Source organism: Paenibacillus sp. J22R67 (assembly GCF_059692175.1).
Window position 1 is genome coordinate 1 of sequence record NZ_JCAUAX010000003.1, and the last position, 115,343, is coordinate 115,343.

Genomic DNA, 115,343 nt, shown 5'->3' on the forward strand with positions numbered 1-115,343 from the left:
TGCTCAACGCGGGAAACTCCCGCTGTAACGCTGAAAAACAAGCTTAACGATCGCGGGAAGTGCTCCCGCACCCCCGAAACCCTGCTGTAACGATGTTTTCCATCGCTAACGTATGCTCAACGCGGGAAACTCCCGCTGTAACGCTGAAAAACAAGCTTAACGATCGCGGGAAGTGCTCCCGCACCCCCGAAACCCTGCTGTAACGATGTTTTCCATCGCTAACGCATGCTTATCACACTTCCCCTGGCTCCTCAGCGCCCCGGAATCCCTGCTCTGCCACTGCACATCACTCTCCTATAGCAAAATCGGCTTAGGTTGCACTTTATACAACCATTTACCCTAAGTCTCAAGCCTAGAGTCAGCTACATTGCAATTTATGCAACCATTTGCCCCCGAAAGCTGCTGTTTCAGCACAAACCAAGCAATCTCATTGTATTTTGTACAATGTAAAGCCCTCATTACCCCAAAAACCATCCATAATGTTGTACAGAATACAACATCACATACGGGATCCCCGGCCCACGCCGCCGGTTTATTTCCCCGAAAATTTGGCATCCTAACAGCATCACATGCCGAGGAGTTTGATCATGCGCATATTTGCAATGAGCATCGTGTTAGCCTCTGCGCTCACACTGAATGGATGCTCCCACCCATCAAAGATGAAACAGCTCAGCACGGGCGAGCAGGTGCAACTGACCCCTGAGCGGGAGACGGATAATCGGATGTCGGACTGGAATCTAACTAGCAGCGATGCAGAGCTATATATCGGAGATTTGGGTGTGGAGCAGCTCTATGCCTCAAATCAAGTAAAGAGCTTGGCTGCTGACAGTAAGAAGCAGGCGCTTCTGCCAAACGGTTTCCCTTTGATCCAAGCTTTCCCTAGGCCTGGCATCGTCCCGAAAAAAGGAGGCTACGTCGAGAACGTAATCCAGACAGCCAAGAGCTATCTCGGAACTCCCTACGTATATGGGTCGGACCGATTGGACCCCAAATCTTTTGACTGCTCGGATTTCACTCGTTGGGTGTATCTGACTGCGCTCGGGATGGATCTACCATGGGATGCGAAAAACCAGGCTGCATACGTCGAGGCCCTATCCAAACGGAAATACACCGATCTTAAGCAGGCAAAACGCGGTGATTTACTATTTTTCACGAGCTTCATGGGCAATCGGCCTTCCGATTATGCCAATCTCGCTCCCTCTCAGAAGCCGATCAGTCATATGGGTATTTATTTAGGCGATGGTAAAATCATTCATTCTGCTTCCAAAAAGACAGGCGGCGTACGGATCGACCATATGTTATTTAAGCATCTGCAGTATCGTTTTGTTCTAGGGGGCTCAGTCCTAGACTAAAAGTAATGACCCACTAGGCCATGTAGTGGGTCATTTTCATGTGCAAATGTTTCCCTTCCTCTTAATTCGTTATATAGTAAAGAAGTTGAAGTGATGGAAGGGAGTAATAGCAGATGCATTCGTCAATGATTGAGCAGGAAAATGGTATTTTTCCAGCTGTATGCTCACTGGATTGTCCAGATCAATGCGGATTGCTGCTTCATAAGGAAGCTGGCAAGATCGTTAAAATAGAGGGAGACCCCAACCACCCGGTGACACAAGGGGCAATATGCAATAAAGTTCGCAACATGACGGCACGTCTTTATGATGATAAAAGGCTGCAGTACCCTATGAAGCGCGTAGGCCCAAAAGGCGAGGGCAGCCGCTTTGAAAGAATTTCCTGGAAGGAAGCGATTGAAACCATCACTACCCGCTGGAAAAAGCAGATCGCAGAGGAAGGCCCCGAGTCCATTCTGCCCTACAGCTTTTATGGCAATATGGGGCGGATTGGAACCGAGGGGATGGATCGCCGGTTTTTTAACCGGATGGGTGCAAGCCGCTTACTGTACTCGATTTGCGAATCCGCAGGAACAGAAGGCTATAAATATACGATGGGCGGCAGCTTTGGAACCGATCCGGAGGATACGGTGCACGCTAAGCTCATCATTATGTGGGGGATCAATGCTGTCAGCACCAATATGCATCAGGTAATGCTGGCTGAGAAGGCACGCAAAAACGGGGCGCAAATCGTCGTCATCGACGCTCACAAGAACCAAACCGGCCGCTGGGCAGATTGGTTTATTCCGATTATGCCTGGAACGGATGCCGCGTTGGCGCTGGGGATCATGCATATTTTGTTCGCCGAGGATAGCGTAAATGAAGCTTTTTTAAGGCAATATACAGTTGGCCATGAGGAACTGAGGGAGCATGTACGGCAGTATGAACCTTCTGTGGTATCTGCCATAACGGGAGTTCCGATCGAAGACCTCTACCGCTTAGCTAGATTATATGGTCAAACTTCGCCTTCTTTTATTCGCATCGGTAACGGGATTCAGCATCATGATAATGGCGGGATGTGCGTGAGGACCATTGCCTGCTTGCCGGCATTAACGGGGCAGTGGCTGCAGCGTGGAGGCGGCGCTATTAAAGGGAATGGCGCTTATTTGGAGCACAATATTCAGGCCTTGCAGCGACCTGATCTAAGGGTGAAAGAGGCGCGGCAGATTAATATGAACTTGCTTGGCAGCGTTTTGCTAGAGCTGGATCCGCCAATTCGTTCGCTGTACGTATACAATTCTAATCCAGCGTTAGTTGCCCCTCATGCTAATAAAGTGAGAGAAGGGCTTCGGCGCGAAAATTTGTTTACGGTTGTGCATGATCTGTTTTTGACCGAGACGGCGAAGTATGCGGATATCGTGCTCCCGGCTACTTCATCTTTTGAGAATACGGACTTTTACCGTTCCTATTGGCATCAATATGTGCATCTTCAGCTTCCAGTTGCGCGGCCTTATGGCGAGAGCAAAGCGAACGTCGATGTGTTTCGCCTGCTTGCAGCAGGGATGGGCTATGAGGATGAGGCTTTGCAGGATACGGATGAAGATTTGGTGCGCCAAGCCTTGAATCATCCTGGAAATCCGGCCTTAGCGAATATTACTTATGATAACCTGCTGGAGAAGCAGTTCATGAAAGCGGAAGTGAAGCCGCTGTTTCCAGGGGAATTACGGACGCCGAGCGGTAAAATCGAACTTTTCTCACGTGAGATGGAGGAGAAAGGGTATCCGGCTTTGCCGACGTACATTCCGCTTCCTGAGGAAGGCGATTTGCCGTTCCTGTTCATTCCGGCGCCAAATCACAACTTCCTGAACTCGACGTTTGCTCATAATGAGAAGCATGTCCGTATGGAAAAAACGCCGAAGCTGCACATGAATGAAGCAGATGCTGCCTCATTAGGGGTAGCGAGTGGCGAGAAGGTTCGTGTGTGGAATGCACGTGGTGAATGTGAGTTAACCGTAGCGGCGGGCTCGGATGTGCTGCCAGGTGTTGTCGTGAGCCAAGGACTCTGGGCGGATTCGACAGTTAGCGGCAGCAAAGCTTTGGTTAATGCGCTTACGCCAGATCGTGTGGCAGATATGGGCGGAGGGGCAACCTTTTTCTCTGGTCGTGTGCATGTAGCAAAGCTGGGGGAGTGAGCCGAACGCATGGGCGCCTCCCCGCATAAGGTAATGCAGGAGGTGATGGCCTATGTCATTACAGCAAAAAGCATATGCTTGGATAGGCAGTCCAGTAGGTGTATCCCTAATGGACGGTACGGGAACTTCGGGAATTCTGTGTAGTGTGCAAGGCGGGTCGATTTACCTGATCGAATACCTATACCATAAGCAATTTGCTACCAAGCATTATGCCTTCAATCAAATTCGGGATATCTATCCTTTCCCGCAATGCCCGCAGCCGCAAGTGCTGTACCAAGCGAAGCCGATATATTAGTTTGTGAGGAAGTCGTCCCTGAGGGGGCGGTTTTTTTTGTCCAAACCAATAATATCCCTCCAACACCTAAATAAATGACAATGAAAGTTGCCCAAAAGGGGGTAATATGATTGAATCGCAGCTAATTGTATACGCTTACAAAAGTGCGAGACTAAACTGAATAAGGAGCATCGCTACATGAAAATTCACTTTTTACAAAAAAGACTAGCTTTGTTGTTACTGTTCTCAATGGTCTTTTCGCTACTCCTTGTTCCTGCGGCAGGCAGGGCAGCGGATGTTGAAGTAGATGTTGCTGCTCTTCCAACCAGCGCAGATGCTGCTATCGTGACAGATAGCTCCAAGCCTGAGGTGGCGGATACGAACTACGACAACAGAACGAATTTGGGGAGTTCGACGCTAGGATTATACAGTCTTTCAACCAGCAGCTCGAAAAAAACAGAAGTCTACTTCAAGTTTGATGTGTCTACCGTCTCTAATAGTACATACAAATATTATTTACAAGTGTCTGCTAAAAAAGGCAGCAGCGACATCGACACCGGCCTTCAGGTGTATGGTCTACTGAATCATTCATGGCAAGAATCAACAATAACCTGGAATACGGCCCCTCAGACAGATTTGTCTGCGATGAATCCATTAGGACAATTTATCGTGAATCAGGCCAATGCAGGTAAGCCAATTCTATACACCGTAGACGTGACTGATTATGTAAGACAGCATCTCTCCGATCAGGCAGTCTCTTTCATCATTGCTTCAAATTCTACCAACTCCGTTAACGTATATTCAAAAGAGAACACTTCGGCCTCCAATCCTGAGCCGCAGCTCTTGGTTCGACGTGTCGTTCAGAGCGACAATACCCCTCCAACTTGGGGGCAAAACGCAGCACTAAAATCGATTAACTTAGGCATGGTTTTTGTGCAATTAACTTGGCCAGCAGCGATGGATGATAGTGCAGTATCCAATTATAAGCTCTATCAAAATGATGTACTGCTAAGCGACGTAAAAGGAAATACCTACACCGTACAAGGGTTAGCTCCCAATACGAGCGTTACTTATAGCGTCTACGCAGGAGATGCGGTCGGCAATTACTCGCTGACACCGCTGACTTATAATGTAACTACATTGTCCGCTCCAGTTACACCTCTGCAAGTCGTTGAAGTCAATGCGAGCAGCAGCGATGGTAACGTAGAAAGCAACACGCTCGATAACAACTTGTTCAGCCGCTGGTCAGCATCAGGTGATGGGCAATATGTCATGTTTGATTTGGGGCAACCGAAGAACATTGGCTACGTGGGCATTGCCTTTTATAAAGGAGATCTGCGTACGACGCTCATTGATATTCAAACATCAAACGATGCGCAAACCTGGACGAATGTTTTCACTGGAAACAGCCGTCCGAACATGGTAGATATGCAGGCTTTTGATATTCCGGATACGCAGGTGCGTTTCGTTCGAGTTATTGGACACGGCAACTCAGATGGCAGCACGTTCACAAGTTTAACGGAAGTCATGATATACCCACCGTTTCCTTCAGGTGACACGCCGGTAGCGATTGTTCCCAATATTACGCCAACAGCGCCGCCAGGGACTGTGCCTTTTACAAAGCCGGGCTTAACGAATCCAGATGGGTCTGAACACGCTGTACACACATCTAATCAGGTAACTGGCGCCACACTTAACGTGCTCGATTTTGGTGCAAACGCTGCGGATAATGCTCAAGATGACCGCATTGCGATCCAAAACGCGATAGATGCCGCAACAGCAGGCGACGAAGTGTTCATGCCTAATGGGGTTTATAATTTAATGTCTTCCCCAGATGGGTTTATCAATTTAAAGTTGAAGTCAGGCGTCAACCTGCGAGGTGAGAGCGAGTCGCAAACATTTTTGAAATCAAGCATTGATGATGTTAAAAATAGTTCTGTGCTGAAATCATCGAGTCAACATGATATTTTGGTTTCAAATCTGACCGTTACATCAACGTGGAATCGTACTTTTTCATTAGATCATGTTATGAACAATCCGGCTGCCGGAGGGCCAGACAGTATGATTGCAGTCGCCAATTATGGTGAGATTCCTTCCTATAACGTGACCATTGATCATGTCACTGTGGAGCGTTTTCGTCGTATGGCCATTCGGATCGAAAATAGTCATGATGTCGTTGTGCGCCATGCGACTTTCCGAAATGCTACTGACTTAGGCGGCGGCGGTGCTGGATATGGCACTTCCATTCAAGGGATGCCGAAGGTCGATAGGCTCGGTTTTGATAATGATACGTATTGGAACGTGGTTGAAAACTCCACTTTTGAAGGGCCGTATTTACGCCATGGCTCCCTCATTCAAAACGTAGCACACAACAACGAACTGCGAAATAATCATTATAAGAATACAAAGCTAGATGCGATTGATCTCCATGGTGAGTTGGAATATTTGAACGAAGTTTACGGCAATACGGTTGAGGATATTCTTACAGGCGGCGGCGTAGGACTTGGTAATACAGGCGGAACGGCGCCAAGCAATCATAGTAAAACAGGACCTCAAAACTACATTCATGACAATGTGATCCGCAATGCGCGTGAAGGAATTGTCGTAACAATGGGTACTCCGGATACATTGATTGAACATAACATCATTGAAAACACAACGACTGTAAACAATGGTGTGGGCATTAATATTTTAAATGGACCAGGGACACGCATCGTGAATAACATTATTCGCAATAACACAGCTTCCGGCTACTGGGGGATTTTGCTTGAACATGATAATGGGGATCAAAACGCAAGTAATGTTGGCGCTGGTGACCCTCAAAATGTACAGATCGTAGGCAATACCATCACTGGAAACACCAATGGGATTCAGCTTCAGAAAGGTACAAACATTTCCGTTACCAAAAATATTTTGGATAATATAGGAACTAATTATTTGAAAGCTAGTGGAGTAACGGCAACTGAAGTTTGGTTGGACGAAAATGACAGGGACGACACGTACAACCCCCCTGCCAGCTCGCCGTCAGGAGGTCCAATTGCACTACCGTCCGATAAACTAAGCACCAAAGTGGTGGAAGTAAACGGCAAAACAGTCGTTACAACAACGGTAGATTCACAGGCACTTGAGGCTATCACAAAAGCACAAGGCAGCGGACCTGTCACGCTTGTAGTAGAGACACCAAACAGCACGGAGCAGGTGCAGGTCAACTTGACTCGGTCAGCGTTGGATAAGCTGCTCGAAGTGCCAGCGGTGAGTATTGATACACACTTAGGCGGCATAAAGCTTCCTGTAAAGCAGCTAGTTTCATCGCAGCTCGCGACGCTTGAGGTTGCTATCACAACAAATGATTTCGCTTCTACTCAAGCTCAAGCAGCCGGAATCCAGGTTGTGGCTTCTATGGATTTTTCCATGAAGGCAGTTTCAAGTGATGGCAAATCAGTGGACATCACTGACTTCAATCAATTTGTGCCTTATACGCTGAAAGTTGAGAATGGAACGCTTACTGAGCGTAACTTGGCTGCCGTCAGGGTTGTCCAAGATACCATTGGCCATGTAAGCTATGAACCGGTTCCTTTTAACGTCAAAGCAGGAGAAGTTATCATTTATGGTCGTGCAAACGGCACGTTTATGCTAGTCGAGAACCAGTTTTCCTTTGGAGATACGGTCTCACACTGGGCGAAGGACAGCATTGAGCAGATGGCTAACAAATGGCTCGTTCAAGGCATTACCAAAGACGAATTCCGCCCGGATCAACCAGTTACCCGAGCAGAACTAGCGGCGATGATCGTACGGACACTTGGCATCAAGTCCTCAGCGGATGAAGCATCTTTTACAGATATGAACCAACAAGAATGGTATAACGATGCTGTGAACGCCGCAGTGAAAGCTGGAATTATTACAGGCTACGAGGATGGGACGTTCCGTCCGGAGCAAACAATTACCCGCCAAGAAATGGCGGTTATGATTAATCGTGCTTTAGCAGCAGCGGGGTATAACGAGCAAAAAGCACAAGGGGAAACGCCTTCCTACGATGATCAAAAACAAATTCAGCCATGGTCGCAAGAGGCGATCAATCATCTTGGGAAATTGAAGCTAATGGAAGGCACTAGCTCATCTACTTTTGACCCGGATAAAGAAGCTACGCGTGCGCAGAGCGCTGTTTTGCTGCTTCGGATGCTGCATGAATTGACTTTTACAAACTAGCATCTTCCTAACGGAATCCGCCACCAGTTTCGAGTATTTACAAATAAGCTATGACTTGAAGGCTTCGAAAGAGGTGCTTCCGTCATAGCTTTTTTCATATAAGCGATTTATAGTATTCGAGCTAAGCAGCGGGAACTACAGATCGCTATTTCAGAAAAAAGGCCCAATTTCCACTGTAAGCGGAACTACGTTCCGTTATTTTGCCAATTCCCGCTGAAAACGCGCCATGGAGGACAAGTAAGGTCCTGTAGTTCCGCTCAGAGAGGAAATAGCTCATTTTTCTCCGAATAGAGGACTCCAGTTCCTTTCGAGTCAAACCCGGATTCCAACTAGGTCATTGAAAATTCCAGATAAATCCAATGGTCAAAAAAGGGAATATCCTAGCGCTTGCAGAAGATACAAGGAGAGAGAAATTGAAAGGCCGTAAGTGTAGGAGGAGCTATGTTACTAGAGAAATTATTTCTGAACATCCTGATTGTCCTCGCTCCTGTTTTATTGCAGAGCGTTTTTGGTGAACGCTGGAGTTATGCGAAATCTCCCATTGCGATGGGTCTGTTGTATGGAGCCGCCTCCTCTCTTTGTCTGGTGTTTTCTTATGAAGATCTTAATTTGTTTTGGGATTTGCGCTACGTTCCTATGGTCATAGCAACTGTGTATATGGGGCGGAAGGCAGGCCTTATTAACTATGCGATGATTATTATGACGCGTACCTACCTTGGTGGCGATGCGCTTTTGTTTGGATATATCAGTATGACCATTGCGTTTTTGATTCCCTTTCTGGCTTCGTTCAAAGTCAACTCTCTGACAGGAAACTCGCGGATTAAGGCCACTATTTTGGTTGCCCTCGGTCCTCTGTTTGTCATGCTCACGATATTAGTATCCTACTCGCTGTTTTCCGGCGAACCCTTGAATTATAGAATGATTCCCGCAATCATTGCGTTCGGAATCCTCACTATTTTGGGAACCTGGTTCTCGACAATGCTACTGGAACTCAACGAAGAACATGCCAAAATGAAAGCGGAAATTCAGAAAGCCGAGAAAATGAAAACCTTAGGTGAGCTTGCTGCATCTATCGCCCATGAGGTTCGTAATCCGCTTACGGTTGTGAAAGGCTTTCTTCAACTCATGCGTCCGAGCGAGCTAGGTAAAAATCAACAGTACCTGACTATTGCCATGGAGGAGCTGGAGCGGGCAGAGACGATTATTAGTGATTATTTAAATTTCTCCAAGCCTAAATTAACGAAGTTGGAATCCTTTTCTTTTTCAGATGTGCTAAATAATATCCTGATTCTTCTGTCGCCGATGGCGATGAAAAATGGGGTAGAGCTTACCTGCCATGTCGACGAGCACATCTATATTCATTCCGATAGGGGGCAACTGCAGCAAGCCCTAGTGAATGTGATCAAAAATGCGATTGAGGCTACGCAGGTAAATGGCGAAGTGCAGGTTCGTTTGACGGGGTTAGCAGGCGAAGTGCAAATCAGAATTTGCGATAATGGCAAAGGAATGAGTAAAGAACAGCTATCCCGCATCGGCCATCTGTTTTACTCCACGAAGGATGTAGGGACGGGACTGGGGACAGCTGTTACCATCCGAATCATCGAAACGATGAACGGCAGAATTGTTTATGAAAGTGAAGAAGGCGTAGGCACGACAGTAACAATTACCTTACCTCTGCAGCAAAATTAACGATTATCGATTTTTTCGGGGTACATATCGTGATTCATCAACCGGTGCTCAGCCATCGCTTCAAATTTCGTGCCCGGCTGACCCCAATTACAATAAGGATCGATCGAAATGCCGCCGCGCGGAGTGAATTTCCCCCAAACCTCAATATAGCGGGGCTCCATAAGCTTGATTAAATCGTCCATGATAATGTTGACACAGTCCTCGTGGAAATCGCCGTGGTTACGGAAGCTGAACAGATACAGCTTGAGGGACTTGCTCTCTACCATTTTGATATTCGGAATATAGGAGATGTAGAGGGTGGCGAAATCCGGCTGTCCAGTGACGGGACACAGGCTCGTGAATTCAGGGAAATTGAATTTTACGAAATAATCCCTATTCGGATGTTTGTTATCAAATGCTTCTAGCAGCGTCGGATCATAGTTGAACACATATTTCGTTCCTTGATTTCCGAGTAAGGTGATCTCTTTTAAATCTTCATTGCTTCTACCTGTAGACATGATGAATCCTCATTTCATAGTTTTTTATAGAGGGAAGTTTGCGAACCTCTTTTATAGAAGCAAATAGTACCATATACGCCGCGAAAATGCATCTCTGGAAGGTTGGAATTTCGTGGAGAAGTTGCCCGCCCTTGTAGATACCACAGAAGAGGAATGGTAAAATACATAGATATGCCTTTTATTACGGGATGGAGGTTCGTTAGCTTTGAAAGCCTATCAGGAATTACTACAAGATATACTTGCAAATGGGACTAAAAAGGAAGATAGAACAGGGACGGGCACATTGTCCGTATTCGGGAGGCAAATGCGTTTCGACCTTGCGGAGGGATTCCCGCTCGTGACGACGAAAAGAGTGCCTTTTCGGTTAATCGCCAGTGAAATGCTATGGTTTATTAAAGGAGATACGAATATTCGTTATCTACTGCAGCATAACAACCATATTTGGAATGAATGGGCTTTTAAGAAGTGGGTGGAAAGCGCAGATTATACAGGACCGGATATGACCAATTTTGGTCTGCGATCTCAGCAGGATGAAGCATTCAAGGTGCAGTATGACGAGCAAATGGTGAGTTTCGTGGATAAAGTGCTGAATGATGAGTCGTTTGCGAAGCAATACGGCGAACTCGGAGATGTGTACGGTAAGCAGTGGAGAGATTGGACGACAACGCAGGGCGGTACAATTGATCAGCTCAAAGAGGTTATCCATATGATCAAAACGAACCCGGATTCCCGCAGGCTGATTGTCTCCGCGTGGAATCCTGAGGATGTGCCGAGCATGGCGCTACCGCCGTGTCACACGATGTTTCAGTTCTATGTAGCAGATGGCAAGCTGAGCTGCCAACTGTATCAGCGCAGTGCAGACACGTTCCTGGGCGTCCCTTTTAACATTGCAGGTTACGCGCTGCTCACGCACCTTATCGCACAGGAGTGCGGACTAGGCGTTGGGGAGTTTGTCCACACAATGGGAGATGCTCATATCTACACGAATCATATCGACCAGATTCATACGCTGCTGAGCCGTGAACCGAAGGAATTGCCAACGCTTAAGCTGAATCTAAATGTCGCTTCGCTGTTCGATTTCGAGGTAAGCGATATTGAGTTGATTGGATACAATCCGCATCCAACGATCAAAGCGCCAGTAGCTGTATAGACGTGTTACGAAAGGAGCTTGCACCAACAATGAGTATTTCATTTATTTTTGCCATGGACCGCAACCGTGCCATTGGGGTGAACAATACATTACCATGGCATTTGCCAGGTGATCTGAAGTTTTTTAAAGCCGTGACGATGGGACACCCGATTCTGATGGGCCGCAAGACGTATGAATCCATCGGGAGGCCGTTGCCAGGCAGACGCAATATGATCCTTACGCAGAATACGGAGTTTGGGGCGGAGGGCTGCGAGGTCATACACTCGGTAGATGAAGCCGTTCAGGAATTCAGGGATCAAGAGCTTTTCGTCATCGGCGGCGCAGAAATATTTCGTCTGTTCGCCGAGAAGGTTGATCGGATGTACATAACGTTCATCGAGCATGAGTTTGAAGCGGACACGTACATGTCAGATCTGGACTTGTCCGAATGGACCTTGGTCTCAAGTGAACAAGGTGAGCGGAACGAGAAAAATCCGTACGAGTATTACTTCCGGATTTACCAAAGAAAACAAGCATAAGAAAGGCCCTGAGTTCAGCGTCAATTCTGACGGAGAACTCAGGGCCTTTTCTTATGGCTGTATTAGCGGCGTTTTCTTGTTAACGAAACGATCAAGGATAATGCACCGAGCACAACAGCTGCGATGGAGAGGTACAGCGGTGTCTTGGAGCTGGAACTGCCGCTTTCAGCAGCTTGGCCAGCAACGACATTTCCATGGCTGTCAGTAACAGTGCCAGCTTTGGCTTTCACCGTCGTAACAGAAGCAGGCTTGTCTGATCCATCTGCGCCGACCCATTCCACGACGCTGCCGTCTTTGTAGGTTTGGTAAGCTTTCCATACGATTTGCGTAGCGGCGTCTGCTACTTTACCCTGCATGTTGAACTCACCGAATTCAGTGCTCGCGAGTCCATCTCCGCTGGCTGTCCAGGTAACGCCAGTAATTTTACCAGCGGAATCTTTGGCAAGTTCGTACGTCCAGCCTGCTTTTGGCTCAAAACGGGAAACGGCAACGGAGTCCATCGGGAACTTCACTTCCACTTTCACCGTAGGAATATCTTTCTCGGAGGGAACACGAACCGTGAACTTCTCGTAGCTGCCCTGTGTAGCTTCTTTGGGATAAACCGTTACGTGAGCGCTTGCGACACCAGCTATTAGCAGCATGGAACCGATCAGCAGGATACTTGCGTTTAACATCAATTTTTTGAACATGGAACATTTTCCCCTTTCGAATCAACTCTTCTCATGTTGTCCATGTTACCTGTTTGGTAAGCGTCTGAGTATGACTCAAGTGGGCTATTTTTTCGACTAGTTTTGTCCTTTTCGTGTCAAGCCGTGTTTGATGGCGAATCCGGTTAGCTGAACTCGGTTCTCAAGTCCGAGCTTAACCAATATATTTTTCATATGATTTTTGACGGTATGCTCCGAAATCAGCAGCTTCTCAGCAATCTGCCGATTGTTGTCTCCCTGGGCGACATAGGCGGTAATTTCCTGCTCTCGCGAAGTTAGCATGCTGGGTGTTGGCCCTTCGGTTAAGTTCCCTACCGGTGCCCGAAACCGTTGGAAAAGCTTGTCCGCCATTCCCCGGGCGGCATCCGAATTGTCATCGAGCAGCGCTCGCAGGTAGGTAAGCCATTCGTCAGGATCCATATTTTTGAGCAAATAGCCTTGAGCTCCGAACTGTAATGCTGTGAAGAGGTCAGCAACATCATCAGAAACCGTAAGCATGACGATACGGATCGTTCCATAAGCTTGTTTGATTCGCCGTGTTGCTTCAAGTCCATCCATAGGAGACATATGAATATCCATTAATACCACATCGGGTGCGACTTCACCACACAGCACAATAGCATCTTCACCGCTGCTGGTTTCACCTACAATTTCAAAATCGGCCACAGGCTCCAGCATACTTCGGATCGCTTTTCGTGCCAAGGGATGATCATCTACAATGAGTACGCGGAATGGTTGCGTGGATGTCAAGGTCAGTTCCTCCTATCTGCGGCTTGTACGGTGAGCTCGGTTCCGGCTGTGTCTCCGCTTCCTGCTTCGGCTTGAGCTTCGCCAGCGCCTCTTGCTTTAAGTTCGAATGTGGCGCCTAACTCAGATGCTCGTTTCTGCATAAGCTCGATACCGTATTTCGTACCTATTGCTTCAGAATGCTGAAGTCCACGGCCGTTATCCGTAATGTGCAGCTTCCAAGCATCAGACTGGGCTTCCAGTAAGATCGCTGCCTCCGTTGCCATGGAGTGCTTGCGGATGTTTGTAAAGGCCTCCTGGATGATGCCAAAAAGCTGAACCTCCTCTGCAGGAGTGAAGCTATTCTCATCAATTTCAAGCTCCTCTTGCAGCTCAATGCCTGTAATCAAACGCCAGTCGTTCAGAAATTTATGGATACGCTGCTCAAGGCTAGTTCCTTCTTCAGGCGGTGTGCGTAGATTGAAAATCGCCTGCCGGAGCGAGTTATCGATTTCCGAAACGGCTGCTTTGGCCTCCTCCAAATCGCCTTGCTTCAGCTTGACGTTGAGGAAAAAAAGCGTCTGAGCGAGGTCGTCATGCAGCTCTCTAGCGAGGCGCTCGCGCTCTTCGTAGACGGCTCTACGGGCTTCGCCCATGGTAAGCTGCTCGTTGCTGCGTTCAATGCTTTGAAACATCCATGAGGCAAAGAGATACGAGAGCAGCAGCGTAATAACGGTAATGGAGAAGTTGCCGGCTTCCATCGTCAAGTAATTTAATAGGAATTCATGGCGTATATATTCAAAGCCGCCGATGATGACAACAGGTACGAAAATCGTAAAAAGTTTAAAAAGACGAAGAGACATCAGATCATTTACACTCCTTACATAGCTCATTATCTGGAACGGATACTATTATATCAAATAAATGTTAGATTTCTTCACAATAAATTAGTCAAAAGGCTTCTCAAGTCATGCACACGTGTGCTACATTATTAATAAATCGTAGCACGAATGGGAAGGTGTGTGTTTACCACATGTGGAAATCATTGCTGGAACAGCGAAAAAGCTGGGCCGGATACGTTGGCTTTATCTTGCTTCTTCATGTATTAGGACTGATTGGCCTTTATTCCGTAGCCAAATCGTCTCCTGCCTTTTGGGGGATCGGACTGCTTGCGTACACGCTAGGCATGCGGCATGCCTTTGACGTCGATCATATCGCGGCCATTGATAATACGGTCCGTAAGCTAGTTCAACAGAAACGCAACCCGCTCGGCGTAGGTTTTTATTTCTCACTGGGTCATTCTTCTGTCGTCTTCATTATGGCGATCGTGACCGCTTTTTCAGTGACTTGGGCGGAGCGGGAGCTTCCTTGGATGCAGCGTTTTGGAGGCGTCATTGGCGCTTCGGTATCTGGACTTTTCCTTGTTATCATTGGTGTTATTAATTTGATTATTCTAATAAGCCTCTATAAATTGTTCGTCAAATTTCGCGGCGGCAAGCAGGATGACAATGAGTTTGAAGAGCTTTTGCAATCCCGCGGTTTTATTGCCCGCATGATCAAACCGTTGTTCTCTTTCATCAGCAAAAGCTGGCATGTGTATCCGTTAGGTTTTCTCTTTGGGCTAGGCTTTGATACGGCTAGTGAAATTGCGTTATTAGCTATCTCTGCTCATGCGGCAAAAGATGCGATTCCGTTCATCGGCGTCATTTCACTTCCGCTGCTATTTGCAGCAGGCATGAGTCTATTTGACACAGCCGACGGGATGTTCATGACCAAAGCCTACAAGTGGGCTTTCCATACGCCTGTGCGCAAGCTTTATTACAATTTGACAGTAACCGCATTGGCCGTCATTGCCGCTTTAATTATCGGTGTCATTGAACTGGGGCAGGTACTCTCGGAAGAGTTCGGTATGCAAGGCACCTTCTGGACTTGGCTGCAGGACATTGATTTCGGCACTTTAGGTTTCATCCTCGTTGCTCTGTTTGTTATCGCGTGGATCGTCTCCATTGCGGTTTGGAAAGGAATGAAAATTGAGGAGCGCTGGCGTGCTAAAGTATAGGTGACAAGTAATTTTGACTAGCCTTGGAGTAAGTTCCGGGGCTGGTTTTTTTTGTATTGGTGAACAATGGAATATGAATATTTTCTAAAGGTAATCATAGAAAGAAGGATTTTGACGAAATTCGTTGAATTAGTTTGGTCTGATCTTTGATACCATTTAGAGAAAGTAGGACTTATATGATTGAGTTTAAACATATTTCCAAGGTGTATCCTAACGGAACTGTGGGTCTGAACGACATTAATTTGACTATTCATCCGGGAGAGTTCGTTGTCATCGTGGGTCTCTCTGGCGCAGGGAAATCGACGTTATTGCGTTCAATCAATCGCTTACATGAGACGACAGACGGAGAAATTTTGATAGATGGCAAATCGATCACCAAAGCCAATGGTGCTGAATTACGCCGGATGCGCAGAGATATCGGGATGATTTTCCAAACCTTCAATCTCGTTAAGCGTTCCACGGTGCTTCGCAACGTGTTATCTGGTCGCGTAGGCTATCATTCCACATTGCGTACTGTACTTGGATTATTTCCTAAACATGATATTGAGCTTTCCCTGAAAGCACTGGAAAGAGTGAATATTCGGGAGAAGGCTTATTCACGCGCTGATGAATTGTCCGGCGGTCAACAACAGCGTGTTTCCATCGCGAGGGCGCTTGCCCAAGAAGCCAAAATCATTTTGGCGGATGAGCCTGTAGCTTCCCTAGATCCTTTAACAACGAGACAGGTTATGGATGACCTGAAGCGCATTAATACAGAACTGGGTATCACAACGGTCGTTAACCTGCACTTTATTGATCTTGCTCGTGAATACGCGACGCGGATTATTGGACTTCGTGCTGGTAAAGTCGTATATGACGGACCCGTTGCTGAAGCGACAGATGATGTATTCTCCGAAATTTATGGCCGCGCCATTAAGAAAGATGAGCTTTTGGGGGTGCAGGAGGGATGAGTGTGACGTCTGTCAAAAGACCTCCTAAGACGAAGTTTTATCTCACGGCCATCATCATGGTGCTGTTCCTTATTGGGAGCATTTATCAGACGGATGCCACACTTTCGAAGCTGGTTACGGGAACGCCGGAAATTCTTAAATTCGTTGGCGAAATGTTTCCACCGGATTGGGCGTTCTTCGCTGATATTTGGAAACCGATGGCACAGACCATCCAAATGTCCATTATTGGTACAACCGTGGGAGCTCTTTTCGCTTACCCAATGGCGCTTCTTGCAGCACGTAACGTGACAACGACACCGTGGCTTTTCTATCCGGCTAGGCTGATCATGAACCTGCTTCGTACGATTCCGGATTTGCTGTATGCTGCACTGTTTGCTGTGTTAGTGGGTTTTGGCCCGACGGCAGGTACGCTTGCGCTGATTTTCTTCACGTTCGGTATTTTGTCTAAGCTTTCATACGAATCGACGGAAGCGATTGATCCAGGCCCTCTGGAAGCGATGACAGCTGTAGGTGCCAATAAGCTGAAGCTGATCCGTTTCGGTGTCCTTCCTCAGGTTGCACCTACGTACCTCGCTCATTTCCTGTATACGTTTGAAGTCAGCATCCGCGCGTCCGCCATTCTTGGTTTGGTTGGAGCCGGAGGTATCGGTTTGCTGCTCAAAAACACGCTGGATCTATTCCGCTACGATCAGTCCTGTGCGATTGTTATCTACACGTTGATTGTTGTTGTTATCATTGATCTAGTAAGTACTCGGTTCCGTTCCTACCTGCTCAAAGGCAGCGCGAAGCCAATGTCAGAATCTCGTGCTCTTACTTATAAAATTGTAGGATGGGCCGCTGTTATTGCTTTGTTCATCTGGTCGTTGACAGGTCTAGAGCTAACAGGATTCCAGCCAACGACTTGGATTTTGACAAAAGCGATGGTTTCCGGGTTGTTTCATCCGGATTGGGCGTATGTCTATATTCCGGAGGGGGAAGATTTACTACGTTCCTTGCTTGAAACGTTATCGATTTCCTACTTGGGTAACTTCGTTTCGGCCATTGTATGTTTGCCGTTTGCCTTCTGGGCTGCTGCGAATATGAGCCGTTTCCGCGCTGTTTCGGGAACAGGCAAGTTGTTCCTGAGTGTTGTTCGTACGATTCCTGAAATTATTATGGCTTTGATCTTTATCAAAGCTGTAGGACCTAATGCGTATGCCGGGGTAATGGCTTTAGGTTTGCACTCTGTTGGGATGCTCGGAAAGCTGTATGCCGAAGCCATTGAAAATATGGATATGGGACCTACAGAAGCGATGACCGCCGTTGGCGCCAATATTTGGCAGCGGATGGCCTTCGCCGTCATTCCTCAAGTTATTCCTGATTTCATCTCGTATACACTATATCGTTTCGAAATCAACGTTCGTTCAGCAACCCTGCTTGGAGTCATTGGTGCTGGGGGGATTGGTACGCCGCTGATTTTCGCACTTAATGCGAGACAGTGGCCGCGTGTGGGGATCATCCTCATCGGAATTATTATTACCGTCTCTATCATTGACTACATTTCAGGATCGCTTCGTAAACGCATCGTATAAAGCAACAGACGCCGCAGCTGCGGCGTCTGTTTGGTTATGTAGGTTTTATGTATGTCTATTACACTTGAGTTGAAAGTCTCTCACGGGTAACTAAACGAAGTGAACCGCGGCTAATTTTGGATAATGCTGTTGAGCTGCTGGTCGGCTCCAAGACTTCAATCTGTTCGATTAGCTCAAGAGGAATCATGATGTTTCTTATTTTCAAAAGTTGGAAGGCTGAATAGTAATTCGTAATAACTCCTCTAATCTCGTCATTGCCGCACCGGATGGAGACTTCATTTTTGCTGCTTATAAGCTTTTCGAACATTCCATTTTCACCCCACTATGATATATGACATGTCCAGGTAAACGTTCGTCATACAAAAGTAAAAAAAAATTTACCGGACGTGCCACATCCATAGTATGCAAGTGCAGAAATGCGTAGAATTGAAAAAGGGAAGCGGTCGTAAAAGATCTCAATACTTTAACGGGAGGATTTCCTGTTAATTTGAAAAAAAAGAGGCGCCCCTCCGTCATATGATGACTTATGGGACAGCCTCTATTTGTTTAGTTAAAAAGGGGAGGCTTATTTCAAGCCCATTTCTTTGTTCGCATCACGAACGATATTGAAATCTGAATCATTAGCAACAACATAACCTTTATGTGTGTAAACATCAAAAATTATTTTTTGACCTTCTGGATCACTGCCAAGTGCGAGGAAAGCGTCTTGGATTTTCTTTTTCCAAGCTGCATCCATATCGGAGCGAACAGCGATCGTATCGTTAGGGATTTTATCGGAGAAAGCTAGAACTTTCGTTTGTTTGAAAATGTCCGGGTAATCTTTGATCATGTTCGTACGAATATCTTGGAATACGCCAACAGCATCAACTTGGCCATTAAGAAGTGCGATAACCGCTTTGTCATGCCCTTGGAATTGTACACCTGTTACATCTTTCACTGGATCAACGCCAGCTTTTTTCAACAACAATCCTGGGTAAACATAACCAGCCGCGGATGTAACACCTTGCCAGCCCATTTTTTTGCCTTTCAAATCAGCAACGGATTTGATCGGGGAATCTGCTTTAACAAGGATTTCGGATTTATAGAAATTCACGAGTTCAGTCGTTGGTTGGCCTGTTGCATCGTCAACGCCGAAACGTGTCGCTTGTGCAAGCAGATCAGCCGCTTTGCGGTTATCGTGGGCAACTACATAGTTACTTGGAGGCAAGAAGCCAACGTCAACTTGTTTGGAAGCCATAGCTTCGATTACAACGTTATAGTCAGTTGAAACGGAAACTTTAACTGGGATACCCAGCTTGTCCCCAAGAAGTTTTTCAAGTGGTTTTGCTTTCGCTTCAAGCGTCTCAGCATTTTGGGAAGGAACGAATTGAACTTTAAGTTCTTTTGGAACAAAGCCCGTTGCTGCTGCTGGACTAGCTGAAGCTGCCGGAGAAGCAGTCGCTGCTGCACCAGCTGAAGCTGATGGAGCTGGTGTTTCTTTCTTTGCACAACCAGCAAGTAGACCCGTTGCAGCAACCATCATGGAAAGAGTGATAACTGTTAATTTTTTCATTTCTTTTTTGACCTCCGTTTAATTTAATTTGCTATTTATCTAAGATGTAATATAACATTAACATAAGGGATATGGAAGATAGTGTGAAGTATTTGTTAAACTGCCAATTGTTATGTATGTATTTACAAAATAAAAGTTGTGGAGTGGGGAACTTGACTCAACCTGGTAAGGTGCAGAAAAGTACAGTAACCATACTGGAAACAAGCGATTTACATGGCAATATGCTGCCTTTGCATTACGCGAATAATTTGCCCAATGAAGTAGGTTTAGCCAAGATAGCGGCATTGGTAGCAGATGAACGGAAAAAGGAATCCAATGTGATTGTAATCGACAACGGGGATCTTATCCAAGGCACTCCGCTCGCCTACCATCATGCTAGATTGGATAACGAATCAATGGACCCGATGGTGCTTGGACTCAATTATATCGGCTATGATGCTGCAGTAATCGGGAATCATGAGTTTAATTATGGTCTTGATGTGCTTGGTAAAGCGGTCAAGGAATCCGAGTTCCCGTGGTTGTGTGCAAGCATTGTTGATGCAGGAAGCGGAGAGCCGTTCTTAGGGAAGCCTTACATCGTCATGGAACTTCCGGAAGGTGCTCGTATCGGTATTTTGGGACTGACGACGCCTTATATTCCAAATTGGGAGAATCCTGCACACATCGCAGGTTTGCGGTTTGTGGATGCTGTACAAGCCGCTCGCAAATGGGTGAAAGTGCTTAAGGAAGAGGAGCATGCGGATGTCGTGGTGGTCTCTTATCATGGCGGTTTCGAGAGACATCTGGAGACAGGGGAACCGACAGAACCTTTGACAGGTGAAAATCAGGGCTATCAGCTTTGTATGGAAGTCGAAGGGGTAGATGTGCTCCTGACAGGGCACCAGCACCGGAGCATAGCAGGGCAAGCTGTCAATGGCGTCATCGTTGTTCAACCGGGAACGGCTGGTGTTACGCTTGGGAAAGTGAAGCTGGAGCTTTCGATGGTTGAGGGGAAGTGGCGGATCGACACGAAGACATCGGAGCTGCTATCGGTAACGGGAGTTGAAGCTGATAAGCAGCTCATAGAGCTTGTAAGTACACATGAAGCGAAAACCCAAAAGTGGCTGGATCAACCTATCGGCAAGCTCACGGGCGATATGCTGGTGAAAGACCCCATGCAGACACGCTTGAAAGACAGCGCACTGATCGAATTTATCAATCGGGTTCAGATGGAGCTATCCGGAGCGTCTATTTCGAATACGGCTTTGTTTGACAACGTATCGCCAGGCTTTCCTTCCGATATTACGATGAGAGACATCGTATCCAACTATATTTACCCGAACACTTTGAAAGTGATTCGAATTTCCGGGCAAGACATCAAGGACGCCTTGGAACAGTCAGCGGAATATTTTGAGTTGACATCCGGTGGTGAAGTTCAGGTGAGCAGCAAGTTTAGAGAGCCGAAGCCACAGCATTACAACTATGATATGTGGGAAGGCATTACGTATAAATTGAACATCTCCCGCCCGATTGGCGAGCGAGTCATCCAGCTGGGTTATGATGGTAAGCCGCTGGACCTTAACGCATCTTATGATGTAGTTATGAATAATTACAGGGCTGCGGGCGGAGGCAACTACGCCATGTTCCAGGATAAACCGGTTATCAAGGATATCCCGACGGATGTCGCGGAGCTGCTTGCCGGATATATTATGGAGCGAGGCACGATCGAAGCTAGTGTGAATGAGAATTGGGAAGTCATTTGGGATATTGAGCGGAAATGATAAGTGAAAGGCGGTGCAGGGATAATCCTGTACCGCCTTTTTTTGATTGATGAGTAGGTGGAATCGACAAACCTTGGAAATCAGCTGATTAGGCTCAAATAGAGCTCTGTAGTTCTCTTCGTAAGTGAGAATCGAGGTAGCGTCCTAATTTTTTGTAAAATCCTACCTATGCGAACTAGTGTGGATTCGATATGATTAGCGTAGCACATAAATGAAGGAGGGTTCTTGAGTGAACACCGCAACCACAATTGAATTATGGCCCGGAGCATCCAAGGATAGCATCGGTGAGGAAAACCAAGGATGTCCGAGCTTGACCTTGTATCCTGTAGCAAGCGAAGGCTTGAGCTCCGCCGTTATAGTATGTCCCGGAGGCGGCTACGGTAGGCGTGCGGCCCATGAAGGCGAACCCGTCGCAGAATGGCTCAATGGACTAGGAATTTCAGCCTTTGTTTTAAACTATCGGGTAGCTCCATATGAACATCCAGTTCCGCTCCAAGACGCCCAAAGAGCGATTCGAACAGTAAGACATCATGCGCAGCAATGGGGCATTGACTCGAATCGGCTAGGCATTCTCGGATTCTCCGCAGGAGGCCATCTCGCTTCCTCGGCGGGTACACTATTCGATGCTGGGAACCAAGATGCAGCAGATCCTATCGAAAGACAAAGCAGCCGTCCGGATGCTTTAATTCTCTGTTATCCAGTTATATCTCTGTACGAGTATGGACATATGGGTTCCAAACGAAATTTGTTAGGTGAGGCACCAGATGAGAAGCTGGTTAGCCTGTTATCCACGGAGAAACAAGTGTCGCCTGACACACCGCCGACTTTTCTCTGGCATACCGCAGACGATGCTGCCGTTCCTGTAGAGAACAGCTTGCTTTTTGCTGGGGCGCTTAGCCGTCATAAAGTGCCTTACGATCTACACGTATTTGAGAGTGGACGACATGGGATTGGCATGGCGAGTGATCACAGCGAAGCTTATATATGGCCAGAACTTTGTGCAAATTGGCTGAAAAAGATGAACTTTGCATGACAAAGCTCCATTACGAATGGCATCACCTTGGAGATTCGGCCATCGTACTTACGCTCGGCAGGAGCATTGAGCTGTCCACCCTTGATCTGGTAAGGCAAGTAACAGCCTATCTGGAGAAGCATCCTTTCGCAGGTTTTATCGAAATGGTGTCCGCATATACGACAATCACGATTTATTATGATCCCATCGCGGTTTATGAGCAATTTTCGGAAGCGGAGGTCCACCGTAAACATCAACATCCTGCTGGGGAGAACTATTTGCTTCCTTGTGACAAAGTTCTTCAACATATTGAACGGTGCTTGAATGGGTTTGAATTGGGGATTGAGAAACAGTCCCCAGAGACCGAGGAATATATAGAAATCCCCGTTTGTTATGGCGGGGAGTTTGGTCCTGATCTTGCGGATATAGCAGCTTATCATAGTCTGACGGCGGAAGAAATTGTTGCACGACATACGGCACAAATCTATCCGGTATATATGATTGGTTTTGCGCCTGGTTTCCCGTATTTGGGCGGGATGGATGAGCGGCTGACTACGCCAAGAAAAGCGGTGCCTCGGCCCCGTATTCCAGCCGGATCGGTAGGCATAGGCGGCGCGCAAACCGGCGTGTACCCGTTGGAAACACCAGGCGGGTGGAATTTGATCGGTCGGACGCCGCTTGCTTTATTTCAGCCGCAATCCGCTCCTCCGTCATTATTGCGGGTAGGAGATCGGGTGAAATTCATCTCCATCACGCCGGAGCAGTTCCATTTTACCGCTGAAAGGAATCAGGGATATGGGCTTTAAAATCATCAAGCCGGGAATGCTATCGATCCTGCAGGATCAAGGGCGTTATGGATACCGCAAATATGGCGTGATTGCCTCGGGTCCTATGGACTTTTTTGCCCACCAAGCTGCTAACATTCTTGTAGGAAATACGGCAGATGCTGCTGTATTAGAAATAACGCTGAACGGACCGAGTATGGTTGCGCAGCTGGATATGCTGATAGCCCTGTGTGGAGCTGATCTGGAGGCGGATGTGGAGGGTAGGAAAGTGCCATTATGGCGATCTTTTCTCATCCAAAAAGGGGAACAGCTGAACTTCCGCTATGCGCTGAAGGGCTGTAGAGCTTATTTAGCTGTGCATGGGGGTTTTGCGGCAAATGTCAGCATGGGCAGCGCAAGTACTTATCTGCGAGCAGGGATAGGCGGTTATGAAGGGAGGGCGCTTCAAGCGGGAGATGAACTGAAGCTGAGCAATGCTAGGAAAGTAGCAGCGAACATTAACATTCTGTCCCTCTCAGGCGTCGTTACTCCTTTTATTCGTCCGAGTTACGAAGATAATCCGGTTGTGGGTATTGTTTGGGGCAAGGAAGCTGACCATTTTGCGAAATCGGTCAAGGCGAAATTCCTGACTCGAAGCTTCACGGTCACCCCACAATCGGACCGAATGGGATATCGACTGGAAGGAAAGCCTCTTTCGTTGAAACGCGGCAACTCCCATGAGATGATTTCGGAAGCTGTTGTCCCAGGGACGATTCAGGTGCCGCCGAGCGGTCAGCCGATTCTGTTACTTTCTGATTGCCAGACAACAGGTGGTTATCCGCGAATTGCCCATGTCATCACGGCCCATCTGCCGCTAATCGCTCAAGTGAAGCCTGGGGGCAAGCTGCGTTTCCGTGAGGTAAGCCTTAGGGAGGCTCAGGAGCAGCTTTTGCTGCAGGCTATGGATATGCGGTTGCTGGAAGCTGGCGTGCAGGCTTGGTTTAGGGATCGTGGATGATTGGGTGAGGACATGAGAGTTGGGAGCGGAGAGTGGAGATCGGAGATCGGAGAGCAGAGAGCAAGAGCAAAGAGCAGGGAGTAAAAGAGCAGAGAGCAGAGAGTAAAAGAGCAGAGAGTAAAAGCAAAGTGCAAAGATTAGAGACTAGAGAACTGAGAGTGCAGAATAGAGAGTTGAGAGCTGAGAGCTGAGAACTGAGTGAGAAGTGAGAGGGACAGAAACCAAATAGCAGTAAGAGACAATTGGAGTTACGGAAGGTGATGGGGATTGAACATGCTGCGTATAGATTTGAATTGTGATATGGGCGAAGGCTTCGGCGCTTATCGCCTCGGTCGCGACGAGGAGCTGCTCGACTTCGTCAGCTCCGCCAACATCGCCTGCGGGTTCCACGCAGGCGATCCAGCCACCATGCGCAGCACTGTGCAGCTGTGCATGCGCAAAGGCGTTGCGATCGGGGCCCATCCGGGCCTCCCCGATCTGCAGGGCTTTGGCCGGCGCGAGATGGCCATCACGCCGGCCGAGGCTTACGAGCTGACGTTGTATCAGCTCGGGGCACTGCAGGCGTTCGTCCTCGCCGAAGGCGGGCGCCTGCAGCATGTCAAGCCGCATGGTGCGCTCTATCACATGGCGTCGAAGCGCCATGATCTCGCCGCCGCCATTGCGGCTGCGACACGCAGCGTCAGCGCGGAGCTGACGCTGTTGGGACCGCCCGGCAGCGAGCTGCTGCGGGCGGGTGCCGCCGTGGGGCTGCGAACCGCGAGCGAAGCTTTCGCGGACCGCACCTACCGGCGGGACGGCACGCTGACGCCCCGGGATCAGCCCGGGGCGCTGCTGGAGAGCGCCGCGGATGCAGCGGCGCAGGTCGTGCGCCTCGTCCGCGAGGGGAAGGTCCTCTCCCAGGAGGGAGAGGACCTGAGCATGCGCGCGGAGACGATCTGTATCCACGGCGATGGTGCTCACGCCGTGGAGTTTGCGCGCGATATCCGCGCGCTGCTGAACCACAGCGGCATCGCAGTTATGGCGCTGGGGCATTGACCCCAGCGCCCGGTGTCCACTTCCGGTGTTCGCTATCACTGTCCGCTATCACTGTCCGCTATCACTGTTCGCTTTCACTGTCCACTTCCAGTGTCCACTTCCACAGCACACAACGCTAACGGACTGAGGTGCCGCTATCTGCCCCTTCTAGGATGGAAATAGGATTTAACGGACTGAGGTGCCACTATCTGTCTGAAATGGCCTATTTCCCTCCCTGAAATCAACAGATAACGCCCATACAGTCCGTTATTCCCTTACTTGTGTTACTAAAAACCAACTTAACGGCTACTGAGTCCATTAGCGCCATCAACCGTTGGTATCACTGCCACTCCTAGCTCCCCCGACAACTCACATCTAGGAAAGAATCCTTATAACGATTCTTTCACTTGAGAATGGGCAACCATTATGAGTAAATAGAGAAGTAGCCGGCCAGCTAATAACTTCGGAAAGGAGTGATCAAGGTGATTACAACAAAAGCGGAGGTGATCTCTGCGTAAGCAGAGGTCATCGTTACAACCGGGAGCCTTCTAGGCTCCCGCATATTCTTAACTTACGAGTAGACAGCGAGAAGCTTTTTACATATAATGAGAATTGTGAACACGAAGTGAACACACAGGCAAGACAGGAGAGATTTTGCTCTCCAACCCCATTTTCCAAAAATTCAACTATTAGGTGAAAGGAGTGCTTTTTAATGAACACAATGACAATGACAGTAGCGATGAATGTTGCGGCCGCCGCAGAGGTAATCGTCTCCTAACTGAATATCATTCGTGGAATAACCGTTCACCTGAATTTGTATAATTGCATATACAACCGACAGGCACGATTATGGTCGTGTTTTTTTTATTCCATTTTGATAAGAATGGTATGAGGTTTAGGGGCGATGAAATTACTCTCTGCAAATCCAAACAAAGTTTAATCTTTGCGACAATTTGAGGAGGTTTTCATCCATGAGTTACAAGAACGGGAAAGACGTTCTTCCCCCTAACCTATTAAAACAATTACAAGAATATATCCAAGGTGAAATCGTATATATCCCTAAGAAAGAGCAGAAACGCGCTGGATGGGGAGAAAATAACGGAACACGCATTATCATCGAGCGTAGAAATCAAGAAATTTTCCGGTTGTACCAAACTGGCTCCACGGTGATGGAGTTAATCAAGGTCTTTCATTTATCGGAAGACAGCATCCGCAAAATTATTGTGAAAACGCGCGAATTAACAGCAAATCAAGCATAGAAGCAGCATCCATTGAGGATGTTGCTTTTTTTCTTTATATGGCTTTATATGGCTTTGTATAGCTTTTCGTGGCTTTGCATAGCTTTTCATGTACTTAATGTTCCGAAGAGGGATCAGAGAGATGGCTAGCGAATTAAGAAAGAATATTGGAATTACATAATTCGACAGGAGGAGTTTTCACATGATATCTGTATTCGTCTATGGCACACTGCTTGTTGGAGAGGGTAACCACTTCATAGCTGCTCCTTTTGTGCAATCGGTGCAATCGGGCACGATCAATGGGTGTTTATTTGACGTTGGGCCATACCCTGCGCTCTTGCTATCGGAAGGCAATGCAGAGCAGTACGTTGTTGGGGAATGGTTGGAAGTGACAGAAGAAGGCTTGCAAGCGATGGATGTCCTGGAAGGTTATTATGGTCCAGGCGCATCCAATAATGAATATGACCGCGTTTGGATCCGAGATGTGGATGGGCAGCGTGAAGGTTGGGTTTACATTTACCCCTCCGTGGAGGGGCTTAAAGCAATTAATGGCTCATCGTGGAAAGAATATGATGCTGCGCGAAGCAAGTGATATTTTTTGACTTTTTTCGACAAATTCCTATCTTGCCTATGAGCATGATGCTATAATTAAAGTCATATTTTAATAGAGGAGACCTTTATGTCTGTTTATAAAATATTGCTGGCTGACGACGAGCTTGCACTCCGCTTTCTGCTTACAGAAACGTTATCGGATGAAGGGTATCTAATCACGGAAGTGGAAGACGGTCAGCAAGCCATTGAACAGCTTCAGAAGGAATCGTTTGATCTGGTAATTCTTGATTATATGATGCCAGAACGTACGGGTGTTGAGGTATGCGAGTGGCTCCGTCAGAGCGACAACGCTAATCGGGAGCTGCCTGTTATTCTTTTAACGGCTAAAGCCTTGGATAAAGATAAAGAGAAGGCCAAAGCGGCCGGCGTCACCACCTATATTGTCAAACCTTTCAGCCCGCTTCAACTACTAGACACGGTCGGACACTTATTAGAGAGTTGATTCGAATCTTATAGAGATTAATTTCATTTGTAAAAAGGGTGATTGTCCGTCATGAATAATACGAATCTAGAGCCAAAGAGCTCCAGGTCAGAATCGGATAAAGATGCAAGAATTCTAAGACAAGGCAGAAAACTGTTCATTCGCGAGTTTGAAAAGCAGTTGAAGGAGCTTGAGGCTCATCTCGATGTCATTCGCGCTGTGCCGGCAGTAGAGGACTTGAATCGGTTCTATCGCATTATCCATACGCTGAAGGGCAGTGCGCCGATTTTTGGATATGACAGGATTGGCAGGCTAGCGGAGGATTTGGTACGCCTATGGGAATGGACGCAAGCCATCGATCAGGAGCAGGAGCTGGTCTTCACATCGACGAACCCCGTTCAAGAAAATGCAGAGCGCAGCCTCAGACTCCTTCGCGATATGCATATGGAATACGATATCGGTCTGACGGAGATCCAAATGGACGAGCAGAAGGATCCCACTGGAGGTTCGCTGCTTCGAACGTTGAAGAGTCGGTTGCTGCTTGTAGATGATGACGAAGTGCTGCGTTCGTATTTGACCCGGCGCCTTCAGCTTGATGATTGTATTGTCGATGAGGCCGCTGATGTAGAGTCCGCTATTAAACTATTGCGTACGCACACCTATGATCTCGTGACGCTTGATCTCATGATGCATCCGCAATCAGGGTATGAGCTGTTCGAATTTCTCAAAGAAGATCCAACGTTGAAATGGCTGCCGCTCATTGTTTTGTCAGGACGAAACGATTTGAACGATAAAGTTCGCTGCTTTCATCTTGGGGCTGATGATTATGTGACCAAGCCTTTTCAGTATGAAGAATTAGCCGCTAGGATCTATGGTTTGCTCAAAAGGACGAAAAATTTCGAGCAGCTGGCCTTTCGCGATCCACTTACCGGCGTTTTCAATCGGCGATATTTTGACCTTCAGATTGGCATGGAGCTGCAGCGGATTGAGCGCTACCCAGCGCCGATATCGCTTGTTTTTATTGATATTGATTATTTCAAAAGAATCAATGATACGTATGGACACCACGTGGGAGATTTGGTGCTGCAAGGCTTGGCCCATCTTCTGCAAACCAATTTGCGCTCAACGGATTTACTGGCCCGTTTTGGCGGGGAAGAGTTCGTGATAGCCCTTCCGAATACATCCTTGGAGCAGGCCCATTCAACTATGCAGAACATCCTGCATATAATTAGCTCTAATCCAGTTGCCCAGTATGCGGGCAAGCCTTTCTCCATCACGTTCTCCGCAGGGGTTGCCGAGTGGCAGGAAGGATTATCTGTTGCGGATTGGGTTTCTAAAGCGGACGAAGCGATGTATCAAGCCAAACAGCAAGGCCGGAACCGTGTCTTGTGCGCCTCAGTAGAGAAAGAGAGCGATCCAAGCAAATCGGCCGCGCTGCCTGCTGAGAAGAAAAATTTGCTAATCGTTGACGATGATCCAATCTTAAGAGCGATTCTAACTTCTCATTTGGAGCATTTGCCGATTGTTATTACGCTTGCTTCCGATGGTGAAGAGGCGCTCAGCTTGCTGCAGGAAAAGAGCTATCATGCGTGTATTCTGGATGGCATGATGCCTAAGTTGGACGGTTTTTCCTTGTTGGATCAGATTAAGAAGGATGAGCGCTCGGCGAATGCGAACATGAAGGTGCTTATGCTTTCAGGCAAGAAAAAGGAAGATGATATGCTCAAAGGTTATCAGATGGGCGCTGATGACTATATGACGAAGCCTTTCTCACTCGTTGAGCTGGAAGTTCGCGTGAAGAAACTAATGAGCTTTATCTAATAAGTAAGGGAGCTGGGCATATGTCCGCTCTCTTTTGCTGTTTCTTATCATTTTCACATAAAATAGGGGCAACACATTTTGCGACACCTCTACTTTCTGGTAGAGTAGGGTTAGAGGACAAGGTTAGTTAGAAAGGAGCGTGATCCCATGTCGGAGAAAGAAACGCTTGTACGTTTTGGCATCTCTATGCCGCAATCATTAATTGAGCAATATGATCGGCTGATTGCTGTCCAGGGCTATAGTAACCGCTCGGAAGCGATCCGAGATCTCACACGCAAAGCGCTGTTAACTTCCAGCAGCATGCAGTTGGACGAAACGGTAGCAGGAACCATTGTGATGGTATATGACCATCATATTAGCGATCTGCCCATTACATTGATGGAACTGCAGCATGAATATCACCATGCCATTATCTCAACGATGCATATTCATTTAAATCATCAGCAGTGCTTGGAAATATTAGTTGTTAGGGGCAAGGTACAGAAGCTGAGAGAACTGCAGCAGCGGATTCAGGTGCTTAAAGGTGTCGGATATGCTGAGTTGTCTGTAACTCATGTGGATGAGCATGGATCCTCACACGAGCACTCGCATGTTCATGCGTAGAATTCGAAGTTGCGCTCTTTTTTTGTTAAAATTAGGCATGGAGGTGCGAGATGTCTGATAAAAAATATTTTAGCTTGGAAGAAGCGAATGAAATGCTTCCGTTCGTTGATCAGGAATTAAAGAAAATGCAAATTCTGAAGCGAGCTTTTGAGGAGAAATACACAGAACTTCGCAGGAAGAAAAATGAGTTGGCTGAGAAATCCAGCACGGAAAAGGATCCATTTTTTATGCAGGAAGCAGAACTTGAATTTATGCAAATCGAAGCACGCGGGCTGATTCAGCATTTTCAGCAAACGGGTATCGAGCTTAAAGATATAGAAACAGGTCTTGTGGATTTTCCGTCAATGATCGGGGACCAGGAAGTTTTGCTTTGTTGGAAACAAGGAGAGGACAAGATCCGTTATTACCACGGCAAAGAAGATGGTTTTGCCGGACGTAGACCCCTAATGGATTAGAGGAACTTATCTATGTATAAACAGAAACAACATGTTCGTCAGCGGTTTTGGTTCTTGCCTGCTGTTTTTTTGTGTATATTATCTATGATGCTCTTAAGCTCATTCGTCGTCGCCCCGCAATCTGCCTATGCTCATGCATCACTGGTACAGGCAATTCCGGAATCAGGCGCTAAGTTGGAAAACTCGCCGCCACAAATCGCGATTTCCTTCAATGAACCCTTAGATGCTGGGCTCTTTTATATCAAGGTGTTTAATCATGACGGCGACGAAATGACCAGTAATAAAGCTTATTTGAACAAAGAGCAAACAGGCGTGCTCCTTGATCTGCCTAAGCTGAACGAGGGCGTTTATTTAATTAGCTATCATGTCATTTCGGCTGACGGCCACCCTGTTGGCGGAAGCTATCCTCTGACGATCGGAAATCCGCCGCAAGAAGATACGCTAGATCTTCCTTCAGCCCATGCTAATCACGAGCACGGTTCAGGTCCGCTAACGACGAAGGTTCTACTGCAGTATGCGTCTCGCGGGCTGTGGTACCTTATGCTGCTCGCGTTGACCGGATGGGTCATCTGGTTAAGAATGCTAGGTATGGATGGCGGCAAAGAAACAAGAAAAGCATTATCTTCATGGACGCTGAATTTGCAGCGTGCTCAACTCGTTGCACTCCTGCTGCTTATTTTTACTCATATCGAGGATTTATTAGGCGGCGGCGGTGTGGAAGAAATTGCGAAGCTTTTTAGTGCAACGAATATTGGGATATCCTGGCTGATTCTGCTCGCTTTATCTTTCCTTGGGTTCGTTCTTATCGGCCGATGGGCATGGTTAGACTGGATATGGCCATTAGGCTTGCTTGCGGCCAAAAGCTTTAGTGGCCATGCGGCCTCCTTCTCACCTGTATGGGCGACGATCGGGCTCGATTGGATTCATTTGGTGGGCGCAGCCATGTGGGTAGGCGGCTTAGTGCTTCTCTACGCGAAGTGGCGTCAGAAAAATGGTGATATTGCCACGTACATGCGACAATTTTCGAATATGGCTCTGATTTCCATCATCGTACTCGCGATATCCGGGTCTTTATCTGTTTTGTTATTCCTACCGAATTTGCATTATTTGCTATACTCCGGATGGGGAATCCTGCTGCTAGTGAAAGTTGGCGCAGTGATTCTTGTTGTGCTTACGGCATTTGTTATTCGTCTCATGATGCGCAAGAAGAAGGCTGTTCAGTCCTTCCTATGGGTAAGGGTAGATCTAACCTTAATGGTGATCATTGTGCTGCTGGTGGGCATCATTACCTATGTAGCGCCAATTCCGGCCAACGAGCCGCTGCAGTGGCATCAAATGGGAGATAAGGTCCATGTATCCGCGGATATTACACCAAAAATACAAGGGACCAACTCTTTCACTGCCAAAGTATTCCTTCCTGAAAATTCAGGGAAACCGAAGCAGGTGCTTATGATTCTTCATTATTTGGATGACCAGGAGATCGCTCCGATCGCTGTGCCGATAACAGCCTACGAGGATAAGGAAGAAGAGGAGTCCTACGGCTTTGCCAAGTTCAGCTATCGAGCGGAGGGAGCCTTCCTTCCATTCAGAGGGAACTGGGAACTGGAAATGCGTGTGATGGATTCAGAAGATAATGAAACGGTTTATAAGAAAGAATTCATCGTCTACTAATACATTGGCCGAAAGTAGGTGCCGTCATGGCTTGGATTAATATGCTCGAAAGAGAACAATTGTCTGTTAAATTGGATGACAAGGATGAGGTGGCCTTGCTGGAGATCAACGATGGGGGAATATCACCTAATTATGTGACGGTTCGCCTGAACGAAAACGAGATTGATGAACTGATTGAAGTGTTGCAGCGCGTCAAACGAGCCATTCAATAGACGGCATTATATACGAAGTAGCTAATCCATAAGTTCAAAAAAAGAAGCTCTCCCTCGGTCATTTGATGACTTCTGGGATAGCTTCTTTTTCTGCGGAGTGAAACATACACCTCAACCTTGGGAAAAAGTGAACAATTGCTGAAAATAACGGGAGTAATCGGCGTTACTTACAAGTAACCCTTACACTCAGCCACTTGTTTTTTAAAATAAGCTCCAGTCAAACTCCTGCGAAAGTTTCCCCAGGAGGTGAACACCAGCGGTGCTGTTGCCTTTGCGGTTTAGGGCAGGGCTGACAAGACCGATGCCGTATCGTCCGGGCACCATCGTTAGAATACTGCCGGACACACCGCTCTTGGCGGGAAGCCCTACGTTCATGGCGAACTCGCCTGAAGCATTATACATCCCGCAGGTGAACATGAACGTCTTAGCGATCTGTACGAATCGCCGCGGAATCAGGCGCTGATTGCGAATCGGATCGACGCCGTTATGGGCGAGAACCAGAGCCATTCTGGCCAAATCTGTGCAGTTCACTTGGATCGAACAATGGCTAAAATAGACCCGTAGGACATCATCAACTTCGCGGTCCAGAACGCCGTTATGCTTCAGGAAGTAGGCAAGCGAACGATTTCGGTGAGCGGTATCCGATTCCGATTTGAATACATCCTGATTAATATCCAGTGCTGGATTATCGGCAAGCTCCCGGAAAAACTGCAGAATTCGCTGCGTTTGTTCAGCTGGTGTGTCACCCGCAATCAAGGAAGAGATGGCGATAGCTCCAGCATTGATAAGCGGGTTAAACGGAATGCCCGGCTCTACCAGCTCGAGCTTCAGCATCGAGTTGAAATCGTCCCCCGTTGGCTCCATGCCTACCTTGGAGAACACCGCTTCTTCCCCGTTATCCATTAGTGCTAGAATAAGCGTGAATACTTTGGAGATGCTTTGCAGCGTAAAATGATAGTCGGTATCACCGGCTGCAACTGTATTCCCCTCAGCATCCATGATACAGATACCCAATATATCAGCGGGAGCATTCGCAAGTTCAGGAATGTAGGAAGCAACATGGCCATCTTCGGTATGGACTTTGCTAGCGGTAACCCACTGCGCCAAATGGTCGTTCAGCTGCTTCCAAGTTGTTGTAAGCTCGTCCAAGTTCATCTAGATGTTATTCCTTCCTATTGCTCAGGCTTTCCATGCTTGTGGGTGGTTGTCGCTGATAAGATCCGTTGCACTTGCGTTAGCAATAACTTGCTCGGGGTTTTTGCAGCCCGGAATGACGCTTGTTACGGCATCGTGCTTTAAGCACCAGGCGAGGGCCCATTTCGCCATATCCATGCCTTCTGGGACTTCGTCTTTTTGAATTCGCTGTACTTCCTCCAGCTTTTGTCTTACGCTCTCAGCATCATGACGATGACGGACATCGGTATCGCTAAATACTGCACCAGGCTTGTACTTGCCGCTTAAATAGCCGCTTGCCAAAGGCACCCGTGCCAGTACGCCAAGATCCTGATTCACACAGGAAGGGAATACAAACTCTTCTGGTGCGCGATCCAAACGATTATAGACAACTTGAATCGCTTTGGAATTTACTTTCGTAGAGGCTTCTGTCTGATGGATGTTGGCATTGCTTCCGATGGAAGTTCCCAAATGTCTAATCTTTCCTGCCTGTACTTGTTTATCTAAGGTTGTCCATAAGTCATCGTTGTCGAAAACGCTATCTGGTCCAGAGTGAAACTGGTACAAATCTATGTAATCCGTTTGCAAAGCTTTGAGCGAAGCATCCAACTGCTTGATGACACTCTCTGAGTTAAATTCATCAGTTCGGGTAAATAAATCATGGAAATGGTGGCCGAATTTCGTTGCTACTACCCAATTCTCACGTTTGCGTCTAGATAAATAATTGCCGATAAATGATTCCGAAAGATGGTCACCATAACATTCCGCGGTATCTATTAGGTTAATGCCAAGATCAGCGGCTTGATCCAAAATAGCATCGGCTTCAGCTTGTGTGTACGTAAGCCCCCATTCTCCTCCGAATTGCCAGGTTCCAACACCAACGATAGAAACTTTTAAGTCTGTTTTCCCAAGTCTGCGATATTTCATGGTAATCACTCTCCTTTTATAGTATCCAACCTCATTAAACGCTATTGATGGAATGATGTCAAAAGAAATGCATCCAAGAATTACATAAAGAAGCTCCCAACCTTCCGAAGAAGGAGGGAGCATGGTTTATCGATTAAGCGAGTCCAGCGGAAAGGTCTTTTTCAGTCTCCGTACTTGTCTTTTTCGATTTACGTCCATTTACTTTAATGTTGCCGATAAACAGTGTAAGAACCGCCCCGAGTAATACGAATATTAACCCGATAACGAATACTTGATGTAAGGAAGATACAAGGGCATTTTTCAAAATAGGAAGCATGTGCTCTACAAATTCTTTCGGCATTTTCGCCATCGTTTCAGGACTTAGCAGAGAAGAGTATAATCCTTGCGGATTCGAGTGAATCATATCTGTCATCTGGTTAGATAACTGGCTTGCTTCTGCAGGCAACTGTTTAACCACAGGTGTTAAATCTTGATCGAGAAGAACCGATGATTTATGGTTCATAATTGCACCCAGAATCGTCATACCGAACGTACCGCCGATTTGACGGAAGAATTGGCTGGAAGATGTAACTACACCAAGCTCAGATTTCGGGAAGCTTTCTTGTAAGGCAAGGGTCAGAATCGGCATGACAAGCCCCATGCCAAGACCTAGAATTAGCATATAAGCAGATGCTGTCAGCTTTGTTGTGTCTATGCCCATCGTGCTAAGGAAATAGAAGCCAACGGCCATGATGATCATACCGGATAACATTTGCTTACGTACACCGATTTTATGAATAAACTGACCAGAAACTACGCTGGCTGCAATCATCGTAAGCATGAGAGGCATCATCACCGTACCGGAAGCGGAGGCGCTGATCCCAACGATACCTTGCATGAAGAGTGGTACGAACATAATAGCACCGAACATACCAACAGCCATAAGGAACCCTACACCGTTAATGGTTGTAAAAGTTCTATTTTTGAACAAACGAACAGGAAGAATTGGTTCTTGCGCTCTGCTTTCAATAATGACGAAGGATACCAAAGAAACAATGGCTACTGCAAATAGACCAATGATTTGCCAAGATAACCAAGCATAATCCTTACCGCCGAATGTCAAAGCTAGAAGCAAGGAAACAACACCGAGAACCATGGTGGCAATTCCCGGGATGTCGAATTTCACTTTACCGATTGCTTTATGCTTCGGCAATGCAATTGCGATTAAGACAACAGCTAGGATACCTACGGGAAGGTTGATGTAGAAAACCCAACGCCAATCTAAAGCATCAACGATCCAACCGCCGATTTGGGGGCCGACAACAGAAGATAGACCGAAAATCGCACCGAATACACCTTGCCATTTGGCACGTTGTTTACCTGTAAATAAATCCCCGATAATAATCATGGCCATCGGCATCATAATACCGCCGCCTAGACCTTGCAAGCCGCGGAACAAGATAAGCTCTGTGATGTTCTGGGCCATACCACAAAGTGCGGAGGCGCCGATGAAAATAATAAGACCCGTTACATAAATAACGCGGCGACCCATTAAGTCAGCAAGTTTACCGGCGATTGGTACAATAACAGTTGAAGTCAGCATGTAAGCTGTTGTCAGCCAAGCCATTAGTGCAAGGCCGCCTAGTTCACCAACGATACGTGGCATGGCCGTTCCGACAATCGTACCGTCAAGGGCACCGAACAGCATGGCAATAATAAGTCCTGTCAGCAGGAGGCCGCGATTTTTGAGCGCTGGCGCTGCTGACTCGGAAAGGTTGTCGTCAGATATTGTTTTTTGTATAGTTTCCACTACAGTTCACTCCTTTTAAATAATAATGGATTTTATTAATAATGGATTTTAATAATAGGATGTTAGTTTTTCAAAAGCACTTACCAAGACGCTGAGTTCCTCTGGCGGAAGCTTAGATAAGCCTCGGGCAATCACTTCTTTTTGAACATTTTGAGCAGCCGTAAGAACCTCTTGGCCAAGCTCTGTGTTTTCTACCAAAACAATGCGCCGATCCGTTTCGTGATGCTTGCGTATGACATGTCCGCTTTGGACAAGACGATCAATCATTACTGTAATCGCACTTGGTTTGACACCCATTTTCTCAGCAAGAACGGTTTGTTTGGGAGTTCCCTCCTTGGATATCATGAACAGCATAAATAACTGCGGTCCCGTTAGCTCCGATTTCAATTCGGCGAGTACGGCACTGCTAATTTTTCGATGGGCCGTTTCAAACGTTGTCCGGAAACGAATGGTGTAAGCCATCAAGTCATCTTCCATTGAAACTCTCCTTAGGGTTAATTACATGTTCTAAATGTTAAACACTAAAATATTTATATAAATTAATGTTTAAACTGTTTAAATAAAATATACGCTTATTCGCGTAGTGAGTCAACTGGGAAAAAGCGAGATTCGAGAGTCGCGTACTTGCATATGTGCACTATCTTGCATATAATAACTGGTACATATACGTAAAAATGCTTTGACGGAGAAGAGTACGCAGTGCTTCTTGACAGGGAGGGTAAGCCATTGATTGAGAGCTGGCCCCGAGAATCAGGCTGCAGAAGTTCGCTCCCGAGCAGTCCTTTGAACAGAGGTAAGCAGCATTAGCTTTCTTCTAAGTAGAGGGAACCGGACACATCGTCCGTTATCTGGAATGAAGTGAGATCATTTTTTTGCCTATTGGCCGGGAAATGTATCTAATTAGGGTGGTACCACGGCTTTTCGTCCCTTGCGAGGGAGCGGAAAGTCTTTTTTGTGTTTTCATTTTGGTTGATTCAGGGGCCTAATTCAGGAGGGATTGCAATGAAAGAGCGGTTAGAAGCTTTGAAGCAGGAAGCGCTGCAGGAGCTAAGCGGCGTACAAAGCCAGCAAGAGCTGAACGATTTACGTATTAAGTATTTAGGTAAAAAAGGTCCATTAACCGAGGTTCTTCGCGGAATGGGAGCCCTAAGTGCAGAAGAGAGACCGATTATTGGGCAAGTAGCGAACGATGTTCGCGCTGCAATTGAATCGGTAATCGAAGAGAAGCAAGCGGCGTATCAGCAGCAGGAAACGGAGAACAGACTTCGTGCTGAAATGATCGACGTTACGCTGCCAGGCCGTCCATCTGAGCAAGGTGCCGTACATCCATTAAGCAAAGTGATCCAAGAGATTGAAGATATTTTCATCGGAATGGGGTATACGGTTGCGGAAGGTCCGGAAGTTGAGCAGGACTACTATAACTTTGAAGCGCTAAATCTGCCGAAAGACCATCCAGCCCGTGACATGCAGGATTCCTTCTATATTACCGAAGAAATCTTAATGCGTACCCAAACTTCCCCTGTTCAAGTGAGAACGATGGAGAAACGTAAAGGTGAAGTTCCGATCAAAATCATCTGTCCGGGGAAAGTATACCGCCGCGACGACGACGATGCGACACATTCCCATATGTTTACGCAAATCGAAGGTCTGGTGATCGACCGCAATGTTCGGATGAGCGATTTGAAGGGTACATTGCTGCAATTCGTACAAGAAATGTACGGCAAGGAAACAAGAATCCGTTTGCGGCCGAGCTTCTTCCCTTTCACGGAGCCGAGTGTTGAGGTTGATGTGAGCTGTGCGATGTGTGGAGGCGTTGGCTGCCGTACCTGTAAACAAACAGGTTGGCTAGAAATTCTCGGAGCGGGTATGGTGCATCCGCGCGTTCTTGAGATGGGCGGCTACGATCCGAAGGAGTACACAGGCTTTGCATTCGGTATGGGCGTTGAGCGTATTGCCATGCTGAAATACGGAATCGAAGATATCCGTCATTTCTACACGAATGATCTGCGTTTCTTAAAACAATTCTTACATCTGTAAGCACCAGGAAAAGGAGGGGTTAAGCATGAATGTTTCATACCAATGGTTATCGGAATATGTAGATGTATCAGGCTTCACAGCGGAAGAATTAGCGGAAAAATTAACCCGAAGCGGTATCGAAGTGGATATCGTGGAGGATCGCAATAAAGGTGTAACGAACGTAGTTGTCGGGTATGTGAAATCCCGTGAGAAACATCCGGATGCAGATAAATTAAGCGTGTGTGTCATTGATGCGGGTCAAAGCGAAGATTTGCAAATCGTCTGCGGAGCCAAAAATATTGATGCTGGTCAAAAAGTACCTGTCGCCATGATCGGAGCTGTTCTACCTGGCGGATTGCAAATTAAACGCGCCAAGCTGCGCGGCGTTGAGTCGCAAGGGATGATTTGCTCAGCCAAAGAGCTTGGCTTGAACGATAAACTGCTTCCAAAAGAAATTCAGGAAGGTATTCTAGTACTTCCGCAAGAAACAGAAATCGGAAGTTCCGTTCTAGATGTTCTATCCATTAATGATAAAGTGTTGGAACTTGATCTGACACCTAACCGTTCCGACTGCTTAAGCATGCTCGGAGCTGCTTATGAGATCGCAGCGATCCTTGGTCGCAGCGTTAAACTGCCGGATGCAGAAGCAGCGCTTGGGCAGGCTGGATCAGCCGGTGTGAAAGCCGCTGACCGCATCAGCGTAAAGATCACAGCGAAGGAGCAGTGCTCTCACTACGCAGCTCGCCTGATCGAAGGCGTGCGCGTGGGCACTTCTCCGCTGTGGATGCAAAACCGTTTGATGGCCGCGGGCATCCGCCCCATCAATAACATCGTAGACATCACGAATTTCGTGATGTTGGAGTATGGTCAGCCGCTGCATGCTTTTGATGCTGAGCAACTGAACAACGGCCACATCGATGTACGCCTTGCTGAGGCAGGCGAGAAGCTTGTAACGCTTGACGATGTAGAGCGTACCCTAGAACCACACATGCTGCTTGTCACGGACGGCACGAAGCCTGTAGCGATCGCTGGTGTTATGGGCGGCGCGAATTCCGAAGTGACGAACGATACTACGCGGATTTTGCTTGAATCCGCTAAGTTCGCAGGCTCGTCTGTGCGTCGTACATCGCGCCAGCTAGGCCTTCGCTCAGAAGCCAGTCTTCGCTTCGAGAAAGAAGTGAACCCGGAAGCGGTGCTTCCGGCATTGAACCGCGCAGCTGCAATGATTGCAGAGTATGCAGGCGGTAAAGTCGCAGACGGCATCGTTGAAGCTGTTGCCGGCTCGCACAAGCCTGTCAGCATCGAGCTGGCTGCTGACCGTGTGAACAACTATCTCGGTACGGAGCTTTCGCTTGACGAGATGGGACAAATCATTAAGCGCCTGCATTTCACTTTCGAACAGGCGGGAGAAGGCAAGCTGCTCGTGCACGTGCCGAGCCGCCGCGGAGACATCACACGGGATGTTGATTTGATCGAAGAAGTGGCACGTCTCTTCGGCTATGATAACATCCCGACGACCTTGATGACTGGCGTGACGACGCCAGGCTCCTTGTCCAAAGAGCAGTCGATTCGCCGCATAGCGCGGAATCTCCTGACACAAAGCGGGCTGCATGAAGTCATTACTTATGCCTTCACGCACCCAGACCAAACGGCCTCGCTGCCTGGTCTGTATCCAGCGGCTAAGCCGATCTCCCTCGCAATGCCAATGAGCGAGGATCGTAGCCAATTGCGTACCAGCTTGCTTCCGCATTTGCTGGAGGTAGTGAGTTACAACCGTAACCGCACCATGGATGACGTGGCTATTTTCGAAGTCGGTAAAGCGTTCATTACAGATGAGTCAACACTCACTACGTTACCGCAAGAAAAGCTCCTGCTCTCTATCGTGATGACAGGCAAACGCCGCGGGGCGCATTGGGCGCAGAAGTCTGAAGCCGTTGATTTCTATGACATCAAAGGCATCTTTGACCGTCTGATCAGCTACTTGGGTGTCAAAGGACTTAGCTACACATCGGCTTCTCCGGAGGGCTTCCATCCTGGTCGTACAGCAGAGCTCCTGCTTGCTTCTTCCGAAGGTCCGAAAGTTATTGGCCGTGTGGGTCAACTGCACCCAACCGTTCAACAGCAGCGTGATCTAGATGACACGTACGTGCTTGAGGTTGAATTAGCTCCGATCCTTGAAGCTGCTGGAGATGCCATCGTGTATAAACTGCTGCCGCGTTACCCGTCCGTTGGTCGTGATATTGCGGTCGTTGTCAATGCAAGCGTACCGGTCGGTCTCATGGAGCAGTCAATTGCTGAAGTTGCCGGGGATTTGCTTGAGTCTATCCAGGTTTTTGATATCTACACAGGAGAGCGTCTTGGTGCAAATCGTAAGAGCGTAGCTATTGCTCTCGTGTACCGTCATGCGGAAAGAACTCTCTTAGATGAAGAAGTAACGGAACTCCACGCAAAAGTGGTTCAAACCCTTGAACAGCAATATGAGGCAGAGTTAAGAAAATAGAACAACTTTCTTCAAAGTTGCAGGAAAACAGGCTGGTCTTATCGAAATTAACGTCGATAAGGCCAGCCTTTTCATCTAAGGGGGAAATAATATGACTACAGAAGACAAAACGAAAATAACCGTTGACATATATGGAAATCAATACAAGTTAAAAGCAGATACCAACACGAATTACATGAAGCGTGTTGCGGAATATGTGAATGACCAAATGTTTCGCATCGCCAAGGGCTATCCGCGCTTAGATTCACAAAGAATTGCTGTGCTCGCTGCCGTGAACATGGCCGATGAATGCTTCCGAATGAATGAAATCATGGAAGAGCTGAGTGCAGCGCAGAAAGAGCAAGAAGCGACCAAAGCTGCTTTTGAGAAAATGAACGTTACATACAACCAATTGAAGCATGATTATGATAAACAACAGGCATTCGTGACTGAACAAAAAGTTAAGTTAGATCAAGCCCAGACGCTAAAGGAGCAGCTCCAGCAAGAAGTACAAAAGGGCAAACAAGAGCAGGAGCTAGCTAAGCAGCAATTGATGCAAGCTAAACAGCAGCAGGACCAAACGAAACAACAGCAAGATCAAGCCAAGCAGGTTCATGATCAAATCAAACAACAGCTAGAACAAGAAAAAAAGCAAGTTACACAAACGCGGCAGCTGCTTGATCAAGAAAAGCAGCAGCATCTACAGGCGAAAAAGCAAATCGATCAAGGTAAACAACAGCAAGAGCTGCTGAGGCAGCAATTGCAGCAAGTTAAACAGGAACAAGACCAAGCTAAGAAGGTTCATGAACAAATCAAACAAAAGCTTGAACAGGAGCAAAAGCAGCTAACGCAAGCTCAGCAGCAGCTTGAACAAGGCAACCAAGAACAAGAGCGGTTGATACAACAATTGCAGCAAGTTAAACAGGAGCAAGACGAAGCGAACAAGCTCAACGAGCAAGTCGTACAACAACTCGAACAAGAGAAAAAACAAGTTATAGAAGCGCAGCAATTGCTCGAGCAAGAGAAACAGCAGCAAATAGAATTGCTACAACAAGTGGAACAAAATAAGCAAATACAAGAACAAATGGAACAACAATTACAGCAAGCAGGCAAACAGAGTGAGGAAGTCATTCTCATTCAGGAGCAAATTAAACAACAGCTTGATCAAGAGAAACAGCAGCACTTGCTAGCCAAGCAGCAAATCGAACAAGGCAAGCAACAACAAGAGCAGCTGAGACAGCAATTACTGCAAGCCAAACAACAACTTGAACAAGAACAAAAACAAGTTTTCAAGACGCAGCAACAGCTTGATCAGGAGAAGCAGCAGCTATTAGAATTACAAGCACAAATGGACCAACAATTACAACAAGCTGGCCAGCAGAATAAGGAAGTTACTCTTATTCAGGAGCAGATCAAACAACAGCTTGAACAAGAGAAACAACAGCACTTGCTAGCCAAACAGCAAATCGAACAGGGCAAACAACAACAAGAGCAGCTGAGACAGCAATTGCAACAAGCCAAACAGCAGCAAGACCAAGCTAAGCAGTTTAACGAGCAGATCAAACAACAACTCGAACAAGAGAAAAAGCTAGTTTATAAGACGCAGCAACAGCTTGAACAGGAAAAGCAGCAACAATTAATACTTCAACAACAGCTGGAAAAAAATAAGCAACTACAAGAACGAATGGAACAGCAGTTGCAAGAAGCTGGCCAACAGCATGAGAAATTCACGCTGCTCCAAGAGCAAATTAAACAACAGCTTGAACAAGAGAAACAGCAGTTCTTGCTAGCCAAACAGCAAATCGAACAAGGCAAGCAACAACAAGAGCAGCTGAGACAGCAATTACAGCAAGCCAGACAGCAGCAAGACCAAGCGAAGCAGCTTAACGAGCAAATCAAACAACAACTCGAACAAGAGAAAAATCAGGCAGCAAAAGCTCAGCAAAAGTTTGAGCAAGAAAAAGAGGCGCTTGTTCAGCAACATTTGCAGGACAAAGCAGAGTTTGTGGGAGAATTCCAAGAACAACAAACGAACATCGTGCAACAGTATGAAGGTCAAAAATCTACTATTATTCATCATTACCACGCTCAAATTGACACAATCGTTCAACAGCAGCAGCAAGAAAGAATATTGTTGAATAAATATTTGGAAGAGGAAAAAGAGCGCCTGCAAGAACAATACAACAGTGACAAAGAAGTATTGGTAAATCAGGGTTTGAACGACGATGCCCTGCAAAAGGAACTTCAACAGGTTAAAGAAGAGTACAGAGAACTTCGTGAGGAATACGCTAAGCTGCAGAACGAGTACAATGAATGGATTGAATTAGTCGAAACAGACAGCCCGGTCCGGTAATCCGAGTGATTATGAACAAGTTAGATTATATGTTACTCGCTATAGTCGTTTTGGGTTTACTGATTGGTTATTTTAGAGGCTTTATCGCTCAGATTGTATCAGTCGCTGGGTTTGTGCTTGCTTACTTAGTAGCCTTTTATTTTTACAAGGATTTTGCGCCGCTACTTCGGAGTGCTATCTCCCTACCCACCTATGAAAGTTATCAGAAATACGAATTTATCGTAAAAGGGCTCAATCTAGATACCTATATCTTGAATGCAATAGCCTTTGCCATCTTGTTTTTTGGGGTTAAATTCGCACTGGTATTCATCGGAAGAGCATTAAATATTTTAGCTAAAACGCCAGGCTTGAATGTCATTAATCGTTGGAGTGGGGCGTTGCTTGGCTTAGCTGAAGCGCTCTTGATCGTCATTATCGCCGTGAATGTCATTACGATCATCCCATCGGATGGGCTTCAAAAGCTGCTCTCGAGCTCAGCAGTAGCTCCTTATCTCATTAATGAATTACCCAACGTTGCAGGTAAATTGCAAGAACTCTGGAAGCAAGGGATTCCCATATGAAAGCTGCCGATTTCTATTTTTATAGAAAAAGGCGGCTTTTATTATGTCTGTAACATAAAAAATGCCTTACCGCGGGTAGCTGCGATAAAGCATTGGAGAATTGTTATTCAACAATCAATGTTGTTTTCATGTTGGCATGACCGTTTCCACACATGATGGAGCAAGTGATAGGAAATGAACCCGCTTTGTCCGGTGTAAACGTAAATGTTTTGTTGCTGTTATCAAGTTTAACGCTGAATTCTTTAATAGATGCACCGTGAACACCTTGCGAGTTATCAAGAGTAATAGTGACAGGCTGACCTTTTTTTACGCGATATTCTGCTTGATCAAATTGGAAGTTAGTTGCTTTCAAAACCACGTTTTGACCACCAGAGGCAGCTTGCGTGGTTGCAGCTGGAGAAGTTGTTTCTGCTGGTTTGGACTCTTTACTTCCACAAGCAGTGATTGCAATAACTATAGCAACTCCCATTAAAAGCACGAGTAGTTTTTTCATAATACCCTCCGACTATAAAATGTATTTGTTTTCCTCTCAATTGTACATTACTCATTTGGAAAAAACAGTGACAAACTAGTGAAAGAGTTCGGATGGGTTTGAAAAAAGGAAAAGATCGGCCCGGCGGTTGGATACGCAGCAGACCGATCTTTTTTGGGCTTTATCATGGCTATCAGGACAACAAACTGATACAGTTATCGACGATCTTCTCTACCTGTGATCCCTTGTTCGAAAGGGGTTTTCACGGGAATGAATAAGTCGATGATCCCAATGACTAAAGCGGCTAAAATCGCACCTATAATGCTCGTTGTAACATTGCTTACGACAAACTGGGCCGCCCAGATGACCAGCGCACTCACCAGAAAGCCTACGATTCCTCTGCCAAAGGGAGTGATTTGCTTGCCAAAGATTCCTTCAATGATCCATGCAGCAATGGCAATGACCAATGCAAGGAAAAACGCGCTCCAGAATCCGCCGACTTGAAATCCTGGCACTAACCAACTTACAAACATTAATACCAAAGCAGACACAATAAACCTGACCAGATGTCCTAGAAGATGCATTCAAGAACCTCCTTTTTTCTACGATGAAACAAAGCGCTCTCATGCGTAGAAAAGATGTTTTTGTTGAATTTTGCTTGGTGTGTTTGACTTTTATTTCGATTCCTTGGCAGAAGGAATAGGTGCACAAATTAGTGTATCCAACTTTGGCACAGATTATGGTAGGCAGCATCTTCCATATAACAATTGTCTCCGTAGCTAATCATACGCAAAATGGTTTATAATATAGGATAGAAATGAGGTTGGGACAGTTGAATAAGAAAATTATTAAAACATTAGAATATGCGAAAATTTTACATAAACTAGCTCATCATGCGGCTACCTCTCTCGGGAAGGATGCTGTCCAAAATCTTGAACCGATCGGGGATTTTGAACTCGTTAAGCTGCGGCTGCAAGCAACCGATGAAGCGGTAAATGTAGAACGATTGAAAGGTAACGCCCCATTTGGCGGGATACGTGACATTCGATCTTCCTTGCACCGTGCAAGAATTGGCGGGATGTTGAATCCGGCGGAATTGCTGGACATCTCGACGACGATGTTTGGTACCCGCAGGCTAAAAAGATTTATTCTGGCTGTTCACGAGGAATATCCGATTCCGATGCTCAAGGGGCAGGTGGAACTACTTACTGAGAATAAGTCATTAGAAGATAAAATTAATAGCTGCATTGATGAGAATGCTGTGGTTGTTGATAGCGCAAGCATTGAACTAGGACGTGTGCGTAGTGAGCTGCGAACGGGCGAGAGCAGGGTACGTGAGCGTCTGGAGCAGATGCTGCGCAATTCATCGATACAGAAGATGTTGCAGGATGTGCTGATCACGATCCGCAACGATCGATACGTTATTCCGGTAAAATCGGAATATCGTTCTAACTTCGGCGGGATGGTTCATGATCAATCGGCATCTGGCGCGACTTTATACATTGAACCGGACGCTATTGTTCAGTTGAACAATAAGATCCGTGAGCTTAAGTTCAAGGAAGAAGCGGAAATTGAGAAAATTTTGCGCGCCTTGACTGCACTTGTGGCTGAACAGGTAGATGTTCTTGTTTACGATGTAGATCAGTTGGCTGAGCTGGATTTTACATTCGCCAAAGCTGGTCTGGCTAGAGAGCTAAAGTCTACGATGCCAAGGTTGAATGACCGAGGATTTATCAAAATCAAGCGCGGTCGTCATCCGCTTATCGCGGCAGAACTCGTTGTTCCGCTTGATTTGGAATTAGGGAATGATTTTTCGCAAATTATTGTGACCGGACCGAATACAGGGGGGAAAACAGTTTCTCTCAAAACCGTGGGTTTATTAAGTTTGATGGCGATGTCAGGCTTGTTTGTACCCGCGGAAGAAGGCACTCAATTATGTGTATTCGATGCTATTTATGCCGATATTGGGGATGAACAGAGCATCGAGCAGAACCTAAGTACCTTTTCAAGTCATATGACTAACATCATCAGCATATTACGGGATATGACGCCTAAGAGCTTAGTGCTGCTTGACGAACTTGGCGCGGGAACAGATCCTGCTGAAGGGTCTGCACTGGCTATCTCGATTCTTGATTATATACACCAAATAGGCTGTAGAATCATTGCGACGACCCACTATTCGGAGCTCAAGGCTTATGCGTATCAGACAAAAGGCACAATAAACGCGAGTATGGAATTTGATATCCAAACCTTGAGTCCAACTTATCGTTTGCTTGTAGGTGTTCCTGGGCGAAGCAACGCGTTTGCGATAGCTGAACGTCTTGGTTTGTCACGCCGAATTATTGAGCATGCGCGCACCCAGGTTGGCGAAGAGGATAAACGCGTAGAGTCGATGATCGCTTCCCTCGAAGAGAATCGATTAGTTGCCGAAGCGGAACGTGAGAGTGCTGAGAGGCTGCGTCACGAGGCGGAAGAGATGCGCCGAACGCTAGAGGCTCAGCAGCTGAAGTTCGATGAGCAGCGCGATAAGCTGCTCGAGAAAGCAGAACGCGACGCGCGTGAGGCTGTCGCCAAGGCGCGCCGCGAGGCGGACGAAGTGATCGCCGATCTGCGGCGCATGGCACAAGAAGAAGCCGGTGGGGTCAAGGACCACCGGCTGGTTGAAGCGAAGCGCCGCCTCGATCAGGCGGCGCCAGAACTGCGCGAGAAGCAAGTTCGCGCGGCGAAGAAGCGGCCTGAGAGAATCGAGGCCGGTGATGAAGTGCGTGTCGTGAGCCTGGGTCAGAAGGGTCACGTGGTCGAAATCGTTAGCCCTACGGAAGCAACTGTGCAGCTAGGGATTATGAAAATGAAGGTTGAGATAACCAACCTCGAGAAAATAGGCAGCCCTGTTCAGAAGAAACCGGCCCATCAGGCGGCAATTACGGTCAAACGAACAAGGGATGACAGCATTCGCATGGAATTGGATATGCGCGGGTTGAACATGGAGGAAGCGATGATTGAGGCAGACCGCTTCCTTGACGAATCTTTCCTTGGCAATCTGGGGCAAGTGTACCTGATTCATGGCAAAGGAACAGGTGTGCTGCGCACAGGCATGCAGGAGTATCTGCGCCGCCACAAACACGTGAAAAGTTACCGCATGGGGAACTACAATGAAGGCGGAGCCGGAGTAACGGTTGTGGAACTGAAATAACTTTTAAAAATATTTTCAACTTTTTGAAACTCATTCTTTGGGATTGCGTATTTAATGTGTGTAAGCACCGGTGATTAGAAAACAAAACGCAACACCAATTATAAAATAAATAAGGTTTAACCTTAGGAGGAATTCAGAATGGGTATTTTTAAAAGATTACGTGATATGACGATGGCTTCGGTGAATGACTTGCTGGACAAAGCAGAAGACCCGGTTAAGATGTTAAACCAGTTTTTGCGTGATATGGAAGAAGACATTTTGGAAGCAGAATCTGCAGTCGCTAAGCAAATCGCTATCGAGAAGAAATTCAAGCTTCAATACGAAGAATCAGAAGAAATGGTTACCAAACGTACAGAGCAAGCTATGAAAGCTCTTGAAGCTGGTAATGAAGATTTGGCCCGTCGCGCTCTGGAAGACAAGAAAGAGCAGCAAGTTCGTTTCGATGAGTTGAAACGTCAATATGATCTTGCCAAAACCAATGCGGATCAGCTTCGCGATCAGTTGACTGAGATGAAAGATGAGTTCAACAAAATGAAAAACAAGAAGGATTTGTTGATTGCCCGTGCTGAAACAGCAAAAGCGCAAAAACAAATCAATCAAGCGATGTCCGGGTTTGGTACAGACAACGCAGCCAAAGGCTTTGACCGCATGAGCGAGAAAGTGCTTCAAATGGAAGCTGAAGCACAAGCAAGCGGCGAGATTCGTTCCAAAAACCGCAGCCTGGACGATGAGCTCGAAGGACTTGGCGCAAGCAAAAGCGGCATCGATGATGAATTGGCAGCTATGAAAGCAAAGCTTGCTGAAAAAAAACAATCTTAATGATATACTAATAGTACCTGCGAGAGACTGAGCCTAACTCAGTCTCTTCTACCGTATATAGGGATTTTTAAATCAAGGTTTAAACTCTCTACGTGGAAGGAAGGCAGGAGACGATATGAATGAAGAGGTGGATGTGTTGCTGAGTAATCCGTATTTATCGACGCTTGCATTTTTTGCAGTTGCTGTCATCGCGCTTGTGATATTTTTAACGATTTTCGAAATGGTCACAAAGTATGATGACTGGGCAGAGATCAAAAAAGGTAACCTCTCTGTGGCAATGGCGACAGGCGGGAAAATTTTTGGGATTTGTAACTTGTTCCGGTTTGCCATTTTGAATAATGACACGATGATTCACTCTCTTATTTGGGCAGGCTACGGATTCTTGCTGTTGCTGGCAGCCTACTTCATTTTTGAGTTCTTAACACCTTATTTTAAAATTGATGAAGAAATCAAAAAGGATAATCGTGCTGTAGGTTTCTTGTCTTTGACGCTATCTGTCTCCCTATCTTACGTAGTGGGCGCGTGCGTAACTTAGAATCATACATAGTCTTGGAGGCTTGAACATGAAATACCTGTGGGGCACCTTGTTTGCTATTGCCTTTGTATTTATGGCGGCAGGGATTTATTATTTAATGAAATTTGCTTGAGTGCAATAGATGGAGGATTACGTCATGAGTGCGAATGAAGAAGTTGTTTGTCCTTGGTGCCAAACGGAGATCGTTTGGGATCCGGAGATTGGGCCGGAGGATGAATGCCCGCATTGTTTTAACGAGTTGAATGATTATCGCAGTATTGATTTGAAAGTGAAATTAACGGGTCAACCGCTCCGTTTTCAAGAGCAGGAGTTTCCAGATGCTGATGAGGATTTGTCTTTGGCATGGGATGACTCGGATGAGCCGCTTGATAAATATGGAGAAAAGGTACAGCATATCACAGATGAGCAAGAAGAAGCTCCGGAATGCTCGAACTGTCACGAACTGCTTCTGCTTGCCGGGAATGAAATCGTAAATGAATCTTCCTTCACACCAACCATTCCCAAGACGCTGGGCAGCGCGTTCCTGACGGCACCATTCACGATGAATGTATATGTATGTCCATCCTGCTTTAAAGTTGAAAAAGTATTGTCCGATACAGACCGATTACTGATGGTTGAACGCATTAAATCGGAGTAAAGAGCAAACCGAGTCCTCATGGATTCGGTTTTTTTATTCTGGAAATACCTCATACTTTCACCTGAATAGGGAAGCTTAACTAGAACTATTTCTTATCCGAGGGGAAAGGTGAGGGAAGTATGCACAATGATGAGAGCATGCAGCGAAGGCATCTAGGTAAAGGGAAAGAACGACAGAAGGGTAATTATTTTGAGGATCGCGATAAGCAGCCTGCTCAGGAAAATAAGTCGGAAGCAAAAAAAGGTCGATTGGACTCACAGGCGATTCTTCTGCTTATTGTTCATACGCTATTTGGCAGCGCAAATGCGCTGTCGGGAACTTTCGTTGGCGTCTATTTGTGGAAGGCCAAAAATGACTACGCTTTAATTGGCTGGTTCACATTGGCGACTCATTTGACGATGGCCATCACCTTCTGGTTAGCAGGGAAATGGGTGAAAGAGCATAATAAAATGAACTGTTTGCGCATCGGCGTAGCCATTTCGGCCGTCTTTTATATGCTGGTTCTGTGGTTAGGGGCCAACAGCTTTCAATATTTTGTTTGGCTGGGCATCGTGCAAGGAATTTCAGCAGGGCTGTTCTGGGTTGCTTTTAACGTTGTTTATTTTGAAGTGACGGACCCTGACAATCGAGATCGATTTAACGGTTCAGTAGGGCTGCTTGGAGCTGGAGCGGGCATTATTGCGCCATGGATTTCAGGTTTATTGATTGTAAGTTTGGGAGATATCAAGGGCTACCGGTTAATCTTTTCGATTTCGCTCGGTATCTTTCTGTTAGGTGTAGTGATTAGCTTTTTTTTGAAAAAGAGAAAAGTACAAGGAACCTACGAATGGATGTTCCCTATTCGAAGTCTTCGGCAAGCGGAAACGCCTTGGAAGCGAGTTAGCTTGGCCCTAGTTTTTCAGGGCGTTAGGGAAGGTGTCTTCGGTTTCATGATCGCTCTGCTCGTTTATATTTCCACTTCAAGTGAAGCGAGTCTTGGGAACTTTGTGTTGATTACGTCAGCGGTCTCTTTAGTAAGCTTCTGGGCCGCAGGCCGATTTATAAAACCTCGTTTCCGGAAGGTTAGCATGTTTATCGGCGCAACTATGGTGGTAGCGATCATTCTTCCTTTTTTCTGGAAAATGGGATATAGCACTTTGCTGATTTTCGGATTGGGGTCAGCGCTTTTCTTTCCTATGTACTCCGTACCGATGGTATCGGCTGTATTTGATCTAATTGGTTCGACGGAAGAAAGCGCAAAGCAGAGAGAAGAGTATATTGTGCTCCGTGAGCTTGCCTTGAATGTTGGCAGGGTCTGCGGTGTTCTGCTATTCATAGGTGTGATTTCGTGGAGCAAAACGCCACTTGTCATTAATGTGCTTTTATTAATTATTGGCAGCTCTCCGCTTTTTAGCTGGTATTTTATGAAAAAGCAGTTATCCGCAATTAAAACTTGACATATCTTAGACTTCCCTATGAAAATGTGGATAGTGTTGGTTATTGGGAAGAGGAGGGGGGCAACCCTTGTCACATAAAAAAATGGTGAACAGCATCACAGAGCTAATTGGCGATACGCCAGCAGTCCGCATTCATCGATTGGTGGAGCCTGGTGATGCAGAGTTGTATGTAAAGCTTGAATATTTTAACCCAAGCGGCAGCGTGAAAGATCGGGCGGCTTTTAACTTAATCGAGCAAGCAGAAAAAAACGGACTGCTCCGTCCGGGCGCAACGATTATCGAGCCCACCAGCGGCAATACGGGCATTGGTCTGGCTATGAACGCCGCAGCCAAAGGCTATAAAGCGATTCTCATCATGCCGGATAACATGTCAAAGGAACGGATTAACCTGCTCAAGGCCTATGGCGCAGAGGTTGTCCTGACGCCTGCCGCGCTGAGGATGCCAGGAGCTATTGCCAAAGCACAGGAGCTAAGGGATCAAATCCCGAACAGCTACATCCCTCAGCAGTTCGAGAATCCTGCTAATCCGAGCATTCACCGGGTTACGACGGCCCCTGAGATTTTGGAGCAAATGGAAGGGCGTCTGGATGCTTTCATTGCTACTTCAGGCACCGGTGGAACCATCACGGGAACGGGAGAGGTGCTCCGCGAGAAGCTGCCGAACATACAGATTTATGTGGTGGAGCCAAAGGGGTCTCCGGTTCTATCAGGAGGAAGCCCAGGGCCGCATAAGCTTGTTGGCACGAGTCCAGGCTTTGTACCCTCTATTTTGAATACGAGCGTTTATGATCAGATTGTACAAGTTACGGATGAGGATGCGATCAGCACGATGAAAGACTTGGCTAGTAAAGAAGGTATTCTCGTAGGACCGTCCGCTGGAGCATCGGTTTGGACGGGGTTGGAAATTGCCCGTAAGCTTGGAACGGGGAAAAGGGTGCTTTGCATTGCACCGGATACGGGTGAAAGATATTTAAGTATGGACCTATTTTGAATATAGGCCAGGCAAGGAGTGCGGCTTACTGGATCGAAACGTCCAGAAGTCGTATTTTTTTTATAATCCGAGAAAAATATTGAATAAAAATTCATTATTGAGTATAATTATAGAAGTAACAAAGCGATTGCAGAGAGGTGGATTTACCTTGAAATTAGCCTACATTAATGGACATCCCGCAAATGATCAACTCAATGAGTTTATACAGACATATACAAGTGAATGCATAACAACCGGTGCTCAAAATCAAGTGAACTGGAACCAGCTAGAATCTCAGAATGTGATTTCTGTGTATGATGAGAATACGCTTGTTGGTATTGGCTGCATGGCTAACGAACCGAATATCCATGTGCGACCTACGTATGAGCACCGTGAAATTGAACATATGGTTGCTAAATTGCTGAAAGCTGGAATCTAAGTTGGTTGAAAAGGTATAAGCTGCCTGGTTCAGGCGGCTTTTTTTTGTTCTTTGGCAGGAAACATCATTTATACACAAATTATCTGAAAATTTGATGAGCGGAGTAATTGAATTAGGACAGCAATTCATTGTAAGATGAAAGGATGAATGAATACGATCTCAGAAAGGTTGGTTAACCATGGATGCTTTGAAGCTTAAAATTCTCGAATTACTGAAAGAAGACGCCCGCCGGAGTGCGGAACTCATCGCCACGATGTTAGGAACAGCGGAGGACGAGGTGGCGCGAGCGATAAGCGAGATGGAAGCGGATAAGGTCATCGTCAAGTACGCCACAGTTGTTAACTGGAGCAAAGTAGATGACGAAAAGGTTACCGCCCTAATTGAAGTGCAAATTACGCCTGAACGCGGACGCGGGTTCGACGCTATTGCGGAACGGATCTATTTATATCCAGAAGTTAAATCTGTGTATCTCATGTCTGGCGCTTACGATTTACTTGTAGAGATCGAAGGCAGTTCTCTTAAACAAGTCGCTTCATTCGTATCTAACAAGCTATCACCCATTGACCGCGTGCTTTCAACTAAAACGAATTTTATCTTAAAAAAATACAAACAAGACGGCATCATTTTCGAGGATCAGGCAGATGATCATCGGATGCTTGTCTCTCCGTAAGGAAGAGGTAACGCCATGATCAAAAATGAGACAATCGTAGAGCCGAACAAAGTGAAATCGATGCAAGGTTACCTTGCTCCTGCCGTACGTGAAATGAAGCCATCAGGTATTCGGAAGTTTTTTGATCTAGTTAGCAACAGTAAGGATGATATTATTTCTCTTGGCGTAGGGGAGCCCGATTTCTCAACCCCTTGGCACGTCCGTGAAGCAGCTGTTTACTCTTTAGAGCGCGGCAGAACGAAATATACACCAAACTCAGGGATTCCTGAACTTCGTGAAGCGATTGCGGATTATTTGTACACGTCATTTAAAGTGAAATATGAGCCGTCCAATGAAGTTCTGGTGACCGTCGGAGGCAGTGAGGCCATTGACTTGGCATTGCGTGCTTTGATTACGCCGGGGGACGAGATTCTAATCCCAGAACCTTGCTACATCTCTTACTCGCCAATTACGAGTATTAGCGGCGGTGTTGCTGTCGGAATCGAAACATTCGCGAAGGACCAGTTCAAACTAACGGAGAAGGCTCTCCGTGACGCCATTACACCACGCTCCAAGATTTTAATTCTATGCTATCCAAGCAATCCTACTGGCGGCATAATGACTTATGAGGACTGGCTGCCAATTGCCAAAGTTGTCGAAGAGAACGATCTTATTGTCATTTCGGATGAGATTTACGCGGAATTGACTTACGGTCAGAAGCATGTGAGTTTTGCAGCTGTTCCCGGTATGAAAGATCGGACGATTCTAGTCAGCGGCTTTTCCAAAGCTTTTGCGATGACTGGCTGGAGAATGGGATACGCATGCGGTCACCAAGAGTTGATCTCGGCTATGACCAAAATTCACCAGTATACGGTGATGTGCGCACCTGTTATGGGGCAAGTTGCTGCACACGAGGCTCTGACGAATGGTTTAGAAGAGAAAGACCGCATGATAGAATCCTACAATCAACGCAGGCGTCTGGTTGTCAAAGGGTTCCGCGATATTGGGCTTGAGTGCCATGAACCGCAGGGTGCTTTCTATGCCTTCCCAAGTGTTATTGCCACAGGACTAACTTCAGATGAATTTGCACAGCGACTTTTATTCGAAGCTAAAGTTGCTGCTGTACCGGGAGATGTGTTTGGATTAGGTGGGGAAGGTTTCTTGCGTTGCTCCTATGCGTATAGCGTTTCTCAACTGAATGAAGCCTTGGAGAGAATCGGAAAATTTCTAAGAAATTTGTAATTCTATACGAAAAATCTATGTTCATTATTCGCGAAAACTGGTATTCTTGTAATAAGGAGGGATGAGCATGGCTTTCATGGAATACCAACTATCAACCTATCGAAAACATTTACAAATCAATGAACAAGATTTCGAACAACGTTGGTTGACTAAGCGTGCTAAGAAACGTAACTCCCTAAACTTATTAGAAGAAGAGATTCATTCTCTACGGCGCAGGTTAGAACAGATGGTTCTAGACGGGGAAGAAATGACATCCGAATCCGTCGTGGAACTCAGTACGATACTTGATCTCAAAATAAATGAATATATGAATAATTGGAAGAAAAGTCGGTGAAAACCGACTTTTCTCGCGACTATCGATAGATTAAGATCGTATACGGAGGTACTTTTACAACATGAAATTGAAATTGATAATGGTAGTGCTGGTGTCGGCGCTTATGGTGATGCTCGCGGGTTGCGGAGGACCGAAGCCGGATGTTTCAATATTTGTAATGGGTCAAAATGGGTTCCCAAGTGATGCGGGTGAGAAGTTGGAGGCATCTTTGAAATCGAAGATCGGCGAGGTTCCTACCGTCAAACTGAATACATCCCCTATTTTCTCCATGGAAAAAATGGTTGTTGAACTAGCGGCAGGAGGAAATGGCATCTTTATTCTTGCTGATGAGCAATTTAAAGCATTAAGCCAACAAGCTGGGTTCGTATCTTTGGATGAGACGATTAGCCCTTCTGATTATCCGGACGGGGTTGTCGAAATCACGGAAGAGGGCAAGCCTGCAGAAAAGCATTTGTATGGGATTCCGCTCTCAGGGAACAAGTGGATGAAGGAGCAAGGATTTGAAGGAAAAGGACTTATTGCTTTCATACCTGTCAATGCGCCGAAGCTAGAGGAAGCCAAGAAAGTACTTAAGGTTATTGCACAAAAGTAGCAAGAAGTCTATAATCGACAATTAGATTGATAGTCAAATATGCAGCCAATGGTGTCGGCAACGAATTCAGAAATGAAGATCATTGCCGCTTAAAAGGGAAGCCGGTTAAAGTCCGGCGCGGTCCCGCCACTGTAATCCGGAAGGTACGTATGTATAGCCGGAGAGCCAGGATACCTGCCATGGTGCCGTTACGACATCCTTCGAGGAAAAGGATCGCGTTAAATCAGGAGGCAACGGGTTCGTTGCTGAGTACCGCGATTTATCGTCCCCTTTGTTCCTTAGGAACAGAGGGGCTTTTTATTTTGGGTCAACCGAAATCAAATGTTTCAGAGAGAGAGGTTACATCATGCAAATGAATAAAAAAGGGATGAAGAGGGCGCTAATCCTAACGGTTGCTTTAGCGACGGCAGTTAGCTTAGCAGCATGCGGTAAGCAAGAAGTGGAAATTACTAACCCATCCAAGCTTGGTGGAGAGGCAACAACGGCGCCTACGCCTTCTGCATCAACAGCTGCGACTTCCAAAAAGACGGCGTATCCGCTGAAAATTAAAGATGCAACGGGGAAAGAATTCACTTTTGACAAGGCGCCAGAGCGGATAGCATCTGTTTCGCCAGCAGAAACGGAAGCCCTTTTTGCACTTGGATTGGATGCTAATATTGTCGGTGTTTCCGATTTCGATGATTATCCGGAAGCAGCGAAGTCAAAGCCCAAATTAGGCAGTATCACAAAGCCCAACCAGGAAGCCTTGATCGCCACGAACGCGAATATTGTGTTTACAGGTGTCTCAATGAAAGAAGATACGGTTAAACAGCTGCGCGAGTCGAACATTAACGTGTTTAAAGTGGAGCCCAAGACGTTGGATGATGCGATTGCGAACATTGAAACTTATGGTTTGATTACAGATCATCAAGAACAAGCTGAGAAAATAGTCTCCAAGATGAAGGCAGATCGTCAGAAAGTTGTCAATGCCGTGAAAGACGTAAAACAAGAAAATAAGAAAAAAGTATACATAGAGTTCAGTCCAGGCTGGACAGTCGGCAGTGGCGAATTCATGGATGAGCTGATCAAACTTTCGGGTGGCATTAATGTAGCTGGCGATGGCAAAGGCTGGTACCAAATCAGCGAAGAGAAAATCATCGGGCAAAACCCAGCTGTTATTCTCTTTGCGAACGGTGTTGTAGATAGCAAAAGCAAGAAATCGCTGGATGAAATTATTCGTACGCGAAGCGGATGGGATGCTATTGAAGCTGTGAAGAACAAACAGGTAATCGGTCTTGACCAGAACCTGCTGAGCCGTCCGGGACCGAGATTGACCGATGGACTGCTGGAAATGGCGAAAGGCATATATCCTGAACTGGTGAAATAAATGAAAAAAAAACTTATGCTGTGGGGAGGAGTAGGAGCTATACTCCTTCTTCTTTCTATTTTGGCAAGTTTATCGCTGGGAACGGCCAATCTTCCAGTTCTCCAAATTGCGGGCATCCTAGGGAAGCATATTCCATGGGTTGGTCACTATATCGACGTTACCTGGCAGCAGTCATCGGAGCAAATCATCAATAAGGTGCGTTTACCTCGCGTATTGCTTGGGATTCTTGTAGGGGCCTCTCTCTCCGTTGCTGGAGCTGCTTTCCAAGGCGTTCTGCGCAATCCGCTGGCAGATCCTTATGCGCTGGGAGTTTCTTCAGGCGCTTCGGTCGGGGCGGCGTTTTTAATCTATTTTGGGCTGCAAATGGCTTTGTTTGGGCAATGGTCGATTCCGATTGTTGCTTTTGTAACGGGACTCATTTCACTTTTCCTCGTTCTTAAGCTGGCTCAGATCGATGGCAAGCTGAAGATGGAGACGCTTATTTTGTCTGGCGTTGTCATGCAGGCTTTTCTTGGCGCGATTGTTTCCTTTATGGTTTCGATTTCCAAGCAGGTCATTAATGAGATTGTTTTTTGGTTAATGGGCAGTTTGGCGATGCGGGGATGGCCGTATATAACGATTATTTCACCATATTTAGTCATTGGTTTAGTCATACTGCTTAGCTATGCAAGATCATTGAACTTGCTTGCGCTAGGAGAGCGGCAGGCCTCCCATTTGGGAGTGAATGTTGAACGTACGAAGCTGATTGTGCTAATTGTAGCTACCTTCATTACGGCAGCAGCTGTCTCTGTAGCAGGCGTTATCGGTTTCGTAGGGCTTATCATTCCGCACTTAGTTCGTCTAATCGTGGGTCCGGACTATCGTCTCATAATTCCTTTATCCGCCATTGGAGGTGGCATTTATGTCTTGTGGGCGGACACGCTCGCTCGCACTTTGCTAAGTCCGACGGAGATTCCGCTTGGTGTTATCACGGCGTTTTTGGGCGCGCCATTTTTTGCCTATTTGCTACATAAGGATAAGAAAACGTTAAGAGGTTGAAAAAGATGATTAAAGTGGAGCAGCTTTCCCAAAGCTTTCATGAACGGTCGGTACTTGAAAATATTAGCTTTGAGGTCAAACACGGCGAGTTTTTTGGTATTATTGGGCCAAATGGCAGCGGGAAATCGACGTTACTTCGCCTTCTTTCCGGGATTGATCCGGTTAAAAAAGGTTCTGTAGAGCTGGAGGGTCGACAAACATCTGCCTATTCACGCAAGGAACTAGCCAGATGGCTGGCAGTTTTGCAGCAAGATGCACTGCCGCCTGTTGGTTTTACAATTCGTGAAGTTGTGGAAATGGGCCGTTATCCCTTTCAGAATTGGCTTGGTGAGGATATAGCGGAAGCAGAGCAATTAATCGAAGCTATCATTCGGAAGCTGCATCTGCAGCCGCTTGTTGAACGAACGATTGAGCGTCTCAGCGGCGGTGAGAGGCAGCGGGTAGCGCTTGCGAAAGTCATGGCCCAACAACCGCGACTACTCATGCTAGATGAGCCTACAACCTTTTTGGATATTGGATATCAAGTGCAGATGATGGATTACATTCGGGAATGGCAGCGTGAGTCGCAGTTAACCGTTGTGGCTGTTCTGCATGACTTGAATTTGGCCGCACAATACTGCACACGGCTGATGGTGATACATAACGGAGAGCTGGCAGCGATAGGAACGCCTGAAGAGATCATCACTAGCAAGTTAATTACCAAGGTCTACGGAACAGAACCCATTGTTCTGCAGCACCCTGCGAACCAAGCACCACAGATATTATTGCAACCAGGAAAATAATCAACTTGGTAACGGAGGAATAGAAGATGAGTAATTTGCAGGCGATTATCAGGGCCATCGAACCCATTCATGCAGATGTGGTGAAGCAGGCGAACGATCACTTGGATCAATTAACTAAACCGCAGGGAAGCCTAGGTAAATTAGAAGATATTGCGCGGCAAGTTGCCGGGATTACCGGTGAAGTGAAGCCACTTTTCGATAAAAAAGCGGTCATCGTGATGGCTGGCGATCATGGTGTTTGTGAGGAAGGCATCAGCGCGTTCCCAGCGGAAGTCACACCGCAGATGGTACTGAACTTCCTTCATGGCGGAGCAGCAGTTAATGTGCTTGCCAGACATGCAGGAGCAGACGTTGTTTGCGTTGACATGGGGGTCAATGCAGATCTGGAGCATCCGAACTTGGTTTCACGCAAGGTGAGAAAAGGTTCGCGCAATATGGCGCGTGAAGCGGCACTTACATTGGATGAAACGGTGCAAGCGATTGAGGCAGGTGTCGAGTTAGTGGATGACCTAGCGCATAAGGGCTATCGCCTTTTCGCAACCGGCGAAATGGGGATCGGCAACACAACGGCTAGCGCAGCGATTCTATGCGCATTGTCAGGCGTAGATGCTGAAATATCCGTAGGACGCGGCACGGGCATTGATGATGCGAAATGGCTGCATAAGCGGACTGTTGTCAACAAGGCGCTCCACGTGAACGGGCTTCGCCCGGCTAAGGACAACGCCAATAGCACAAGCGGCGACTTCGCGCTTGAGGTGCTCAGTAAAGTCGGCGGATTGGAGATCGCCGGACTGGTTGGCGTGATTCTTGGCGCAGCGAAGAATCGCTGCCCGGTAGTCGTCGACGGTTATATCTCGTCGGCGGCAGCGCTTGTGGCGAGCCGATTAGCCCCGCTAAGCGCGTCTTACATGCTCGCCTCGCACTTATCTCAAGAGCAGGGACATGCGAAGATGCTCGAGGCGGTGGGCCTCTCTGCGATGCTGCAGATGGATATGCGCCTAGGCGAAGGAACAGGCGCGGTGCTTGTCTTTAACTTGATCGAAGCCGCAGGCAAGATCATGAGAGAGATGGCGACATTCGAAAGCGCAGGCGTGTCGCGGGAGTAGACAGCATAAGAAGGAGGCGAAGGCGCCATGGCGGTTCTAGTAACGGGCGGCGCGCGCAGCGGCAAGAGCTCTTTCGCTGAGAAGCTCGCGATGCATCGCAGCGAGCACGGGATCTATATCGCGACCTCCCACATCTACGATGAGGAAATGAGGGAGCGGGTTCGTCTGCACCAGCAGACGAGGCTCAGCTCGGGGTATCCATGGGATACCCGTGAGGAGCCGTATGGGCTGTGCGAGCTCTTGAAGCAGCTAGGCGAGAGTGGCGAGGAGGCCGTTGTCTTGGTCGATTGTTTGACACTCTGGCTAAGCAACTGGCTGCTTCAGTTTGAGGGTGAGCAGGATGCTTCCGCCTTGGTGATGAAGCAAGTTGACCAACTGGTAAATACGGTGTCGGATTACCGCGGACAACTCATCTTGGTTACGAATGAAGTCGGCGACGGTATTGTGCCGGAATACCCGCTGGGTCGCAGCTTCCGCGACTTAGCTGGGAGAATGAATCAGCGGTTAGCTGAGGTATGTGAGCAGGTATTCCTAGTAACGGTCGGGATACCCGTAGAACTAAAAAAAATGGCTTACCGGCTGGATGATGGATGCAACTAGCTTTAAGAGCATGGAATGAACGGTGCGGTGATTAGTGATGTGGATTTATTCCTGGCAGGAGATCGTCAGTATGACGGCTGCTGCCATTGTACTAGATTGGTTCATTGGCGATCCCAGATGGCCGACACATCCCGTTATCCTTATTGGGCGTTGGATACGCTGGATGGAAGACTTGCTGCGCAAAAAAAGCGACTCTACCTTTCATGAGAAGTTTAAAGGAGTCCTGCTTACAACTACTACTGTTTTGGTGAGCTTCGGCAGTGTGTTTATTCTCATTCTTGCCGCACGTTCGATTCACGAATGGCTCGGTTATGCCGTCTGTACGTGGTTGATTTCAACGACGATTGCGATCAAGGGACTAAAGGATGCCGCTTATCTCGTATACAATCCGCTGCGTAAAGGCGAACTTGCCGACGCTCGCAAGTATACAGGCTACATCGTCGGCCGCGATACGGATGCCTTGGGCGAAGAAGAGCTCACGCGCGCGGTTGTGGAAACCGTGGCGGAGAACATTGTCGACGCAGTGATCTCGCCGCTCTTTTATGCGCTGATCGGCGGAGCGCCGATGGCTATGCTGTACAGGGCATCGAATACGCTGGATTCGATGGTCGGCTACCGAAATGACCGTTACCGTCATTTCGGCTGGGCGTCGGCCCGGTGGGACGACGTCATGAACTGGATCCCGGCCCGGCTCACCGGCCTCCTGCTGGTTCTCGTCGCCCTGCTGCAGCCGGGCCTCTCGGCGAAGCGCGCAGCGGCGGCGATACGCCGCTTCGCGCACCTGCACCCCAGCCCGAATAGCGGAATTCCGGAGTCGGCGGTCGCCGGGGCACTCGGAATTGAGCTTGGCGGGCTGAACATCTACGGCGGCGTCTCGAACGAGCGCGCCCGCCTGGGCTGGCCGCTGCGTCCGCGGACGCAGCAAGATATTGTCTACGCCGTTAGAATGCTCTACGGCGTCAGCTTTGTAGTGATGGGAGGATTGCTGTGCATACTGCTCGTATTGTTCTAGATTGGCTGCGTGCTTGCATCGCAGCCTTTCAATTTCTAACGCGTTTGCCGATTCCTGTGCAAATGACTTATACAGACCTTGTCTTCCGGCGCAGTGTGATCTTCTATCCGTTAGCCGGCGGTGTGATAGGTCTCTTGCTGCTTCTCGCGAGTGAAGGGCTAGGTCTGTTCCTGCCCCCACTCCCAGCAGCTGTGCTGCTTCTGGGACTTTGGGTCGTCTTAACAGGCGGGCTGCATCTGGATGGGCTAATGGACACTGCAGATGGTATCCTCAGTCACAGGCCGCGTGAGCAAATGCTTGAAATTATGAAGGATAGCCGTGTTGGAGCCATGGGTGTCATTGTTGCCGTCCTTCATCTGCTTCTCAAGTTCGCGCTTCTCTATACGCTGCTGGAGTCCAATCAGTGGGACGGAGCCACCGGAAGTATGGGATACTTGCTGCTGGCAATTGTCCCTATTTGGAGTCGGTGGTTTATGACAGTGGCTATTCAGGGATGGCCTTATGCGCGCAAAGATTCGGGTTTGGGCAGCTTTTTCCAGGGAATTACGAAGTGGCAAGTTGTTATTTCGTTATTAGTAGCCCTGTTTACAACAACTATATTTGTTCAGTTTAACGATACAACTCTTGATACAGCGATTTGGCCTGTGCCTATCTACTTTGCCTGCGCCACATTTATGGCAGGATGGTTAATTGCAAGCTATATAAGCCGTAAATTAGGGGGACTAACGGGAGATACCTATGGTGCTTTGAATGAGCTGCTTGAAGCAATTCTCCTGCTTGGCGTCGTTATTTGTGCAACCCCATAAAGAAAGGAGTGACATTCATGTTAGAACGCTACGGACACGGAGGGGATCTCTGGACTGCTGAAGAAACGTTCGGCCGGCCAAGAGATCAGTTTCTCGATTTTAGCTCAAATATGAATCCGCTCGGTCCACCTCCCGTTGTTAAACAATTATTGATGGATGCATGGCAAGATATCGTGAAGTATCCAGATCCTGCTGTCCGTGAATTGCGTTACAAGCTGGCTCAGAAGTATGGAATTGGTGTGGAGAGCATCCTGGTTGGCAATGGGGCAGCAGAGCTGATTGATCTGACAGCGAGAGTATTGAAGCCTTCAGTGACGGGGCTTGCGAGGCCGTCCTTTAGTGAGTATGAGGAAGCGATCCACAAAACAGGGGGCAGGATTTACAATATCCCGCTGAGGCCCTCCCATCAGTTTGAGCTGCAGCAGCAGGATGTAGAAGCCGCAATTTCGGCTGTGGATCTCTTTTTCCTAGGCCATCCCAATAATCCGACAGGTCGGTTGCTGCCACGCAACATCGTAGATAGTCTCTTAGAGAGTGGTCGCAGCTGTGTGCTTGATGAGGCCTTCATGGACTTTGTTCCAAATGAGCAGGAACACTCGCTGCTTAAGCTGGCTTCAACGAGCCAGAAGCTCATCGTTATTCGCTCTATGACGAAATTTTATTCGATTCCGGGCATTCGGCTAGGGTTCATGGTGGCGCATCCGGATTTGATTCGGGAAATCAGGCAGCAACAAGTACAGTGGAGCGTTAATTACTTGGCTCAGCGCATCGGTACGGCAGTACTGGAGGATGAAGAATTCGAGCTGGCGAGTCGTCATTGGCTGCAGGATGAGAAGGCTTGGCTGACTGATCAGTTGCAGCAATTGGGCTTAGATGTAGTGCCTACGGAAGTGAACTTTGTATTATTTTCTTTTCCTACAATGCTAGGCTTAACCGTGAAACAGGCGCAAGAGCATATGGGGCAAATGGGCATTTTGATAAGAGATGCCTCGCTTTTTGAAGGCTTGAACGAACAATATGGCCGAGTCGCTATTCGGCTTCGCGAAGATAATGTGCGCTTAGTCGAAGGGCTACGTTTGACAATGGCAGCTTTGGCACAGAATCGAGGTCTTTCTCATGACTAAAGCAGCAACGTTAATGATCCAAGGCACAGCTTCGGATGTAGGCAAAAGCATTCTAACGGCAGCGCTATGCCGTATCCTTGTTCAAGATGGCTGGCAGACAGCACCATTCAAATCGCAAAATATGTCGCTCAATTCTTACGTTACCTTTGACGGAAAGGAAATCGGAAGAGCGCAGGGCGTTCAGGCGGATGCCTGCCGTATTTTAGCAACAACGGATATGAACCCTATTTTGCTTAAGCCGAAGCAGGATATGGTCGCTCAGGTGATTGTGCACGGCAAGCCTTATTCTGATTTAGATGCCAGAACCTATCGGGAATCGTACCTGCCGAAGGCGGAAGCGATTGTCAAAGACGCCTTAGGGCGGCTGCGCGACGAATATGAGATTGTGGTGCTGGAGGGAGCAGGGAGTCCTGCTGAAGTAAATCTGAAGGATCGCGACATCGTCAACATGCGTTTAGCCGGATGGGCCGATGCGCCCGTGCTTCTCGTCGCTGATATTGATCGGGGTGGTGTCTTTGCATCCATTGTAGGGACACTGGAGATTTTGACGCCGGAAGAACGAGATCGTGTGAAGGGCTTTATTATCAATAAGTTCCGTGGCGATGTCAGTCTGCTGAAACCGGGATTGGATTGGCTGGAGGAGAAGACAGGGAAGCCTGTGTTAGGTGTTATCCCCTATTTGCCGCAGTTAGGTATTGAGGATGAAGATTCCGCTTCACTGGATTCCAAACGCATGCTGAAGAGAGCTCAAAGCGCGCCTGAGAAGTCAAAGGATCAATTGGATGTAGCGGTGATTCGCTTGCCTCGGCTGTCTAATTTCACGGATTTTGATCCGCTTCAGGAAGAGAAGGATGTTCATTTCAGATACATCACGCATCTCTCCGATTGGGGAGATCCCGATGTCGTCTTGCTCCCGGGAAGCAAGAATACGATGGATGATCTGCGGCACTTGAACGAGTCCGGCCTTGCGGCTCGAATCAAAACATTTGCAGAATCCGAGAATGGATGGGTCGTCGGCATTTGTGCGGGGTATCAGATGCTTGGCGTTAGACTGCTTGATCCGCATAGTTATGAATCCGATCAACCTGAGCTTGAAGGAATGGGGCTTTTGCCGACAGAGACCGTATTTACACCAGACAAACGAACGGTTCAAGTGCAGGGAAGCTCTTCGCTTTTTACAGATGATGCGAGCCGGATGTTTGATATTGACGGGTATGAAATTCATATGGGCCGGACACGGTTTTTAGAAGCTACGGTCATGCCTTTTCAAATTAGAGCGTATACCAATGATGAGGCCTTCGCCTTGAATGATGAACTGCATGGAGACGGGGCAGCTGTGAATCAGGGACGTGTTTGGGGGACTTATGTACACGGGATTTTGCATAATGATGATTTCCGGAGAGCTTGGTTAAACCGCATTCGGAAAATGAAAGGGCTCACGTCTGTTGACGGGGGCTTCCGCTACAAAGAACGCAGAGAGGCTGCGTTTGATAGGCTGGCTGACCATGTTAGAAGTCACTTGGATATGCAGCGGGTTTATGAGATGATGAAGGTATCACAGCCTTGTCAAAGGGAGGACGTCAAAGAATGAAAATTTATACTCGCACCGGGGATGCCGGACAGACAGGTGTAATTGGCGGTCGTGTGGATAAAGACGATGCTCGTGTTGAAGCATACGGAACGACAGACGAATTGAATTGTTATGTAGGTCAGGCGATGAGCTTCATGGACCCGGCCAAATATCCGGATTTACTGCCGGATTTACTTCAAGTGCAGCATGAACTATTCGATTGCGGATCGGATCTTGCGCTCTTGAAGCAGGAGCTGCGCCCTTATAAAGTAACGGCAGCCATGGTGGATGCGCTTGAGGCGTGGATCGATAAATACGATGCGGAAACGCCGGATATTACGCGGTTCATCTTGCCTGGCGGCGGAAGCGTGTCTTCTACGCTGCATGTCTGCCGCACGGTTTGCCGCAGAGCGGAGCGCAGGGTCGTCACGCTCGCACGCACGCAAGAAATTAACCCGGAAGTACGCAGGTACTTGAACCGGTTGTCCGATCTGTTCTTTACGATTGCCCGCACAGCGAATCACCGCGAAGGGATTGCTGATGTGGAGTATATACGCAGCGCCGAGGTGTTTAGACGCAAATCATGAGCTATTATGAACCGCTAGTATATATGGTGCCGCCGGAGGAAGAGGGATTTATTCTTAAGACGGTGCTGCAAAAAAGATTGATGGTCTCACGCAAGCTGCTGTCCCGGATTAAATTGACGGAGCAAGGAATTACCGTGAATGGTGTCAGGCAGTACATTAACATTAAGGTGAAAGCAGGAGACCGTGTAGAGATTCGTATGGAGGAGGAAGCGTCCGAGGATATTTTGCCGCAAGACCTTCCTCTGCATATTCTTCATGAAGATGAGCATCTGCTGATTCTCGCCAAAGACGCTGGGATCATCGTGCATCCCACGCATGGACATTACGTGAATACGATTGCTAACGGTGTTGTGTATCATTGGCAGCAGGCTGGCATTACATGTCGTTTCCGGCCTGTACACCGGCTTGATCAAGAAACATCCGGTGTATTGGCGATCGCTAAGACGCCTTATGTGCACCAACAAATATCGGAGCAGATGATTGCGCATCAGGTGAAAAAGGAATATTTGGCCTTTGTATGGGGACATTTTGAGGAGACGAAGGGAACGATTAATGAGCCTATCGATCGCGATCCCGAACAACCGCATGTGCGTATCGTCACTCCGCAAGGTTACTCGGCAGTCACCCACTACGAAGTCGTGGAACAATATTCGCAGGCCGCATTAGTTCGTATTTGGCTCGAAACCGGGAGAACGCACCAAATTCGCGTACATATGCGGCACTTAGGTCACCCGCTTATTGGGGACAAAATGTATACATTGCCCGAATTTGAGACGAGCCCGGCTGCAGAAGAAGCTGGCGAGCGGCTGAATCGGCAGGCACTGCATGCTTTTAGGCTAGGTTTTGTTCATCCTGGGACAAGGGAATGGACAGAGTTTAACGCTCCACTTCCTGCAGATTTAGCTGGTTTACAAGCATGGCTACAAAAAAATGACTAGTTTTACAAAAACCATCCAAATTTTAGGGTGGTTTTTGTTTGGAATAACTTGACTTTCCAATTAAATTAGCCCAAAATTTTAATTAATTATGGATTAGCTTTCCACATACATAAAGGAGTCCTTACATCATGGGAGTAAAAGTCTATTGTTATGATAAATGCGGCACGTGCCGAGCAGCCCTGAAATGGTTAAAAGCGCATGACGTTGAAGTCACAGAAAATGTTCCGTTATTCGAGACCCCGCCTTCTGCCAGCGAATTGTCCAAGCTGTTAAGTGATAGCGGACTTGGTATCAAAAAGTTTTTTAACACCTCTGGTGAAGTGTACAAAGAGATGAATTTGAAAGACAAGCTGCCAGGCATGACACAAGAACAAATGCTAGAACTATTAGCTTCAAACGGCAGATTGATCAAACGTCCTATTGTGACGGATGGAGCGAAGGTTACGGTTGGTTTTAAGGAAGCTGAATATGAGGAAAATTGGGTAAAGGGGTGAGGTGAGGTTGGAACAGAAGCAGAAACCACCACGCAAAAAATCACCGCTAGCCATAGGTGGTTTCCTCGCGGTTTTGCTCTCGCAAGGAAAGCTGCTTTTGGCAGCCCTGAAATTCGGCAAGGTCGGCGGGGCCGTCATCTCGATGTTTATTACGATTTGGGCTTACGCATATCTCGCGCCACTTCCTTTTGCCATTGGCATCGTGGTCATGATTCTAATTCATGAACTTGGTCATGTTTTTGCAGCAAAATTGAAAGGGCTTCCTGTATCGGCGCCTGTCTTTATCCCCTTCCTTGGCGCATTGATAACAATGAAAAAAAATCCGACCGATGCCGCAACAGAAGCTTTTATCGGTATCGGAGGCCCTATTTTGGGGACAGTAGGGGGCGTAGCTGCGTTTGCACTCGGCATGTATGTGGATTCCCCTGTCATTGTTTCAGTAGCATATGCTGCGTTTTACCTGAATTTAATTAATTTATTGCCGATTCATCCACTGGATGGCGGTCGAATTGCAACTGCTGTAACCCGTTGGTTGTGGATTGTCGGTTTAATTGGCGGTTTAGTTTTTATTTTTTACCTGGATCATTATGTCAATCAACTTATTTTCTTAGTCATCTGGGCCATGTTTGCCTGGGATCTGTATAAGAAATACGTGAAATACAGACATAGGGAGCAGTTAGTTTCTGTTTCCACCCGCTTTGAATTTGCTGCCGACCATTTGCTTCAGCAAGGGTATATCATCCCAGGTGAAAATCACACGCGCGATTTGGACTTTACGACATATTCGGATTTACAGGGTGCAGGTGACGGCAGGCAAACGATTGTCATGTACTGGCAAGGAATTGGCTTTGAAGGTCAGGCTTATTTGCCCCAGCAAGCCTTGATTCGAAGGGTGCAGTTAGTCAAAGTAGATCGTTTGCAGAAAGAAAGCGGATTTTATCTAGGACTGCAGGTGCAGGTCGATTTTTCACCTTTAGGTATTCAGGAGCGGTACTATGAGGTTCCGACCAAAACCCGCTGGAAATTCGGAGCAGCTTATTTTGGGCTCATTTTGTTCTTACTTTATATGATTAGGCTGGTTCATCAAGCAGGAATTATGGATTGACTGTTTAATACAACATAACGAGGATAACTATCATGACATATATTGGATCAAAACGGCTTAGTCAGTTAGGATCTGCTATTTTTTCGGAAGTAGCAGATTGGAAGAGAGAGGTTATGAACCAAGGGGTAGACGTCATAGATTTAGGTATAGGAAGTCCTGATCTACCGCCGTCAGAACGCATTATTGAAGCCATGACAGAGGCAGTGCGCAACCCAGCTAACTATGGATATCCGACATCGGAGGGCAGCTTAGCTTTTCGTGAAGCGGTAGCGAGGTGGTACCAGTTCCGATTCGGTGTAGAACTTAATCCCGACAATGAAATTTTAACGTTAATGGGTTCTCAAGATGGTCTTGCTCACTTGGCGCTTTCACTCTGTGATCCTGGGGATATCGCAATTGTCCCCGATCCAGGTTACCCCATATATTCGGCAAGTCTCGTGCTAGCGGGAGTTGAACCTTACTTGCTACCCCTGCGCGCTGTAAATGATTTTTTGCCCCAATTAGATGACATCCCAGTAGACGTGGCTGCCAAAGCGAAATTCATCTTGTTAAACTATCCGAGCAATCCGCTGTCTGCTGTTGCAGATCGTGCCTTTTTTGAGCATTTGATAGCCTATGCCAAAAAGCATGAATTGCTTGTCGTACACGATCTAGCCTACTCTGAAATGGCATTTGACGGCTTTAAGCCCATCAGCATTTTAGAGATCGAGGGCGCTAAGGAGGTTGCTGTCGAGTTTCATTCTCTGTCCAAAAGCTTTAATATGGCAGGTTGTCGGATCGCGTTCCTAACTGGAAATGCAGCTGCGGTAAAGGCGCTGCGAACGCTCAAATCGAATATCGATTATGGCGTATTCGGAGCCATCCAAGCAGCTGGAATTGCAGCATTAGAGGAAGATATGGAACACGATCATTCCGTTGCCGGCGTTTATGAAAGAAGACGAAATGTGTTTATTTCGGCTCTAGCAGATGCAGGTTGGATCATACCGCCACCCAAGGCAACCATGTTTATCTGGGCACCCATTCCAAAAGGATGGACATCTCGACAAATTTCCCGGGAAATGCTGTTTCGTGCTGGTGTCGTTGTTATACCTGGAGACGCTTTCGGAGCAGAAGGAGAAGGCTTTGTACGAATTGCTTTGGTGCAGGATGAAGCCAGATTACTTGAGGCGGCAAGACGCATAGGAGATTGGCTTCGAACCGTAGAATGAAAATTAGAGATTTTGGTAAAAATAGGAGAATGAGAGATATATTAAATTTTTGCGCAAGATTAAACCTTAATAGTTGAAAGGGGTAAGCATATGGACGCCATTTCCTCATTATCAGAGCTCTTAGCCGAGCAGAAGCCTTCATCGTTTGTAGAAATTCCTGGAGTCCTGGGACAGACGTTTGGGCAAGCGACAATTGCAGCTACATTACCTATGAGCAAATTATTTTCACTCTATGAAGTTGATTTAGAAGTTCAGCGTGCGATTATTCCACGCAATCTTTCTAAATTAATCGATTATGTTAATCTGTACTTGGAAAATCGCCAACCGATCTACTTCCCGGGCATTATTTTCTCGGCAAGAGGCGCGGGTCAATATGACGATGAGCAGCAAGCACTTCGTTTGCAGCCGATTGAGAAGTTGTACGTAGTGGATGGTCAGCACAGACTGGCAGCTTTCCAACGTATTATGGAAACGTTGCAAAGTCAGATGGCACGGGCCAAAGATCGTCGGGAATACGAGAAAATGGAAGAGATCACCGAGAAGCTTCGCCGCTTGTATGCTTTCCCGATTTCCACGATGACGTACCTGGACATTAATGCTCGTCAAGAGCGCCAATTGTTTTCGGACATCAACAAACTTCCTCGCAAGCTTGGCGGCAACTTGGCTGTGCTTCGGGATCAACGCAGATTTTACCATGTTGCTGCAACGGAGCTTGCATCCAAAGCCCCGGCTATGCAGAAGCTGACAGTCGATATGTTCTCTGAACGCGGCAAATCGCCTGAGTATTTGTTCTCTTATCACTTGCTGATTGAAATTTTGGTTGCTTTGTTCGAAGGCAGAATGAAATCAGCGGCCCGGAATAATGGTTACCAATATGAGGACAAAGATCTTCAGGATCTAGTCTCTTTAGCGGGAACCTACTTTAACGGTTTGCTGAATCATTTGGATGAGCCAGCCAAAGGTGAAATTGTTTGGACGGAAAATATCCAAATTGCCCTTGCTTTGTTTATCCATGAAGAAGCTACGAAAACAGGCAAATTCAATCGTTATGCGCTTGAGCATGCTTTGAAAATACTTCCACATGTGAATTGGAATGGCATTTATGCGGGAGACGAGAAAGACCGTTTGCCAAGACGTACCCGTATCATGAAAGCTTATAATTTCATCAAAAATTTCTATACGGAACAGAATGCTTTCCTAATCAGCGATAAGGAGGATGTGAGCTAATGGAAGGATTACGCCTCAAAATGACGATTCATCCCTTTTGCGAGAGATTCGGGCTTTCAACCGTAGCCTTGCGCGTTCAGGATTTGCTCAATTATACGATGATCGACCCTATGGTACAGCGGAAGCTCAGCAATATGCAAAGACGCAAAATTTCCACGTATCTGCAAGAACGCGAGTTGGATCATGTCTTTTTTGGTCCGGTTACGCTTTCACTGCGTGAAGTGAATCAACTGTCCAAAGGCGAGAAGGAATTTTTGCTAAAGCATGGCTCGAAGCTTTCTATTTTGGACGGACAGCATCGCATCCTGGCGCTTGGTTATGTGAATGAGCAAATGCAGAAGGAAGTTCGACGTTATGAGAAGAAGCTGGTGCTTCTGAAGATTAAACAGCGTAAGATGCCTCAAGATGCGGACATTAAGCAAGAAGTTGAAGAAACGGAAGGCACGATCAATCAACTTGAGAGCAGACGTCTTGATTTAATGGAGACACAGCTTGCCGTGCAAATCTACATTGGCTTAACGGAGGAAGAAGAGCAGCAGCTGTTTGGCGACATCAACTCCAAGGTTCAGTTGGTGAGCAAAGAGCTCGGTCACTCTTTCGACTCCATTGATCCGCTTAATCTGGTTATTCAGCAAGTTGTTGATCACAACGTGTATCTCAAAGCTGTCGGCGTAGAGCGACGCAGTAATTTGACGTCATTTAACCGCAATTTCACATGTTTCAGCTGGTTATATGCGACAGCTACGATGTTATTTTCAGGCAGAATGCAGCCGTCTTATGAGCTTCAGCGCAAGATTCGCCACGATCCTTCTACATATGTGGAGATCCTGCACCAGTTCTTCAATACGTTATTGCCGATGATGCCGGAGCAACCAGGTCTTGCGCAGTATACATCAGCAAATCGGGTAATCCAAGAAAGTATCGCGCTCTATTCGAACCGATTCTTGTTCCCGAACGGGCAATATAATGAGGAATGGACAGATTGCTTGCAAATTCTTGAAGGATTTGACTGGTCCCATGAGAATGAGGAATTGATTTATGTCTTCGGCGCATTGGATAACGGTAAAATCAACCTGATTCACGAAAAATCATTGAAAAAGCATGTGAAGCTTGTGCAATTTTTCCTTGAAGGCACAGATTCAGACAGTGCTTCGGATGAAGAAGAATCAACAGCTTAATAGGCTAGATGAAAAGCCTTTCTCTCTCAACGGATGTTGTGAGAGGAAGGCTTTTTTTACGTTTTGTGGTTGTTTGCCTCGTCCGAACTAATATTGGAAGAGTAGAATTCCATAATCTACAAATATACGAAATATACGAATACCTTCCGTCATTCGTCTATACCAAAAAAGGTCGCTAGAATACTATATACTATAAAGCTTGAAAGGAGGAGAAAACGATGAGTTGCTCCGTATATGCTACATTGTCTCGAATCAGCCTTGGCACAGTCATCACAATCCATGCAGGTACTACTCCGAACCACACAGGTAGATTTCTAGGTATTGAAAATGGTAACGTTGTTCTTGCAAGTAATAATACTGTATTCTTTTTCCCAGTTGATAAAATCTCCGTTATCCACATTCCTTAATTAAAAAGAGTTTGAAGAGGCTGTCTTGAAAGGTCAGAAATGATCTGATGGACAGCCTCTTTCTTTCGCGTTACACTTACTATAATTCGGTCGTGAAGAACACGCCGCTTCGATACTTTGTATCGGGGCGGCTTTTTGTGTTTATTTTGTCAACAAGAGGAGTGCGGCACATGCAAAGTTTTGATCAGAAATACGAGGAATGGCTGCAAATGAATATCATGCAGGAAGCTAATCCGAGAAGGCGGGGATTGATTGAGAAGGGGCTAGGTCATGGGACAGTGGAATTTCTGCGAACCATTTGGTATCCAACCGTGAGAAATTTTGACCACTTGTATCCTGAATGGGAGGTGCGTGATTTTAACGGTGGCTACCGTTATGTGGATCTAGCATACAGGCCAGGCGGCATGAATGGCGCTATTGAAATTCAAGGCTATGGCTCTCATGCAAGAGATCTGGATGTAAATCGATTTAAGGATTTATGTTGGCGGCATAGTCTGATGGCTCTTGATCGTTGGATATTATTACCTGTGGCTTACCTTTCTATTAAAGATGAACCTTGGCGATGGAAAAGGTATCGCACGTATTGCTTACGGACTGAGTGGACCTTATTCGGCGAAAAATAGTCCATTTGAAATTCTAACGGACACCAATGCAGTTATTCACGTGTTTAGCGTGGAAAATAACCAATTTTTGTCCGTTAACGACTCTGGAGTCCGTTAGGACAAGGAACAGGGGCAAATTATGCGAAATAACGGCAATGGGGCCCGTTAGCGGAGCACAGGTGTGAGACGATTCGATGGAGGTCGCTCGCATACAAGGTGTGGGGGGATGTTTGTGGAATATGAAGTGGTACGCTTCGATGACGAGTGGTAGGGTACGTGGTATGAAGAGGGATTCAATCTACGAAGTAACCTAGCCGTCCCCAGCACCAGGACAATCCACAGCACTAAGAATTTTTATAATCATCCGCTTGTTTCAGCGCTCCCAACTTTGTCCATACTGCATAATGTTAGCACCTTATCAAGCAGGAGGGTCTGGTAACCATGTTGGCCGTTCATCAACGCATGGCGGAGTTATGGACATTACGCAGAGCGCGAGAGTTAACGCGAGCAGAGCAGGATGAGTTAATGCTGTGCATGGAAGCTAACGCGACATATGTATGGAACCGATTAAAACTAGAAAATTTATCGCTTTGCGCCTCGCTAACAGGAGATTATGATTGGCTCCATGATATTTGCGAGCGCATAGAAAAGATTGAACCTAAGCACTGACCAAAGGGGTCGGTGCTTTTTTCCTTTTCTGCTAGAGAGTGGACGAGTATAATGGTAGTAGTCTATTTTTAAGGAGATGCCTCATGGTAAGCTGGTTCAAGCAAGTGGGCGAAGCGCCCTATAAATTCTTACTTCTGGGTTTACTGCTACTGACAGCGTTAGTCATAAGACTATATCTTGCACCGATTTGGATGGGCTATGATACGGATGTCCGAACCTTCCTGGCCTGGTCGGACCGTGCCTATACGGTTGGTTTGTCCGGCATGTATAACAATGCCAAGGACTACTTCCTCGATTACCCGCCAGGCTATATGTATGTCCTTTATATTGTGGGGATGCTGCACCACAAGCTATCTATTCCATGGGAGAGCAGTCAATCGTTATTAGTGCTGAAATTCCCTGCCATTCTGGCTGATATCGTAACCGTTTATTTGTTGTTTCGCCTTGCATCAAGCTGGAACAACGGGAGGCGAACTTGGCTGCGAGCCATAGGGATAGCTGCACTGTTTGCCTTTGATCCTGCGATTTGGGCGAACTCTGCCATTTGGGGGCAAGTTGATTCGTTTTTTATGCTGTTTATTGTGGTGACACTACTGCTGCAGCAGCGTGGGAAGCTGCCTCAAGCTTCCGTGTTTATCGCTTTAGCCTTGTTACTCAAGCCGCAAGCGCTTCTTTTCGGTATTTTTCTGCTCATTGATGTTATACGCAAGCGCAATCTGATGGTATTCCTGCTGAGTGTGCTTAGTGGCATGACGACGATAGCGATAGTTGCGCTTCCTTTTGCCATTGGAAGAGGTTATGGATGGTTGATCGGACTTTACTCTGGCACTCTAGCCTCCTACCCGTATGCTTCCTTGAATGCGTTTAATCTCATGGCGCTTTTAGGCGGCAATTTTATCGATATGAAAACGAGCTTCCTACATCTTTCCTATGAAAAATTGGGTTTAGTGCTCATGGTCCTTTCGATTTTGTACACGTGCTATTTATATATCCGCAGCAAAGGTCAAAAGGGTGCTGTATTATATGTAGCTTTTTTATTTATAACAGCTGTTTTTATGTGTATGACCAAAATGCATGAACGCTACTTACACTATGGCCTGCTGCTAGCTCTTACGAGTTTTATTTATATCAAGGATCGCCGTATTCTTGGTCTGTTTATTGGATTTAGTTTGACTAATTTCATCAATATCGCGGATGTGCTGCTGCGAAGTTTTCATCAAGACTATCACATTCCGCGCTATGATCCGTTGATGCTGGCTGTATCTGGTATCAATGTTATATTATTTGTTTATGCGTGTATTTTGGGATGGAGGCTTTTCGTGCAATCACAACAAGAACAGAGAAATCAGGATGACCCTGTCCCGATTCCAAAAGTCCCGACCACGGACAAGTGGACCGAGCGTTGGAATGCCATTTTCAAAGAGAGTCCGGATGGTATTGAACGAAGCTCGAAGGGACGTTTTTTCACTAAAAAGGATGCGCTGTACTTAGGATTACTGGTAGTCGTTTACACCATCATCGCGTTATTCCATCTGGGTGGACACAAAGCGCCGACTACTTTCTGGAAGCCGACAACGGCAGGAGAAACTGTCATTGCTGACCTCGGCAGCTCGCACAAAATTACGAGAATTAACACCTTCGCGGGTGTTGGGGAAGGCTCCTATTCCTTCTGGTTTTCACAAGATGGCCAGCAGTGGCAGGATCAGATCACTGTCAAATCCGATCATACCAAAGTCTTCACCTGGAACACGGTAGAACCGATGAAAGATGCGCGTTACGTTAAAACGGTGATTGACGGGCAGGAAAGCGCACCGCTGCATTTGCATGAAATCGGTATTTTCGGGGATGGTAATTCGGCCATTTTACCGATTACTGACATGAAGGAACAAGATATAAACCCGGCGGACGAAGGAAAAACAGCGAATTTATTCGATGAGTCCAGCGTAGTACCGTACACGCCTACTTACATGAACGGGACTTATTTTGATGAGATTTATCACGCAAGGACGGCCTATGAGCATCTTCACAAAATAGAGCCTTATGAAAGCACGCATCCGCCCCTAGGTAAAGTGCTCATGGCGATCGGCATTTACATATTCGGACTCAACCCATTCGGGTGGCGAATTATTGGAACACTGTTTGGGGTTGGTATGATTCCCGTTATTTACGTGTTTGCGAAGCGGATGTTTGGCCGATCTGAATATGCTTTTATCGCGGCATTCCTCTTAGCGTTTGATTTTATGCACTTTGCGCAGACACGTATTGCGACCATCGATGTTTACGGCGTATTTTTTATCATGCTGATGTTCTATTTCATGTACCGTTATACGACGCTAAGCTTTTATCGTGAAAAGCTGTGGGCTACATTGATCCCATTAGGGCTGTCAGGCCTCTTTTTTGGAATAGGCGCCGCCTCCAAATGGATCGTGATCTATGGCGGTGCGGGCCTTGCGCTGCTGCTGCTCTTATCTTTATTGGAGCGTTATAGCGAGTATCGGTTCGCTCGGCGCTTGCTTCAGGAGGATGCTCACAAATCACCTCAGGTTCAGCCGGATACAGATGATTCAGAGCAGCACATCTCATCCTTGGATGAGGCGGAAGTAGTTACGAAGCCGGCTCTGTCAGATTCGGAGCGCAGCCGATTAATGCTTGTGCAGAAGCTATTTGGGAGAAATACTGTCCTTACTCTCCTGTGGTGCGTGCTAATGTTTGTTATCATCCCGTTAGGCATTTATACGTTATCGTATATTCCTTTCATGATGGTTCCGGGACCTGGGCATCAGTTGAAGGATGTTGTCACTTATCAGGTGCACATGTACAAGTATCATAAGGATTTGGTAGCGACTCATCCATTCTCTTCCCCTTGGTGGGAGTGGCCGATGATGCTGCGCCCGATCTGGTATTATCAAGCTAAGTTTATGCCGCAAGGCATGCTGTCGAGCATCGTCTCGTTCGGAAATCCGCTTGTTTGGTGGCCTGGTTTTGTAGCAGTGGTCTGCTCGTTCTATGTGGCAGTGAAGAGGAAGGATAAGCTGCTGCGCATGCTGCTAATCGCTTATTGTTCCCAATACTTGCCATGGATGCTAGTGCCGAGACTGACTTTTATTTATCACTATTTTGCCATGGTGCCGTTCCTGGTGCTCATTCTGACCTACTATATCAAAGATTATTTGGAAGAAGGTCCGCTTCATAAAAGAAGATGGGTTTACGGCTATTTATTAGGTGTGTTTGTCTTGTTCGCTCTGTTCTATCCGATTCTTTCAGGGATGATTATTCCATCTAAGTATTCATTCTTCCTCAGGTGGCTGCCGGGCTGGAATTTCTTTTAAGGAAAGTGGTTGACGTGTCTGACATGCGATGGTAAGATAATTCCAAGTAAAATACTATGAATTAAAGTCGACCAACAAATGGAGACTCCGACCTTGTATCGAACAATGGAAGCGGGGTCTCTTTTTCATCAAAAATCATAATGGAGTGTGAATGAAATGGCGAAGGTAGTCATTATCTCAGGAAGTCCAACCCCTACATCCCGATTACACGGGGTTATTGAAGTAGCGAAGAGCGAATTGGTGCAAGCAGGTCTTACAGTGGACTGGATCAAAGTACGCGATATACCTGCAGAAGACTTACTGTATGCCAAGTTTGACAGCGAAGCCATTGTGAGCGCGAACGCGCTTGTTGCTGCAGCAGATGCTGTTTTCGTAGCTACGCCGATTTACAAAGCCTCCTATACCGGAGTGTTAAAAGCATTCCTTGATTTGCTCCCGCAAAAGGGGCTGGAACGCAAAATTGTGCTCCCTTTAGCTGTAGGCGGTACGCTTTCTCACTTGCTCGCTATCGATTATGCACTTAAACCGGTGCTGTCCGCATTGGGTGCACAGAATATCTTGCAAGGTGTGTATGTGCTCGATAAACAGGTGACTTGGGGCGATCAGGGACAAGCCATTCTAGATGATGAAATCTCAACGCGGTTACACGAGTCTGTATCGCAGTTTATACAAGAAATTAACTGGCATACCAGTCGATAAATTGGAATAGAGATGACGTAACCCGCCATTAGTATTCATTTACTGATGGCGGGTTTTGTGTGCCGACAGATTAGTTTCTATAGATAGTTATTCAAGGAGGAGAAGCAATGGGATTATTTGATGGTTTAATGGGGAACGCCTCGGAGCTTAAATTGGCGGATGTGAATAAGGAATTTGCACATGTGTTGGCAAATTCAGAAACGATCGAAAAAGCGTATAAACTCATCCGCGATCTTTTTATTTTTACCAACAAAAGGCTAATATTAGTAGATAAACAGGGATTGTCGGGCAAGAAAATGGAGCTTCACTCGATTCCTTATAAAAGCATTACCCATTTCAGCATTGAGACAGCAGGTACTTTTGATCTGGACGCAGAAATGAAGATATGGATCAGCAGCACCCCTACCCCGATTGAAAAAAAGTTCAACAAAAGCTTAAACATTTACGAACTGCAGAGCGTACTGGCTGAGTATGTTTTGAAATAAATTAGGTAACGTAGTGCTTTAACCGCCATTGGTAACTTTTACTGATGGTGGTTTTTTGTGCCGGGGGGTAAGCTCCCGTGCTATACTGTACATATATTTATTTGGATAGGAGCGATTATGTTGTCAGAGAATTCATCTGGTTCCGTGCTGCTTGTTGACGGTATGGCCTTATTATTTCGCGGTTTTTACGCGACTTCATCGAGCGGTTACATTATGAGAACAGAAACCGGCGTGCCGATTAATGGTGTATACGGCTTTCTGAAATATTTACTTGATGCCATTCAAACCTTTAAGCCTTCCCACGTGGTGTGTTGCTGGGATATGGGGAGTAAAACGTTCCGCACGGAGAAATTTGAAGCATACAAAGCGAATCGCGGACCTGCCCCGGAGGAGTTAATTCCGCAGTTCGATTTGGTTAAAGAGGTAACTGCCAGCTTTAACATTCCGAATATCGGTGTTGTCGGTTACGAAGCAGACGATTGCATTGGAACACTGGCCCGTACATACAGCCCACTGACGAAAGTTCAAATTTTAACCGGAGATCATGATATGCTCCAGCTTGTGAATGAGAACACGGAAGTCATTATTATGAAAAAAGGGCACTCCAACTACATGGTTTATACGCTGGAAACGTTGATGGAAGAGAAAAGTCTGACGCCTGCGCAGATTATTGATCTGAAAGGTCTGACCGGCGACACGGCGGATAACTATCCGGGCGTCAAAGGCATCGGCGAGAAAACAGCGACCAAACTGCTGAACGAGTATCAGGATATCGGGGGCATTTTGGAAAATCTGGCGGCGCTGCCGAAAGGTGTTCGAGCCAAAATCGAAGCAGAACTCGAAATGCTGCATTTATCGCGTGATTTGGCAACGATACGTTTGGATGTACCTGTTGCTTGTGCGCTTGAGGACTGCGGTTGGGCGATGGAGCGGGAGAAAGTGATCGCGAAGTTCGAGGAAATTGCTTACAAAGGATTAATTAAGCTAATCGGTTAAGATATAGGGAAGGGAGGGAGCCATTTAGTGGCGCCCTCCCTTTTTTGTATACGTACTAGCGAAGCCAGCTTGCCGGCCACTGCAAAAACCAGCCAGCCGCCCAGCGAGCAGCCTGTAACGATATTTTGCATCGTTAGAGAAGCCACTGCCGTGCTGCGACGCACTGTAACGATGTTTGTCATCGTTACAGCACAGCTAAAACCAGTCAGCCGCCCAGCTAGCAGCCTGTAACGATGTTTTGCATCGTTAGAGAAGCCACCGCCGTGCTGCGACGGACTGTAACGATGTTTGTCATCGTTACAGCTTTCAAGTTCCTTCCACTCATACGAACTTTTCGATATTCCTTATCGTTTTGGCGAGAAATGGGCAACTTGCTTCAGGATCTCATCAATTTGATCCAACGTCTCAGACGTAAGCTGAATGTCAACGGCTTTCACATTCTCTTCGATCTGTTCAGGCTTTGTCGCTCCGATGAGAGCGGTGCTGACTCCCGGTTGACGGAGTACCCACGCTAGAGCTAACTGAGCCAAGGAGATATCTTGTTTGCGGGCTACTTGCTCTAACTCCTGCACAACAAGGAGCACTTGCTCGTTCAAGTAGCTGGTAATGATGCTGTTGACGGAATTATTAGCAGCCCGGCTATCCGCTGGCAGCGGCGCGCCAGGCTTATATTTGCCGGTAAGAATGCCTTGAGCAAGAGGAGAGAACACCACTTGTCCTAAACCTTTTTTCGCCGAAACAGGCAACACTTCCCGCTCAATATAGCGCTCAAACATATTGTAGATCGGCTGATTCGAGATCAGTGGGCGCAAGTTCAAGCGTTCAGCAATGCCTGCTGCTTCGGTAATTTGAGCACCAGTCCACTCGCTGACAGCGGAGTACAGAATCTTACCTTGAGCCGTCAGGTCATCCAAGGCGCGAAGTGTTTCTTCAAGCGGTGTTTGAGCGTCATAACGGTGGCAGAAATATAAGTCGATATAGTCGACGCCTAAACGTTTTAAGCTAGCTTCGCATTGTTCGAAAATATGTTTGCGTGAAAGCCCACGATCATTAGGACCTTCGCCCATCGGGAAGAAAACTTTCGTCGAAAGGACATAAGATGAGCGCTGATATGGCTTAAGGGCCGCTCCCATCGCTTTCTCACCTTCTCCTCGGTTGTAGGCATTGGCTGTATCGAAAAAGTTGATACCGCTCTCAAACGCTTTTTCAATACAAGCATCGGCAGCTTTTTGCTCAGCGGCTGTACCGTAGGTAAGCCAACTTCCGAGTGCGATTTCACTCACTTTTAATCCGCTATTGCCAACGTTTCTATATCTCATCCTGTTCATCCTCTCGTTCTCTCATACTACTGCTTTACTGCCATTATAAGAGGGGGGAGGAGGGCTGACAATGACGCACAATTTATTCACTTAGTTACATAGAGTTAAGTAGCTGCCGACTGTCGATAACGAAGTGGTGTTGTTTTGGTAATCTGCCGAAAGACACGGCCGAACTGGACTAAGGAGCCGAAGCCGACCTGCTCAGCAACGACAATGACTTTCATTTTGGTCTCCGTTAGCAGCCTCTGTGCTTCCTGGACACGAACGAGATTTATATATTCGATAAGTGAAAATCCAGTGATTTCCTTGAACATACGGCTTAAATAAGCCGGACTGATTTCAAATCTTTCCGCAAGTTCTTCCAATCGCAAAGGTTCCGCAAAATGAATGTTAATGTAACGCACGATCGTTGATATTTTTCTATGCAGTGGAGAGACATGCTCAGGTGAAGTGACAGGATGCAGGCGAACAAAACGTGCGGTGAACAACAGCAGCTCGATCAGAAAATGACGCAGAGCGAAGGTTTGCCCGAGCTGAGATTCTTTCGCTTCATGTATCATTTTGCCAAGTATATCTTCGACAAATCGCCGGGTCGGGAGATCAAGCCTGAGCACAGGCGCAGCATGCGTGAAGGCATCGAGCAGGAAAGGAGCATCAGACTTCATACTCTCGAGGAAGTTGTCGCTGAAATTCATCACAACACGCGCATGCCCAAGCTTATCGGAGTCGGAAGTGGCGTGGAGTTCACGCCGATTAATGAGCACCAAGTCTCCTGGAAGGATGAGATACGAGCGGTCCCGGATGAAATACATGCGCTCACCTTCATACAAATAATAGAGCTCATACATATCATGCATGTGCTGAGTTCTCTCGAACGATCCGTTACGATGAATATGTTGAATATAAAATGGGCCTTCATCTTCATTGCCGAAGGTGACGGTGCTGGGCATGAGGGTACTCCTTTAGTTCGAATTGTTGTAAGGGAAGTATATCACAGTCCCAGTGAAAAATATGAATAGTTTTCGTTGAAAATAGGAATAGATGAAGAGAAAACGCTCCTAACTTGCGATATGATTAAGCTATAGGAAAATAGCAAACGTTTGCAAAATAAGGGAGGAACACACAGAATGAAAGAGCTTATAGACGCAATCAAATCAGGAAATACATCGACGCTATCAGCACCAGGCTCTAAAGTATATGCGGCATCTTTTACACAAATTGGTAATACTTCGCTTGTTATGGTACGTACGGAGGCTGGAAAGCAGCTGCTTGCAGTTGGTGAGAGTGAATTGTACGATCAATTAAACGGTGAAGTTGTTGATGGCGCTAAAATTGCTCCTTTAACGCACGAGAATCGTTTGACGCTAAATCAATTTTTGCCTTATACAGCCCCGCAAGCATTTGGCACACAGGTAGCTACAATGGGTCTGGGTGATCGACTTGGTATTGCAAGCCCTGGACATATTCAAACAATTCGTGGCAGAGATATTCGTCCAGTGTTGGCACAGCAAAGTATTCGTGAGCTTGCGCTTACAGGCAGAACGTATGAGGACGTTTTGGATGCAGCGGCTTATGCCGTATTCCAAGAAGGCTACAAAGATGGTTATGGCGCAGATGGCGACCATTTGAAGAAGGAAGAAGATATCGAGTACGCTTTGCGACTTGGCTTTACCATGTTGACGCTGGATTGCTCCGAGAATATTGATAATAAGATCGAAACGTTGTCTGCAGATGAAGTCGCAGTGAAGTATGCGGCTCTGCCAACCAGCTTGCGCGAACACTATGAGAAGCGCTATTTGGAAACGCCTGCGAACGTTCCAGGTGCAGCACTTAACTACACGCGTGAAGCGCTCCAAAAGGATGTGCTGATCTACGACGCAGCGATTAATTTCATGGAAGCGATTTTCCGCAAATATATCGCACCTTTGGATCGTGCTGTTGATTTTGAAATATCTATTGATGAAACGGCTACACCTACATCGCCAGAAGCCCACTATTTGGTAGCGAACGAGCTGCGTGACCGCGGGGTTACGATTTTCAGTATGGCGCCACGCTTCTGCGGGGAGTTCCAAAAAGGTATTGACTATATTGGCGATATCGCGCAATTTGAGCGTGAGCTAGCAAGCCACGCGGCGATTGCTGTACATTTTGAATACAAGCTGAGCATTCATTCTGGCAGCGACAAATTCAGTGTGTTCCCACTGATTGGACAATACACGAACGGTTTGTTCCACATCAAAACAGCGGGTACAAATTGGCTCGAAGCGGTACGTGTTGTAGCAAAAGTGAAGCCTTCCCTGTATCGCCGCATGCACCAATTCGCTTTGGATCATTTTACAGAAGCAACAGCTTATTATCACGTGACGACGGATATTGAGGCCATCGTTCCACTTTCTGAAGTCGCGGATGCAGATCTGCCAAACTACATGGAAGAGAATAATGCCCGCCAGTTGCTGCACATCACATACGGCCTGTTGCTGCAGGCAAAAAATGCTGATGGCAGCAAGCAGTTCGCTGACGAGTTCTTCCGGACGATGGCAGAGCAGGAAGACGTATTCGCTGAAGGTTTGCGTCATCACATCGGCAGACATTTGGAGCTGTTGGGCAAATAAAACACAAAAGAGGCAATCTACAAGCAGTTAATCTGCTTGTAGATTGCCTCTTTTTCAAATCCTATTCTTGATTCGAAGGTTCATTCCGGTTATCATCTGCGCCTGGGTAGTCCCGTTTGATACCTTCATGCAGCTCATGATTTTCATAGGAAAATCGGTTTGGCGGGCGCTGATCCTTTCGCCAAGGGGTGCTTTTTCCGAGCGATTCCGTGTTTAGGCTTGTGCCATAAGGACCTTCGGGAAATTCCTCAGGAATCAGGTCATTTCGCTGAGACTCGACCGTCTCCAAATCGGTGTATACATCTCGCTGTTCAGGTATGAAACCTTTTGTTTCGGTATACTTATCTTTCGCGGTTTCTTCGACACTCATGGAAAATGCCTCCTCATCTGGGTTGCGCATGCTTTTTCCAGTGTCCCCCGCTGATCCATTAAATATCCGTGAAATGAATGGAACCGATAATTTGCTGTAAAAATTCATTGAGTTCCAGTGCTTGTTCCTCATTGAGCTTGAAGGCGTACTCCAGGTATCCCTCTTCTGCCAAATCATCGGGACCAATTACGGCGCTGCGTCCTGATTGTAAATCAATGACAAGCTTTTTGCCGTAATAGCGGGTAGTAGTCATTATCGCAAGGTCAAAACGGTGCAGCGCATTGCCGACGAAGCATACAAAACGCGTTGTCGTTTCTTCTTGATGGTCGTATAAAAAGTCATAATCAGACATAAGGGCCCTCTTTTCATTCTGGTATGTCTTTCATTATAACCGAAATTGGCTTGTCAACAAAACATAGGTTGCGCCTATCTTACAAACATGGTATGATTTGGATATTAGAAAAAGGGAAGCACCTTTTCAATAAATAAGAAAAAACCCTTATAAATAAAGGGTTTCAAGAATAAAACTATAATCTTGTTCACGAAATGACCACATTGGAATTTAAAATTTAGAGGCTTTTCATGAGTTCAGCGAACTTTTGAGATGCCTCTTTTTTCTGTGATTTCGTAACATGAAGATACACATTTCGCGTGACCTTATCGTTTTGATGTCCTAGACGCTCCATAATGGCTTCTAAGCTCACGCCAGCCTCTGCCAATAGCGAAGTATGGGTGTGCCTGAATGAATGCGTGGTGAGGGTTTCATTGAGTCCTGCGTGCTTTAAAACCTTCGTCATGAATTTGCCCACACGAGTGATATCATCTGGGTAGCCCATAAAGTGTAGATGCTCGTCGTGAACAAAAACAAATCCTTCATCGTGGTAGATATTGCGATATTTCATTCGTTTGGAATTTTGCTTTTTTCTATGGTCCTCCAGGGCATCTAAAACAACATCATCAATATCGATGATCCGTTTCGACTTCTTTGTTTTTGGAGTTTGCAGGATATAAGTCCCCATCCGTTTGCTATAGACATTTTTATTGACGTTGACGGTTTTGTTTTCAAAATCAATGTCTCTCCACTTTAAAGCGCACACTTCACCAATACGCATGCCAGTGTAGGCCATTAGTAAAAACAACGTGTAGTGACTTGATGTTTCTTTTGCCACTTTAAGAAAAACAGCTAACTCTTCTTTTTCAAGGTACCGTGGTATGTCCGTTTCATTCTCTAACTCTTCAACCGTTTTACGAATGGTCGGGACCTTAGCATATACCGTGGGATCTGACTGGATAACTTCCAGCTCTAAAGCTTTCTTAAATATGAGGCTGCCGGTTTCGTGTATGCTTGCAACTGTCTTCCTGGCTAGTTCCTTAGACAAATCATTCAACATCTCTTGGTACATCAGCTTAGTGATGTCTTTGATTTTAATTTGTGAAAAGTAAGTCAATATCTTTCTGAGCTTACTTTCTCTAAGTGTGAATGTCGTTACCTTTACTTTCCCTGATAACTTGTAAAGATCAAGCCACTTTTCAGCGAAATCTTTAAACAAAATATTCTTCTCTTCTATATAGGTTCCCCGGGTTAACTGATAGTGCAGATTTGTCGCGGCTTCTTCTGCTTTTGCTTTCGTATCAAATCCACTAACTGTCTTCTGTTTTCGTTTACCAGTAGCAGGATCGGAACCAATATCGATTGTAAATGACCACTTCGCGCCGCATGTACATTTCTTTTTTCCACAAGTGCAGCCGCGCCGCCGAAAGTAACCTTTCATGTAATATATACCCTCCTAACAATTTCCTAACAATTGTACTTTACTATAATAAAGTATGCGTCATCCTGAATACGTGTATAATTGGATCGTATAAATCTTGAGTAATTGGATGGCGACGATACAAACATATTCATATAAAATTGACTTGGAAACGCTTTACGGTTTTCCAATACCTTCGATTGGTGCCAGTATTTTACGGGGGTGACCTATTTATTTCCAGTAGAAAATACTTGACTATTGGAGTATATTGTTTCCTATAACCCTATATGGAAAATGTTTATTTTTATGGGAAATGCGTGAAATGATTTATGGCTTCCAGTTTACGCAAGTGTAAAGAACGATACGAGGGAGGAGTGAAAAATCACTCAGCCTTCCACCACTCGTATAAATCATCAATAGTTAATCCTAGTGCATTTGCTATGATTTTGGCATTCTCTAACGACATAATTCTTCGGTTGTTCGCATAATGGGATATTGTCGATTCAGACATACCGACTCGATAAGCAAATTCGGCTTGTGATAATTTAGCTTTCTTTAATATCCGCGGTAGAAGGCATCTCCCAATTCGGAGAGCCATGGATTCACCTTATTCGTTTATTTGGCCGCATTTCGGCATTGTATTACGAACGATATAGTATAAAGTAGTTATTAATAAAATACGAACTAATGTTCTTGTTTTGTTCGCGTTTAATTGTTAAAATAAAAACAAGAATAAAAGGAAGAGATCCAATGACAATGCAGGTTTGAACCTCATGGAAGACGGACAGAAACAAACAATCCAATTACTCAGAAAGAAAAAATATACATGGGGTGTTGAGTATTGCTATCGTATCCCTCTCGGCAGATCGTTCAAGGATTACGAAGCAAAGAAGAATGTATTCGAAGATGGCCTTAACAACCGCAAGTCACTTTGGGAATTCTCGGTTAGGGATTTACTTGGTATATGGAGTAACCTTCGCACTGGAAAGATTGAGATGAAAGACATTGCTCGAGAGATCAGTAAGTTAAAGGGTAAGCATAGGCGTAAAGAAATCTCTTTGAGTTATGATGGTACGCTTTTGGTTAAGGTTTACAACGAACCCACGAAGGAAGTTGTCGAGTTTAATGATGACCTTCTCAGCGAGTGTAAAGGGTGGAACGTACCTATGGGCGAAGCCAGGGAAGGGAAGGTCTTTCATGACTTCGATAAGCTACAAATGATGATCGTTGCAGGAACAACTCGATATGGTAAGTCAGTCTTCTTAAAAAACATCATAACCACTTTAATTCATAATCAATGTGATAATGTCAGATTTCACCTGATCGATTTAAAAGGTGGTTTGGCTATGAATCGCTTCGCAAACTGTAAGCAAGTTGTGGGAGTGGCTTCGGACGTAGACGAATCTCTAGCCATGTTAGAGGCTTTAGAAAAGGAAATGAAAGCTAGACAACAGGAGTATAAAAGAAAGGGCTATGAGGACATTACAGAAGCTGGTGCGCGGTATCGAGATTTCATTATTGTGGATGAAGCTGCAGAGCTAGCACCGGATAAATCGGAAGCAAAAGCGAAGAAGCAGGAATGTGAGCGCATCCTATCAGAGATTGCACGGATCGGTGGCGGTCTTGGTTATAGGTTAGTGTTCGCGACGCAATATCCAACGGGTGACATATTGCCGAGGCAGATTAAGCAAAACGCGGTGGCTAAAATGTGCTTCTTACTGGACACAGAAACCGCATCAAGAGTCGTACTTGATGAAGCAGGAGCAGAGTCACTTCCACTTGGAATTAAAGGTCGTGGAATTTACAAGACGGATCGGAAGATTACTGTTCAAACTCCATTCATTACAAATGATTTTATACAGGAAAAGATTAAGCCTCATATTGTCATCAAAGCTAGAAAGGATGTGCAAGATGCCGAGCAAACAACTAGAACGGACAGAGATGATTCTCTCGTCATTGAAGACGCTGGATTACCTAACAACTTCACAAATCGGAACGTTACACCATTTGGGAGGAGAACGTAACACGCGGCGAGTCATTGAAAGCATGAAAGATTATCTGGGTTGCTTCCGAGATATCGAGAACGTCTTCTACCTTAATAAAGCAGGTCGTGAATACATTGGATCAAATACAGTACGGCAAAAGATAGCCGAGGTTGATCACTACCTTATGAGGAACGACCTTTACATTAAGCGAAGACCGGAATCATTCAAGACAGAGCAGAGGATTAAAGTTAGTGACCTGACTATCGTGTGTGATGCCATCATGCAATGTAATTCCACTCGCTATCTGGTAGAGATCGACAACACGCAGAGCATGACAAAGAACTTCCAGAAGATCGAGAAATACAAGAAGCTAAAAGACTTAGGTGTATTTCAGAAGCAGTATGGTTACTTCCCTCGTATCTTTTGGGTGTGTACTTCCGAAGCTCGTAGAAAGAATTTGATGGATGCTTGCGTAGGTCTTGAAACCGTCATTCACCTTTGGGATGAAATAAAATAAGGACGTGATGAATATGAGAAAGACATTCACGATTACGGAGTTTATGTCCGGTAAACACAACGAAACTATCATGGATCGGGTCAGAGATCGGATTACCAAGGAGCGTATCGAACGTTGGGTTAAGACCGCTACGGGTTTAACTGTGCCTGTTACAACGGGTTTATTCGTTGGTCCGCATGTCTTTGCTGCACCAGCTGCCATCCCTGCAGGAGCGACAGTAGGAGCAGGAACAGCGGCACTTATACTTAAAGCGTTTGATCCGCTAATACAGTTAATTACTTCGCTTGCCTACCCGATAGCTGGTGTCATGATTGCTGGTGGTTGTTTGTTCATCATGATAGGGTCCAGGGATAAGGGGATGGATATGCTGCGTAATGCGGCTATCGGTTATATCTTAGTTCAGCTTTCTCCATTATTATTGAAGATTCTTGTTGGTATTGGAACTGGAGTATAAATAGGAGGTTTTTAACATGGCAAAAGGACAACAAGTGGAACAAACACAGGAGCAAGACTTTTTGAGAAGCGAAGCATTGAAGATCGGATACAACAAAATGATTTCTGACTTAGATGAAATGCTTCAAACAGCTGGCATAACTGAGCTTCAAAAGAACCTGTTGAACAGCCAGAAGAACGAGATTAAAAAGCGATTAGGCACATAGGAAGATTGACCACATTTACGTGACCACATTGACCACGAAAACATAGCTCACAATGACCACAATGACCACAATGACCACGTAACGACCACATAATATTCTAAACATAACTAAAATCTTCAAAACATCGAACAGTTATGAAGGGGTGATTGTCCTGATTTTACAATACTTTTTTAAACCATCCAAAACATTGAACAGTACGAAAGATAAGGAAGCACCTTTTCAGCCTAGCTGAAGAGGTGCTTTTTCGTTTTTCTTACCCTATATTTCGTAACCGTTTGGAGGAGGTAAGTATGAACATTGTTTTTTTAAACACATTGGAGAAGGAAACGGGGGATCATCACATTTTATCAGCTCAGGTGTCGATTGCTGAGGAGCAAGGCGTGTGGAATGTGTTCTGGAACGAACCCGACAGCGCAGGCAAGCCGCAGCAAGCTCAGTGGTATCAGGGGATGAGCTGGGATGAGATGCTAAGCATCTTCCGTCATGGCTTGCGAGAGAAGTTTCGCAGCGGCTTCCGCCCTATTGTGAGCTCGGATCTGGAATCGGCTCAGGTGCTGTCTGGCAAAGCGAGGATGACACAGATGCTGACGTATTTCTGCGAAGAACATCCAAGCGAAGAAGTGTATGAGGCTCTTCGTGCTTGGAGACGCGAACAATCCGCGCGGGAAGGCAAAGCGCCGTATATTCTCGCTACGAATCGGGTGCTGCGCATGATTTCTGTCTTCTTGCCTCAGAGCAAGGAGGAACTGCAGCAAATCCCCGGTTTTGGTGAGCAGAAAACCAATATGTATGCAGGGGATATACTAAAGTTAACCGCAGAGTATACGCGTACGAATGGCTTTCCGCTGGATTGGGTTGCTAGGAGCGTCGATATCGTCAAGTTTGAGTCATGGCTCCTCGCACAGAAGGAGCAGAAGCTGCGCATGGAGCTTGACCGTGAGGTCAGCAAACGCAAGCTGCTGGAGATCGCTGCTCGCGGAGGCAGCTTGGCGGATCTTCAAGCTGACCTGACGATGCCGCGCAGAGAGCTCTTGCTGTGGGTAGAGGAATTGGACCGGGATGGCTATGATATGGATCTGCTGGTGGAAGCAGAGTTGACTTCAGTCCCAGAGGAGGAACAGATCAAAGCTTGGAACGCTTTCGAATCTGAAGGCGACCGCTATTTGAAGCCGGTTCTTCAACGTATGGGTGGCACGGAGGAGCTGAAAGGCAAAGAACTCGACCGCGCTTATGAGTGGCTTCGATTGCTGCGATTACGTTTCCGCAAGGAGAAGGAAAGCATGAGCGCTCAAGCTGCAAGTTAGCATTGACAGAGCTTAGGCAGATATGATTAAATGATCAATAATCTTAATAGCAATCAAAGCGATGACGAACTGGGGCTATGCCCTTAGTAGGAGTATTGCCGCTGCTGCAGAGAGTCGGTGGAAGGTGCAAACCGATGCAAGCATGGCTCCGAATTACCGTTCTGAGTTGGTTGAGGGAACATGCTCCTTTGAGAGCATCAGTAGCTTATACCCGGCAATCCTATGCCGTTACAATTACTAAGTGAAAGAGAAGGCTGCAAATGAGAGTCGCAGATCCTTCGCTTTAATTAGGGTGGTACCGCGAGACAACCGTCTCGTCCCTTTGTGGACGATTTGGTTGTCTTTTTGTTTTTTTTAGAGCGATCAAGGAGGGATTGTAGGATGACGGGAAAAGAGTTAACCGATGCACAGAGGCAGGAAGTTCAGCGCCAGCTGCAACTTATTAAACGTGGCACGGCAGAAATCATACCGGAAGATGCCCTGAAACAGAAAATTACCCAGGCAATTGTGACAGGAAAACCGTTGAAAGTGAAGCTGGGCCTAGATCCGTCCGCACCGGATATTCACATTGGGCACACGGTTGTTTTGCAAAAGCTACGCCAATTTCAAGAGTTAGGCCATGAAGTTCAGCTGATCATCGGAGATTTCACGGGCCGAATCGGTGATCCAACGGGGAAGTCGGAAACGCGCAAACAGCTGACAGAAGAGGATGTTCAGCATAATGCTCAGACGTACCAGACGCAGCTGTCCAAAATTTTGGATTTCACCAAAACGACCTTTTACTACAATTCTAGTTGGCTTGGTGAACTGAAATTTGATGATGTGCTCAAGCTTGCGGGTAAGGTAACAGTTGCAAGGATGCTGGAGCGGGACGATTTCGCCAAAAGATACGCGGCTAATCAGCCGATTCATGTGCATGAATTTTTCTACCCGTTAATGCAGGGCTACGATTCCGTGTCACTTGAGAGCGATATTGAGCTTGGGGGTACGGATCAGACTTTTAATATTTTGATGGGACGTACATTGCAAAGCGCCTATGAGATGAAAGACGGGCAAGTGGCTATTCTGATGCCGCTGCTCGAAGGGCTGGATGGCACGCAGAAGATGAGCAAAAGCTTGAAAAATTACATCGGTATCGATGAGGCTCCGAATGAAATTTTCGGGAAAACGATGTCGATTCCAGACTCGCTTATGCTGAAATATGTTGAGTTAACGACTGCGATCTCAGGTGAGGCTCTTCAGGCGTTGAGAGAGGGACTGGCGTCTGGTTCCACCCATCCAAGAGATGCCAAGATGAAGCTGGCCAAGGAATATGTTCGTATGTATCATGGTGCGGAAGCAGCTCAAGAGGCTGAGCAGCATTTTATTACGGTCTTTCAGAAGCGTGCGCTGCCGGATGATATCGAAGAAATGCGGATAAGCGGGGAACTGCTGGAGTCGGGCCAAATTTCCATCGTTAAGCTGCTTGTTTCTATGGGGCTGCAAGCTTCCAATGGCGAGGCAAGACGCAGCATTGAGCAAGGCGCGGTGAAAATCAATGAAACGAAGATCATGAATATCCATGAGTCACTCAACCCGCAGGACGGCGATATTATTCAGGTGGGAAAACGTAAATTCGTGAAAATCAAACGGGATTAGCCTAAAAAAGGGCTTCCTGATCAGCCGTGTCAGCTGCTTCAAGAAGCCCTTCCTTACATTAAAGCCATTCTTTTTTACGGAATAAGATATACATCGCAATGCCTAGCACACCCATGAACGCTAAGACGAACTCATCGCCGTGAGCGACATGGAGCCCTAGAATGTTATCAAAGTTCATCCCGAACACACCTGTAATGAACGTCAGCGGCATGAAAATGGTCGTCAGCGCGGTAAAAACACGCATGATATCATTCGCACGGTTAGCCAGGCTGGACTGATAAGCTTCTCGTAAGTTCCCCATGAGATCGCGGAGCGTATCGAACGTATCCACGATTTTCACGGCATTCTCATAAATGTCGCCAAAATATTTCTGGAGCTGATGGTCGATCAGCCTGAGTTCCTTCTTGCCGAGCGTACCGATGACATCGCGCTGCGGAACGAGCACTTTTTTGAGCCAGAGAATTTCCGAACGAAGTCCGATAATCTCATTCAAATGCGATTTTTTGGTCGCTACCAAAATATCTTCTTCCAGCTTTTCAATCTTGGCCTCGATACGGTCACCAACCGCAACGTAATTATCGACGACAAGATCGACTAGATGGTATAGGAAACGATCGGCGCTGTTGACCTCTTCTTCCCAGAGGAAGGGCTTTAAAGCGCGAAGTTCATTAATTTTTTGTCTAGTAACGGTAATAATGACATGCTTGCTAAGAAATAGATTAAGTCCGCGAAGGAAAATCTCTTCATCATCAAAACGAATGCTATTAATTACGATAAAATAATGCGAATCATAAAATTCAATCTTAGGACGCTGTTCCTCTTCGCTCAAGCAGTCCTCCACGGCCAAATCATGTAGATGGAACAAAGGCTGAAGAAGTTCTAAATCCTCGATCCCTGCATCAATCCAATAAAAGCCTTTTTCTGGAGGTGTTAGTGCGACAGACACGTCATCGACCAATGTGAAAATGCCATTCTGAACCCACCGTGTTTTCATCTGATCCACCCCTTTGCATGGAATCAGCCGGTTACGTTCATCATGTGTGTGAGACTACGAATGATGGTATAACCGACTGCATTCCTACACTATAAAATTTACAAAACTTGCAGGTGCTACTCCTCGGTTCCCCGTCCAAACGTATGCCCCCCTTTTGCGTCCGTGTCGAATAATACTTGTCTAGTATAACCCTTCATATACCCCGTTTCAAGCCAAAAAGTTTGGCGAAACAAGTAGAAATGCGCTTTAGATACTTTATGGATTCAGGGCTTGTTCGGTGTCAAAAAAAAAGCGCCATGAAGTTACATGGCGGCTTTCAAGATCTTCGCTTTCAATTCTGTATAAATGTCAGTCAATTCAGAATTACCTCGGAGCAGTAGCTCTTCCTCATTCTCTGCACCGTAGATTCGACATAATAAGGCTGCGGCATCCTCAGCTTGCTGCATAGTTGGCTTCGATGTTTCAATTAGAGCGAAATATCGATGTAATGAAGCGAAAGCAGAGAAGTTATCCGAAGTTGGTGCGGACATAATAGACCCCCTTTATTGGTTAGGTAATGTAATCAGTTTGATATTTATTTAACCCTGTTATGAGCTATTTCAAACACCAATTAACGATACATTTCGTATCAATAATATCATAGCTGGACAGCCTTATGCAATTTCTTTGTTTTTGCAGGTTGTCAGAATCGGTTAATGTCTTGACTTTACCTTATTTTATAGTATGATGATTTTAATCGCATACGTTTCATTTTCTTATCAAGAGTAGGTGGAGGGACTAGCCCTATGACACCCGGCAACCGACAAACCTTTGCAAGCAAAGGGATGCACGGTGCTAATTCTTGCGGAACCGCTTTTAGAAGGCGAATCTGGGAGATAAGAGAAGGACATTGACAGTACTTTCCATGGCCTTTCTCTGATTCCAGAGAAGGTCATTTTTGCATTTAAATACACCCAAAATAAACCATTGAAGAGGAGTGAACAGGATGCCGATCAAGATTCCTGACAACCTGCCTGCCAAAGAAATTTTAAACCAAGAGAACATCTTCACCATGGACGAATCTGTCGCGTATCACCAGGATATACGTCCACTTCGCATTGCTTTGCTGAATTTGATGCCTACAAAAGAAACGACCGAGACGCAATTGCTGCGTTTGATCGGGAATACCCCGCTGCAGGTGGAATTCGTCCTTCTGCATCCGAAAACTCATACTTCTAAGAACACTTCCGTTGAACACCTGGAGTTGTTCTATAAAACTTTTGACGATATTAAAGAAGAAAAGCTGGATGGCATGATTATTACAGGCGCCCCAGTTGAGCAGATGGAGTTTGAAGATGTGAATTACTGGGAGGAGTTGACGCAAATCCTGAATTGGAGCAAAGAAAACGTCACTTCTACCTTGCATATTTGCTGGGCAGCCCAAGCGGGCTTGTATCATCATTTCGGGGTTCGTAAATTTGCGCTGGACAACAAAATATTCGGTGTATTCCCGCACACCGTCGAGGTGCCGAATACGAAGCTTCTTCGCGGTTTTGATGAAGTATTCCATGTGCCGCAATCCCGCCATACCGATGTTCGCCGTGAAGACATTGAGCGATGTCCGGACCTGGAGATTTTATCCGAATCGGAGGAATCCGGTGTCTATATCGCGGCTACACGTGACGGAAAGCATATTTTCGTAACGGGCCATTCCGAGTATGATGCGAATTCATTGAAATGGGAGTATGATCGGGATGTGAGCAAGGGACTTCCTATTGAAATCCCCAAAAATTACTACCCAAACAATGATCCTAGCAGACAGCCTTATAACACTTGGAGAGCGCACGCTAACCTGCTGTTCTCTAATTGGTTGAACTATTATGTGTACCAAGCAACTCCTTTTGAGCTTAACGCTAATATCAATGAAAGCCTGGCAAGTGCGCAACTGTAATTCGAACCCAAATCATGAGGAGGAACTCCCTTTGTTGAAAATCGAAAGTCGTCTCGCCCAAATTGGCTCCATCGAAGAACCTGTAACTGGAGCTATCAGCTTCCCTGTTTATCAAGCTACTGCTTTCCGTCACCCGAAGCTCGGTCAAAGCACTGGTTTTGACTACGCGCGTACCAAAAGCCCAACTCGCAAAGTGCTTGAGGATGCGATCGCTCAATTGGAATCCGGAGATGCCGGTTTCGCATGTTCATCCGGGATGGCCGCGCTGCAAACGGTGTTTGCCTACTTTAGTCAAGGCGATCACTTGATTGTTTCCTTGGATCTATATGGCGGTACGTACCGTCTGCTTGAGAAAATCATGTCTCGCTTCGGTGTAACGGCTACGTATGTAGATACGAACGATTTGGATGGTTTGGAGACTGCTTACCGTTCGAATACCAAAGGGCTGATCATTGAGACGCCGACGAATCCACTCATGATGATCACAGATATCGAACTTGTATGTACATGGGCCCGTAGGAAGGGTATTGTGTCCATCGTCGACAATACGCTTTTAACTCCCTATTTACAGCGTCCACTAGAACTGGGTGCAGACGTCGTCGTTCACAGCGCGACTAAATATTTGGGTGGACACAACGACGTGCTTGCCGGTCTGATTGTGACCAAGGGCAAAGAACTTTCAGAACAAATGGCGTTCCTTCACAATTCGATTGGAGCTGTTCTTGGTCCGCAAGACAGTTGGCTGTTGATGAGAGGCATGAAGACGCTGGCGCTTCGTATGGAGCGTCACGAGCAGAATGCAACAGCCCTTGCGAACTTCTTGCTGGAGCACCCGCTCATCAGCGATGTTTATTATCCGGCACTGGAGTCTCATCCAGGTCATGCCATTCAAAACAAGCAATCCAGCGGAAACACAGGAATTTTCTCCTTTAAAGTGAAAGACGCCAGACTGGTTGAGCCGATTCTGCGTCACATCCAGCTTATTGCCTTCGCGGAGAGCTTAGGTGGCGTTGAATCGTTGATGACATACCCGGCTGTACAAACGCATGCGGATATTCCGCTTGAAATTCGTCAGCAAATCGGTGTGGATGATCGCCTTCTGCGCTTCTCTGTTGGGATAGAACATCAAGATGATCTCATTGCAGATTTAGCGAATGCACTCAGCCTAGCACAAGCTGAATTAGAAGGAGAATCCCTGTAATGAGCCATTCACCGAACGATAAACGCAAGCCTCACGGCAAATTCGCTACAAAACTTATACATTTCGGCGCTGCGATTGATGAAGCGACAGGCGCTTCCAGCGTGCCCTTATATCAGGCGTCAACCTTCCATCAAGCCGATTTAGAGGTTTCTCCAGAATATGATTATACGCGTTCCGGTAACCCTACCCGTCAAGCCCTGGAAGACTACATTACAGTCCTTGAGGGGGGAACGCGCGGCTTCGCCTTTGCATCCGGCATGGCTGCGATTTCCTCGGCTTTCATGCTCCTTTCCCAAGGAGATCATGTCATTGTGACGGAAGACGTGTACGGCGGTACATATCGCTTGCTTACAACAATAATGAATCGGATGGGGGTAGAGTCAACGTTCGTCGATATGACGGATATTGCTGAGGTTCGTGCAGCGCTGCGTTCTAACACAAGAGCTGTGTTCCTTGAAACACCTTCCAATCCAACACTCAAAATCACCGACATTGCCGAAGTAGCTGCTTTTGCCAAAGAGCACGATCTACTGACGATGCTGGATAATACATTCATGACGCCTTACCATCAACGTCCAATTGAGCTAGGAATTGATATTGTGCTTCACAGCGCAACCAAATTCCTGGGCGGACACAGCGATGTCCTTGCTGGACTTGCTGTAGTTGCGAATGATAGCCTTGGCCGCAGAATGAAGCAGATCCAGAACGGGTTAGGTAATGTTCTTGGCATTCAAGATTCATGGCTGCTTATCCGCGGAATGAAAACTTTGAAAGCTCGTATGGAAGTGTCAGAGAAAAGCGCTCAAAGATTGGCGCAATGGTTATCCGAGCAGCCTGACATTGAGGTTGTGTATTACCCGGGACTTCCGAACCATCCTCGCAGAGAGGTTCATGAAAAGCAGTCCCTCGGCTATGGGGCTGTAGTTTCGTTCGATGTAGGATCCGGCGAGAAAGCGAAAAAGATGCTGAGCAAAGTGCGCATACCGCTTGTAGCCGTTTCCCTTGGCGCTGTTGAGAGCATTTTGTCCTATCCGGCTATGATGTCTCATGCCGCGATGCCGAAGGAAGTTCGCCTGCAGCGAGGCATTACTGACGGTCTTGTCCGCTACTCGGTTGGTCTTGAAGACATTGAAGACATAATTGAAGATTTGGAGCAAGCGCTTCGCGGATAAATGATCCGGAATTCCCACAATAGTCATATTTGAAAAAGGTTCCTACTTATGAAAAGCAGCAATTTGCTGCTTTTTTGGCATGAATATGGTACGATGAATGGATACGAGCCATCAGAAATTAAAGGAGTGAAGAGCTGTGAAACCGATCGATCGTATTTTAAATAAAGCACAATCAGGCGGGCGAATTGATGTAGAAGAGTGCATTACACTGTTCGAATCCGATCAAATAGAGAAAATTGGCGATACTGCGAATCAAATTATGAAAAAATGGCATCCGGACCCGATTACTACGTTTGTTATTGGACGGAATATCAACTATACAAATATTTGTGATGTGTACTGCAGATTCTGTGCGTTTTATCGTGCACCAGGTTCAGCTGAAGGGTATGTATTGCCGGACGAAACCATTTTCCAGAAGATTCAAGAGACACTGGATGTGAATGGTACGGAAATTCTGATGCAAGGCGGAACCAATCCGAACTTGCCATTCAGCTATTACACGAACATTTTGCGTGAGATTAAGAAGCGTTTTGACATTACGATGCACTCTTTCTCACCAGCTGAAATTATGAAAATGAAAGACGTTTCAGACGGCTTATCCTTAGAAGAAGTTGTTCGCCAACTGCATGAAGCTGGACTGGATTCCTTGCCTGGCGGCGGCGCCGAAATTTTGGATGACCGGACTAGACGTAAAATTAGTAAGCTCAAAGGCTCATGGCGCGACTGGATGGATGTGATGCAAACCGCTCACAAAATTGGTATGCATACAACGGGCACCATGGTTATCGGTTTCGGTGAATCGATGGAGGAGCGTGCGCTCCACATGCTGCGTATCCGAGATGCACAGGACGATGTATTGATGCAGAAGCTTAATACACCAGGTTTCCTTGCGTTCATTCCGTGGACATTCCAACCGGATAATACGAACATGAAGGCAGAGAAAGTAACGCCTGAGGAATATTTGAAAACATTAGCAATTAGCCGGATTATGCTCGACAATGTTCCGAACTTCCAATCCTCTTGGGTAACCATGGGACCTGAAGTGGGTAAACAGACCCTGAGCTACGGCTGCAACGACTTCGGTTCTACGATGATTGAAGAAAACGTGGTATCCGCGGCGGGTACGACGCACAAAGTCAACGTTACTTCAACGCTGGACATCATTCGCCAAGCGGGCAAAATTCCTGCACAGAGGAACACAAAATACCAAATTTTGCGTGTTTTCGACGACGTGAATGTGAAGATTGATAAAGATTTTGTCATGCAGAATTAATCTTTAACGCATTAATAAAGAAGCCTCCATCCCACTTGTATCGTGGTTGGAGGCTTTTTTTGCATGAATTATCGCGCATCCTGCTGCAAGGGAGCCGTGTGGATGATCGTTTTGTTTTTACCCGTTTTCTTGGCTATGTATAAGGATTGATCGGCGCCAGCGAAAAGCAGCTCTTTGGAGGTCCCTGGTTGGTATTCACTGAGCCCGATAGAGATGGTGACAGCTTGACCTTTCAGCTCTTCCTGTTTCATTTGGGAAATTTGCCACCGGATTCTTTCCAGTAAATCAAACACCACATCGGTGTTCTTCTCTGTGAAAATGATAGCGAACTCTTCGCCGCCGTATCTGGCCACAAAGTCATTGAGACCTATATGATTTTTCAAGGCGCTACTAACGTTTTTCAAGACAGCATCCCCAGCTCTGTGGCCGTAAGTATCATTAACTTTCTTGAAATTGTCAATGTCGAGCACGGCGAGATGAATGCAGAAGTGACCTAGAGCGTTTTGCATAATGAGCTCATCCAAGTATTCATGGAAGGTAATATGGTTATACAAATCAGTTAGCGCATCTGTTTTGGAGAGTTTGTCCATGATAATATTTTTGATCAATAGTTCCTGTTTCAATTCTGTTGTGATTTGCAAATTGTTCAGGATTTCAACGCCGCGCTTGATAATTCCGAAAGTAACGATCGAAATAATGCTCAGCACCGGCAATATGGTTAGGAGATCAACAAATGTATAATCTGCGAGTAAACGCAATTTTACAGTAAAAAGAATAGAGAAGGAGACTAGTGATAAGGCTACGGAATAAATAATTTTGGAGAATTGCAGGTAAAAAATAGAAACAAAAACCGGGAGTAAAAGGTAAAGGATGACGAGATTTATTTCGTAATTGAAGTAAATAATCGTGAAGGACAAGATCGCACCGCCGCTAATGATTTGGTAATCCAGCAGCTTTTTATAATATTTATTGGTCGATTCTAGTACGAGTAGGATAAGGATCATGGTGAGGACGGAAATAATGAGATGCCCTGACGTGTTGGAAGCATCCCTTTTTGTGGTAAAAGAGTAGAGAAGTTCGAATGGTAGCTGAAGCATGACAAGGAACCAGTAGGTGTTCAGTAACTTGCGGTTCCAAGCGTGTCTGTGCAGCTGGTATGCGTCTATTTGCATGGATACTCACTCCAATATGAGACTAAAGCACTATGATGACTATCATAGCATGAAAATTTGCGGGATTGGAATACCTTTACTTAAAGATTTGATAAAAAATACTGAAAGGAAATGGCAATTTGTTCGTTGTATATCTCCTACCTATCGACCATATACTCTTAAGAGGAGGATGTATTGATGGAAGGAGTGAGGGTATGGAGCTGTTTACTATCGTGATCATGAAGGTTGATGAGTCATACGTGCGTTCGCTAAGCGCTCAAATAGAACGTGAGCTGCAACTTTTACATATTGTTGAAAGTGGATGGACAATTGCATACGAATGGACAGAAACACATGCATATATCCACCTTGAATCGAAGTTAACTGACAAGGAAATTTCGGCAGTGCGAGGCCAGATGAGGCCGAATCTCGCTGGTGTACTAGCAGATCACATCATTGCAGAGAAGGAATCGAATATTTTACGCAACCTGCTTATCAAAGAATTTAAGTATGAGACCAAAGAAGACCTGGAAGCTATCGAAGGTTATTGCAAACCATCCGTATATACAGACACAGGGATGGAAGACTCCCCTGTTCTCACCAACAGCTTTGGTATTCAACGACGCAGACAAGTATTAGTCGACCAGCTTATGCTGGCTTTAGAAGAAACTTCAAGGCTCAGCTTGGACGGCTTCCTCCATTTCCGCTTGCAAGATTACACGGACGAGCTGCGGGAAATAGCAGAATATGCGATAGATGAATTCATGATGGATCGCCAGTACCAGGAATTTATTTCTCTTTTGCAATATTTTGTGTATATTCAAGAGGCTAAAATCCCGGTTGTTCATCTCATCCATAAAGGTGGTCATGAGTTTGTTATTTTGAATGATCGCATGGAGCTTATTGATGCCAATGAATTTGATGCCTCTTTTAAGATGGAAATGTTGGAGAAGGACATTAATTTCGAAGATATGATCGTAAGCACGCTGATCACGGTATCTCCTGCAAACATCTATATTCACACGAGAGATGCGGATATGACGATCATTAAAACGATTAGGCAAATCTTCGAGGATCGAACTACGGTGTGCTCATACTGCCGAACATGTGACATTTATTTAGGGGAAGCGAAAAAACAAGATCAACTATCCCCTTGACCTTGAACGAAGAGCCAATTATAATAGTGTTCGAAGGCGTTAATCAAAGACAAGAACTTTCTGCAAGAACTGCACAGAGAGAGGAGACTAGGCTGCAATCTCCTTCAGTGAAACAGTTAGTTTACCCCTTTGTAGCCGTGTTGTGGAATTCGGCCTGAATGGCAGGCTGTTAGTATTCAACACCGGAATCATTCCCGTTACCGAATGCTGATGAGGATTCGCCATGGCTCGAGTAGACATGAAGCGAATCGAACTAGGGTGGAACCACGAGCTGAGCGCACTCGTCCCTTATGGGATGCAGTGTGCTTTTTTGCGTTCAATCACATATACAGGAGGAACGAAGATGGTTGTACAAGTGAAATTACCAGATGGCGCAGTGAGAGAGTACGCAGTTGGAACGACCATTGAGCAAGTGGCGGAATCCATTTCATCCGGACTGAAGAAAAACGCGGTAGGCGGTAAAGTGAACGGAAAATCAGTTGATTTGTCATTCGCTTTGGAAAATGATGCAGACGTTGAGATTTTGACACTCGACAATGAAGCGGGATTGGAAATGTATCGTCACAGTACTGCTCATTTAATGGCTCAAGCTATTAAACGCATTTACGGTGACAAGGCTGTAAAATTAGGAATCGGACCTGTCATTGAAGACGGATTCTACTACGATATCGATTTGGATACTCCCCTGAACCCAGAGGATTTGGTGAAAATCGAGAAGGAAATGGAACGCATCTCCAATGAGAACCTGGCGATTACTCGCCGCGTGGTTTCCCGTGAGGAAGCCATTCGCATTTTCACTGAGATGGAAGATCCGTACAAACTTGAATTAATCCGCGATTTACCGGAAGATTCCGTGCTCACTATTTATGATCAAGGTGAATTCTTTGATTTATGTCGCGGACCGCATTTGCCATCCACTGGCAAGATTAAAGCTTTCAAACTGTTAAGCGTAGCAGGTGCTTACTGGCGTGGAGACGCGAAAAACAAAATGCTGCAGCGCATCTACGGAACTGCGTTTCCTAAAAAAGCGCAGCTGGATGAGCATTTGCATTTGCTCGAAGAAGCGAAAAAGCGTGACCACCGCAAGCTAGGCAAAGAGCTTAAAATGTTCGCGTTCTCCCGTGAGGTGGGTCAAGGTTTACCGCTTTGGCTGCCAAACGGTGCCAAATTGAGACGCACAATGGAGCGTTACATTGTAGACTTGGAAGAGCGTTTAGGCTACCAACACGTGTACACACCGGTTCTTGCCAATGTTGAGCTGTACAAAACTTCCGGTCACTGGGATCACTATAGCGAAGATATGTTCCCGAAAATGGTCATGGACAATGAAGAACTTGTCCTTCGTCCGATGAACTGCCCGCATCATATGATGGTTTATAAAAGTGATATGCGCAGCTACCGTGATCTGCCAGTTCGTATCGCAGAGCTTGGAACTATGCACCGTTATGAAATGTCAGGCGCATTAACTGGTTTACACCGTGTTCGCGCAATGACACTGAATGACGCTCATATCTTCTGTCGTTTGGATCAAATTAAGGAAGAGTTTTCACGTGTAGTTACCTTGATCCGTCAAGTATATGCTGACTTCGGCATTACTGACTACCGTTTCCGCCTTTCTTACCGCGATCCTAAGGACACTGAGAAGTATTTCCAAGATGATCAAATGTGGGAAACTTCCCAACGCATGTTGCGTGAAGTTGTAGAAGAATTAGGACTTCCGTTCTATGAGGCTGAAGGGGAAGCGGCTTTCTACGGGCCTAAGCTTGACGTTCAAATCAAAACAGCGCTTAAGAAAGAGGAGACTCTTTCCACAGCCCAAATTGATTTCTTGCTGCCAGAGCGCTTCCAGCTCGAGTACACTGGTGAAGATGGCCAGAAGCATCGTCCGGTTGTTATTCATAGAGGGATCATCTCGACTATGGAACGGATGACAGCATTCTTGCTTGAAAATTTCGCAGGTGCTCTGCCAACTTGGTTAATGCCGGTGCAAGCCAAAGTCATTCCTGTATCGCCTGCATTTGAGGAATTCTCAAATAAAGTGACTGAGCGTCTATTGGCTGCAGGTATTCGTGTCGAAGCGGATAACCGCAATGAAAAGCTGGGTTACAAGATTCGTGAGGCGCAGCTGGAGAAAATTCCGTTCATGCTCGTTGTCGGGGAAAATGAAGTAACGAACGAAAGCCTATCTGTCCGCAAACGTGGTCAAGGGGACTTGGGTACACATCCGATTGAACAAGTTATCGGCATGATCAATGAAGAAATCAGCAAAAAACTATAATCGCATACCATGCAAGCAGAGAAGAGTGATTCTTCTCTGCTTTTTTTGTTTTCAAAATTAGGCATTTTGGTATGTATAAGGGAACGCAAAGGGGGCATTTTAATCTGTGAGTCTGCATATGGAGGTTTAATTCTGGAATGAACTGGACAACCTGCAATAGTAGGGGAGGTATCAAAACGATGTTTACTGCGTTATTTACTAAGCCCAAGTGGCTTGGGACATGGATGATCATGAATGTTTTGATTGCGCTTTTCGGACAAGAAACAAGAAACACGGCAGAAACCGTAAGCCATATACAAGTGCCGCATCAAATGGATATCCCGAGCAATTCGGAACCTGTTTCTGTGCCAGTAACACAAGATCGTAAGCAACAAATCAATTATCGCTATGTGCCTAAACTGGACTCGGACTTGTCCAAACTTAAGGCGGTTGAAGTGACGGCTACCGGGTATTATGCAGGTAAAGAATCCACGGGGAAAACTCCGGGTCATCCTGAGTATGGGATTACTTTCTCTGGGATCAAAGTAAAGCGGGATGATAAAGCATTATCGACCATCGCTGCAGACACGAAAGTTTTTCCGCTCGGCACGGTTTTGTTTATCCCGGGATATGGTTACGGGGTAGTTGCCGACACAGGAAGCGCGATTAAAGGGAAGAAAATTGACTTGTATTTTGACACGAAAGATCAGGTCTACAAGGAATGGGGCAAAAAAACCGTCAAAGTATTTATCGTCAAGCAGGGGAATGGCAAGGTGACTGAGCTCATTTGGAATCAATTGAAGGATGAGATCATAGCTCCTACCAAATCTTTGTAAAAGTTGTTCAGGCTAAATTTTTTCATCATAAAAAATCCTGTTTGGGAAACTATAAACATACAGGAGGTGATTGAACATGGCTAAGAACAAAAACAAGAAAGCAGCACAAGACGTAGAGTTCGCTACGGAAACTGCGGTACCTAACAAGCAGCAACAAACGAACACACAAAACCAAAACAAATAACGAATAACCATAACCATAGCAATGAAAGAAAAGCAGGGGCCTGAAAGGGTCTCTGCTTTTTTATTTCTTTTCATATTCGCCTATTTTCGATATAATGTAGCAAAATCTAACATTTGCCCTTCTGGGAGGAGTGCCAATTGCTTATGCAGGCAGAGACGAAACTGAAAGCTTGGTTGTATGGTTTTATTCTCATCGGTATTGCAGTAAGTGTAATCGCTTTATTCTCAACATCTATTTGGTTCACGGCTGCAGGGTTGGCTGTTTTTTTATTTTTAGGGATATTGACCATTGCTATGAGTAAGGCATCAAGCGCTTCACTCCATTGTGAAAAGGCGCAGCAGGAGCAGTTCCGGACGTTTATACAGGAGTCGCAGGTAGTTGCGGATCGCTTGGCAGCGGCGGTGGAAGAAGTGAATCGCTCTATCAGTCAACTGCTGCACATTGCGGATGCTTCTATTCAAGGGGAAGAGGATTTGAAAGCTCGCAGCGATCAAGCGGTTGGACAGCTGCAGGAAGCGTTCGCAGCGATTCAGCAGGTGGCGGCAGCAGCTGACCATATTTTAGATTCATCGCTACATATGAATAAAGAGAGTGAACAGACCAAAGACACAGTTGTTGATGTGTGCCGCTCCCTGAATGCGACTGACGAGGTCATGAGCGATCTGCATATCAATAATGATACGATGCAACGCAAGATTCAGGATCTTACCAGTCATACTTCCAAAATCGAAGAAATCAATACGTTCATTGCTGAAGTGGTCTCTCAAACGTCGTTGCTTGCCCTTAATGCTTCCATTGAGGCCGCTAGGGCGGGTGAGCAAGGGCGCGGGTTTTCGGTTGTCGCGCAGGAGATCAAGAAGCTGGCTGCGCAAAGCCATGATGCGGTGACAAAATCCTCGGAAATTTTGACCGCTATTGAGAGTGGCGTTGCGCAAGTTGTAACAGCCGTTGCAGAAGAGAAGAAGTCAGTTGCCTTAGGAATTAGCGAAATGAAGGTGATGAAAGAAAAAATCGATACGATTTTCTCTCTAATCCTGAATGTGAACAATCTCGTCGCAAGTACAACAAGTTCAACCAAGACGCAGTCCACCCTAGTAACAGGCACGAGGTCCTCGCTCGGTCAAGTGGTAGATCTCATGAACGAAACTATGGACAGTGTCGAGAATACGCTTTTGCAAATGAAAAAGCAGCGCCAGGAAGTTTCGATGCTGCAGCACATCAACCATAATCTTGATCGCTCCTCGACAGAGCTTATCCAAGCCATTCAAGCGGTTGGTTTGCAAAATACGAAAGGAACAACAAACGTCAATATCCAAGAGATGAAGCAGCTGCTCAGCTCCCTTGTGCTTAAACCTGACATCACTTCCCTCGTCGATACGAGCCACACCGCTCTATTAAGCGCAGTTTTGAAGAAAACGGATGGTATTGAGGCTATTTGGTCGAACCGAGCAGATGGCACCTTCATTTTTTCATTGCCGGAAGCTGGCTTGGTCAGTGGAAAGGGGAGACAGTGGTGGAAGCGGGCGATGGCTGGTGAACTTTTCGTTTCGGAGGAATACGTGTCAGCTATTACGAAAAAGCCGTGTATTACCTTATCAAAAGCAATAATAAGTGACACGGGAGTCCCTATTGGTGTTGTAGGAATCGATTTAATATTGAAATAATGGTTCTCAAAACCATTGTTTTAGTGTAAAATAAGATTACTGTGATGAATGTTAACATGGAGAGATAGGTGAGTGACTATGCTGAATGCTATGCGATTAAACGGTAATTCTCAAAGGACATCTAGGAAAGCCGCGGAGGTATTTCCTTTCTTGGAAGCTTACATTACCCGCAAGGAACAGCAAGCTTTAGAGATCGAGCAGGTAGTGGAGCGTTACGAAATGAAGAGAATGAAGGAAGAGCGAGCTTATCAAGCAATGTCTTCACTTCGTCGCATGTTTACGGGGAAGAAACCTGACCATCATCTGGCCGTTGAATATATCCATTATGTGAAGAAGCCAATGGAGCAAGTGAATAAACTGCGTGCCGAAATCGCACGTGCCAGACAGATTATGAACGAATCCAAACCTGGCGAGGACATTACCATTCCCGATGATTTCGAAGAACTGCTTAACTAATATAGAGATTAAAACCCTTCCGGATGGAAGGGTTTTTTGCTGTCATATTTATCCTTTTTTCAACTGTTCCAAATCCAGAAAACCGTCTTCTTGGCTATAAGCGGGAACCCCGTGGATTCCTACATCCAAGCCTACGAGCTCTTCATCACTGCTCACACGTATGGGTACGATAAGATTAATGAGCTTCATGACGCCCCAAGTAATGGCGAAGCCCCAAATACAAATCGTGACGAGACCTAATGCTTGAACACCTATCAGGCCGAATCCGCCGCCATAAAATAAACCGGCTGTTCCCTCGCGTATGGTATCAGGCTGAGCGAATAAGCCTACAGCTAATGTTCCGATGCTGCCGCTGATCCCGTGCACAGGAAACGCTCCGACAGGGTCATCGATTTGCCTAGCTTCCAGCATTTCCGTTGCGTAGACCATCGCGATTCCGCAAATAGCTCCAATGAAGATGGCGGCAGCATCACTAACAAATGCACAACCAGCAGTGATGCCAACGAGTCCTGCAAGTGCGCCGTTGATGACCATTGGCGGGTCAGCCTTGCGATAGCGCATCATTGTAAACAGGATGCAGGTTGCGCTGCCTGCAGCAGCAGCCAACATGGTCGTTACAGCGATATGGCCGATCGATGTATTGGTAGCGCTTAGTGTACTGCCGGAGTTGAAGCCGAACCAGCCAAACCATAGGATGAAGGCACCTACGGAAGCTAACGGTAAATTGGAGGGCGGCACGATGTTGGCTGAGCCGTCGGCAGAAAATTTACCGATCCGGGGGCCGATAATCATAGCAGCTGCGAGTGCGGAGAATCCGCCAAGCGCGTGGATAACGGCCGACCCAGCGAAATCAACCATCCCTAGCTTTCCAAGCCAGCCACCTACAGCCCATACCCAGTGGCCGGCAATCGGATAAATTAAACCTGTCATGGCAATGGTGTAAAGGATGTAAGCTCGGAAGTTGATGCGTTCTGCGACAGCACCTGATACGATGGAGATAACAGCAATTACGAAAGCGCATTGGAACAGCCAATAGGTTTCATGTGAGATGTTAAGCACGATGTGTGTTAAATCTCCTCCCATGAAAAAGCCGCTCGTTCCGATGATTCCGCTTGCATCTTTGCCATACATGAGTGCAAAACCGATGAAATAAAAAACAAGTGCTCCGAAAGCGATATCAACAAACACTTTCATGATGATGCTCACGGCATTTTTCTGTCTGACAAAGCCTGCTTCCAGTAACGCGAAGCCCCCTTCCATCAATAAAATCATGGCAGCAGTTAGTACCACCCATATGGTATCTAGACCGCTGGAAAGCTGCTGGATTTGATCCATTTGTAATCTCTCCCTTATATTCGAAGCGTTCTGATGGAACAATTATACGGTTCTCATGATAAACATGTCAACGAAATACGTAAGAATACATAACATGCATGGCGCATTGTTCGTATCTTCCAAACTCATGTTAGTTATTTGTGGGTTGTGTTCGGAAAACTCAGTCTCTAGACCGAGGCAGCCTTCAATCCTTCGTCTCTTTTCAATCGTGCTTGTATCTTATAGACTAGAAGTATCTTAACAACGATGTACACAAATGGAGGAAGAACGTATGAATCCGCATATGTTTCAACGCATAATTTGGGGGCTTGTCCTTGTGACGGCAGGTATCCTTTTTTTACTTAATCAACTGGGGTTCATTCATATTGACCTTGCTTATATGTTTTCCACGTATTGGCCTGTCATTCTCATCTTTTATGGCCTCGTCGGATTCCTATGGCAGCGCAAGTATCATTGGGGAGGTTCAATCTGGAGCTTGCTCGTTTGCGGGGTAGGAACGATTTTCCTTCTTAAGAATCTGAATCTCACCGATCGCTCGCTTGGAGACATGTTTAAATTTTTGGCCCCTGTTGCCTTGATCTTATTCGGGCTGAACGTCATCTTTCGACCTGGTCGTAGAGAATCGCCTGACTGGCTTTCAATGAAAGAAGCGAAAGAGCAAGCAAGAAGAGAGAGACGAGAGGCAAGGCGGAAGGAGCACGAGAAACATAGTAGCCCGTGGGACTCCTCCGGTTGGAATCATTCTGCGACGAAGGCACCTAATAAGGAAAAAGTAGAGCGAGACCCTTTCTCGGGAAATGAAACGAAGCATACATTAAGCGATGAGGAAAAAGAAGTTCTCAAGGATATTCATGGCGAATTTCATCAAAAGCATGCGGAAGAATGGCTTGGCTCTGGAGATCCAGCCGCGAAGAGGCCTACGGTTCAACCTGAATCGCATGCTCAGCCGAAAACACAAAATCTTCATGGCCACGGTCACCACCGATACGATGACTTCGTGCGCAACTTTGATTCAGGCGATGTTCTTCATCGTCACGGCTTCATCGGGGATGTGCATCTGGGGCAAGAAGCTTGGGAATTAAAACCGATTCAAATCTCTCACTTCATTGGAGATTCTGTTATTGACCTAACCCGAGCTGCAATCCCACTTGGAGAAACAACGATTCATGTAACGGCCTTTATCGGCGACGTGAAAATATTTATTCCTAACGATCTGGATGTAGAAGTTCGGGTGATGGCAAGTTCTTTTATAGGGGATATGAAGGTTCTTGATCGCCGTGAGAGTGGATTCTTGCGCAGCGTGAGAACACAAACCTCTCATTATGAAGAAGCTGAGCGGAAGCTTATCGTCACGACAAGCATGTTTATTGGTGATATCACAATCAAAAAGATAGGTTAAGGATGGAGCATGTACAAATTGCGAATGTTCAATATGAAGTGGCAGCTGCTGAATTACTTTCTGATTTCGAGCTTACTCACCGTCTCAAGTATTTTTATTGTGCTGGAATACTATAGCAAGGAGCTCGCATCGTGGGAGTTCCGGATGTGGTTTCTCATTGCCATTTTAGCGGTCTGTTTAACAGTAGGTTATATAGCAACCAGGAGATGGCAGCGTAAGGTTGATGAACTTCATGTGGCTATGCTTGAACTATCTAAAGGCAATTTCAGTAGTCGTGTTGAGCTTGAGCCTGTTGAACCGTTCATGTACTTATATGATGCTTTTAATAAAATGGCAGCTTCTATTGAAGATCGTGTTCAGCTGCTGCAGAAACTTGGCGAGGCCGAAGCGATTCGCGATCAAGAGCTTACAGAGAATGCCGTAATGGAAGAACGGCGCCGGCTTGCACGTGATTTGCACGACACGGTCAGCCAGGAGCTGTTCGCGATTCATATGTCTGCTTCCTCATTGCCCAAAATATTGGAAAGAAACCCTGATGCTGCGCGGGCGGTAATGGATCAACTGATTCAAATGTCGCACCATGCCCAGAAGCAGATGCGAGGTTTGATTTCACAGCTTAGACCAATTGAATTAAATGATAGGAGCCTTCAAGAAGCCCTGGAGAAGTGGTTTCCGGAATATTGCCGGACCCATGAGCTGCAGGGCCAGCTTGATGTTTCTTTGCGTGAAACGATTTCAGAAGCGATTGAGCATCAATTTTTCCTCATTATCCAAGAAGGTCTTGCGAATGTCGTGAAGCACGCTTCTGCCAAAGGAGTGCGGTTGGCCATTTATGAAAGAGAGCATCAATATGTGCTTCAACTGCAAGACGATGGGCAGGGATTCGAGCGGAAGGATATCTCTTCAGCTTCCCATGGTTTATCCACCATGAGGGAACGAGCGCAAAAGCTGGGCGGCGATGTGGAGATCGACAGTAAATTAGGTTCAGGCACCCGTGTTAGAGTACGCATTCCGCGCTTTACAGGACAGACTGGCATTGTCACAAAGGAAAGAGAGGGAGAAGTGCATGAGTAACATTAAAGTAATGATTGTTGATGATCACGATATGGTTCGCGTAGGATTAAGAACTTATATTTCTATGGAACCGGGGCTGGAGGTTGTGGGGGAAGCCAGCAATGGCCAGGAGGCGTTCGATAAGCTAAACGGCGAGCTGTCCCAAGGGCTCCCAGATGTTATCTTAATGGATCTTACGATGCCCGTGCTCGACGGGATTGGAGCAACGAAATTAATTTACGGCAAATTTCCGCAAGTCAGAATTATTATGCTAACCAGCTTTCTGGAGGAAGCCAAAGTCCTTGAGGCTGTGGAGTCGGGAGCTATCAGCTATATGCTGAAAACCATCTCTTCAGATCAATTGATTCACGCCATCCAGAGCGCATACCGCGGCATGCCTGTGATGAATTCGGAAGTTTCGCTGGCACTTACGAGAGGTGTTAGGCAGCGCAACGCAATGCCGGAGGAAGAAGGACTTACTTCACGCGAGAAGGAAGTGCTGTTATTGATTGCAGAAGGTAAAAGCAATAAAGACATTTCTGAGGAACTTTTTATTAGTATAAAAACGGTTAAAACGCATGTCAGCAATCTGCTGATGAAGTGTGAATTGGATGATCGTACACAGTTGGCTATCTTTGCACACCGTAAAGGCTGGGTTTAATGAGATAGGCATATTTGACACATAAAAACTACATTTTGGAACACTCTATGCGTAAGGAAACTAATATGAGCGCTTAAGGAGTGTCGGAATGAAAACAATATCATCATCATTAGAACAGGTCAAAGAATCTTTTGACAGTGTTAGAGACCACCTGCATGAGTTTGACTTTGCACTCGGCGGCAATTGGGATTATGACCATGGTTATTTTGACCGCTTTTTAGATGAAGCTCATAAGGTGTGGTTGCGAATTCCCTTTCAAGTTGTGACGGGGAGAATCGATGGCGATACGGAGGCGACAGATGCCATCGTAGAAGTGGGAACCCCATTCGTGCTGAAACATGTCTACAATGAGGGCCTTGATCAAGCGGCAGAAGCGGAAACCTATGGAGCGATGATTGATCAGTTTCAAGCGCCGCTCGATCCGGATGCTGAAGTAGACGACAAGTGGGTAAAAGAAGCTGCGGGTCTGCTCAAAAAGGTTGAACAAGCTTGGCTGCAATAGAAGCGTCCTTTTTTTACCTCCATTTTATTGTTTTTTAATATTCGTTTAAGGTTGTGAGTGCATGATAGTACCATAGACAGCAAGACATAAACCAACTAACGAACATGCACTTTATAACTCATATAAACAAATGGAGGTAAGAAGTATGGAAGACAACAAAAAAGACTACAGCGATTTCTTCAAGTCGCAGAATAACAATAACGATTCGAATGACACAACGAACCCTAAAGAAATGAACTCTGAAGAACCGCATGACCCGAACAAAGAAAGACCTTCCTACTATTATTCTTATGGACCTTACAAGTCAGCCTTTAACGAGAATAACGAACAGGAAGCACTTACAACTTCCGCATCAAGTACAGAGGGAACTTCCAGTGTTGAGGTTACTCCGCCTAAGAACTTGCGCCCATTCAGCTTCGGCCCAGATGTAAGTTCTACACAAGGACCTGGCCCTTGGGATCCGCATGCTAGAAAACGTTCTTCTATAAAAAGCGTTTTCGCTGCTTTCATGGCAGGTGCCTTGGTCGTAGGCGCACTCATGTTCAGCGCTGACAAATTGAACTTGTTCACAGGCAATCAGCCGCTGGCTTCAGGCAGTACGGCCACAGCTACGACGAAGAGCTCTAGCGATAACGGTGAAGTGAAGAACGTAGGGCTTGACGTTGTCCGCCCAGGCAACATTTCCGCGATTGCCCAGAATGCTGGGCCAGCTATCGTGAAGGTCGAATCTTTGGTGAAGCCGAAACAGTCGACGCGCGGCGGCAACTCGCTTTTCGATGATCCGTTCTTCCGCCAATTCTTTGGAGATAACGGCGGAGGTACCGCACCGAAAAGCGGTACGGAAGGTTCGGCCAGCGGCGAGCTTCAGCCAGCAGGCATGGGAACAGGGTTTATTTTCGAGAAAACGGGCTATATTTTAACGAATGAACACGTGGTAGACGGAGCTGATGAGGTTCAAATTACGGTTGAGGGTTACGATAAACCGTTCAAAGCCAAACTGCTTGGAAACAGCTACGATCTAGACTTGGCTGTCCTCAAAATTGAAGGCGACAAAGATTTCCCGATTCTCCCTCTTGGCAAAGCAGAAGATGTGAACGTTGGAGATTGGGTTGTTGCCATCGGTAACCCTTACGGCTTTGATCATACGGTAACCGTTGGTGTGCTGAGTGCGAAGGAACGTCCGATCAGCATTCCAGATACGAAAGGAACACGCGAGTATAAGCATTTGCTTCAAACGGATGCTTCCATTAACCCTGGTAACTCCGGCGGACCTCTGCTCAACTTGAATGGTGAGGTTATCGGAATTAACACAGCGGTAAGCTCGCAAGCCCAAGGTATCGGATTCGCGATTCCGACTAGCACAATCTCTTCGGTATTGGATAACCTGAAAAACAACGTTCAAATTCCTAAAGAACCAGTTCCTTACTTGGGTGTAGGTTTACAGGATATTGGTAAAGACTGGGTTAGCGAATTGAAACTTTCAAATACGGATGGGGCATTGGTTGGCAGCGTTCAACGTAAAAGTCCTGCTTTCCAAGCTGGTCTTCGCCAATATGATGTAGTTGTTGATATTAACGGCGCTAAGATCAAGAACTCCCAGGAGTTGATTACGAAAGTTCAAGCAACAAAAGTCGGCGATAAAGTAACGTTGGGTGTTATTCGCGACGGCAAACGCATGGATGTTCCGCTTACAATAGGAGACAAGAATACGTTGGCTGAAACGCCTGCTGAATAATAGAAAGCAACCCATCTATAAACAGAGATTCGTTCGTACGATAAAAAGGAAGTGGAGACCCGCGGGCTGCATGCTTGCAGGCTCTGCTTCTTTTTTGCATGCCAAGCTGATTTTGATACAATGAAGAGAAAGATGGGGGGGCTGACCGATGAGAGAAAATATTATGGTTATCGATGATGATGAGAAAATTACGTCTATGTTAAGACGTGGCCTGGCATTTGAAGGCTATTCCGTTGAAACGGCAAGCAATGGTGCAGAGGGACTCAAGCAAATGCTGAGAGCGGAGCCGAATTTACTGATCTTGGACGTGATGATGCCGCATATTGACGGCTGGGAGGTTGTGCGCCGTATCCGCGAAAGCGGCAGCGAGGTGCCGATCTTGATGTTAACAGCCAAAGATGAAATCAGCGATCGTGTGAAAGGCTTGGATCTTGGAGCTGACGATTATTTGGTCAAGCCCTTTGCGCTGGAGGAATTGCTCGCGAGGGTGCGAGTTCTTTTGCGTCGTAGAACGGAGCGGACTGAGCAGCCTACGAACCGTTTGAACTATGAGGATACGATACTTGATTTGGATACGCGCGAGGTTTTCCGTGACGATAAATTGATTGAATTGACAACCAAAGAATTTGATTTGCTGCACCTGTTCATGCAGAATCCGAAGCGTGTTCTTTCGCGCGATATTATTATGGAAAAAATATGGGGCTACGACTACAGCGGCGAATCCAATGTGCTCGAGGTATACATAGCGCTGCTTCGTCAAAAAACGGAAGAGTTCGGCCATAAACGATTGATTCAAACCGTCCGGGGAGCGGGGTACGTATTGAGAGGAGAATTCTGATATGTCGCTTCGTTTGCGGCTGACGCTTTGGTATTCAGGTGTTTTGGCATTGACGATGCTGCTTTTCGGGATTGTGCTGTATGTTTTCTTGAATTACTTTTTGTACGATCAGATCCGTCAGGATTTGAAGCGAGAAGGGGAGCAAAGCTCCTTGCGTATTCAGAAGAGCATCGCCCTTTCGCAAAAGGGGCTTGTCGTGGAATTAGAGCTAGAGAACAGAGATTTCAATTCAACGAATACATTCCTGCAATTATACAATGTGAACCTCAAAAGCTTTAATCGCTCGGCAAACCTGCAATTTTATAATGTTGCTTTGCCACTGGATACTTCTAGCATCGATAAATTAAAGGTGGACGATGATGGTTTTTATCAAAAGACCAAGGTGCTTGGACAGGATTTCCTCATCTATTATCAAGGGATCTATAATCAAACCAGTCAACTGATTGGAATTCTCCAAGCGGCCGTCCCTATTGGCAGCTATGAGAGAACGGCCGTTACCCTTAAGTATACGCTGATGTTCTGGGCATTGCTTACGATCATCGTTGCTGCTTCGCTTGGGTGGTTTTTATCGAGAAAGGCGCTTCAACCGATCGAACGCGTGATTGATGCAGCGAATCAAATTGGGAGCGGGGACGATTTAGAGAAACGAATCGAGCACCAAGGGCCGCTGGATGAAATCGGCCGGCTCACCCAAACGATTAACGGTATGCTCTCACGTATCCAGATTACCTATCTGGAGCTGGATGAAGCTTACCGTGCGCAGCGGAGATTCGTATCGGATGCTTCTCACGAGCTCAGAACACCCCTGACGACGATTCGAGGGAATGTGGATCTTTTGGAGAAAATGTGGAAGAAAACGTCAGGGACGGAACTCGCCACACCGGAGCAGATGCAGATGTCGCTGGAAGCGATGCACGATATTGCCGGGGAAGCGCAGCGGATGAGCAGGCTCGTGAATGATCTTCTCGCGCTTGCTAGAGCAGATGCAGGGGTTGTCATGGAGAAGAATCCTGTCGAAATGCTGCCGCTCGTTCAGGAGGTCGTGAGAAGGGCTCAATTATTGGAGCATACCGCGGACTGGCAGGTGGGTGATCTGGAGGATCTAGAGCAGGCCATCGTACAAGGTAATCGCGATTATTTACAGCAGCTGTTGTTTATTTTCATTGAGAATGCGTTCAAGTATACGCCAGTTGGGACTGTATCGCTTCATGTGTCGCGGACGAATAATTTTATCGGTATTCAAATTGCAGATACGGGGATCGGGATGGATAAAGAAGATATTCCCCATATTTTCGACAGATTCTATCGTGCTGACTTATCTAGAGGGCTAACTACGGGTACGGGGCTAGGTTTATCGATCGCCAAATGGATTATAGATGAGCATGGAGGATCCGTTGAAGTGACGACGCGCAAGGATGAGGGCAGTACATTTATGATATGGTTGCCGGCTAACTTTCCTCTACCTGTGTAATCCGTTATAATAAAAGGAAAACAGATGATGTGGGTAGGTGGAAGGCATGGAAGTCGTACGAATTTCTCCAAGAGGCTACTGTTATGGTGTCGTAGACGCGATGGCATTGGCTATGCAAACAGCAAAAAATTTAAATCTTCCAAGACCAATTTATATATTAGGTATGATTGTGCACAATGCACACGTCACCGATTTCTTCAAAGAAGAAGGTGTCGTCACGCTGGACGGTGAGAACCGTCTTGAAATTTTGGAGCAAATTGAAAAAGGCACTGTCATTTTCACGGCGCACGGCGTTTCTCCCGAGGTTAGAAGACGGGCTAGAGACAAAGGTTTGACAGTTGTCGACGCTACTTGCCCAGATGTGACAAAAACACACGATTTGATTCGCGAAAAAGTAGCAGACGACTATGAAGTTATCTATATTGGTAAAAAGGGGCATCCTGAGCCGGAAGGCGCCGTAGGGGTTGCTCCTGGCCTTGTGCACCTTATTGAAAAGCTGGAAGAGGCAGACCATCTGAACATTAAGTCAGAGCGTATCATCATTACGAATCAAACAACGATGAGCCAGTGGGATATCAGGCACATCATGAATCGTCTCTTAGAGCTGTTCCCCAAAGCGGAAATTCATAACGAGATCTGCCTTGCAACGCAGGTGCGGCAAGAAGCCGTGGCAGAACAAGCCAAAGAATCTGATCTTGTTATTGTTGTCGGAGATCCCAAAAGCAATAACTCTAACCGATTAGCGCAAGTTTCAGAGGAAATTGCTGGAGTCAGGGCGTATAGAATAGCTGATATCACAGAATTGAATCGTGAATGGTTAACCCATGTCCGTAAAGTTGGGGTGACTTCAGGGGCTTCAACACCGACACCGATTACCAAAGAAGTCATATCTTACCTGGAAAGTTACGATCCGAAAGATGAAACCACTTGGGCAGTTACACGTACTATTAATATGAAGAAGCTCATTCCGGCTATGAAGTCCAAAGCAGCCAGCAGTGAGTAATTCGTATTTATTCCACAGGGCGGGATTGTGACCAGCATGCAGAGCACTCAGAAGGTGAAAATGATGAAAACTCGCTACGATTGGAAAAGCAGCAAACGCTGGTTTAGGTACAAATATTTACTTCTCTTACGTGCCAAAGGCGGCCCATCTAAGGTTGCGCGCGGCTTTTCAATTGGTCTGGCTATAGAAATGTTTACCCTGCCTACAGCAGGATTTGCATTCGTTCTTATTTTTCCTTTGGTATATTTGTTAAGAGCTAATCTGCCTGCGGCATTAATTGGGTTTGTATTCGGTAAAGTCATTTATCTTCCGTTCTCAATTCTCAATAAGCAGGTTGGAGATTGGTTGGTACCGAAGCATGTTAAGGTTTATCTGATTCATCATTTACCACATATCTTATCCAATATCATCAGAAGCGGGTTGGACTTGATTGTAGGTGGGATGGTGGTTGGAACCATTCTCGGTCTTATAGCTTATTTCCCTGTTGTGCTCTTTCTCAAATACCATACCAATCGTCGCAAAGAAAAACGCAGAATCCGCAAGGATCAGCTCACACCTTCTAAGCAAGAAGAATAGCAAATAAATTAACGCTTGACGAATCTTCGTCAAGCGTTGTATATTTACTTTAGTGATTAAAAGCGTAGAAGCGAACAAGCGTTGAAGTGATTAAGTGGAACAACCCATATAAATGAGGAGCGTGTATATCATGATCGCCATTACTTCTAACAAAACGTCTGACGAGCGTATTCAAGAAATTGTCCAATTTATCGAGAAGCAAGGTGTGCAAGCTCACGTCTCCAAAGGCGAAGACCGCACAGTTATCGGTATTATCGGTCAAGCAGATCCAAAATTAGCAGAACAACTGCGCCAAATGTCAGGAGTCGAACAAGTCGTGAAAATTTCGAAATCATACAAACTAGCAAGCCGTGACTTCCATCCGGCAGATACAGTTA

At 46.3% G+C, this 115,343-nt stretch carries 109 protein-coding genes, 1 pseudogene, 3 riboswitches and 1 other annotated feature (1 of these 114 running past the window's edge); of the genes and pseudogenes, 87 read left to right on the top strand and 23 right to left on the bottom strand.

Going from position 1 to position 115,343, the window contains the following annotated elements; all coding sequences use genetic code 11:
- Positions 1–587 precede the first annotated feature (587 nt).
- From AC58VC_RS12055 to AC58VC_RS12075, 5 genes are all read left to right on the top strand, one after another.
- Entirely contained in the window at positions 588–1,352 is a 765-nt protein-coding gene (locus AC58VC_RS12055; RefSeq protein WP_497369032.1) for a C40 family peptidase, read from the top strand.
- A gap of 113 nt (positions 1,353–1,465) precedes the next feature.
- Entirely contained in the window at positions 1,466–3,520 is a 2,055-nt protein-coding gene (locus AC58VC_RS12060) for a molybdopterin-containing oxidoreductase family protein (protein ID WP_497369033.1), read from the top strand.
- A gap of 52 nt (positions 3,521–3,572) precedes the next feature.
- Positions 3,573–3,815 (top strand): hypothetical protein, encoded by a 243-nt coding sequence (locus AC58VC_RS12065; protein WP_497369034.1) that lies wholly within the window; start codon positions 3,573–3,575, stop codon positions 3,813–3,815.
- A gap of 177 nt (positions 3,816–3,992) precedes the next feature.
- Entirely contained in the window at positions 3,993–8,000 is a 4,008-nt protein-coding gene (locus AC58VC_RS12070; protein WP_497369035.1) for an S-layer homology domain-containing protein, read from the top strand.
- Between the two features lie 441 nt (positions 8,001–8,441).
- Positions 8,442–9,689, top strand: coding sequence for an ATP-binding protein (locus tag AC58VC_RS12075; protein WP_497369036.1), 1,248 nt, complete (start codon positions 8,442–8,444; stop codon positions 9,687–9,689).
- Here the strand turns inward: AC58VC_RS12075 and queF are convergent.
- Positions 9,686–10,186, bottom strand: a complete 501-nt coding sequence (gene queF / locus AC58VC_RS12080) for a preQ(1) synthase (protein WP_145666901.1) — start codon at positions 10,184–10,186, stop codon at positions 9,686–9,688. The two genes, AC58VC_RS12075 and queF, sit on opposite strands and share 4 nt — an antisense overlap.
- Positions 10,187–10,196: 10 nt before the next feature.
- A riboswitch (PreQ1 riboswitch) is annotated at positions 10,197–10,241 on the bottom strand.
- 150 nt (positions 10,242–10,391) lie between these two features.
- Here queF and AC58VC_RS12085 point away from each other — a divergent pair.
- Together AC58VC_RS12085 and AC58VC_RS12090 are read left to right on the top strand one after the other, a co-directional pair.
- Positions 10,392–11,336, top strand: coding sequence for a thymidylate synthase (locus AC58VC_RS12085; RefSeq protein WP_497369037.1), 945 nt, complete (start codon positions 10,392–10,394; stop codon positions 11,334–11,336).
- Positions 11,337–11,365: 29 nt separating this feature from the next.
- Positions 11,366–11,854: a dihydrofolate reductase gene (locus tag AC58VC_RS12090; RefSeq protein ID WP_497369038.1), complete on the top strand. Its 489-nt coding sequence runs from the start codon at positions 11,366–11,368 to the stop codon at positions 11,852–11,854.
- Between the two features lie 62 nt (positions 11,855–11,916).
- Here AC58VC_RS12090 and AC58VC_RS12095 read toward each other — a convergent pair whose 3' ends face one another.
- From AC58VC_RS12095 to AC58VC_RS12105, 3 genes are all read right to left on the bottom strand, one after another.
- A complete protein-coding gene (locus AC58VC_RS12095) occupies positions 11,917–12,543 on the bottom strand; it encodes a YcnI family copper-binding membrane protein (RefSeq protein ID WP_497369039.1) in 627 nt (208 codons plus the stop codon).
- A 96-nt stretch (positions 12,544–12,639) separates the two neighbouring features.
- Positions 12,640–13,311, bottom strand: a complete 672-nt coding sequence (locus AC58VC_RS12100; protein WP_497369040.1) for a response regulator — start codon at positions 13,309–13,311, stop codon at positions 12,640–12,642.
- A 2-nt stretch (positions 13,312–13,313) separates the two neighbouring features.
- Positions 13,314–14,150, bottom strand: a complete 837-nt coding sequence (locus tag AC58VC_RS12105) for a sensor histidine kinase (RefSeq protein WP_497369041.1) — start codon at positions 14,148–14,150, stop codon at positions 13,314–13,316.
- Between the two features lie 170 nt (positions 14,151–14,320).
- On the opposite strand from AC58VC_RS12105, the gene AC58VC_RS12110 reads away from it, so the two are divergent.
- From AC58VC_RS12110 to phnE, 3 genes are all read left to right on the top strand, one after another.
- Complete coding sequence (locus AC58VC_RS12110; RefSeq protein WP_497369042.1) at positions 14,321–15,346, top strand: HoxN/HupN/NixA family nickel/cobalt transporter; 1,026 nt, start codon at positions 14,321–14,323, stop codon at positions 15,344–15,346.
- A gap of 176 nt (positions 15,347–15,522) precedes the next feature.
- Complete coding sequence (gene phnC, locus AC58VC_RS12115) at positions 15,523–16,296, top strand: phosphonate ABC transporter ATP-binding protein (RefSeq protein WP_497369043.1); 774 nt, start codon at positions 15,523–15,525, stop codon at positions 16,294–16,296.
- A complete protein-coding gene (gene phnE / locus AC58VC_RS12120) occupies positions 16,293–17,867 on the top strand; it encodes a phosphonate ABC transporter, permease protein PhnE (RefSeq protein ID WP_497369044.1) in 1,575 nt (524 codons plus the stop codon). The genes phnC and phnE overlap by 4 nt, the downstream gene beginning before the upstream one ends.
- Before the next feature lie 58 nt (positions 17,868–17,925).
- Here the strand turns inward: phnE and AC58VC_RS12125 are convergent, their stop codons facing one another.
- Both AC58VC_RS12125 and AC58VC_RS12130 read right to left on the bottom strand, forming a co-directional pair.
- Positions 17,926–18,174 carry a hypothetical protein gene (locus tag AC58VC_RS12125; RefSeq protein ID WP_497369045.1) on the bottom strand — a complete coding sequence of 83 codons (249 nt, stop codon included), beginning with the start codon at positions 18,172–18,174 and terminating at the stop codon, positions 17,926–17,928.
- A gap of 258 nt (positions 18,175–18,432) precedes the next feature.
- The gene (locus AC58VC_RS12130; RefSeq protein ID WP_497369046.1) at positions 18,433–19,419 is read right to left on the bottom strand and encodes a phosphate/phosphite/phosphonate ABC transporter substrate-binding protein; all 987 of its coding nucleotides are present in this window, start codon (positions 19,417–19,419) and stop codon (positions 18,433–18,435) included.
- Between the two features lie 116 nt (positions 19,420–19,535).
- Between AC58VC_RS12130 and AC58VC_RS12135 the strand changes: the two genes are divergently transcribed.
- From AC58VC_RS12135 to AC58VC_RS12195, 13 genes are all read left to right on the top strand, one after another.
- Positions 19,536–21,179, top strand: a complete 1,644-nt coding sequence (locus AC58VC_RS12135) for a bifunctional metallophosphatase/5'-nucleotidase (protein ID WP_497369047.1) — start codon at positions 19,536–19,538, stop codon at positions 21,177–21,179.
- Positions 21,180–21,408: 229 nt separating this feature from the next.
- Positions 21,409–22,212, top strand: coding sequence for an alpha/beta hydrolase (locus tag AC58VC_RS12140; RefSeq protein ID WP_497369048.1), 804 nt, complete (start codon positions 21,409–21,411; stop codon positions 22,210–22,212).
- Positions 22,209–22,997 carry a 5-oxoprolinase subunit PxpB gene (gene pxpB / locus AC58VC_RS12145; protein WP_497369049.1) on the top strand — a complete coding sequence of 263 codons (789 nt, stop codon included), beginning with the start codon at positions 22,209–22,211 and terminating at the stop codon, positions 22,995–22,997. Before AC58VC_RS12140 ends, pxpB begins: the two co-directional genes overlap by 4 nt.
- Positions 22,987–23,973, top strand: coding sequence for a 5-oxoprolinase subunit C family protein (locus AC58VC_RS12150; RefSeq protein WP_497369050.1), 987 nt, complete (start codon positions 22,987–22,989; stop codon positions 23,971–23,973). Before pxpB ends, AC58VC_RS12150 begins: the two co-directional genes overlap by 11 nt.
- 273 nt (positions 23,974–24,246) lie before the next feature.
- Positions 24,247–25,008, top strand: a complete 762-nt coding sequence (locus tag AC58VC_RS12155; RefSeq protein WP_497369051.1) for a LamB/YcsF family protein — start codon at positions 24,247–24,249, stop codon at positions 25,006–25,008.
- A 950-nt stretch (positions 25,009–25,958) separates the two neighbouring features.
- Positions 25,959–26,246, top strand: a complete 288-nt coding sequence (locus tag AC58VC_RS12160) for a CD3324 family protein (protein WP_127457334.1) — start codon at positions 25,959–25,961, stop codon at positions 26,244–26,246.
- 181 nt (positions 26,247–26,427) lie between these two features.
- The gene (locus AC58VC_RS12165; RefSeq protein WP_497369052.1) at positions 26,428–26,817 is read left to right on the top strand and encodes a gamma-glutamylcyclotransferase family protein; all 390 of its coding nucleotides are present in this window, start codon (positions 26,428–26,430) and stop codon (positions 26,815–26,817) included.
- A gap of 87 nt (positions 26,818–26,904) precedes the next feature.
- On the top strand, positions 26,905–27,279 hold the full coding sequence (locus AC58VC_RS12170) for a response regulator (RefSeq protein ID WP_497369053.1): 375 nt from the start codon (positions 26,905–26,907) through the stop codon (positions 27,277–27,279).
- 51 nt (positions 27,280–27,330) lie between these two features.
- Positions 27,331–29,079, top strand: a complete 1,749-nt coding sequence (locus AC58VC_RS12175; RefSeq protein WP_497369054.1) for a response regulator — start codon at positions 27,331–27,333, stop codon at positions 29,077–29,079.
- Positions 29,080–29,226: 147 nt separating this feature from the next.
- Complete coding sequence (gene nikR / locus AC58VC_RS12180; protein ID WP_497369055.1) at positions 29,227–29,682, top strand: nickel-responsive transcriptional regulator NikR; 456 nt, start codon at positions 29,227–29,229, stop codon at positions 29,680–29,682.
- A gap of 50 nt (positions 29,683–29,732) precedes the next feature.
- Positions 29,733–30,137 carry a DUF2203 domain-containing protein gene (locus AC58VC_RS12185; protein ID WP_497369056.1) on the top strand — a complete coding sequence of 135 codons (405 nt, stop codon included), beginning with the start codon at positions 29,733–29,735 and terminating at the stop codon, positions 30,135–30,137.
- Between the two features lie 12 nt (positions 30,138–30,149).
- On the top strand, positions 30,150–31,808 hold the full coding sequence (locus AC58VC_RS12190) for a copper resistance CopC/CopD family protein (protein ID WP_497369057.1): 1,659 nt from the start codon (positions 30,150–30,152) through the stop codon (positions 31,806–31,808).
- Positions 31,809–31,834: 26 nt separating this feature from the next.
- Positions 31,835–32,020, top strand: coding sequence for a hypothetical protein (locus AC58VC_RS12195; protein WP_161408752.1), 186 nt, complete (start codon positions 31,835–31,837; stop codon positions 32,018–32,020).
- Between the two features lie 201 nt (positions 32,021–32,221).
- Here AC58VC_RS12195 and glsA read toward each other — a convergent pair whose 3' ends face one another.
- The 4 genes from glsA to AC58VC_RS12215 all read right to left on the bottom strand — a co-directional run bounded on the left by glsA (position 32,222) and on the right by AC58VC_RS12215 (position 36,386).
- Positions 32,222–33,169: a glutaminase A gene (glsA, locus tag AC58VC_RS12200; RefSeq protein ID WP_497369058.1), complete on the bottom strand. Its 948-nt coding sequence runs from the start codon at positions 33,167–33,169 to the stop codon at positions 32,222–32,224.
- A 30-nt stretch (positions 33,170–33,199) separates the two neighbouring features.
- Complete coding sequence (locus AC58VC_RS12205; protein WP_497369059.1) at positions 33,200–34,120, bottom strand: aldo/keto reductase; 921 nt, start codon at positions 34,118–34,120, stop codon at positions 33,200–33,202.
- 133 nt (positions 34,121–34,253) lie between these two features.
- Entirely contained in the window at positions 34,254–35,888 is a 1,635-nt protein-coding gene (locus AC58VC_RS12210; protein WP_497369782.1) for an MDR family MFS transporter, read from the bottom strand.
- 69 nt (positions 35,889–35,957) lie between these two features.
- A complete protein-coding gene (locus AC58VC_RS12215) occupies positions 35,958–36,386 on the bottom strand; it encodes a MarR family winged helix-turn-helix transcriptional regulator (RefSeq protein WP_497369060.1) in 429 nt (142 codons plus the stop codon).
- 525 nt (positions 36,387–36,911) lie between these two features.
- On the opposite strand from AC58VC_RS12215, the gene pheS reads away from it, so the two are divergent.
- The 4 genes from pheS (at position 36,912) to AC58VC_RS12235 (ending at position 43,317) form a co-directional block, all read left to right on the top strand.
- Positions 36,912–37,946: a phenylalanine--tRNA ligase subunit alpha gene (pheS, locus tag AC58VC_RS12220; RefSeq protein ID WP_127457323.1), complete on the top strand. Its 1,035-nt coding sequence runs from the start codon at positions 36,912–36,914 to the stop codon at positions 37,944–37,946.
- Positions 37,947–37,971: 25 nt separating this feature from the next.
- Positions 37,972–40,425: a phenylalanine--tRNA ligase subunit beta gene (gene pheT, locus AC58VC_RS12225; protein ID WP_497369061.1), complete on the top strand. Its 2,454-nt coding sequence runs from the start codon at positions 37,972–37,974 to the stop codon at positions 40,423–40,425.
- A gap of 91 nt (positions 40,426–40,516) precedes the next feature.
- Positions 40,517–42,757 carry a cell division protein ZapA gene (locus tag AC58VC_RS12230; RefSeq protein WP_497369062.1) on the top strand — a complete coding sequence of 747 codons (2,241 nt, stop codon included), beginning with the start codon at positions 40,517–40,519 and terminating at the stop codon, positions 42,755–42,757.
- Positions 42,758–42,768: 11 nt separating this feature from the next.
- Positions 42,769–43,317: a CvpA family protein gene (locus AC58VC_RS12235; protein ID WP_497369063.1), complete on the top strand. Its 549-nt coding sequence runs from the start codon at positions 42,769–42,771 to the stop codon at positions 43,315–43,317.
- Positions 43,318–43,420: 103 nt separating this feature from the next.
- On the opposite strand, the gene AC58VC_RS12240 is transcribed toward AC58VC_RS12235, so the two are convergent.
- Positions 43,421–43,810: a cupredoxin domain-containing protein gene (locus AC58VC_RS12240; protein ID WP_497369064.1), complete on the bottom strand. Its 390-nt coding sequence runs from the start codon at positions 43,808–43,810 to the stop codon at positions 43,421–43,423.
- Positions 43,811–44,004: 194 nt separating this feature from the next.
- Complete coding sequence (locus AC58VC_RS12245; RefSeq protein ID WP_161408761.1) at positions 44,005–44,373, bottom strand: phage holin family protein; 369 nt, start codon at positions 44,371–44,373, stop codon at positions 44,005–44,007.
- Between the two features lie 248 nt (positions 44,374–44,621).
- On the opposite strand from AC58VC_RS12245, the gene AC58VC_RS12250 reads away from it, so the two are divergent.
- The 34 genes and pseudogenes from AC58VC_RS12250 to AC58VC_RS12415 all read left to right on the top strand — a co-directional run bounded on the left by AC58VC_RS12250 (position 44,622) and on the right by AC58VC_RS12415 (position 77,963).
- The gene (locus AC58VC_RS12250) at positions 44,622–46,982 is read left to right on the top strand and encodes an endonuclease MutS2 (RefSeq protein ID WP_497369065.1); all 2,361 of its coding nucleotides are present in this window, start codon (positions 44,622–44,624) and stop codon (positions 46,980–46,982) included.
- Positions 46,983–47,120: 138 nt separating this feature from the next.
- Positions 47,121–47,801, top strand: coding sequence for a PspA/IM30 family protein (locus AC58VC_RS12255; RefSeq protein WP_497369066.1), 681 nt, complete (start codon positions 47,121–47,123; stop codon positions 47,799–47,801).
- Between the two features lie 115 nt (positions 47,802–47,916).
- Complete coding sequence (locus AC58VC_RS12260; protein WP_497369067.1) at positions 47,917–48,336, top strand: DUF350 domain-containing protein; 420 nt, start codon at positions 47,917–47,919, stop codon at positions 48,334–48,336.
- A gap of 136 nt (positions 48,337–48,472) precedes the next feature.
- Complete coding sequence (locus AC58VC_RS12265; RefSeq protein WP_497369068.1) at positions 48,473–48,973, top strand: hypothetical protein; 501 nt, start codon at positions 48,473–48,475, stop codon at positions 48,971–48,973.
- A 119-nt stretch (positions 48,974–49,092) separates the two neighbouring features.
- A complete protein-coding gene (locus AC58VC_RS12270; protein WP_497369069.1) occupies positions 49,093–50,409 on the top strand; it encodes an MFS transporter in 1,317 nt (438 codons plus the stop codon).
- 82 nt (positions 50,410–50,491) lie between these two features.
- On the top strand, positions 50,492–51,400 hold the full coding sequence (gene cysK / locus AC58VC_RS12275; RefSeq protein ID WP_497369783.1) for a cysteine synthase A: 909 nt from the start codon (positions 50,492–50,494) through the stop codon (positions 51,398–51,400).
- A gap of 148 nt (positions 51,401–51,548) precedes the next feature.
- Positions 51,549–51,818 (top strand): hypothetical protein, encoded by a 270-nt coding sequence (locus AC58VC_RS12280; protein WP_497369070.1) that lies wholly within the window; start codon positions 51,549–51,551, stop codon positions 51,816–51,818.
- A 178-nt stretch (positions 51,819–51,996) separates the two neighbouring features.
- Positions 51,997–52,488, top strand: coding sequence for an Lrp/AsnC family transcriptional regulator (locus AC58VC_RS12285; RefSeq protein WP_145666976.1), 492 nt, complete (start codon positions 51,997–51,999; stop codon positions 52,486–52,488).
- A gap of 15 nt (positions 52,489–52,503) precedes the next feature.
- Complete coding sequence (locus AC58VC_RS12290; protein WP_497369071.1) at positions 52,504–53,709, top strand: aminotransferase class I/II-fold pyridoxal phosphate-dependent enzyme; 1,206 nt, start codon at positions 52,504–52,506, stop codon at positions 53,707–53,709.
- Between the two features lie 67 nt (positions 53,710–53,776).
- Positions 53,777–54,043: an aspartyl-phosphate phosphatase Spo0E family protein gene (locus tag AC58VC_RS12295; RefSeq protein ID WP_127457311.1), complete on the top strand. Its 267-nt coding sequence runs from the start codon at positions 53,777–53,779 to the stop codon at positions 54,041–54,043.
- 61 nt (positions 54,044–54,104) lie between these two features.
- Positions 54,105–54,635, top strand: coding sequence for a hypothetical protein (locus tag AC58VC_RS12300; RefSeq protein ID WP_497369072.1), 531 nt, complete (start codon positions 54,105–54,107; stop codon positions 54,633–54,635).
- 31 nt (positions 54,636–54,666) lie between these two features.
- Positions 54,667–54,831: riboswitch (cobalamin riboswitch) on the top strand.
- Between the two features lie 156 nt (positions 54,832–54,987).
- Positions 54,988–56,001, top strand: coding sequence for an ABC transporter substrate-binding protein (locus AC58VC_RS12305; RefSeq protein ID WP_497369784.1), 1,014 nt, complete (start codon positions 54,988–54,990; stop codon positions 55,999–56,001).
- A complete protein-coding gene (locus AC58VC_RS12310; RefSeq protein WP_497369073.1) occupies positions 56,002–57,039 on the top strand; it encodes a FecCD family ABC transporter permease in 1,038 nt (345 codons plus the stop codon).
- A 5-nt stretch (positions 57,040–57,044) separates the two neighbouring features.
- Positions 57,045–57,821, top strand: coding sequence for a heme ABC transporter ATP-binding protein (locus AC58VC_RS12315; RefSeq protein ID WP_497369074.1), 777 nt, complete (start codon positions 57,045–57,047; stop codon positions 57,819–57,821).
- A gap of 26 nt (positions 57,822–57,847) precedes the next feature.
- The gene (gene cobT / locus AC58VC_RS12320) at positions 57,848–58,927 is read left to right on the top strand and encodes a nicotinate-nucleotide--dimethylbenzimidazole phosphoribosyltransferase (protein ID WP_497369075.1); all 1,080 of its coding nucleotides are present in this window, start codon (positions 57,848–57,850) and stop codon (positions 58,925–58,927) included.
- A 27-nt stretch (positions 58,928–58,954) separates the two neighbouring features.
- Complete coding sequence (cobU, locus tag AC58VC_RS12325) at positions 58,955–59,527, top strand: bifunctional adenosylcobinamide kinase/adenosylcobinamide-phosphate guanylyltransferase (RefSeq protein ID WP_497369076.1); 573 nt, start codon at positions 58,955–58,957, stop codon at positions 59,525–59,527.
- 37 nt (positions 59,528–59,564) lie between these two features.
- Complete coding sequence (gene cbiB, locus AC58VC_RS12330) at positions 59,565–60,539, top strand: adenosylcobinamide-phosphate synthase CbiB (RefSeq protein WP_497369077.1); 975 nt, start codon at positions 59,565–59,567, stop codon at positions 60,537–60,539.
- Entirely contained in the window at positions 60,515–61,345 is an 831-nt protein-coding gene (gene cobS, locus AC58VC_RS12335) for an adenosylcobinamide-GDP ribazoletransferase (protein ID WP_497369078.1), read from the top strand. The genes cbiB and cobS overlap by 25 nt, the downstream gene beginning before the upstream one ends.
- A gap of 17 nt (positions 61,346–61,362) precedes the next feature.
- The gene (cobD, locus tag AC58VC_RS12340) at positions 61,363–62,469 is read left to right on the top strand and encodes a threonine-phosphate decarboxylase CobD (protein ID WP_497369079.1); all 1,107 of its coding nucleotides are present in this window, start codon (positions 61,363–61,365) and stop codon (positions 62,467–62,469) included.
- Positions 62,462–64,060, top strand: a complete 1,599-nt coding sequence (locus AC58VC_RS12345; RefSeq protein WP_497369080.1) for a cobyric acid synthase — start codon at positions 62,462–62,464, stop codon at positions 64,058–64,060. Before cobD ends, AC58VC_RS12345 begins: the two co-directional genes overlap by 8 nt.
- Positions 64,057–64,626 carry a cob(I)yrinic acid a,c-diamide adenosyltransferase gene (locus AC58VC_RS12350; RefSeq protein WP_497369081.1) on the top strand — a complete coding sequence of 190 codons (570 nt, stop codon included), beginning with the start codon at positions 64,057–64,059 and terminating at the stop codon, positions 64,624–64,626. Before AC58VC_RS12345 ends, AC58VC_RS12350 begins: the two co-directional genes overlap by 4 nt.
- Complete coding sequence (locus AC58VC_RS12355) at positions 64,623–65,564, top strand: RluA family pseudouridine synthase (RefSeq protein WP_497369082.1); 942 nt, start codon at positions 64,623–64,625, stop codon at positions 65,562–65,564. The genes AC58VC_RS12350 and AC58VC_RS12355 overlap by 4 nt, the downstream gene beginning before the upstream one ends.
- Positions 65,565–65,692: 128 nt before the next feature.
- The gene (locus AC58VC_RS12360) at positions 65,693–66,058 is read left to right on the top strand and encodes an arsenate reductase family protein (protein WP_497369083.1); all 366 of its coding nucleotides are present in this window, start codon (positions 65,693–65,695) and stop codon (positions 66,056–66,058) included.
- A gap of 7 nt (positions 66,059–66,065) precedes the next feature.
- The gene (locus AC58VC_RS12365; RefSeq protein WP_497369084.1) at positions 66,066–67,163 is read left to right on the top strand and encodes a site-2 protease family protein; all 1,098 of its coding nucleotides are present in this window, start codon (positions 66,066–66,068) and stop codon (positions 67,161–67,163) included.
- A 32-nt stretch (positions 67,164–67,195) separates the two neighbouring features.
- A complete protein-coding gene (locus tag AC58VC_RS12370) occupies positions 67,196–68,371 on the top strand; it encodes an aminotransferase class I/II-fold pyridoxal phosphate-dependent enzyme (RefSeq protein ID WP_497369085.1) in 1,176 nt (391 codons plus the stop codon).
- A 90-nt stretch (positions 68,372–68,461) separates the two neighbouring features.
- The gene (locus AC58VC_RS12375; RefSeq protein ID WP_497369086.1) at positions 68,462–69,598 is read left to right on the top strand and encodes a DNA sulfur modification protein DndB; all 1,137 of its coding nucleotides are present in this window, start codon (positions 68,462–68,464) and stop codon (positions 69,596–69,598) included.
- Positions 69,598–70,776, top strand: coding sequence for a DNA sulfur modification protein DndB (locus tag AC58VC_RS12380; protein WP_497369087.1), 1,179 nt, complete (start codon positions 69,598–69,600; stop codon positions 70,774–70,776). The genes AC58VC_RS12375 and AC58VC_RS12380 overlap by 1 nt, the downstream gene beginning before the upstream one ends.
- A gap of 218 nt (positions 70,777–70,994) precedes the next feature.
- Positions 70,995–71,183, top strand: a complete 189-nt coding sequence (locus AC58VC_RS12385) for a hypothetical protein (protein WP_497369088.1) — start codon at positions 70,995–70,997, stop codon at positions 71,181–71,183.
- Between the two features lie 170 nt (positions 71,184–71,353).
- Positions 71,354–71,746, top strand: a pseudogene (locus tag AC58VC_RS12390) (transcriptional regulator); the annotation flags it as partial.
- Between the two features lie 480 nt (positions 71,747–72,226).
- A complete protein-coding gene (locus AC58VC_RS12395; RefSeq protein WP_127457765.1) occupies positions 72,227–72,454 on the top strand; it encodes a DUF7667 family protein in 228 nt (75 codons plus the stop codon).
- An 83-nt stretch (positions 72,455–72,537) separates the two neighbouring features.
- Positions 72,538–75,783 carry a glycosyltransferase family 39 protein gene (locus AC58VC_RS12400; RefSeq protein WP_497369089.1) on the top strand — a complete coding sequence of 1,082 codons (3,246 nt, stop codon included), beginning with the start codon at positions 72,538–72,540 and terminating at the stop codon, positions 75,781–75,783.
- A 156-nt stretch (positions 75,784–75,939) separates the two neighbouring features.
- Positions 75,940–76,482 carry an NADPH-dependent FMN reductase gene (ssuE, locus tag AC58VC_RS12405; protein ID WP_497369090.1) on the top strand — a complete coding sequence of 181 codons (543 nt, stop codon included), beginning with the start codon at positions 75,940–75,942 and terminating at the stop codon, positions 76,480–76,482.
- Between the two features lie 107 nt (positions 76,483–76,589).
- Entirely contained in the window at positions 76,590–76,967 is a 378-nt protein-coding gene (locus tag AC58VC_RS12410) for a PH domain-containing protein (protein WP_497369091.1), read from the top strand.
- Positions 76,968–77,084: 117 nt separating this feature from the next.
- Positions 77,085–77,963, top strand: a complete 879-nt coding sequence (locus AC58VC_RS12415) for a 5'-3' exonuclease (RefSeq protein WP_477500525.1) — start codon at positions 77,085–77,087, stop codon at positions 77,961–77,963.
- Here AC58VC_RS12415 and AC58VC_RS12420 read toward each other — a convergent pair.
- From AC58VC_RS12420 to AC58VC_RS12430, 3 genes are all read right to left on the bottom strand, one after another.
- Entirely contained in the window at positions 77,960–78,145 is a 186-nt protein-coding gene (locus tag AC58VC_RS12420) for a hypothetical protein (protein ID WP_497369092.1), read from the bottom strand. The genes AC58VC_RS12415 and AC58VC_RS12420 overlap by 4 nt on opposite strands.
- A gap of 162 nt (positions 78,146–78,307) precedes the next feature.
- Positions 78,308–79,282 carry an aldo/keto reductase family protein gene (locus tag AC58VC_RS12425; protein ID WP_497369093.1) on the bottom strand — a complete coding sequence of 325 codons (975 nt, stop codon included), beginning with the start codon at positions 79,280–79,282 and terminating at the stop codon, positions 78,308–78,310.
- Positions 79,283–79,386: 104 nt separating this feature from the next.
- Entirely contained in the window at positions 79,387–80,232 is an 846-nt protein-coding gene (locus AC58VC_RS12430) for an AraC family transcriptional regulator (protein ID WP_497369094.1), read from the bottom strand.
- A gap of 177 nt (positions 80,233–80,409) precedes the next feature.
- On the opposite strand from AC58VC_RS12430, the gene AC58VC_RS12435 reads away from it, so the two are divergent.
- Positions 80,410–81,894 carry a tagaturonate epimerase family protein gene (locus tag AC58VC_RS12435; RefSeq protein ID WP_497369095.1) on the top strand — a complete coding sequence of 495 codons (1,485 nt, stop codon included), beginning with the start codon at positions 80,410–80,412 and terminating at the stop codon, positions 81,892–81,894.
- A 61-nt stretch (positions 81,895–81,955) separates the two neighbouring features.
- Here AC58VC_RS12435 and AC58VC_RS12440 read toward each other — a convergent pair whose 3' ends face one another.
- The 4 genes from AC58VC_RS12440 to AC58VC_RS12455 all read right to left on the bottom strand — a co-directional run bounded on the left by AC58VC_RS12440 (position 81,956) and on the right by AC58VC_RS12455 (position 84,613).
- Complete coding sequence (locus AC58VC_RS12440) at positions 81,956–82,264, bottom strand: hypothetical protein (RefSeq protein ID WP_497369096.1); 309 nt, start codon at positions 82,262–82,264, stop codon at positions 81,956–81,958.
- A gap of 58 nt (positions 82,265–82,322) precedes the next feature.
- Positions 82,323–82,616 (bottom strand): DUF3055 domain-containing protein, encoded by a 294-nt coding sequence (locus tag AC58VC_RS12445; protein ID WP_145659979.1) that lies wholly within the window; start codon positions 82,614–82,616, stop codon positions 82,323–82,325.
- Positions 82,617–82,833: 217 nt separating this feature from the next.
- Positions 82,834–84,036 (bottom strand): site-specific integrase, encoded by a 1,203-nt coding sequence (locus AC58VC_RS12450; protein ID WP_497369097.1) that lies wholly within the window; start codon positions 84,034–84,036, stop codon positions 82,834–82,836.
- Between the two features lie 361 nt (positions 84,037–84,397).
- A complete protein-coding gene (locus AC58VC_RS12455; RefSeq protein ID WP_497369098.1) occupies positions 84,398–84,613 on the bottom strand; it encodes a helix-turn-helix transcriptional regulator in 216 nt (71 codons plus the stop codon).
- Between the two features lie 175 nt (positions 84,614–84,788).
- Here AC58VC_RS12455 and AC58VC_RS12460 point away from each other — a divergent pair, with 175 nt between their 5' ends.
- From AC58VC_RS12460 to tyrS, 6 genes are all read left to right on the top strand, one after another.
- A complete protein-coding gene (locus AC58VC_RS12460) occupies positions 84,789–86,039 on the top strand; it encodes an FtsK/SpoIIIE domain-containing protein (RefSeq protein WP_497369099.1) in 1,251 nt (416 codons plus the stop codon).
- The gene (locus AC58VC_RS12465; RefSeq protein WP_497369785.1) at positions 85,957–86,517 is read left to right on the top strand and encodes a replication-relaxation family protein; all 561 of its coding nucleotides are present in this window, start codon (positions 85,957–85,959) and stop codon (positions 86,515–86,517) included. The genes AC58VC_RS12460 and AC58VC_RS12465 overlap by 83 nt, the downstream gene beginning before the upstream one ends.
- A gap of 13 nt (positions 86,518–86,530) precedes the next feature.
- The gene (locus tag AC58VC_RS12470; RefSeq protein WP_497369100.1) at positions 86,531–86,971 is read left to right on the top strand and encodes a hypothetical protein; all 441 of its coding nucleotides are present in this window, start codon (positions 86,531–86,533) and stop codon (positions 86,969–86,971) included.
- A 16-nt stretch (positions 86,972–86,987) separates the two neighbouring features.
- Entirely contained in the window at positions 86,988–87,176 is a 189-nt protein-coding gene (locus AC58VC_RS12475; RefSeq protein WP_497369101.1) for a hypothetical protein, read from the top strand.
- Between the two features lie 290 nt (positions 87,177–87,466).
- The gene (locus AC58VC_RS12480) at positions 87,467–88,480 is read left to right on the top strand and encodes an HRDC domain-containing protein (protein ID WP_497369102.1); all 1,014 of its coding nucleotides are present in this window, start codon (positions 87,467–87,469) and stop codon (positions 88,478–88,480) included.
- Between the two features lie 52 nt (positions 88,481–88,532).
- Positions 88,533–88,805, top strand: a binding site (T-box leader).
- A 56-nt stretch (positions 88,806–88,861) separates the two neighbouring features.
- A complete protein-coding gene (gene tyrS, locus AC58VC_RS12485; protein WP_497369103.1) occupies positions 88,862–90,118 on the top strand; it encodes a tyrosine--tRNA ligase in 1,257 nt (418 codons plus the stop codon).
- A 58-nt stretch (positions 90,119–90,176) separates the two neighbouring features.
- Here tyrS and corA read toward each other — a convergent pair whose 3' ends face one another.
- On the bottom strand, positions 90,177–91,112 hold the full coding sequence (gene corA / locus AC58VC_RS12490; RefSeq protein ID WP_497369104.1) for a magnesium/cobalt transporter CorA: 936 nt from the start codon (positions 91,110–91,112) through the stop codon (positions 90,177–90,179).
- Positions 91,113–91,414: 302 nt separating this feature from the next.
- Positions 91,415–91,642, bottom strand: coding sequence for a hypothetical protein (locus tag AC58VC_RS12495; protein WP_497369105.1), 228 nt, complete (start codon positions 91,640–91,642; stop codon positions 91,415–91,417).
- A gap of 222 nt (positions 91,643–91,864) precedes the next feature.
- A riboswitch (SAM riboswitch) is annotated at positions 91,865–91,994 on the top strand.
- Between the two features lie 103 nt (positions 91,995–92,097).
- Between AC58VC_RS12495 and metA the strand changes: the two genes are divergently transcribed.
- From metA to mqnC, 4 genes are all read left to right on the top strand, one after another.
- Positions 92,098–93,042 carry a homoserine O-acetyltransferase MetA gene (gene metA / locus AC58VC_RS12500; protein WP_497369106.1) on the top strand — a complete coding sequence of 315 codons (945 nt, stop codon included), beginning with the start codon at positions 92,098–92,100 and terminating at the stop codon, positions 93,040–93,042.
- A 34-nt stretch (positions 93,043–93,076) separates the two neighbouring features.
- Complete coding sequence (locus AC58VC_RS12505) at positions 93,077–94,243, top strand: aminotransferase class I/II-fold pyridoxal phosphate-dependent enzyme (protein WP_497369786.1); 1,167 nt, start codon at positions 93,077–93,079, stop codon at positions 94,241–94,243.
- Positions 94,243–95,415 (top strand): trans-sulfuration enzyme family protein, encoded by a 1,173-nt coding sequence (locus AC58VC_RS12510; RefSeq protein WP_497369107.1) that lies wholly within the window; start codon positions 94,243–94,245, stop codon positions 95,413–95,415. Before AC58VC_RS12505 ends, AC58VC_RS12510 begins: the two co-directional genes overlap by 1 nt.
- A gap of 136 nt (positions 95,416–95,551) precedes the next feature.
- Positions 95,552–96,688, top strand: coding sequence for a cyclic dehypoxanthinyl futalosine synthase (gene mqnC / locus AC58VC_RS12515; RefSeq protein ID WP_145659965.1), 1,137 nt, complete (start codon positions 95,552–95,554; stop codon positions 96,686–96,688).
- A gap of 68 nt (positions 96,689–96,756) precedes the next feature.
- Here the strand turns inward: mqnC and AC58VC_RS12520 are convergent, their stop codons facing one another.
- Positions 96,757–97,860 (bottom strand): GGDEF domain-containing protein, encoded by a 1,104-nt coding sequence (locus AC58VC_RS12520; RefSeq protein ID WP_497369108.1) that lies wholly within the window; start codon positions 97,858–97,860, stop codon positions 96,757–96,759.
- 194 nt (positions 97,861–98,054) lie between these two features.
- Between AC58VC_RS12520 and ytxC the strand changes: the two genes are divergently transcribed.
- From ytxC to AC58VC_RS12545, 5 genes are all read left to right on the top strand, one after another.
- Positions 98,055–98,996 carry a sporulation protein YtxC gene (gene ytxC, locus AC58VC_RS12525; RefSeq protein WP_497369109.1) on the top strand — a complete coding sequence of 314 codons (942 nt, stop codon included), beginning with the start codon at positions 98,055–98,057 and terminating at the stop codon, positions 98,994–98,996.
- 343 nt (positions 98,997–99,339) lie between these two features.
- Complete coding sequence (thrS, locus tag AC58VC_RS12530; RefSeq protein ID WP_497369787.1) at positions 99,340–101,274, top strand: threonine--tRNA ligase; 1,935 nt, start codon at positions 99,340–99,342, stop codon at positions 101,272–101,274.
- A 179-nt stretch (positions 101,275–101,453) separates the two neighbouring features.
- Positions 101,454–102,089 (top strand): 3D domain-containing protein, encoded by a 636-nt coding sequence (locus AC58VC_RS12535; RefSeq protein ID WP_497369110.1) that lies wholly within the window; start codon positions 101,454–101,456, stop codon positions 102,087–102,089.
- Positions 102,090–102,416: 327 nt separating this feature from the next.
- Complete coding sequence (locus tag AC58VC_RS12540) at positions 102,417–103,937, top strand: methyl-accepting chemotaxis protein (protein ID WP_497369788.1); 1,521 nt, start codon at positions 102,417–102,419, stop codon at positions 103,935–103,937.
- A gap of 150 nt (positions 103,938–104,087) precedes the next feature.
- A complete protein-coding gene (locus AC58VC_RS12545) occupies positions 104,088–104,393 on the top strand; it encodes a hypothetical protein (protein ID WP_497369111.1) in 306 nt (101 codons plus the stop codon).
- Between the two features lie 48 nt (positions 104,394–104,441).
- On the opposite strand, the gene AC58VC_RS12550 is transcribed toward AC58VC_RS12545, so the two are convergent.
- The gene (locus AC58VC_RS12550; protein WP_497369112.1) at positions 104,442–105,728 is read right to left on the bottom strand and encodes an ammonium transporter; all 1,287 of its coding nucleotides are present in this window, start codon (positions 105,726–105,728) and stop codon (positions 104,442–104,444) included.
- 283 nt (positions 105,729–106,011) lie between these two features.
- On the opposite strand from AC58VC_RS12550, the gene liaF reads away from it, so the two are divergent.
- The 10 genes from liaF to aroF all read left to right on the top strand — a co-directional run.
- Complete coding sequence (liaF, locus tag AC58VC_RS12555; protein WP_497369113.1) at positions 106,012–107,127, top strand: cell wall-active antibiotics response protein LiaF; 1,116 nt, start codon at positions 106,012–106,014, stop codon at positions 107,125–107,127.
- Between the two features lie 9 nt (positions 107,128–107,136).
- Positions 107,137–108,201: a HAMP domain-containing sensor histidine kinase gene (locus AC58VC_RS12560; protein WP_497369114.1), complete on the top strand. Its 1,065-nt coding sequence runs from the start codon at positions 107,137–107,139 to the stop codon at positions 108,199–108,201.
- Complete coding sequence (locus tag AC58VC_RS12565; RefSeq protein ID WP_497369115.1) at positions 108,194–108,841, top strand: response regulator; 648 nt, start codon at positions 108,194–108,196, stop codon at positions 108,839–108,841. Before AC58VC_RS12560 ends, AC58VC_RS12565 begins: the two co-directional genes overlap by 8 nt.
- A gap of 88 nt (positions 108,842–108,929) precedes the next feature.
- Positions 108,930–109,343 (top strand): YugN family protein, encoded by a 414-nt coding sequence (locus tag AC58VC_RS12570; RefSeq protein WP_145659944.1) that lies wholly within the window; start codon positions 108,930–108,932, stop codon positions 109,341–109,343.
- A gap of 145 nt (positions 109,344–109,488) precedes the next feature.
- Complete coding sequence (locus AC58VC_RS12575) at positions 109,489–111,078, top strand: S1C family serine protease (RefSeq protein ID WP_497369116.1); 1,590 nt, start codon at positions 109,489–109,491, stop codon at positions 111,076–111,078.
- A 148-nt stretch (positions 111,079–111,226) separates the two neighbouring features.
- Positions 111,227–111,916, top strand: coding sequence for a response regulator transcription factor (locus tag AC58VC_RS12580; protein WP_497369117.1), 690 nt, complete (start codon positions 111,227–111,229; stop codon positions 111,914–111,916).
- Between the two features lies 1 nt (position 111,917).
- Positions 111,918–113,387 carry a sensor histidine kinase gene (locus tag AC58VC_RS12585; RefSeq protein WP_497369118.1) on the top strand — a complete coding sequence of 490 codons (1,470 nt, stop codon included), beginning with the start codon at positions 111,918–111,920 and terminating at the stop codon, positions 113,385–113,387.
- A gap of 46 nt (positions 113,388–113,433) precedes the next feature.
- Positions 113,434–114,390 carry a 4-hydroxy-3-methylbut-2-enyl diphosphate reductase gene (locus AC58VC_RS12590; RefSeq protein WP_497369119.1) on the top strand — a complete coding sequence of 319 codons (957 nt, stop codon included), beginning with the start codon at positions 113,434–113,436 and terminating at the stop codon, positions 114,388–114,390.
- 60 nt (positions 114,391–114,450) lie between these two features.
- Positions 114,451–114,966 (top strand): DUF2062 domain-containing protein, encoded by a 516-nt coding sequence (locus tag AC58VC_RS12595; protein WP_497369789.1) that lies wholly within the window; start codon positions 114,451–114,453, stop codon positions 114,964–114,966.
- Positions 114,967–115,096: 130 nt separating this feature from the next.
- Positions 115,097–115,343: the start of a 3-deoxy-7-phosphoheptulonate synthase gene (gene aroF, locus AC58VC_RS12600; RefSeq protein ID WP_145659934.1), read on the top strand. Its footprint extends 797 nt past the window's final position; the window shows 247 of its 1,044 coding nt (coding positions 1–247); the start codon lies at positions 115,097–115,099; its stop codon lies beyond the right edge, outside the window.

Coding starts and splice junctions, on each gene's coding strand:
- pheT (WP_497369061.1), top strand. CDS start 37,972: ATGAATGTTTCATACCAATGGTTATCGGAATATGTAGATGTATCAGGC.
- AC58VC_RS12245 (WP_161408761.1), bottom strand. CDS start 44,373: ATGCATCTTCTAGGACATCTGGTCAGGTTTATTGTGTCTGCTTTGGTA.
- AC58VC_RS12570 (WP_145659944.1), top strand. CDS start 108,930: ATGAAAACAATATCATCATCATTAGAACAGGTCAAAGAATCTTTTGAC.
- AC58VC_RS12575 (WP_497369116.1), top strand. CDS start 109,489: ATGGAAGACAACAAAAAAGACTACAGCGATTTCTTCAAGTCGCAGAAT.
- AC58VC_RS12255 (WP_497369066.1), top strand. CDS start 47,121: ATGGGTATTTTTAAAAGATTACGTGATATGACGATGGCTTCGGTGAAT.
- AC58VC_RS12475 (WP_497369101.1), top strand. CDS start 86,988: ATGGCAAAAGGACAACAAGTGGAACAAACACAGGAGCAAGACTTTTTG.
- AC58VC_RS12520 (WP_497369108.1), bottom strand. CDS start 97,860: ATGCAAATAGACGCATACCAGCTGCACAGACACGCTTGGAACCGCAAG.
- AC58VC_RS12385 (WP_497369088.1), top strand. CDS start 70,995: ATGAGTTGCTCCGTATATGCTACATTGTCTCGAATCAGCCTTGGCACA.
- AC58VC_RS12160 (WP_127457334.1), top strand. CDS start 25,959: ATGAGTTACAAGAACGGGAAAGACGTTCTTCCCCCTAACCTATTAAAA.
- AC58VC_RS12420 (WP_497369092.1), bottom strand. CDS start 78,145: ATGACAAACATCGTTACAGTGCGTCGCAGCACGGCAGTGGCTTCTCTA.
- AC58VC_RS12285 (WP_145666976.1), top strand. CDS start 51,997: ATGGATGCTTTGAAGCTTAAAATTCTCGAATTACTGAAAGAAGACGCC.
- AC58VC_RS12215 (WP_497369060.1), bottom strand. CDS start 36,386: ATGGAAGATGACTTGATGGCTTACACCATTCGTTTCCGGACAACGTTT.
- AC58VC_RS12130 (WP_497369046.1), bottom strand. CDS start 19,419: ATGAAAAAATTAACAGTTATCACTCTTTCCATGATGGTTGCTGCAACG.
- AC58VC_RS12430 (WP_497369094.1), bottom strand. CDS start 80,232: ATGCCCAGCACCGTCACCTTCGGCAATGAAGATGAAGGCCCATTTTAT.
- AC58VC_RS12290 (WP_497369071.1), top strand. CDS start 52,504: ATGATCAAAAATGAGACAATCGTAGAGCCGAACAAAGTGAAATCGATG.
- AC58VC_RS12095 (WP_497369039.1), bottom strand. CDS start 12,543: ATGTTCAAAAAATTGATGTTAAACGCAAGTATCCTGCTGATCGGTTCC.
- cbiB (WP_497369077.1), top strand. CDS start 59,565: ATGTGGATTTATTCCTGGCAGGAGATCGTCAGTATGACGGCTGCTGCC.
- AC58VC_RS12350 (WP_497369081.1), top strand. CDS start 64,057: ATGAAAATTTATACTCGCACCGGGGATGCCGGACAGACAGGTGTAATT.
- AC58VC_RS12445 (WP_145659979.1), bottom strand. CDS start 82,616: ATGTCTGATTATGACTTTTTATACGACCATCAAGAAGAAACGACAACG.
- AC58VC_RS12440 (WP_497369096.1), bottom strand. CDS start 82,264: ATGAGTGTCGAAGAAACCGCGAAAGATAAGTATACCGAAACAAAAGGT.
- AC58VC_RS12315 (WP_497369074.1), top strand. CDS start 57,045: ATGATTAAAGTGGAGCAGCTTTCCCAAAGCTTTCATGAACGGTCGGTA.
- AC58VC_RS12360 (WP_497369083.1), top strand. CDS start 65,693: ATGGGAGTAAAAGTCTATTGTTATGATAAATGCGGCACGTGCCGAGCA.
- AC58VC_RS12380 (WP_497369087.1), top strand. CDS start 69,598: ATGGAAGGATTACGCCTCAAAATGACGATTCATCCCTTTTGCGAGAGA.
- AC58VC_RS12205 (WP_497369059.1), bottom strand. CDS start 34,120: ATGAAATATCGCAGACTTGGGAAAACAGACTTAAAAGTTTCTATCGTT.
- AC58VC_RS12055 (WP_497369032.1), top strand. CDS start 588: ATGCGCATATTTGCAATGAGCATCGTGTTAGCCTCTGCGCTCACACTG.
- AC58VC_RS12195 (WP_161408752.1), top strand. CDS start 31,835: ATGGCTTGGATTAATATGCTCGAAAGAGAACAATTGTCTGTTAAATTG.
- AC58VC_RS12400 (WP_497369089.1), top strand. CDS start 72,538: ATGGTAAGCTGGTTCAAGCAAGTGGGCGAAGCGCCCTATAAATTCTTA.
- AC58VC_RS12540 (WP_497369788.1), top strand. CDS start 102,417: ATGCAGGCAGAGACGAAACTGAAAGCTTGGTTGTATGGTTTTATTCTC.
- AC58VC_RS12585 (WP_497369118.1), top strand. CDS start 111,918: ATGTCGCTTCGTTTGCGGCTGACGCTTTGGTATTCAGGTGTTTTGGCA.
- AC58VC_RS12060 (WP_497369033.1), top strand. CDS start 1,466: ATGCATTCGTCAATGATTGAGCAGGAAAATGGTATTTTTCCAGCTGTA.
- AC58VC_RS12150 (WP_497369050.1), top strand. CDS start 22,987: ATGGGCTTTAAAATCATCAAGCCGGGAATGCTATCGATCCTGCAGGAT.
- AC58VC_RS12590 (WP_497369119.1), top strand. CDS start 113,434: ATGGAAGTCGTACGAATTTCTCCAAGAGGCTACTGTTATGGTGTCGTA.
- pxpB (WP_497369049.1), top strand. CDS start 22,209: ATGACAAAGCTCCATTACGAATGGCATCACCTTGGAGATTCGGCCATC.
- AC58VC_RS12165 (WP_497369052.1), top strand. CDS start 26,428: ATGATATCTGTATTCGTCTATGGCACACTGCTTGTTGGAGAGGGTAAC.
- AC58VC_RS12535 (WP_497369110.1), top strand. CDS start 101,454: ATGTTTACTGCGTTATTTACTAAGCCCAAGTGGCTTGGGACATGGATG.
- corA (WP_497369104.1), bottom strand. CDS start 91,112: ATGAAAACACGGTGGGTTCAGAATGGCATTTTCACATTGGTCGATGAC.
- AC58VC_RS12410 (WP_497369091.1), top strand. CDS start 76,590: ATGGGATTATTTGATGGTTTAATGGGGAACGCCTCGGAGCTTAAATTG.
- AC58VC_RS12345 (WP_497369080.1), top strand. CDS start 62,462: ATGACTAAAGCAGCAACGTTAATGATCCAAGGCACAGCTTCGGATGTA.
- AC58VC_RS12260 (WP_497369067.1), top strand. CDS start 47,917: ATGAATGAAGAGGTGGATGTGTTGCTGAGTAATCCGTATTTATCGACG.
- AC58VC_RS12175 (WP_497369054.1), top strand. CDS start 27,331: ATGAATAATACGAATCTAGAGCCAAAGAGCTCCAGGTCAGAATCGGAT.
- AC58VC_RS12270 (WP_497369069.1), top strand. CDS start 49,093: ATGCACAATGATGAGAGCATGCAGCGAAGGCATCTAGGTAAAGGGAAA.
- AC58VC_RS12395 (WP_127457765.1), top strand. CDS start 72,227: ATGTTGGCCGTTCATCAACGCATGGCGGAGTTATGGACATTACGCAGA.
- AC58VC_RS12425 (WP_497369093.1), bottom strand. CDS start 79,282: ATGAGATATAGAAACGTTGGCAATAGCGGATTAAAAGTGAGTGAAATC.
- AC58VC_RS12155 (WP_497369051.1), top strand. CDS start 24,247: ATGCTGCGTATAGATTTGAATTGTGATATGGGCGAAGGCTTCGGCGCT.
- liaF (WP_497369113.1), top strand. CDS start 106,012: ATGTTTCAACGCATAATTTGGGGGCTTGTCCTTGTGACGGCAGGTATC.
- AC58VC_RS12105 (WP_497369041.1), bottom strand. CDS start 14,150: ATGTCTCTTCGTCTTTTTAAACTTTTTACGATTTTCGTACCTGTTGTC.
- AC58VC_RS12135 (WP_497369047.1), top strand. CDS start 19,536: ATGTATTTACAAAATAAAAGTTGTGGAGTGGGGAACTTGACTCAACCT.
- AC58VC_RS12310 (WP_497369073.1), top strand. CDS start 56,002: ATGAAAAAAAAACTTATGCTGTGGGGAGGAGTAGGAGCTATACTCCTT.
- AC58VC_RS12480 (WP_497369102.1), top strand. CDS start 87,467: ATGAACATTGTTTTTTTAAACACATTGGAGAAGGAAACGGGGGATCAT.
- ssuE (WP_497369090.1), top strand. CDS start 75,940: ATGGCGAAGGTAGTCATTATCTCAGGAAGTCCAACCCCTACATCCCGA.
- phnE (WP_497369044.1), top strand. CDS start 16,293: ATGAGTGTGACGTCTGTCAAAAGACCTCCTAAGACGAAGTTTTATCTC.
- AC58VC_RS12470 (WP_497369100.1), top strand. CDS start 86,531: ATGAGAAAGACATTCACGATTACGGAGTTTATGTCCGGTAAACACAAC.
- AC58VC_RS12295 (WP_127457311.1), top strand. CDS start 53,777: ATGGCTTTCATGGAATACCAACTATCAACCTATCGAAAACATTTACAA.
- AC58VC_RS12090 (WP_497369038.1), top strand. CDS start 11,366: ATGAGTATTTCATTTATTTTTGCCATGGACCGCAACCGTGCCATTGGG.
- AC58VC_RS12230 (WP_497369062.1), top strand. CDS start 40,517: ATGACTACAGAAGACAAAACGAAAATAACCGTTGACATATATGGAAAT.
- AC58VC_RS12595 (WP_497369789.1), top strand. CDS start 114,451: ATGATGAAAACTCGCTACGATTGGAAAAGCAGCAAACGCTGGTTTAGG.
- AC58VC_RS12190 (WP_497369057.1), top strand. CDS start 30,150: ATGTATAAACAGAAACAACATGTTCGTCAGCGGTTTTGGTTCTTGCCT.
- AC58VC_RS12170 (WP_497369053.1), top strand. CDS start 26,905: ATGTCTGTTTATAAAATATTGCTGGCTGACGACGAGCTTGCACTCCGC.
- AC58VC_RS12070 (WP_497369035.1), top strand. CDS start 3,993: ATGAAAATTCACTTTTTACAAAAAAGACTAGCTTTGTTGTTACTGTTC.
- AC58VC_RS12465 (WP_497369785.1), top strand. CDS start 85,957: ATGATTCTCTCGTCATTGAAGACGCTGGATTACCTAACAACTTCACAA.
- AC58VC_RS12355 (WP_497369082.1), top strand. CDS start 64,623: ATGAGCTATTATGAACCGCTAGTATATATGGTGCCGCCGGAGGAAGAG.
- thrS (WP_497369787.1), top strand. CDS start 99,340: ATGGTTGTACAAGTGAAATTACCAGATGGCGCAGTGAGAGAGTACGCA.
- AC58VC_RS12110 (WP_497369042.1), top strand. CDS start 14,321: ATGTGGAAATCATTGCTGGAACAGCGAAAAAGCTGGGCCGGATACGTT.
- tyrS (WP_497369103.1), top strand. CDS start 88,862: ATGACGGGAAAAGAGTTAACCGATGCACAGAGGCAGGAAGTTCAGCGC.
- AC58VC_RS12065 (WP_497369034.1), top strand. CDS start 3,573: ATGTCATTACAGCAAAAAGCATATGCTTGGATAGGCAGTCCAGTAGGT.
- metA (WP_497369106.1), top strand. CDS start 92,098: ATGCCGATCAAGATTCCTGACAACCTGCCTGCCAAAGAAATTTTAAAC.
- AC58VC_RS12455 (WP_497369098.1), bottom strand. CDS start 84,613: ATGGCTCTCCGAATTGGGAGATGCCTTCTACCGCGGATATTAAAGAAA.
- AC58VC_RS12415 (WP_477500525.1), top strand. CDS start 77,085: ATGTTGTCAGAGAATTCATCTGGTTCCGTGCTGCTTGTTGACGGTATG.
- AC58VC_RS12460 (WP_497369099.1), top strand. CDS start 84,789: ATGGAAGACGGACAGAAACAAACAATCCAATTACTCAGAAAGAAAAAA.
- AC58VC_RS12235 (WP_497369063.1), top strand. CDS start 42,769: ATGAACAAGTTAGATTATATGTTACTCGCTATAGTCGTTTTGGGTTTA.
- AC58VC_RS12300 (WP_497369072.1), top strand. CDS start 54,105: ATGAAATTGAAATTGATAATGGTAGTGCTGGTGTCGGCGCTTATGGTG.
- AC58VC_RS12265 (WP_497369068.1), top strand. CDS start 48,473: ATGAGTGCGAATGAAGAAGTTGTTTGTCCTTGGTGCCAAACGGAGATC.
- AC58VC_RS12075 (WP_497369036.1), top strand. CDS start 8,442: ATGTTACTAGAGAAATTATTTCTGAACATCCTGATTGTCCTCGCTCCT.
- AC58VC_RS12550 (WP_497369112.1), bottom strand. CDS start 105,728: ATGGATCAAATCCAGCAGCTTTCCAGCGGTCTAGATACCATATGGGTG.
- AC58VC_RS12450 (WP_497369097.1), bottom strand. CDS start 84,036: ATGAAAGGTTACTTTCGGCGGCGCGGCTGCACTTGTGGAAAAAAGAAA.
- ytxC (WP_497369109.1), top strand. CDS start 98,055: ATGGAGCTGTTTACTATCGTGATCATGAAGGTTGATGAGTCATACGTG.
- phnC (WP_497369043.1), top strand. CDS start 15,523: ATGATTGAGTTTAAACATATTTCCAAGGTGTATCCTAACGGAACTGTG.
- cobT (WP_497369075.1), top strand. CDS start 57,848: ATGAGTAATTTGCAGGCGATTATCAGGGCCATCGAACCCATTCATGCA.
- AC58VC_RS12370 (WP_497369085.1), top strand. CDS start 67,196: ATGACATATATTGGATCAAAACGGCTTAGTCAGTTAGGATCTGCTATT.
- nikR (WP_497369055.1), top strand. CDS start 29,227: ATGTCGGAGAAAGAAACGCTTGTACGTTTTGGCATCTCTATGCCGCAA.
- cobD (WP_497369079.1), top strand. CDS start 61,363: ATGTTAGAACGCTACGGACACGGAGGGGATCTCTGGACTGCTGAAGAA.
- AC58VC_RS12305 (WP_497369784.1), top strand. CDS start 54,988: ATGAATAAAAAAGGGATGAAGAGGGCGCTAATCCTAACGGTTGCTTTA.
- cobU (WP_497369076.1), top strand. CDS start 58,955: ATGGCGGTTCTAGTAACGGGCGGCGCGCGCAGCGGCAAGAGCTCTTTC.
- pheS (WP_127457323.1), top strand. CDS start 36,912: ATGAAAGAGCGGTTAGAAGCTTTGAAGCAGGAAGCGCTGCAGGAGCTA.
- AC58VC_RS12565 (WP_497369115.1), top strand. CDS start 108,194: ATGAGTAACATTAAAGTAATGATTGTTGATGATCACGATATGGTTCGC.
- AC58VC_RS12510 (WP_497369107.1), top strand. CDS start 94,243: ATGAGCCATTCACCGAACGATAAACGCAAGCCTCACGGCAAATTCGCT.
- AC58VC_RS12240 (WP_497369064.1), bottom strand. CDS start 43,810: ATGAAAAAACTACTCGTGCTTTTAATGGGAGTTGCTATAGTTATTGCA.
- cysK (WP_497369783.1), top strand. CDS start 50,492: ATGGTGAACAGCATCACAGAGCTAATTGGCGATACGCCAGCAGTCCGC.
- AC58VC_RS12560 (WP_497369114.1), top strand. CDS start 107,137: ATGTACAAATTGCGAATGTTCAATATGAAGTGGCAGCTGCTGAATTAC.
- AC58VC_RS12375 (WP_497369086.1), top strand. CDS start 68,462: ATGGACGCCATTTCCTCATTATCAGAGCTCTTAGCCGAGCAGAAGCCT.
- queF (WP_145666901.1), bottom strand. CDS start 10,186: ATGTCTACAGGTAGAAGCAATGAAGATTTAAAAGAGATCACCTTACTC.
- AC58VC_RS12580 (WP_497369117.1), top strand. CDS start 111,227: ATGAGAGAAAATATTATGGTTATCGATGATGATGAGAAAATTACGTCT.
- AC58VC_RS12185 (WP_497369056.1), top strand. CDS start 29,733: ATGTCTGATAAAAAATATTTTAGCTTGGAAGAAGCGAATGAAATGCTT.
- AC58VC_RS12435 (WP_497369095.1), top strand. CDS start 80,410: ATGAAAGAGCTTATAGACGCAATCAAATCAGGAAATACATCGACGCTA.
- AC58VC_RS12495 (WP_497369105.1), bottom strand. CDS start 91,642: ATGTCCGCACCAACTTCGGATAACTTCTCTGCTTTCGCTTCATTACAT.
- AC58VC_RS12125 (WP_497369045.1), bottom strand. CDS start 18,174: ATGTTCGAAAAGCTTATAAGCAGCAAAAATGAAGTCTCCATCCGGTGC.